At 59.8% G+C, this 113,115-nt stretch carries 109 protein-coding genes and 2 tRNA genes (2 of these 111 cut by a window edge); 57 read left to right on the forward strand and 54 right to left on the reverse strand.

Annotation, left to right across the window (positions count from 1 at the left end; translation table 11 throughout):
- The 8 genes from EQV97_RS06840 to pcaR all read right to left on the reverse strand — a co-directional run.
- Positions 1-335, reverse strand: partial view of an MFS family transporter gene (locus tag EQV97_RS06840; protein WP_122837761.1) — the 5' end (the start) only. 970 nt of this gene lie to the left of the window's left edge; the window shows 335 of its 1,305 coding nt (coding positions 1-335); it begins with the start codon at positions 333-335; its stop codon lies beyond the left edge, outside the window.
- A 124-nt stretch (positions 336-459) separates the two neighbouring features.
- Positions 460-1,026, reverse strand: a complete 567-nt coding sequence (pcaG, locus tag EQV97_RS06845; protein WP_122837760.1) for a protocatechuate 3,4-dioxygenase subunit alpha — start codon at positions 1,024-1,026, stop codon at positions 460-462.
- A gap of 1 nt (position 1,027) precedes the next feature.
- Complete coding sequence (pcaH, locus tag EQV97_RS06850) at positions 1,028-1,732, reverse strand: protocatechuate 3,4-dioxygenase subunit beta (RefSeq protein WP_045061042.1); 705 nt, start codon at positions 1,730-1,732, stop codon at positions 1,028-1,030.
- Between the two features lie 20 nt (positions 1,733-1,752).
- On the reverse strand, positions 1,753-2,961 hold the full coding sequence (gene pcaF / locus EQV97_RS06855) for a 3-oxoadipyl-CoA thiolase (protein ID WP_225570196.1): 1,209 nt from the start codon (positions 2,959-2,961) through the stop codon (positions 1,753-1,755).
- Entirely contained in the window at positions 2,958-3,737 is a 780-nt protein-coding gene (locus EQV97_RS06860) for a CoA-transferase subunit beta (RefSeq protein WP_240888728.1), read from the reverse strand. The genes pcaF and EQV97_RS06860 overlap by 4 nt, the downstream gene beginning before the upstream one ends.
- On the reverse strand, positions 3,737-4,594 hold the full coding sequence (locus tag EQV97_RS06865; protein WP_045061045.1) for a CoA transferase subunit A: 858 nt from the start codon (positions 4,592-4,594) through the stop codon (positions 3,737-3,739). Before EQV97_RS06865 ends, EQV97_RS06860 begins: the two co-directional genes overlap by 1 nt.
- 260 nt (positions 4,595-4,854) lie before the next feature.
- Positions 4,855-6,201: an MFS transporter gene (locus EQV97_RS06870; protein WP_122837756.1), complete on the reverse strand. Its 1,347-nt coding sequence runs from the start codon at positions 6,199-6,201 to the stop codon at positions 4,855-4,857.
- Positions 6,202-6,342: 141 nt separating this feature from the next.
- On the reverse strand, positions 6,343-7,185 hold the full coding sequence (pcaR, locus tag EQV97_RS06875; RefSeq protein ID WP_122837755.1) for a pca regulon transcriptional regulator PcaR: 843 nt from the start codon (positions 7,183-7,185) through the stop codon (positions 6,343-6,345).
- Between the two features lie 654 nt (positions 7,186-7,839).
- Between pcaR and EQV97_RS06880 the strand changes: the two genes are divergently transcribed.
- Together EQV97_RS06880 and EQV97_RS06885 are read left to right on the forward strand one after the other, a co-directional pair.
- Complete coding sequence (locus tag EQV97_RS06880; protein ID WP_007903846.1) at positions 7,840-8,040, forward strand: hypothetical protein; 201 nt, start codon at positions 7,840-7,842, stop codon at positions 8,038-8,040.
- Between the two features lie 364 nt (positions 8,041-8,404).
- The gene (locus tag EQV97_RS06885) at positions 8,405-9,880 is read left to right on the forward strand and encodes an inorganic phosphate transporter (RefSeq protein ID WP_122837754.1); all 1,476 of its coding nucleotides are present in this window, start codon (positions 8,405-8,407) and stop codon (positions 9,878-9,880) included.
- Between the two features lie 160 nt (positions 9,881-10,040).
- On the opposite strand, the gene ccoM is transcribed toward EQV97_RS06885, so the two are convergent.
- From ccoM to EQV97_RS06895, 3 genes are all read right to left on the reverse strand, one after another.
- Positions 10,041-10,157 carry a cytochrome c oxidase subunit CcoM gene (ccoM, locus tag EQV97_RS28870; protein WP_007906619.1) on the reverse strand — a complete coding sequence of 39 codons (117 nt, stop codon included), beginning with the start codon at positions 10,155-10,157 and terminating at the stop codon, positions 10,041-10,043.
- A gap of 143 nt (positions 10,158-10,300) precedes the next feature.
- Entirely contained in the window at positions 10,301-10,462 is a 162-nt protein-coding gene (locus tag EQV97_RS06890; RefSeq protein WP_007959203.1) for a hypothetical protein, read from the reverse strand.
- Positions 10,463-10,556: 94 nt separating this feature from the next.
- On the reverse strand, positions 10,557-10,898 hold the full coding sequence (locus EQV97_RS06895) for an aspartate-semialdehyde dehydrogenase (RefSeq protein ID WP_122837753.1): 342 nt from the start codon (positions 10,896-10,898) through the stop codon (positions 10,557-10,559).
- A 264-nt stretch (positions 10,899-11,162) separates the two neighbouring features.
- Here EQV97_RS06895 and rapA point away from each other — a divergent pair, with 264 nt between their 5' ends.
- Positions 11,163-14,009 carry an RNA polymerase-associated protein RapA gene (rapA, locus tag EQV97_RS06900; protein ID WP_045061052.1) on the forward strand — a complete coding sequence of 949 codons (2,847 nt, stop codon included), beginning with the start codon at positions 11,163-11,165 and terminating at the stop codon, positions 14,007-14,009.
- 160 nt (positions 14,010-14,169) lie between these two features.
- On the opposite strand, the gene EQV97_RS06905 is transcribed toward rapA, so the two are convergent.
- Positions 14,170-15,519: an MFS transporter gene (locus tag EQV97_RS06905; protein WP_240888729.1), complete on the reverse strand. Its 1,350-nt coding sequence runs from the start codon at positions 15,517-15,519 to the stop codon at positions 14,170-14,172.
- A gap of 281 nt (positions 15,520-15,800) precedes the next feature.
- On the opposite strand from EQV97_RS06905, the gene EQV97_RS06910 reads away from it, so the two are divergent.
- Complete coding sequence (locus EQV97_RS06910; protein WP_240888730.1) at positions 15,801-18,083, forward strand: EAL domain-containing protein; 2,283 nt, start codon at positions 15,801-15,803, stop codon at positions 18,081-18,083.
- On the opposite strand, the gene EQV97_RS06915 is transcribed toward EQV97_RS06910, so the two are convergent.
- Positions 17,974-18,867, reverse strand: coding sequence for an NAD(P)-dependent oxidoreductase (locus EQV97_RS06915; protein ID WP_122837750.1), 894 nt, complete (start codon positions 18,865-18,867; stop codon positions 17,974-17,976). The two genes, EQV97_RS06910 and EQV97_RS06915, sit on opposite strands and share 110 nt — an antisense overlap.
- A 229-nt stretch (positions 18,868-19,096) precedes the next feature.
- Positions 19,097-19,402 (reverse strand): DUF2288 domain-containing protein, encoded by a 306-nt coding sequence (locus EQV97_RS06920; RefSeq protein WP_122837749.1) that lies wholly within the window; start codon positions 19,400-19,402, stop codon positions 19,097-19,099.
- Between the two features lie 351 nt (positions 19,403-19,753).
- Here EQV97_RS06920 and EQV97_RS06925 point away from each other — a divergent pair, with 351 nt between their 5' ends.
- The 5 genes from EQV97_RS06925 (at position 19,754) to EQV97_RS06945 (ending at position 24,754) form a co-directional block, all read left to right on the forward strand.
- Entirely contained in the window at positions 19,754-20,881 is a 1,128-nt protein-coding gene (locus EQV97_RS06925) for a branched-chain amino acid ABC transporter substrate-binding protein (protein WP_045061058.1), read from the forward strand.
- 231 nt (positions 20,882-21,112) lie between these two features.
- Complete coding sequence (livH, locus tag EQV97_RS06930; RefSeq protein WP_045061059.1) at positions 21,113-22,036, forward strand: high-affinity branched-chain amino acid ABC transporter permease LivH; 924 nt, start codon at positions 21,113-21,115, stop codon at positions 22,034-22,036.
- A complete protein-coding gene (locus EQV97_RS06935; RefSeq protein WP_045061060.1) occupies positions 22,033-23,289 on the forward strand; it encodes a high-affinity branched-chain amino acid ABC transporter permease LivM in 1,257 nt (418 codons plus the stop codon). Before livH ends, EQV97_RS06935 begins: the two co-directional genes overlap by 4 nt.
- Complete coding sequence (livG, locus tag EQV97_RS06940) at positions 23,286-24,053, forward strand: high-affinity branched-chain amino acid ABC transporter ATP-binding protein LivG (RefSeq protein ID WP_045061061.1); 768 nt, start codon at positions 23,286-23,288, stop codon at positions 24,051-24,053. Before EQV97_RS06935 ends, livG begins: the two co-directional genes overlap by 4 nt.
- Positions 24,053-24,754, forward strand: a complete 702-nt coding sequence (locus EQV97_RS06945; RefSeq protein WP_122837748.1) for an ABC transporter ATP-binding protein — start codon at positions 24,053-24,055, stop codon at positions 24,752-24,754. The genes livG and EQV97_RS06945 overlap by 1 nt, the downstream gene beginning before the upstream one ends.
- Positions 24,755-24,811: 57 nt before the next feature.
- On the opposite strand, the gene EQV97_RS06950 is transcribed toward EQV97_RS06945, so the two are convergent.
- A complete protein-coding gene (locus EQV97_RS06950) occupies positions 24,812-25,720 on the reverse strand; it encodes a LysR family transcriptional regulator (RefSeq protein WP_240888731.1) in 909 nt (302 codons plus the stop codon).
- 105 nt (positions 25,721-25,825) lie between these two features.
- On the opposite strand from EQV97_RS06950, the gene EQV97_RS06955 reads away from it, so the two are divergent.
- From EQV97_RS06955 to EQV97_RS06965, 3 genes are all read left to right on the forward strand, one after another.
- A complete protein-coding gene (locus EQV97_RS06955) occupies positions 25,826-26,425 on the forward strand; it encodes a short chain dehydrogenase (protein ID WP_225570129.1) in 600 nt (199 codons plus the stop codon).
- A 245-nt stretch (positions 26,426-26,670) separates the two neighbouring features.
- Positions 26,671-27,324 (forward strand): hypothetical protein, encoded by a 654-nt coding sequence (locus EQV97_RS06960; protein ID WP_240888732.1) that lies wholly within the window; start codon positions 26,671-26,673, stop codon positions 27,322-27,324.
- A gap of 100 nt (positions 27,325-27,424) precedes the next feature.
- Positions 27,425-29,038 (forward strand): NAD(P)/FAD-dependent oxidoreductase, encoded by a 1,614-nt coding sequence (locus EQV97_RS06965; protein ID WP_122837745.1) that lies wholly within the window; start codon positions 27,425-27,427, stop codon positions 29,036-29,038.
- Positions 29,039-29,201: 163 nt separating this feature from the next.
- On the opposite strand, the gene EQV97_RS06970 is transcribed toward EQV97_RS06965, so the two are convergent.
- Positions 29,202-30,296: a PLP-dependent cysteine synthase family protein gene (locus EQV97_RS06970; protein WP_240888733.1), complete on the reverse strand. Its 1,095-nt coding sequence runs from the start codon at positions 30,294-30,296 to the stop codon at positions 29,202-29,204.
- Positions 30,297-30,545: 249 nt separating this feature from the next.
- Between EQV97_RS06970 and nhaA the strand changes: the two genes are divergently transcribed.
- Complete coding sequence (nhaA, locus tag EQV97_RS06975; protein ID WP_240888734.1) at positions 30,546-31,736, forward strand: Na+/H+ antiporter NhaA; 1,191 nt, start codon at positions 30,546-30,548, stop codon at positions 31,734-31,736.
- A gap of 70 nt (positions 31,737-31,806) precedes the next feature.
- Here nhaA and EQV97_RS06980 read toward each other — a convergent pair whose 3' ends face one another.
- Positions 31,807-32,271 (reverse strand): glycine zipper 2TM domain-containing protein, encoded by a 465-nt coding sequence (locus tag EQV97_RS06980; protein WP_020798113.1) that lies wholly within the window; start codon positions 32,269-32,271, stop codon positions 31,807-31,809.
- Between the two features lie 167 nt (positions 32,272-32,438).
- Here EQV97_RS06980 and EQV97_RS06985 point away from each other — a divergent pair, with 167 nt between their 5' ends.
- Complete coding sequence (locus EQV97_RS06985; RefSeq protein WP_122837742.1) at positions 32,439-32,675, forward strand: hypothetical protein; 237 nt, start codon at positions 32,439-32,441, stop codon at positions 32,673-32,675.
- A gap of 5 nt (positions 32,676-32,680) precedes the next feature.
- Here the strand turns inward: EQV97_RS06985 and pdxH are convergent, their stop codons facing one another.
- The 5 genes from pdxH to dinG form a co-directional block, all read right to left on the reverse strand.
- Entirely contained in the window at positions 32,681-33,328 is a 648-nt protein-coding gene (gene pdxH / locus EQV97_RS06990; RefSeq protein ID WP_122837741.1) for a pyridoxamine 5'-phosphate oxidase, read from the reverse strand.
- 24 nt (positions 33,329-33,352) lie between these two features.
- Positions 33,353-34,459 (reverse strand): OmpA family protein, encoded by a 1,107-nt coding sequence (locus tag EQV97_RS06995; protein ID WP_240888735.1) that lies wholly within the window; start codon positions 34,457-34,459, stop codon positions 33,353-33,355.
- A 112-nt stretch (positions 34,460-34,571) separates the two neighbouring features.
- Positions 34,572-35,717, reverse strand: coding sequence for a beta-lactamase family protein (locus tag EQV97_RS07000; RefSeq protein ID WP_240888736.1), 1,146 nt, complete (start codon positions 35,715-35,717; stop codon positions 34,572-34,574).
- An 89-nt stretch (positions 35,718-35,806) separates the two neighbouring features.
- Positions 35,807-38,185 carry a beta-galactosidase gene (locus tag EQV97_RS07005; RefSeq protein WP_240888737.1) on the reverse strand — a complete coding sequence of 793 codons (2,379 nt, stop codon included), beginning with the start codon at positions 38,183-38,185 and terminating at the stop codon, positions 35,807-35,809.
- A gap of 95 nt (positions 38,186-38,280) precedes the next feature.
- Entirely contained in the window at positions 38,281-40,425 is a 2,145-nt protein-coding gene (gene dinG / locus EQV97_RS07010; RefSeq protein WP_122837738.1) for an ATP-dependent DNA helicase DinG, read from the reverse strand.
- 99 nt (positions 40,426-40,524) lie between these two features.
- On the opposite strand from dinG, the gene EQV97_RS07015 reads away from it, so the two are divergent.
- Positions 40,525-40,989 (forward strand): CopD family protein, encoded by a 465-nt coding sequence (locus EQV97_RS07015; RefSeq protein WP_045061075.1) that lies wholly within the window; start codon positions 40,525-40,527, stop codon positions 40,987-40,989.
- A gap of 106 nt (positions 40,990-41,095) precedes the next feature.
- Here the strand turns inward: EQV97_RS07015 and EQV97_RS07020 are convergent, their stop codons facing one another.
- The 4 genes from EQV97_RS07020 to EQV97_RS07035 all read right to left on the reverse strand — a co-directional run bounded on the left by EQV97_RS07020 (position 41,096) and on the right by EQV97_RS07035 (position 43,787).
- A complete protein-coding gene (locus tag EQV97_RS07020) occupies positions 41,096-41,854 on the reverse strand; it encodes a collagen-like triple helix repeat-containing protein (RefSeq protein ID WP_045061076.1) in 759 nt (252 codons plus the stop codon).
- The gene (locus EQV97_RS07025; RefSeq protein ID WP_225570135.1) at positions 41,847-42,125 is read right to left on the reverse strand and encodes a DUF1145 domain-containing protein; all 279 of its coding nucleotides are present in this window, start codon (positions 42,123-42,125) and stop codon (positions 41,847-41,849) included. Before EQV97_RS07025 ends, EQV97_RS07020 begins: the two co-directional genes overlap by 8 nt.
- A 149-nt stretch (positions 42,126-42,274) precedes the next feature.
- A complete protein-coding gene (locus tag EQV97_RS07030) occupies positions 42,275-43,000 on the reverse strand; it encodes an OmpA family protein (RefSeq protein WP_122837736.1) in 726 nt (241 codons plus the stop codon).
- 91 nt (positions 43,001-43,091) lie between these two features.
- Entirely contained in the window at positions 43,092-43,787 is a 696-nt protein-coding gene (locus EQV97_RS07035) for an OmpA family protein (RefSeq protein ID WP_122837735.1), read from the reverse strand.
- A gap of 191 nt (positions 43,788-43,978) precedes the next feature.
- Between EQV97_RS07035 and EQV97_RS07040 the strand changes: the two genes are divergently transcribed.
- The 22 genes from EQV97_RS07040 to pdeM all read left to right on the forward strand — a co-directional run bounded on the left by EQV97_RS07040 (position 43,979) and on the right by pdeM (position 65,501).
- Positions 43,979-44,476, forward strand: a complete 498-nt coding sequence (locus EQV97_RS07040; protein WP_240888738.1) for a DUF6231 family protein — start codon at positions 43,979-43,981, stop codon at positions 44,474-44,476.
- A 227-nt stretch (positions 44,477-44,703) separates the two neighbouring features.
- On the forward strand, positions 44,704-45,975 hold the full coding sequence (locus tag EQV97_RS07045; RefSeq protein ID WP_240888739.1) for a site-specific integrase: 1,272 nt from the start codon (positions 44,704-44,706) through the stop codon (positions 45,973-45,975).
- Positions 45,976-46,003: 28 nt separating this feature from the next.
- Positions 46,004-46,381: a hypothetical protein gene (locus tag EQV97_RS07050; RefSeq protein WP_240888740.1), complete on the forward strand. Its 378-nt coding sequence runs from the start codon at positions 46,004-46,006 to the stop codon at positions 46,379-46,381.
- Between the two features lie 124 nt (positions 46,382-46,505).
- Positions 46,506-47,129 (forward strand): hypothetical protein, encoded by a 624-nt coding sequence (locus EQV97_RS07055; RefSeq protein ID WP_240888741.1) that lies wholly within the window; start codon positions 46,506-46,508, stop codon positions 47,127-47,129.
- Between the two features lie 142 nt (positions 47,130-47,271).
- Entirely contained in the window at positions 47,272-47,595 is a 324-nt protein-coding gene (locus EQV97_RS07060; RefSeq protein WP_240888742.1) for a hypothetical protein, read from the forward strand.
- Between the two features lie 289 nt (positions 47,596-47,884).
- Positions 47,885-48,283: a hypothetical protein gene (locus tag EQV97_RS07065; RefSeq protein ID WP_240888743.1), complete on the forward strand. Its 399-nt coding sequence runs from the start codon at positions 47,885-47,887 to the stop codon at positions 48,281-48,283.
- Positions 48,284-48,319: 36 nt separating this feature from the next.
- Positions 48,320-49,330, forward strand: coding sequence for a hypothetical protein (locus EQV97_RS07070; protein ID WP_240888744.1), 1,011 nt, complete (start codon positions 48,320-48,322; stop codon positions 49,328-49,330).
- 250 nt (positions 49,331-49,580) lie between these two features.
- Positions 49,581-49,886: a hypothetical protein gene (locus EQV97_RS07075; protein WP_232391562.1), complete on the forward strand. Its 306-nt coding sequence runs from the start codon at positions 49,581-49,583 to the stop codon at positions 49,884-49,886.
- A gap of 2 nt (positions 49,887-49,888) precedes the next feature.
- Positions 49,889-50,356: a Rha family transcriptional regulator gene (locus tag EQV97_RS07080; protein ID WP_232391561.1), complete on the forward strand. Its 468-nt coding sequence runs from the start codon at positions 49,889-49,891 to the stop codon at positions 50,354-50,356.
- 672 nt (positions 50,357-51,028) lie between these two features.
- Positions 51,029-51,505, forward strand: coding sequence for a YchJ family protein (locus EQV97_RS07085; RefSeq protein WP_240888745.1), 477 nt, complete (start codon positions 51,029-51,031; stop codon positions 51,503-51,505).
- 41 nt (positions 51,506-51,546) lie between these two features.
- Positions 51,547-52,032: an LEA type 2 family protein gene (locus tag EQV97_RS07090; protein ID WP_240888746.1), complete on the forward strand. Its 486-nt coding sequence runs from the start codon at positions 51,547-51,549 to the stop codon at positions 52,030-52,032.
- 5 nt (positions 52,033-52,037) lie between these two features.
- Entirely contained in the window at positions 52,038-52,247 is a 210-nt protein-coding gene (locus EQV97_RS07095; RefSeq protein WP_122837732.1) for an SEC-C metal-binding domain-containing protein, read from the forward strand.
- Positions 52,248-52,507: 260 nt separating this feature from the next.
- On the forward strand, positions 52,508-54,958 hold the full coding sequence (locus tag EQV97_RS07100) for a penicillin acylase family protein (protein WP_240888747.1): 2,451 nt from the start codon (positions 52,508-52,510) through the stop codon (positions 54,956-54,958).
- 136 nt (positions 54,959-55,094) lie between these two features.
- Positions 55,095-56,129: a ligase-associated DNA damage response exonuclease gene (locus EQV97_RS07105; protein WP_122837730.1), complete on the forward strand. Its 1,035-nt coding sequence runs from the start codon at positions 55,095-55,097 to the stop codon at positions 56,127-56,129.
- Positions 56,126-57,814, forward strand: coding sequence for an ATP-dependent DNA ligase (locus EQV97_RS07110; RefSeq protein ID WP_240888748.1), 1,689 nt, complete (start codon positions 56,126-56,128; stop codon positions 57,812-57,814). Before EQV97_RS07105 ends, EQV97_RS07110 begins: the two co-directional genes overlap by 4 nt.
- Before the next feature lie 197 nt (positions 57,815-58,011).
- Positions 58,012-58,794, forward strand: a complete 783-nt coding sequence (locus EQV97_RS07115; protein WP_045061087.1) for a transporter substrate-binding domain-containing protein — start codon at positions 58,012-58,014, stop codon at positions 58,792-58,794.
- A 56-nt stretch (positions 58,795-58,850) separates the two neighbouring features.
- The gene (locus EQV97_RS07120; protein WP_045061088.1) at positions 58,851-59,579 is read left to right on the forward strand and encodes an ABC transporter permease; all 729 of its coding nucleotides are present in this window, start codon (positions 58,851-58,853) and stop codon (positions 59,577-59,579) included.
- Positions 59,576-60,286: an ABC transporter permease gene (locus EQV97_RS07125; protein WP_045061089.1), complete on the forward strand. Its 711-nt coding sequence runs from the start codon at positions 59,576-59,578 to the stop codon at positions 60,284-60,286. The genes EQV97_RS07120 and EQV97_RS07125 overlap by 4 nt, the downstream gene beginning before the upstream one ends.
- An 11-nt stretch (positions 60,287-60,297) precedes the next feature.
- Positions 60,298-61,416, forward strand: coding sequence for a succinylglutamate desuccinylase/aspartoacylase family protein (locus EQV97_RS07130; RefSeq protein WP_240888749.1), 1,119 nt, complete (start codon positions 60,298-60,300; stop codon positions 61,414-61,416).
- A gap of 14 nt (positions 61,417-61,430) precedes the next feature.
- Positions 61,431-62,195, forward strand: coding sequence for an ATP-binding cassette domain-containing protein (locus EQV97_RS07135; RefSeq protein WP_122837727.1), 765 nt, complete (start codon positions 61,431-61,433; stop codon positions 62,193-62,195).
- A 166-nt stretch (positions 62,196-62,361) separates the two neighbouring features.
- A complete protein-coding gene (locus tag EQV97_RS07140; protein ID WP_240888750.1) occupies positions 62,362-64,848 on the forward strand; it encodes a ligase-associated DNA damage response DEXH box helicase in 2,487 nt (828 codons plus the stop codon).
- Entirely contained in the window at positions 64,848-65,501 is a 654-nt protein-coding gene (pdeM, locus tag EQV97_RS07145; protein ID WP_122837725.1) for a ligase-associated DNA damage response endonuclease PdeM, read from the forward strand. Before EQV97_RS07140 ends, pdeM begins: the two co-directional genes overlap by 1 nt.
- Before the next feature lie 34 nt (positions 65,502-65,535).
- On the opposite strand, the gene EQV97_RS07150 is transcribed toward pdeM, so the two are convergent.
- Positions 65,536-65,745 carry a hypothetical protein gene (locus EQV97_RS07150; protein ID WP_045061094.1) on the reverse strand — a complete coding sequence of 70 codons (210 nt, stop codon included), beginning with the start codon at positions 65,743-65,745 and terminating at the stop codon, positions 65,536-65,538.
- A 106-nt stretch (positions 65,746-65,851) separates the two neighbouring features.
- Entirely contained in the window at positions 65,852-66,418 is a 567-nt protein-coding gene (dcd, locus tag EQV97_RS07155) for a dCTP deaminase (RefSeq protein ID WP_122837724.1), read from the reverse strand.
- A 356-nt stretch (positions 66,419-66,774) separates the two neighbouring features.
- On the opposite strand from dcd, the gene EQV97_RS07160 reads away from it, so the two are divergent.
- Positions 66,775-66,984: a cold-shock protein gene (locus tag EQV97_RS07160; RefSeq protein ID WP_002554837.1), complete on the forward strand. Its 210-nt coding sequence runs from the start codon at positions 66,775-66,777 to the stop codon at positions 66,982-66,984.
- Between the two features lie 194 nt (positions 66,985-67,178).
- Here EQV97_RS07160 and EQV97_RS07165 read toward each other — a convergent pair whose 3' ends face one another.
- Positions 67,179-68,186, reverse strand: coding sequence for a DUF481 domain-containing protein (locus tag EQV97_RS07165; RefSeq protein ID WP_122838611.1), 1,008 nt, complete (start codon positions 68,184-68,186; stop codon positions 67,179-67,181).
- A gap of 224 nt (positions 68,187-68,410) precedes the next feature.
- On the opposite strand from EQV97_RS07165, the gene EQV97_RS07170 reads away from it, so the two are divergent.
- The 4 genes from EQV97_RS07170 (at position 68,411) to EQV97_RS07185 (ending at position 73,135) form a co-directional block, all read left to right on the forward strand.
- Positions 68,411-68,704, forward strand: coding sequence for an MGMT family protein (locus EQV97_RS07170; RefSeq protein ID WP_225570197.1), 294 nt, complete (start codon positions 68,411-68,413; stop codon positions 68,702-68,704).
- A gap of 43 nt (positions 68,705-68,747) precedes the next feature.
- Positions 68,748-70,310, forward strand: a complete 1,563-nt coding sequence (locus tag EQV97_RS07175; RefSeq protein ID WP_122837722.1) for an AmpG family muropeptide MFS transporter — start codon at positions 68,748-68,750, stop codon at positions 70,308-70,310.
- 132 nt (positions 70,311-70,442) lie between these two features.
- Positions 70,443-72,158: a proline--tRNA ligase gene (locus EQV97_RS07180; RefSeq protein WP_122837721.1), complete on the forward strand. Its 1,716-nt coding sequence runs from the start codon at positions 70,443-70,445 to the stop codon at positions 72,156-72,158.
- A gap of 17 nt (positions 72,159-72,175) precedes the next feature.
- Entirely contained in the window at positions 72,176-73,135 is a 960-nt protein-coding gene (locus tag EQV97_RS07185; protein ID WP_122837720.1) for a hypothetical protein, read from the forward strand.
- A gap of 96 nt (positions 73,136-73,231) precedes the next feature.
- Here EQV97_RS07185 and dinB read toward each other — a convergent pair whose 3' ends face one another.
- A complete protein-coding gene (gene dinB, locus EQV97_RS07190; protein WP_225570144.1) occupies positions 73,232-74,293 on the reverse strand; it encodes a DNA polymerase IV in 1,062 nt (353 codons plus the stop codon).
- A 296-nt stretch (positions 74,294-74,589) separates the two neighbouring features.
- Here dinB and EQV97_RS07195 point away from each other — a divergent pair.
- The 4 genes from EQV97_RS07195 (at position 74,590) to EQV97_RS07210 (ending at position 79,189) form a co-directional block, all read left to right on the forward strand.
- Positions 74,590-74,666, forward strand: a tRNA-Met gene (locus tag EQV97_RS07195).
- A 231-nt stretch (positions 74,667-74,897) separates the two neighbouring features.
- Positions 74,898-74,974, forward strand: a tRNA-Met gene (locus tag EQV97_RS07200).
- Positions 74,975-75,251: 277 nt separating this feature from the next.
- Positions 75,252-77,894: a bifunctional lysylphosphatidylglycerol flippase/synthetase MprF gene (mprF, locus tag EQV97_RS07205; RefSeq protein WP_122837718.1), complete on the forward strand. Its 2,643-nt coding sequence runs from the start codon at positions 75,252-75,254 to the stop codon at positions 77,892-77,894.
- Positions 77,894-79,189: an AcvB/VirJ family lysyl-phosphatidylglycerol hydrolase gene (locus EQV97_RS07210; protein WP_225570145.1), complete on the forward strand. Its 1,296-nt coding sequence runs from the start codon at positions 77,894-77,896 to the stop codon at positions 79,187-79,189. The genes mprF and EQV97_RS07210 overlap by 1 nt, the downstream gene beginning before the upstream one ends.
- A gap of 87 nt (positions 79,190-79,276) precedes the next feature.
- On the opposite strand, the gene EQV97_RS07215 is transcribed toward EQV97_RS07210, so the two are convergent.
- A complete protein-coding gene (locus EQV97_RS07215; RefSeq protein ID WP_122837716.1) occupies positions 79,277-81,178 on the reverse strand; it encodes a potassium transporter Kup in 1,902 nt (633 codons plus the stop codon).
- Positions 81,179-81,465: 287 nt separating this feature from the next.
- Between EQV97_RS07215 and rimO the strand changes: the two genes are divergently transcribed.
- From rimO to tsaA, 5 genes are all read left to right on the forward strand, one after another.
- Positions 81,466-82,803, forward strand: coding sequence for a 30S ribosomal protein S12 methylthiotransferase RimO (gene rimO / locus EQV97_RS07220; RefSeq protein ID WP_045061501.1), 1,338 nt, complete (start codon positions 81,466-81,468; stop codon positions 82,801-82,803).
- A gap of 110 nt (positions 82,804-82,913) precedes the next feature.
- Positions 82,914-83,387 (forward strand): GNAT family N-acetyltransferase, encoded by a 474-nt coding sequence (locus tag EQV97_RS07225; RefSeq protein WP_240888751.1) that lies wholly within the window; start codon positions 82,914-82,916, stop codon positions 83,385-83,387.
- Between the two features lie 188 nt (positions 83,388-83,575).
- Positions 83,576-84,286 (forward strand): rRNA pseudouridine synthase, encoded by a 711-nt coding sequence (locus EQV97_RS07230; protein ID WP_240888752.1) that lies wholly within the window; start codon positions 83,576-83,578, stop codon positions 84,284-84,286.
- A 74-nt stretch (positions 84,287-84,360) separates the two neighbouring features.
- Positions 84,361-84,831, forward strand: a complete 471-nt coding sequence (locus EQV97_RS07235) for a DUF1456 family protein (RefSeq protein WP_122837713.1) — start codon at positions 84,361-84,363, stop codon at positions 84,829-84,831.
- A gap of 146 nt (positions 84,832-84,977) precedes the next feature.
- Positions 84,978-85,679, forward strand: a complete 702-nt coding sequence (gene tsaA / locus EQV97_RS07240; RefSeq protein WP_240888753.1) for a tRNA (N6-threonylcarbamoyladenosine(37)-N6)-methyltransferase TrmO — start codon at positions 84,978-84,980, stop codon at positions 85,677-85,679.
- A gap of 159 nt (positions 85,680-85,838) precedes the next feature.
- Here the strand turns inward: tsaA and fpr are convergent, their stop codons facing one another.
- Positions 85,839-86,618: a ferredoxin-NADP reductase gene (gene fpr, locus EQV97_RS07245; protein ID WP_008054100.1), complete on the reverse strand. Its 780-nt coding sequence runs from the start codon at positions 86,616-86,618 to the stop codon at positions 85,839-85,841.
- A 122-nt stretch (positions 86,619-86,740) separates the two neighbouring features.
- Between fpr and EQV97_RS07250 the strand changes: the two genes are divergently transcribed.
- Positions 86,741-87,667, forward strand: a complete 927-nt coding sequence (locus tag EQV97_RS07250; RefSeq protein WP_122837711.1) for a LysR family transcriptional regulator — start codon at positions 86,741-86,743, stop codon at positions 87,665-87,667.
- On the opposite strand, the gene EQV97_RS07255 is transcribed toward EQV97_RS07250, so the two are convergent.
- From EQV97_RS07255 to EQV97_RS07265, 3 genes are all read right to left on the reverse strand, one after another.
- Positions 87,664-88,026: a diacylglycerol kinase gene (locus EQV97_RS07255; protein WP_034149863.1), complete on the reverse strand. Its 363-nt coding sequence runs from the start codon at positions 88,024-88,026 to the stop codon at positions 87,664-87,666. The two genes, EQV97_RS07250 and EQV97_RS07255, sit on opposite strands and share 4 nt — an antisense overlap.
- A 75-nt stretch (positions 88,027-88,101) precedes the next feature.
- On the reverse strand, positions 88,102-88,752 hold the full coding sequence (gene erdR, locus EQV97_RS07260) for a response regulator transcription factor ErdR (protein ID WP_045057556.1): 651 nt from the start codon (positions 88,750-88,752) through the stop codon (positions 88,102-88,104).
- 197 nt (positions 88,753-88,949) lie between these two features.
- Complete coding sequence (locus EQV97_RS07265; protein ID WP_240888851.1) at positions 88,950-89,708, reverse strand: tRNA-uridine aminocarboxypropyltransferase; 759 nt, start codon at positions 89,706-89,708, stop codon at positions 88,950-88,952.
- Between the two features lie 160 nt (positions 89,709-89,868).
- Here EQV97_RS07265 and EQV97_RS07270 point away from each other — a divergent pair, with 160 nt between their 5' ends.
- Positions 89,869-90,291 (forward strand): quorum-sensing-regulated virulence factor family protein, encoded by a 423-nt coding sequence (locus tag EQV97_RS07270; protein ID WP_045057554.1) that lies wholly within the window; start codon positions 89,869-89,871, stop codon positions 90,289-90,291.
- Here EQV97_RS07270 and EQV97_RS07275 read toward each other — a convergent pair whose 3' ends face one another.
- Positions 90,292-90,486 (reverse strand): hypothetical protein, encoded by a 195-nt coding sequence (locus tag EQV97_RS07275; protein ID WP_122837708.1) that lies wholly within the window; start codon positions 90,484-90,486, stop codon positions 90,292-90,294. It abuts the gene before it with no gap.
- 368 nt (positions 90,487-90,854) lie between these two features.
- Between EQV97_RS07275 and EQV97_RS07280 the strand changes: the two genes are divergently transcribed.
- The gene (locus tag EQV97_RS07280; protein ID WP_240888754.1) at positions 90,855-91,973 is read left to right on the forward strand and encodes a TIGR00730 family Rossman fold protein; all 1,119 of its coding nucleotides are present in this window, start codon (positions 90,855-90,857) and stop codon (positions 91,971-91,973) included.
- A 43-nt stretch (positions 91,974-92,016) separates the two neighbouring features.
- Here the strand turns inward: EQV97_RS07280 and recX are convergent, their stop codons facing one another.
- The 3 genes from recX to EQV97_RS07295 all read right to left on the reverse strand — a co-directional run bounded on the left by recX (position 92,017) and on the right by EQV97_RS07295 (position 94,129).
- A complete protein-coding gene (gene recX, locus EQV97_RS07285) occupies positions 92,017-92,484 on the reverse strand; it encodes a recombination regulator RecX (RefSeq protein WP_045057551.1) in 468 nt (155 codons plus the stop codon).
- 8 nt (positions 92,485-92,492) lie between these two features.
- On the reverse strand, positions 92,493-93,545 hold the full coding sequence (gene recA, locus EQV97_RS07290) for a recombinase RecA (RefSeq protein ID WP_045057550.1): 1,053 nt from the start codon (positions 93,543-93,545) through the stop codon (positions 92,493-92,495).
- An 83-nt stretch (positions 93,546-93,628) separates the two neighbouring features.
- On the reverse strand, positions 93,629-94,129 hold the full coding sequence (locus EQV97_RS07295) for a CinA family protein (protein ID WP_122838610.1): 501 nt from the start codon (positions 94,127-94,129) through the stop codon (positions 93,629-93,631).
- A gap of 240 nt (positions 94,130-94,369) precedes the next feature.
- Between EQV97_RS07295 and mutS the strand changes: the two genes are divergently transcribed.
- Positions 94,370-96,949, forward strand: coding sequence for a DNA mismatch repair protein MutS (gene mutS / locus EQV97_RS07300; RefSeq protein WP_122837706.1), 2,580 nt, complete (start codon positions 94,370-94,372; stop codon positions 96,947-96,949).
- Positions 96,950-97,090: 141 nt separating this feature from the next.
- Positions 97,091-97,414, forward strand: a complete 324-nt coding sequence (gene fdxA, locus EQV97_RS07305) for a ferredoxin FdxA (protein WP_045057548.1) — start codon at positions 97,091-97,093, stop codon at positions 97,412-97,414.
- 489 nt (positions 97,415-97,903) lie between these two features.
- Here fdxA and rpoS read toward each other — a convergent pair whose 3' ends face one another.
- The 8 genes from rpoS to EQV97_RS07345 form a co-directional block, all read right to left on the reverse strand.
- The gene (gene rpoS, locus EQV97_RS07310) at positions 97,904-98,911 is read right to left on the reverse strand and encodes an RNA polymerase sigma factor RpoS (RefSeq protein WP_240888755.1); all 1,008 of its coding nucleotides are present in this window, start codon (positions 98,909-98,911) and stop codon (positions 97,904-97,906) included.
- A 105-nt stretch (positions 98,912-99,016) separates the two neighbouring features.
- Positions 99,017-99,874, reverse strand: coding sequence for a peptidoglycan DD-metalloendopeptidase family protein (locus EQV97_RS07315; RefSeq protein ID WP_225570166.1), 858 nt, complete (start codon positions 99,872-99,874; stop codon positions 99,017-99,019).
- A gap of 199 nt (positions 99,875-100,073) precedes the next feature.
- Positions 100,074-100,709, reverse strand: a complete 636-nt coding sequence (locus tag EQV97_RS07320) for a protein-L-isoaspartate(D-aspartate) O-methyltransferase (RefSeq protein WP_205940048.1) — start codon at positions 100,707-100,709, stop codon at positions 100,074-100,076.
- Between the two features lie 41 nt (positions 100,710-100,750).
- Positions 100,751-101,500: a 5'/3'-nucleotidase SurE gene (gene surE, locus EQV97_RS07325; protein ID WP_122837703.1), complete on the reverse strand. Its 750-nt coding sequence runs from the start codon at positions 101,498-101,500 to the stop codon at positions 100,751-100,753.
- Positions 101,488-102,546 (reverse strand): tRNA pseudouridine(13) synthase TruD, encoded by a 1,059-nt coding sequence (truD, locus tag EQV97_RS07330; RefSeq protein ID WP_122837702.1) that lies wholly within the window; start codon positions 102,544-102,546, stop codon positions 101,488-101,490. Before truD ends, surE begins: the two co-directional genes overlap by 13 nt.
- A complete protein-coding gene (gene ispF / locus EQV97_RS07335) occupies positions 102,543-103,016 on the reverse strand; it encodes a 2-C-methyl-D-erythritol 2,4-cyclodiphosphate synthase (RefSeq protein ID WP_045060147.1) in 474 nt (157 codons plus the stop codon). The genes truD and ispF overlap by 4 nt, the downstream gene beginning before the upstream one ends.
- A 54-nt stretch (positions 103,017-103,070) precedes the next feature.
- On the reverse strand, positions 103,071-103,916 hold the full coding sequence (fghA, locus tag EQV97_RS07340) for an S-formylglutathione hydrolase (protein ID WP_122837701.1): 846 nt from the start codon (positions 103,914-103,916) through the stop codon (positions 103,071-103,073).
- An 8-nt stretch (positions 103,917-103,924) separates the two neighbouring features.
- Positions 103,925-105,037, reverse strand: a complete 1,113-nt coding sequence (locus EQV97_RS07345; protein ID WP_045060145.1) for an S-(hydroxymethyl)glutathione dehydrogenase/class III alcohol dehydrogenase — start codon at positions 105,035-105,037, stop codon at positions 103,925-103,927.
- A 109-nt stretch (positions 105,038-105,146) separates the two neighbouring features.
- Between EQV97_RS07345 and EQV97_RS07350 the strand changes: the two genes are divergently transcribed.
- Positions 105,147-106,043 (forward strand): LysR substrate-binding domain-containing protein, encoded by an 897-nt coding sequence (locus tag EQV97_RS07350; RefSeq protein ID WP_122837700.1) that lies wholly within the window; start codon positions 105,147-105,149, stop codon positions 106,041-106,043.
- A gap of 53 nt (positions 106,044-106,096) precedes the next feature.
- On the opposite strand, the gene ispD is transcribed toward EQV97_RS07350, so the two are convergent.
- The 7 genes from ispD to EQV97_RS07385 form a co-directional block, all read right to left on the reverse strand.
- Positions 106,097-106,804 carry a 2-C-methyl-D-erythritol 4-phosphate cytidylyltransferase gene (ispD, locus tag EQV97_RS07355; protein ID WP_122837699.1) on the reverse strand — a complete coding sequence of 236 codons (708 nt, stop codon included), beginning with the start codon at positions 106,802-106,804 and terminating at the stop codon, positions 106,097-106,099.
- The gene (gene ftsB, locus EQV97_RS07360; protein WP_008028992.1) at positions 106,801-107,079 is read right to left on the reverse strand and encodes a cell division protein FtsB; all 279 of its coding nucleotides are present in this window, start codon (positions 107,077-107,079) and stop codon (positions 106,801-106,803) included. Before ftsB ends, ispD begins: the two co-directional genes overlap by 4 nt.
- 169 nt (positions 107,080-107,248) lie before the next feature.
- Entirely contained in the window at positions 107,249-108,538 is a 1,290-nt protein-coding gene (gene eno, locus EQV97_RS07365; RefSeq protein ID WP_045060142.1) for a phosphopyruvate hydratase, read from the reverse strand.
- 156 nt (positions 108,539-108,694) lie between these two features.
- Positions 108,695-109,540 carry a 3-deoxy-8-phosphooctulonate synthase gene (gene kdsA, locus EQV97_RS07370; RefSeq protein WP_016985082.1) on the reverse strand — a complete coding sequence of 282 codons (846 nt, stop codon included), beginning with the start codon at positions 109,538-109,540 and terminating at the stop codon, positions 108,695-108,697.
- Between the two features lie 5 nt (positions 109,541-109,545).
- Positions 109,546-111,177 (reverse strand): CTP synthase, encoded by a 1,632-nt coding sequence (locus tag EQV97_RS07375; RefSeq protein ID WP_028622541.1) that lies wholly within the window; start codon positions 111,175-111,177, stop codon positions 109,546-109,548.
- 274 nt (positions 111,178-111,451) lie between these two features.
- Positions 111,452-112,780, reverse strand: a complete 1,329-nt coding sequence (gene tilS, locus EQV97_RS07380) for a tRNA lysidine(34) synthetase TilS (protein ID WP_240888756.1) — start codon at positions 112,778-112,780, stop codon at positions 111,452-111,454.
- 132 nt (positions 112,781-112,912) lie between these two features.
- Positions 112,913-113,115 carry the end of an acetyl-CoA carboxylase carboxyltransferase subunit alpha gene (locus tag EQV97_RS07385; RefSeq protein WP_010462799.1) on the reverse strand. Its footprint extends 745 nt past the window's final position, so only the last 203 of its 948 coding nucleotides appear in the window; its start codon lies off the right edge, out of view — the gene reads right to left on this strand; it ends in the stop codon at positions 112,913-112,915.

A 113,115-nucleotide genomic window follows, 5' to 3' on the forward strand; every position in this document is an offset into this window, starting at 1 on the left:
AGGCAGGCAATGAGCAAGGAGCCGAAGCACATCATCAGAATCGATATCAGCATCGAATTCTTGCGCCCGTGCTTGTCCGCGACGCGACCGAAGATCCAGCCGCCGATGGGCCGCATCAGGAACCCGGCAGCGAACACGCCCGCGGTGTTGACCAGTTGCACGGTCGGGTTGTCGGACGGGAAGAACGCCGGGGCGAAGTAGATGGCGCAGAAGGCGTAGACGTAGAAGTCGAACCATTCAACGAGGTTGCCCGACGAGGCGCCAACAATTGCGAAGATTCGTTTTTTACGCTCTTCGCCGGTGTAGTGCGCTGGAGTAGCGGTGGGGGTTGTCATTGTTTTTCACTCTTTGGGGACAGTGACAGTCTAGACATACTTTGCAACAGTCCCGTTCCGCAGATGCATCAGGCAAGGCAATCCCGTGTGGGCAACCCGCACGGGATTAGCATTTGCGGGGTGCTCAATAATCGAAGAACACCGTCTCCGCTTCAGTGCCCTGCAAAATTACATTCCACTGGTACACGCCCGCCGCGTCCTGCTTCGCCAGCAAGGTGCTGCGGCGCTCCGCAGGTACACACTCCAGCAGCGAATCATCAACGTTCGCCGGCTCGCCATCGAAGTAAATCCGTGTCAGCAGATGCTTCACCAGCCCGCGGGCGAACACCAGCACCACCAGATGCGGCGCCTGGGTCGTGCCTTTCAGACCTTGCACGGTACCTGGCTTGATCGTGGTAAAGCGGAAGCGCCCCTGGGCATCCACCGGTACCCGGCCAAAGCCTTCGAAGTTCGGGTCCAGCGCCTTGGCCTGGTCATCTTCCGGGTGATCGTATTTGCCAGCGGCATTGGCCTGCCAGATTTCCAGCATGGCGTCGTTGACGAAGTCTCCGTTGCCGTCCACCACCTGCCCGCTGATCGCGACGCGCTGGCCCAAGGTCTGTTCGACGGTCAGGTCTTCGCGGTTCAGCCAGGTCAGGCCGATGTGGTAATAGGGTCCGACGGTGTGGGATGTGGTCGCGTTGAGCGTCATCTTATTTCTCCATCGGCGTGGCTTCGCGGCCGCGCAAAACGATGTCCCAGCGGTAACCGAGGGCATAGGAAGGGATGGTTTTCTCCAGATCGAAACTGGCGATCAAGCGCTCTTTGGCGCTGGTATCCGGTACGCAGTTGTAGATCGGGTCATACGCCAGCAGCGGGTCGCCCGGGAAGTACATCTGGGTGACCAGACGCGTCAGGATGCTTGGCCCGAACAGCGAGAAATGGATATGCGCAGGGCGCCAGGCATTGTGGTGATTGCCCCACGGATAAGCACCCGGCTTGATGGTCTGGAACTGGTACCAGCCTTCAGCATCGGTCACGGTGCGACCGGTGCCGGTGAAGTTCGGGTCCAGCGGCGCGTCGTGCAGGTCACGCGCATGGTTATAGCGCCCGGCGGCGTTGGCCTGCCAGATTTCCACCAGGATACCCGGCACCGGCAGGCCGTCTTCGTCCAGCACGCGACCATGGACAATGATGCGCTCACCCTGGGGTTCGCCCGAATGTTGCGCGGTCAGGTCGTTGTCCTGGGCTTGGATACGCTCGGCACCGATGGTCGGACCGGTGATTTCCGACAACGAGTGCGGCAAAAACACCAACGGCTGCGACGGCGCGCGCAGGTTGGTGGATTGATAGGCCGGGTGCAGGTAGGCCGGTTGAGTGCCCTCCTGCGGGCGGCGGTAACCAGGCTTGTCAGTCATTACGCTTTCCTCTGTTCTTGTTAGCTGACGCGTTCAATCGCCAGGGCCAGGCCTTGGCCGACGCCGACACACATGGTCGCCAGGCCCTTGCTGCCGCCGGTTTTTTCCAGTTGATGCAAGGCCGTGAGTACCAGGCGCGCACCGCTCATGCCTAACGGATGGCCCAGGGCAATGGCGCCGCCGTTCGGGTTGACCTGAGGTGCGTCGTCCGCCAACCCCAGCTCGCGCAGGACGGCGAGGCCCTGGCTGGCAAATGCTTCGTTGAGTTCGATCACGTCGAAGTCGCTGACGGCCAGGCCCAGGCGTTCGGTCAATTTGCGCACCGCCGGCACCGGGCCGATGCCCATGACCCGAGGTGCAACACCGGCACTCGACATCCCCAGCACTTTCGCACGAGCCGTCAGGCCGTGTTTCCTTACAGCGTCGGCCGATGCCAGGATCAATGCCGCTGCGCCGTCGTTTACGCCTGAAGCGTTGCCGGCAGTAACCGTTTTGTCCGCACCGTTAACCGGTTTGAGCCTGGCCAGGGTTTCCAGGGTGGTGTCGCCGCGAGGATGCTCGTCCTGGCTGACCACTGTTTCACCCTTTTTGTGGGCAATGCGCACTTCAATGATTTCTTCTGCGAAATAGCCGGCTGCCTGGGCAGCGGCGGTCCGTTGCTGGCTGCGCAGGGCGAACGCGTCCTGATCTTCGCGCGAGACTTCATAATCGTCGGCGACGTTGTCAGCAGTTTGCGGCATTGCATCCACACCGTACTGGGCTTTCATCAACGGGTTGATGAAACGCCAGCCGATAGTGGTGTCTTCCAGCTTCATGCTGCGAGAAAACGCGGCATCGGCCTTGCCCATCACGAACGGTGCCCGGGACATCGACTCCACCCCGCCGGCGATGGCCAGTTCCATTTCACCACTGGCAATCGCCCGAAACGCGGTGCCGATGGCGTCCATACCCGAAGCGCAGAGGCGGTTGAGCGTAACGCCCGGAATGGACTCCGGCAGCCCGGCCAACAGCAAGGCCATGCGTGCGACGTTGCGGTTGTCTTCGCCGGCCTGGTTGGCACAGCCGAGGAATACCTCGTCCACTGCGCTCCAGTCGACTGATGGATTGCGCGCCATCAACGCCTTGATCGGCACGGCGGCCAAGTCATCAGCGCGGACCGCCGACAGTCCGCCACCGAAGCGGCCGATAGGGGTACGAATCGCGTCGCAGATATAAACGTCACGCATCAGGCTTCTCCGGGGGCTTGGCCGTGGGCCGCTGCGGTGCGGGCTTCGAGATCCCTGAGCGCCTTGAGTTCGACTTCAGTAGGCTCGGCGGTGTGCTCGACGGTTTCGGCGAAACGAATGGCCCAGCCGGTGGCCGCTACCACTTGTCCGCGGGTCACGCCTGGGTGCAATGCGGTCACCACGAATTCGTGAGTGCCCTCTTCAGGTTCCATGATGCACAGGTCGGTAATGATTCCTACAGGACCGGCACCCGGCAGGCCCAGGCGTTTACGCGAATCGCCGCCCTCGCCATGACCCACCGAGGTGATGAAGTCCAGCTTGTCGACGAACGAGCGTGACGACTGTTTGAGGATAATCAGTACGCTCTTGGCCGAGCCGGCAATTTCCGGAGCACCGCCGGCACCCGGCAGACGGACCTTTGGTGAATGGTAGTCGCCGACCACGGTGGTATTGATGTTGCCGAAGCGATCGACTTGCGCGGCGCCGAGGAAGCCGACGTCGATGCGCCCGCCCTGCAGCCAGTAGCGAAAGATCTCACCGGTGGGGACGACAGTGTCAGCAGTTTCCGCCAGCTCACCGTCACCAATGGACAGCGGCAGCACACTAGGCTTGGCACCGATCGGGCCGGATTCGTAGATCAGCACGACATCAGGCGACGATGTCAGGCGTGCCAGGTTGGCGGCTTTGGAAGGCAGGCCGATGCCGACGAAACACACCGATCCGTTTTTCAGGCGGCGGGCGGCAGCGACGGTCATCATTTCATTGGTGGTGTAAGTCATTACTTGGCCTCCGAAGCAGCGGCCAGCTTGGCCTGGAACTCGCTGAAGTCAGCGCTACCGTGGATGTATTCGTTGATCCATGCGGTGAAAGTCTCACGGTCACGGGCGATCGGATCCCAGGCCTGGTAAAAGCGGTTGTCCCGCTCGTTGTACCCATGGGCGTAGGACGGATGCGCACCGCCAGGTACGTGGCAGACCGCGCTGAGCGCCCAGGTGGGCAGCACGCAGGAGTTCATCGGCGCGTTCAGGTCGTCGACGATTTCTTCAACGGTGACGATGCAACGCTTGGCTGCCAGCGCGGCTTCTTTCTGCACCCCAAGAATACCCCAGAGCAATACGTTGCCCTTGCGATCGGCTTTCTGTGCATGGATCACGGTGATGTCCGGGCGTACCGAAGGCACCGCGGCCAATACTTCGCCAGTGAAGGGGCAAGTGACCGTCTTGATCAGCGGATTGACCTTGGGCAAGTCGGAGCCGGCGTAGGCGCGCAGCACTGCGAAAGGCAGCCCGGAGGCGCCGGCAACGTAGGCGTTGGCCAGGTCGGCATGGCTGTGTTCTTCGATTTCCAGCGGGTGTGGCCACTGCTTCTCGACCGCGTCACGCAAACGGTGCAGCGAGCCAACACCAGGGTTGCCGCCCCAGGAGAAAATCAGCTTGCGCGCGCATCCGGCTCCGATCAACTGGTCGTAGATCAGGTCAGGTGTCATCCGTACCAGCGTCAGGTCTTTCTTGCCCTGGCGAATGATTTCGTGACCCGCGGCCGTAGGGATCAGGTGAGTGAAGCCTTCGAGCGCGACGGTATCGCCGTCGTTTACGAATTGCTTCACTGCTTCGTGCAGCGAAAGGATTTCAGCCATGGGGCAGGCTCCCGTTTTGTAATGAACCGACAGTGGATGAAAAGGGCGCGATGCGCAGCGCCGGAGTCACTGAAGAGTAAGCCTGCGCAATGGGCCAAACAATCCGATAATCGACTGAGTGTTCGTTTATCGAACAGATTGTTGTTCGGCTATCGTTTGCGCGACCCGCGAAAAATCGCCGCCTGCTGCAGCTCCTGCCGGACTTCGCGCACACGTAGAAGCTGCCGCAGGCGGCGATCTTTAGCGGGCCGCAACCCGGTTCAGGTCGCATCCGCATGACTGACCATGCCCTTGATCACCACCGCCGCCGTCGCCAATGCCGCCGGTATCACCAGCGCCGTCAGCACCTGCTCGAAGTTCCAGCCCAGGCCCAGCAACGTCGCACCCATCCATGCGCCGAGAATCGCGCCGAAGCGGCCAATACCCAGCATCCACGAGACGCCGGTCGCCCGCCCCTGGGTCGGGTAAAACCGCGCCGCCAGCGACGGCATGGCCGACTGCGCACCGTTAACGCACATCCCGGCCACCAGCACCAACGTCGCCAACAGTGTGATGTTGCCCAGGCTCTGTCCCACCGCGTAGGCAAACACCCCGGCCAGCAGGTAGAAAGTGCCAATGACCTTGTGCGGATTGAAGCGATCCATCGCCCAGCCCACTCCGACGGCGCTCAATACCCCGCCGAACTGAAACAACGCGCCGATGAAGGCGGCCTGTTCCATGCTGGCGCCGCTATCGCGCATCAAGGTCGGTAACCAGCTGGTCAGCAGGTAGACAATCACCAGCCCCATGAAATAGGTGAGCCACAACAGCAACGTGCCGGTGCTGTAGGTGCCGTTGAAGATCACCGCAAACACGTTGCGGGCTTTGACGGTTTTCTGTTCCGGCACACTGAAGCTTGCAGCCTGGGCGACAACGACCGGATCGATGGGCGCCAGGGTCTTGCGCACTTTATCGGTGCCGCGATTGCGTACCACCAGGTAACGCGCCGATTCCGGTAACCAGAACAACAAGACAACGGCGAGGATCAGCGGCAGGACCCCGCCAATCAACAACAGGCTGTGCCAGCCGAACATGGGGATCAGCTTGGCCGAGATGAACCCGCCGCCCGCCATGCCCAGGTTAAAACCGCAGAACATGCTGGTCACCAGCAAGGATTTTTTGCGCTCCGGGGTGTACTCCGACAGCAGTGTGGTCGCGTTCGGCATCCCGGCACCCAGGCCCAGGCCCGTGAGAAACCGCAATACCAGCAGTTGGTCGACGTTGGTGCTGTAGGCCGACGCGAGGCTGAATGCGCCGAACAGCACCACCGCACCGACCAGCACTACTTTGCGTCCGAAGCGGTCAGCCAACGGGCCGGAGCCCAATGCGCCAAACACCATGCCGATCAGCGCGGCACTCATTACCGGGCCGAGGCTGGCCCGATCGATCCCCCAGTCCTGGGACAGGGCCGGCGCGATGAAACCCATGGCCGCCGTGTCAAGGCCATCGAGGAAGACAATCAGGAAACACAGGATCACCACTCGCCACTGGTAGCGCGAAATGGGTTGGGCATTGATGAAGGACTGCACGTCGAGGCAGTTACCTACAACAGACTGGGGCTGGTTCATTATTTTTATTCCACGCAAGAACGCAGTCGAACAGGTGCCAGCCTTGTGCTGGCGCTGCGGCGACATTAATGATCCCGGGGAAACAGCGTCAATTCGATAAACGCGAGTCTGTGCGTTTATCGAACACTTCGCAGCTGTGGGCTAGGCAAAGAGCTGACTGCTGAGGTCGCGGCTGGCACTGAGCAGGCCAGGCAGGAATCGCTGTTCGAGTTCGTTGCGACTGACCCGTCCAGCGTGGGTGCTGACGTTTAATGCCGCCACCACCTGCCCGGAGGCGTCATACACGGGAACGGCGATCGAGCGCAGGCCTTGTTCGAGTTCCTGGTCGACGATGCACCAGCCCTGTTGCCGTACCTCTTGCAAACATTCGAGCAAGGCTTCGGGGGTGTGCAGGGTACGGCTGGTCTTGGCCTGTAACTCGGCGTGATCGAGGTACTCGCGCAGCGAAGTGTCGTCCAGTGCGGCCAACAGGATTCTGCCCATCGAAGTGCAATAGGCGGGAAGCCGCCCGCCCACCGAGAGGTCGACCGAGATCAGCCGCTGGGTGGTCGCCGAGCGCGCGATGTACAAAATGTCATCGCCCTCCAGCGTGGCCATGTTGCAGGCCTCGTGCAGTTGCTCGCTCATGCGGTCCAGATATGGCTGGGCGGAGACCGCCAGCGGCGTGGATGACAGGTAGGCATGGCCGAGCGTCAGGACTTTGGGCAGCAGTGAATAGGTGCGCCCGTCCGTGGTGGCGTAGCCGAGCTTGATCAGCGTGTGCAGGCAACGTCGCACTGCAGCGCGAGGTATTTCCGTGCGGTGGCTGATTTGGGCAATGGTCAGGTGGCGCTTGCGCTCCTGGAAGGCCTGCACAACCGCCAGGCCGCGGGCCAGCGACGTCATGAAATCCGGGTCACCGGTCAGCGCCTGGATGCGTTTGGCGGGAGACGCGACTATGGGCGGCGCCACTGAAGCGAAGGAGTTGCGCATTTGGTCGTTCATATCAGGTCCTTTTCCCACACGATTCGGGAGCCATTACAAGCGGCTCCGGTACGGTGCACAAGAGACACCGGTCAACATCGGGCGATTATCGAACCATCAACCGATTATCGCAAACCCACTGCCGGTCACTCATCTGACGAGCCCCGGGAGTTTTCCTGGAACGGAACTCTCGTACAACTAAGGCTGGGCAATTGCCTGCGAACTTGCCGGCCACAATGGCGTCAGAAAGACAGCGTCACAAAATACATACCCTGAACGGCCTAGTTCAGGGTAAAACTTATGTGGTATTACACAAACTTTGCGCAATATCTTGTTTTAACGGTTTAGAGATAGTGTTCTCCGAAACGGCCGCTATAATACAATTCAATGGCGACTCGGCTACTCACCTGCCGAGTCCACCATTGGGTGGCGCAATGTTCCATTGTCGCCCCCAGCAGCAAGCGCCTGCCGCTGATCACTGGATTCAACGCCAATGCGCTCGCTGAAACTGGAGACTGATGCTACGTCAGCTGTTTATCTCTGGTGCCGTGGCCGCCTGTAACCCGTATTGAATGCTCTCGCCAACGAAAACCTTCCGGGTTGACGCCGACTGCACTCGATACCGCTGTGCAGTGCGTTTCACCAGAATCAATCTCAACTCATACAGGTAGCACTGTGACGAAAGACGAACTGCGCGCGGAACTTGAGCGCCAGGAACAACGTTACAAGGAAGTTTACGGCGGGGAAGTCACCACCTACGCCGCACAGCCCGAACCGGAACGTAAACCCTGGCGTAAACGCGCCACCGTTCAGGATCAGGCGTTCAGCCAGGAACTGCAAAAGATGGAAAAGGAACTCAAAGCCGAAGAGCCATGAATCGCCGGGCTTTGATCTTTCCAGGGGTCTGGATGCGGGCCTGCTAAAAGCGGCTTGAGTCGATGATGCCTTCGCGCCCGCTACGAGCGGGCAGCGGCTACCTTGTCCACCGGATGAGGTGACAGGTTCATTTCTGACCCTTATTTCAGAAATTTCCTACGGGTGTTCATATTTTTCCAGTTGCTCGGAGAAACCCTGTGTGTGCAGCCTTTACCTTAAGATTCAACGACCTGCAAAACCCGCCGAGGCACCCCTAAGCGCAAACTAAATCGTTGAAGAATGTTACCGATGAGCAGCTAGTGCATCGATTTCCATCCTTTTCTGGCATAATCGCGCCCCCTTACGACCGGGTCAGAAAACCTTCATGATCGATTTATTCAGCGAACTGGATGCTTGGGTGCTCGTGAGCCTCTTGCTCGCCCTGGCCTTTGTCCTCGCCTTCGAGTTCATCAACGGCTTTCATGACACCGCTAACGCGGTGGCCACCGTTATTTACACCAAAGCCATGCCGCCCCATCTGGCGGTGTTCTTTTCCGGTGTGTTCAACTTTCTCGGCGTGCTGCTGGGCGGTGTCGGCGTCGCGTATGCCATCGTCCATCTGCTGCCGGTAGAACTGCTGATCAATGTGAACACCGGTCACGGGCTGGCCATGGTGTTCTCGCTGCTTGCCGCAGCCATCACCTGGAACCTGGGCACCTGGTACTTCGGCATCCCGGCCTCCAGCTCCCACACGTTGATCGGTTCGATCCTCGGTGTCGGCCTGGCCAACGCCCTTATCAACGACATTCCGCTGGCAGACGGTGTGAACTGGCAGAAAGCGATCGACATCGCCGCCTCCCTCGTCTTCTCGCCAATGGCCGGTTTCCTGATCGCCGCACTGATTCTGATCGGCCTGAAATGGTGGCGCCCGCTGTCGAAAATGCACAAGACGCCGGAACAGCGCCGCAAGATCGACGACAAAAAACACCCGCCTTTCTGGAACCGCCTGGTCCTGGTTATTTCGGCCATGGCCGTAAGCTTCGTGCACGGTTCCAACGACGGCCAGAAAGGTATCGGCCTGATCATGCTGGTGCTGATCGGTATCGTCCCGGCGCAATTCGTACTCGACCTGGGCAGCACCACTTACCAGATCGAACGGACTCGCGACGCGACCCTGCATTTGAGCCAGTTCTACAAGCGCAATGCCGATACCCTGGGCGAGTTCCTGGCCCTGGGCAAGAGCGTGGAAGGCGATCTGCCGGAGAAATTCCGGTGCAACCCGCAACAGACCGAACCGACCATCACCGCCCTGCTCGGCACTTTGAAAGGTGTTTCCGACTACCACTCGCTGCCGTCGGACAGTCGCATCGAAGTACGTCGCTACCTGCTCTGCCTGGATGACACGGCGAAGAAAGTCAGCAAATTGCCTGGCCTGGCCGCCCGTGAAAAGGCCGACCTGGACAAGCTGCGCAAGGACTTGACCACCACCACCGAATACGCCCCGTTCTGGGTCATCCTGGCGGTCGCCCTGGCGCTGGGCCTGGGCACCATGGTTGGCTGGAAGCGCGTGGTACTGACCATCGGCGAGAAAATCGGCAAGCAGGGCATGACCTATTCCCAGGGCATGTCGGCGCAGATCACCACCGCGAGCCTGATCGGCATGGCAAACATCTTTAGCCTGCCGGTTTCCACCACTCACGTACTGTCCTCGGGCGTGGCCGGTACCATGGTCGCGAACAAGAGTGGCCTGCAAGGCGGCACCGTGAAAACCATCCTGCTGGCCTGGGTGTTGACCCTGCCGGCAACGGTAGGCTTGTCGGCCGGCCTGTTCTGGCTGGCGTCGAAGGCGCTGGGTAGCTGATAGTCAGCGGCACAAAAAAGGCGCGTCCCGTGAGGTTCGCGCCTTTTTTATGCCTGCAAACAACCATCAACCCTACGTAGCCCCGGCCGTTTCGCGGGCAAAAAAAAGGGCAACCGAAGTTGCCCAAAATGCCTTGCGTGCTCATTTTTTCCAGAAAGACCTACGGTTTTTTCCGTTTGTGCGAGTCTTTCCAGATGAAAAATCCAAACCCTGCAAAAAACAGAACCATGAGGCCGACTGTCAGCACTCCGGCGATCACCACGTTGTCGAAAAACATGACTGGCCTCCAGCACTTGCCCTGTTGCGATAGGGCTAAGTTAACCAATCGGGCAGGAGAGAAAATTGACCGGGATCAATGTCGCCCGAGACTGGGCGTAAAGGAGAGGCAAAACTGACCTGCATCAAACAATGCAGGGGGGCTTAACGCTTTTTCGGTTTGTTCTTCGGCTTCTTCTTGGGTTTTCCCAAAGGCATAGCCTGCTCGAATGCCTGGCGCACTTCATTCAGGCGCTTCTCGTTGAGGTCATGAACCCGCTTGGCGCGTTCAGTGTTGAGATCGATCAGTTTGTCGTCCTGGCTCATGTCTTCAATACATCGCATCGTTTAAAGGTGCTGCGCTTGCACGCATGTTCGCGCCAATAATGGAGCCTGACGACGACGCTGACCAGTACTGGCATCAGATCTCGATATCGACCCACAAACCCTGCCTCGGCTCGTCTTCGATCAACGGCGCCACTGGCACCGTGTTGTCCGCGTTCAACTCATAGCCGGGAATCGGCAAATGCTGATCAGATTGGCCATCGGCTTCTCGCCGACGCTTTTCTCGCTGCTGCTGACGGCGCTGTTCTTCGCGCAGCTGAAATGCTGCTTCCTCGGCGTCGCGCTGCTGCAGGTCGATCGTGCTGTCGCTGGAGGTCTGCTGTACCGGGGTCACGGGCGCGATGTCCGGGCGCTGGCGAACCGGGTCCTGCTGTGAAGTGATCGGCACGGCACTCAATGGGAGCATCGGTGGCAGCATGATTTTTGTTCTCCTGTCAGCAGGCTGTCGGCCGCAGGGACCGCGACTTGAGCCAGCTCACGCAAACTGTGACCCGGTTGGCACTTGCGCGGTGGCGGCGGGCTTGGGCGATTGGACTGTCATTTATCGGACAACGCCTGAGCCAGACGTTCCACCAGGATCAAAAGATCGCCGCTTCCGTCAGCGCCTGCACGCGTTATCCTTTGGCCTGGAGCCCTCATTCCGTTAAGATAGCCCGCTTTTTCAAGGTGGGAGTCAGGCAGCATGGCGCAGCAGTATCAACCGGGGCAACGCTGGATTAGTGACAGCGAAGCCGAGCTGGGTTTGGGCACCGTTCTGGCACAGGACGGCCGCTTGTTGACCGTGCTCTATCCGGCCACTGGCGATACCCGCCAGTACGCGCTACGGAATGCGCCCCTCACCCGCGTGAGGTTTTCTCCGGGTGACTCGATCACTCACTTCGAAGGCTGGAAACTGACCGTACAGGAAGTCGACGATGTCGACGGCCTGCTGGTCTACCACGGCCTCAACGCGCAGAACGAAACCGTCACCCTGCCGGAAACCCAGCTGTCGAACTTCATTCAGTTCCGCCTGGCCAGCGACCGTCTGTTCGCCGGGCAGATCGACCCGCTGGCCTGGTTCTCCCTGCGCTACCACACGCTGGAACACACCAGCCGTCAGCTGCAGTCCTCTTTGTGGGGCCTGGGCGGCGTTCGGGCGCAACCAATCGCCCACCAATTGCACATTGCCCGCGAAGTCGCTGACCGCATCGCCCCTCGGGTTCTGCTGGCGGACGAAGTAGGCCTGGGTAAAACCATCGAAGCCGGCCTGGTGATCCATCGCCAATTGCTCTCGGGCCGCGCCAGCCGCGTGCTGATCCTGGTTCCGGAAAACCTGCAGCACCAGTGGCTGGTAGAGATGCGTCGCCGTTTCAACCTGCAGGTCGCGCTGTTCGACGAAGAACGCTTTATCGAAAGCGATGCGACCAACCCGTTCGAAGACACCCAGCTGGCATTGGTTGCGCTCGAGTGGCTGGTGGACGACGAAAAAGCCCAGGACGCGCTGTTTGCTGCCGGCTGGGACCTGCTGGTGGTCGATGAAGCGCACCACCTGGTCTGGCACGAAGAAAAGGCCAGCCCTGAGTATTCCCTGGTCGAGCAACTGGCCGAAGTCATTCCCGGCGTCCTGTTGCTGACCGCCACCCCGGAACAACTCGGCCAGGACAGCCACTTCGCACGTCTGCGCCTGCTCGATCCGAACCGTTTCCATGACTTGCACGCCTTCCGCGCCGAGAGCGAAAACTACCGCCCGGTGGCCGAAGCCGTTCAGGAGCTGCTGGACCAGGGCCGTCTGTCGCCTGAAGCGCACAAGACCATCCACGGTTTCCTCGGTAATGAAGGCGAAGCGTTGCTGGCTGCGGTCAACGATGGCGACACCGAAGCCAGTGCGCGCCTGGTTCGCGAACTGCTGGACCGCCATGGCACCGGACGCGTGCTGTTCCGTAACACCCGCGCCGCCGTGCAGGGGTTCCCGGAACGCAAACTGCACCCGTATCCGCTGCCGTGCCCGGACGAATACCTCGAGCTGCCCCTGGGCGATCACGCCGAGCTGTACCCGGAAGTGAGCTTCCAGGCCCAGCCGGATGCCAATGAAGAAGAGCGCTGGTGGAAGTTCGACCCACGTGTCGAGTGGCTGATCGATCAACTGAAGATGCTCAAGCGCACCAAGGTTCTGGTGATCTGTGCCCACGCCGAGACCGCGATGGACCTGGAGGACGCCCTGCGCGTGCGTTCCGGCATCCCGGCGACGGTGTTCCACGAAGGCATGAACATCCTTGAGCGTGACCGCGCCGCCGCCTATTTCGCCGACGAGGAATTTGGTGCCCAAGTCCTGATCTGCTCGGAAATCGGCAGTGAAGGTCGCAACTTCCAGTTCTCGCATCATCTGGTGCTGTTCGACCTGCCTGCGCACCCGGACCTGCTGGAGCAACGCATCGGTCGTCTCGACCGGATCGGCCAGAAGCACATTATCGAGCTGCACGTGCCCTACCTGGAAACCAGTCCGCAGGAGCGTCTGTTCCAGTGGTACCACGAGGCCCTGAACGCGTTCCTCAACACCTGCCCGACCGGCAACGCGCTGCAGCATCAGTTCGGCTCGCGCCTGCTGCCGTTGCTGGAAAATGCCGACGACGGCGAGTGGCAAGCGTTGATCGACGAAGCCCGCGCCGAGCGCGAGCGCCTGGAAGCCGAGCTGCACACCGGCCGCGACCGCTTGCTGGAGCTCAACTCCGGCGGTGCCGGCGAAGGTGATGCACTGGTCGAGGATATTCTTGAGCAAGACGATCAGTTCGCCCTGCCGATCTACATGGAAACACTGTTCGACGCCTTCGGCATCGACAGCGAAGACCATTCGGAAAACGCGCTGATCCTCAAACCGAGTGAAAAAATGCTCGACGCCAGCTTCCCGCTGGGCGACGACGAAGGCGTTACCATCACCTACGACCGCAACCAGGCGCTGTCTCGCGAAGACATGCAATTCATCACCTGGGAACACCCGATGGTCCAGGGTGGCATGGACCTGGTGCTGTCCGGCTCGATGGGCAATACCGCCGTGGCGCTGATCAAGAACAAGGCGCTCAAACCTGGCACCGTATTGCTGGAACTGCTCTACGTCAGCGAAGTGGTGGCGCCGCGCTCACTGCAGCTGGGGCGCTATCTGCCGCCAGCCGCCCTGCGCTGCCTGCTCGATGCCAACGGCAACGACCTGTCGGCTCGCGTAGCGTTCGAAACCCTCAACGACCAGCTCGAAAGCGTTCCTCGGGCCAGCGCCAACAAGTTCATCCAGGCCCAGCGTGACCAGCTGACGCCACGGATCAACGCCGGTGAAGAAAAGATCTTCCCGCGCCATGCCGAGCGCGTCGCCGAAGCCCAGCGCCGCCTGGCCGCCGACACCGACGAGGAACTGGCACGCCTGACCGCCCTGCAAGCGGTCAACCCGACGGTACGCGACAGCGAACTGGTAGCACTGCGCAAACAACGCGAGCAAGGCCTGGCCATGCTCGACAAGGCTGCGTTGCGACTGGAAGCGATTCGGGTGCTGGTGGCGGGGTAAGCCCCCTGGCGCTTTTTTGTAGGAGCGAGCTTGCTCGCGAAGAACTCATAGACACCGCGTTTATCCAGGCTTCACGCGTTATCGTTGAGTTTTTTCGCGAGCAAGCTCGCTCCTGCAAAAGTCGATGCTCGCGCCGGTGATGCCCTGCTCGTGATTGCAATTACGCAGTCGCCGCCGAAACCTCAGGCTCGACCACAGCCACCAACCCATCCTTCATCCGCTTCGCATCCCGCACAAAACACCGCGAAGCCATGAATAGAAACACCATGGTGAAAAACAGCGCCACCGGTATCAGGTACATCGCGTCGTGCAGGCCTACCGCCTTGAAAGCTTCGGTCATCTGCCCGGCGCCAGCCGCCAGCATCGCCGTGTGGGCGAAGTGATCGGACAGCCCACCGACCACCACCGGCCCCAATCCGCCGCCGAGCAGGTACAAGCCGGCAAAAAACAGCGCCATGGCCGTTGCCCGCAAGCGCGGCTCGACCACGTCCTGGATAGCGGTGTAGACGCAGGTGTAGAAGTTGTAGGCAAACAGCCAGCCCAGGCTGAATACCCCGACAAACAGTCCGATCTCGATTCGCCCGGCGTGCAGGGCCCAGGCAGTGCATACGGTCGAGACAATCAGGCTGAAGGCTGCAAACAGCAGCCGCCCATTGGCGACCCGCTGGTGGATCTTGTCAGCGACCAACCCGCCCAGGGTCAGGCCGAACAACCCGGTGACACCGACAATCACCCCGGTCGCCACCGCAGCGTCATGCAGTGGCATCAGGAAGTAGCGTTGCAGCATCGGCACCAGGAATGAGTTACAGGCATAAGTTGCGAAGTTGAAGCACAACCCTGCCATCACCAGCCACAGGAACGTCGGCACGGCCAATACCCGACGGATTGGCCGCTCGACGCGCTCCTGGGACACCTGCACGCTTTCCGCGGCACCGCGTTTGGGCTCCTTGATGAAAAACATGAACACCGCCAGAACCAGGCCCGGCACTGCGGCAATGAAAAACGGCGCACGCCAGCTGTCGAAGGTCTTGACCATCCAGCCGATGGTGAAGAAAGCCAGCAACAGACCCAGTGGCAGGCCCAGCATGAAGATACCCATCGCCCGGGCACGCCGGTGCGCCGGGAACAGGTCGCCGATCAACGAATTGGCCGCCGGTGCATAACTGGCTTCGCCAATACCAACACCCATGCGCACGAGCAAAAACGTCCAGAAACTGCCGACCAGGCCATTGACCGCTGTCAGCCCGCTCCAGGCCGCCAGTCCCCACCCCATCAACTTGGCCCGTGAACCGGTATCGGCCATTCGCCCAAGGGGCAGGCCGGCGATTGCATAGACGATGGTAAATGCCGTACCGATGATCCCCAGCTGAAAATCACTCAAGTGCCATTCCATGCGAATGGGCTCGATGATGATGGCCGGGATGGTGCGGTCGAAAAAGTTGAACAGGTTGGCCAGGAACAACAGGAACAGAATGCGCCACGCATTCGCCGCTTGGGTCGAGTTCTGCATGCTTCCGTCTCTTTTATTGTTATGGGGCTTAACTGCCCCCGGAACATGCAATCTAGTCACGCCTGCACAAGCTGTCTGTAATTATTCGTTAAGCTGATAGGCGGCCATGAAGAGCCCAATGCCCGCGCGATTTGATTATTGCCAAACGCTCTAATACTCATTCCAAATCGATTGACGCCAAACTGCCACCACGGCTTGCGCTTCCGCCGTGCGCTCTATACTCCAAGGCAACCCGCCTGCAGCAGTGGCGGCAGCCAGGATGACGACAAACGGGAAATGCTATGGAATGGCTTGGTTTGCCTTTCATTACCGGCCTACCAGACAGTGGACAGGTAATCCTGAGTTGCACCCACAATCCGTTTCTAGTGCTGCTGGCATACGTGGTTGCGTGCGTTGGCAGCTTTGCCATGCTGGACATGGCCGAACGGGTGGATCATGCACAGAAGGCGGAATCCCGGCGCCTGTGGAGCCTGACAGGAACTGCCTGCCTGGCAGGTGGAATCTGGGCCATGCACTTCATTGGCATGCTCGCGTTTCAAGCGCCTGTCGAGATCCATTACGCCCTGCCCATTACCCTCGCCTCCCTGCTGATTGCCCTGCTCGCTTCATGGCTGGTGATGCTCACCCTCAGCCAGGCGCAACAAACCCTGTGGCGTTACGTAAGAGCCTCGGTGTGCATTGGCCTGGGTATCGCCGCCATGCATTACGTCGGCATGGGTGCCATGCGCTCCGAAGCCGCCGCTTACTTCGAGCCGACGCTGTTCACACTGTCTGTGCTAATCGCCATGCTGGCCGGCCTTGCCGCCCTGCTGATCGCCCGGCAGTTGCGCGGCGCCATGGGCCTGCCCCATCAACTGAAGAAATACACCGCCAGCCTGGTGCTTGGCGCCGGTCTCTTCAGCATGCACTTCACCGGCATGGCCGCGTTCAATATGGTGCTGCCTGCAGGCAGTGCCCTGACGCCGCCTGGCGAAAACGATCACCTGCAACTGGGACTCACCGTGGCCGTCATGACGCTGCTGATCATCGGCAGCAGTATCAGCGCGGCCTTGGCCGACAAAAAGCTGCAGCACAAGGAGCACGACCTGCAACGGGTCAACGCCTTGCTCAGCCAACTCGACCAGGCACGGATGTCGTTGCAGCAGGTGGCGCATTACGACGCGCTGACCAACCTGGTCAACCGCCGCGGGTTCAACCAATTGTTCGCCGAGAAGCTCAGCGAAAAGACCAAGGAAGGCGGCATGCTCGCGGTAGTGTTCCTGGACATCGACCACTTCAAGCGTATCAACGACAGCCTCGGCCATGACGCCGGCGACGAATTGCTCAAGGTCCTGGCCAGTCACATCAAGGGGTCGGTACGCAGCCATGAAGATGTGGTGGCACGCTTCGGCGGTGATGAGTTCTGCATTCTCATTGGGTTGCACGACCGTGAAGAAGCCCGGCAAATGGCCCAGCGCATCATGATGAAAATGAAGGAACCCATCGAGCTGGCGGGACGGCGCATGGTGATGACCACCAGCATTGGCATCAGCCTGTTTCCCGAAGATGGCAGCACCTGCGAAGAACTGTTGAAAAACGCCGACCTGGCGCTCTACCAGTCCAAGGGCAATGGCCGCAACGGCCTGAATTTCTTCAGCGCGAACCTGAAGACCCGTGCAACGCTGGAACTGCAACTGGAAGAAGAACTGCGTCACGCCCTGCGCGAGAACACCGGACTGATGCTGTATTACCAACCGATCTTCGACCTCAAGACCGGGCTGGTGAGCAAGCTCGAAGCCCTGGTTCGCTGGCAGCATCCGGTGCATGGCCTGCTCTCGCCAGAGCGGTTTATCACCATCGCCGAAGCCAACGGCCTGATTGCGGAACTGGACAACTGGGTGCTGCGCAAAGCCTGCGAAGACTTGAGTGAATTGTCCCGCCAGGGCTGCGAAGCACTCAGGATCGCGGTGAACTGTTCACCGCTGAACCTGGCGCGCGAGGAACTCGCCGATGAAATCGAACAGGCGTTGCGGGTCGCCGGTGTAGCCCCGCAACGGCTGGAACTGGAAGTCACGGAAAATGCGCTGATGGGCAACATCGCCAACACGCTGGTGTTGCTGCGCCAGATTCGTGCGCTGGGGGTATCCTTGTCGATCGACGACTTCGGCACCGGGTATTCCTCCCTCGCCTATCTCAAACGCCTGCCGCTCAACACCTTGAAGATAGATCGGTCATTTATCCAGGAGATTCCCGAGTCGACCCAGGACATGGAAATCGTCCAGGCGATCATTATCATGGCCCATACCCTGCACTTGCAGGTTGTCACCGAGGGCGTCGAAACGCTGGAGCAATACGAATTCCTGGAGCGCTACGGCTGTGATTTCGTCCAGGGCTACTTGCTCAGTCGCCCGGTTCCGCTGGCTGAACTGCGCCCCGTCCTTAACGAAATCAACCAGCGCCAGTATTCGAGCCCGGTCATTCCCTCGGGCCAGGCTCGCGGTACATCTGCACTAACGTCGACGGATCCTTTTCCAGGAAGCCCTTACTCCCGTGCAACCGCATCAATTGCGCGGCCAGTGCGCTGAGGGGTGTCGCGGCCCCCTGTTCGCGGGATAATTTCACGGCGGTGTCGAGATCCTTGAGCAGTGTGCGAACGTGCCATTTCACCGGTTCGAAACGGTTGTCGGCCATTTGCGGCGCAAGGATCTGCAACGGCTTCGAATCGGCGAACCCCCCTGCCAGCGCCTCGGCAATCAGGCTGGCATTAACGCCGGATTGCTCGGCCAAGGCCACCACCTCGGCAATGACCAATGCATTGCAGGCAACGATCATCTGGTTGCAGGCCTTGGTCACCTGCCCCGCGCCGACGCCCCCCATGTGGGTCACCCGCTGGCCGATGCTCAGCAATGCAGTCCTGACCCGTTCAAGGTCTGATGCCGCGCCGCCGACCATGATCGCCAGCGACCCCGCTTCGGCGCCGACCACGCCACCAGACACTGGCGCGTCCAGCCATTGCATGCCGCTTGATGCGTTCAACGCAGCGGCCATTTCCCTGGTGGCCGCAGGCTCGAGGCTGGAAAAGTCCACCAGCAACTGGCCGTTTCTCGCACCCTCGGCGATGCCTGCCGCGCCAAACACCACTTCGCGCACCACTGCAGTATCCGCCAGGCAAAGCATGACCACGTCCGCGTGCGCACACAGCTCGGCCGGCGTCGAAACCTGTCGCGCCCCGGCCTCGACCAGCGGCAAGCACTTGTCCGGATTGCGATTCCACACAGTCAACGCAAAGCCCGCCGCCATCAATCGTCGGCACATCGGCAAGCCCATCAGGCCGATACCGGCAAATCCCAGGGAAGGTAAAGTTGCCACGGGTGGTTCCTCCAATTGAACAGCGGTAAAAAAGCCTGGTGTGCTCGAACCGGGCCAACATCTGGAAACAATTAAATCGACCAATGGCGGGTCAGCCAACTGTTCCCGTTACGTGCGCGTCACCCTCTCCACGCGTTCGATGTGGCCTTTCTCCACGGCAACATGCCATCACGCTACGGGCCTACACACTTTCCAGCAAGCAGCTCATGCACCAATAAAGCGCAGAGGTTTATTCGCCCGCCCTTTCCTGGATCAGAATCCACGGCGAAACCACCACGGCCCACAGCTCTGGATCTCGCTCGAAAAGATCCAGCGCCCGCGATTCAGAGAGCTTGGCGAGTTTGTCGTCGGCCAGCCAGGCAGCCACTTTCTCACCTTCGTCAACCGCCACCGCCTCGGCCGCGGCGATCAAATCCAGAGCCGGGTCGACCCATAACAGGGCACCCTTGGCGAAGAAGGGTTCAAGCTCTTTCCAGGTAATAGATGCGGTCTCACCAAGCAGCTTGGCATAGAGGGTGCTAGGTTCTTGATTCATGGGTTCTGTCCGGAAAAGAAATCGACGCGAATGATAAACGTCGATGGTCTGGCAGCAAAACCCGGATGCAATTTGCTTCACCGATTGAAAACCGCAGGAAAGCCAAGGAATGCAGGTGAATCAAGCTATTAGCCAGCTAACATCCCGCCGCGATTCTGTATTTTTCTTTCAATTAAGCGACACCCTCTGGTTTTGCCCCCCGGCGCTGCCTTCCCAGGCTGACAATCGGCGCTCTACACTGTACCGGTACAGTTGTCGGGGGCATTTCCGGAGGGTATCGACGATATCTGACCCGGTTCTGCTGCTACGGCGCCAGGACTATAAAAACTACAACAGTAAGAGTGGAGCACTATGACTAAGGCTACTAAGCAGATTTCCAAACTGTTTGCCGCTATGGTTCTGGCCGGGGTTGCCAGCCATTCGTTCGCAGCTGACACCATCAAGATCGGCATTGCCGGCCCTAAGACCGGTCCTGTAGCCCAGTACGGCGACATGCAGTTCAGTGGCGCCAAAATGGCCATCGAGCAGATCAACGCCAAAGGCGGCGTAGACGGCAAGAAACTCGAAGCCGTTGAATACGATGACGCCTGTGATCCAAAACAAGCGGTAGCGGTAGCGAACAAGGTCGTCAACGACGGCGTCAAGTTCGTAGTCGGCCACCTGTGCTCCAGCTCCACTCAACCGGCTTCGGACATCTACGAAGACGAAGGCGTGATCATGATCACTCCGGCCGCCACCAGCCCGGACATCACCTCCCGTGGTTACAAGATGGTGTTCCGCACCATCGGTCTCGACAGCGCCCAGGGCCCTGCAGCCGGTAACTACATTGCCGATCACGTGAAGCCGAAAATCGTTGCCGTCCTGCACGACAAACAGCAATACGGTGAAGGCATCGCTACCGCCGTGAAACAAACCCTCGAGAAGAAAGGCACCAAGGTGGCCGTGTTCGAAGGCATCAATGCCGGCGACAAGGATTTCTCCTCGATGATCGCCAAGCTCAAGCAAGCCAACGTCGACTTCGTTTACTACGGTGGCTACCACCCGGAGCTGGGCCTGATCCTGCGTCAAGCCTCGGAAAAAGGCCTGAAAGCCAAGTTCATGGGTCCGGAAGGCGTGGGTAACGACTCCATTTCGCAGATCGCCAAGGACGCGTCCGAAGGCCTGCTGGTCACCCTGCCGAAATCCTTCGACCAGGACCCTGCCAACATTGCCCTGGCTGACGCGTTCAAAGCCAAGAAAGAAGATCCGAGCGGTCCGTTCGTGTTCCCTTCCTACTCGGCTGTTGAAGTCATTGTCGGTGGCATCACTGCCGCCAAGAGCGAAGACCCGGCAAAAGTGGCTGAAGCCATTCACGCTGGCACTTTCAAAACCCCGACTGGCGACCTGAGCTTCGACGCCAAGGGCGACCTGAAAGACTTCAAATTTGTGGTTTACGAGTGGCACTTCGGCAAACCTAAAACTGAAGCTTCGCCTCAGTAAGGCCTTGCCTGACTGACTGCCCACAAAGCCCACGGCGTGCCGTGGGCTTTGTTTTACGAATGTACTGGGCCGCGCTTGCGTGATCCGCAAGTCTCCCCACCTGAAAATCTCAAAACCGTCATCAGCGGTTCGCTGGCAAACCCCGAATTCGAAGTGGATGCAGATCCGCGGGATCGGGCGGGAAAATGACTCCACCAGTGAAATGCGTATCAGGTTTTTAGGAGCGCTGTAATGCCTGACATCTATCACTTTTTCCAACAGCTGGTTAACGGCCTGACCGTTGGCAGCACGTATGCCCTGATCGCCATCGGCTATACGATGGTTTACGGCATCATTGGAATGATCAACTTCGCCCACGGCGAGGTGTACATGATTGGCTCCTACGTGGCGTTCATCGCCATCGCAGGCCTGGCCATGATGGGACTCGACAGCGTCCCGCTGCTGATGACTGCCGGTTTCATCGCGAGCATCGTCGTCTGCAGTGCCTACGGTTACAGCATCGAACGGATTGCCTATCGCCCCTTGCGTGGCAGCAACCGTCTGATTCCGCTGATCTCGGCCATCGGCATGTCGATCTTCCTGCAGAACACCGTTCTGCTGTCGCAAGACTCCAAGGACAAATCCATCCCCAACCTGATCCCCGGGAATCTCTCATTCGGGCCAGGTGGTGCACATGAAGTGCTGATTTCGTACATGCAGATCGTCGTGTTCGTGGTGACCCTGGTCGCCATGCTCGGCCTGACGATGTTCATCTCCCGTTCCCGACTGGGTCGCGCCTGCCGCGCCTGCGCCGAAGACATCAAGATGGCCAACCTGCTGGGTATCAACACCAACAACATCATTGCCCTGACCTTCGTCATCGGTGCGGCGCTGGCAGCCATTGCAGCCGTGTTGTTGAGCATGCAATACGGCGTGATCAACCCGAACGCCGGCTTCCTCGTTGGCCTCAAGGCCTTTACCGCTGCGGTACTTGGCGGCATCGGCAGCATTCCCGGCGCCATGCTCGGCGGACTGGTGCTTGGGGTGGCGGAAGCCTTTGGTGCCGATATCTTCGGCGACCAGTACAAGGACGTCGTGGCTTTCGGCTTGTTGGTTCTGGTTCTGTTGTTCCGGCCGACCGGCATCCTGGGCCGTCCGGAGGTTGAAAAGGTATGACTAAGAATCTTAAGCAAGCGCTCTTCAGCGCGCTCCTGGTCTGGGCAGTTGCCTATCCGGTGCTCGGCCTCAAACTGACCATCGTCGGCATCAACCTGGAAGTCCACGGCACCAGCAACATGACCCTTGCAATCATCGCGATCTGCTCGGCACTCATGTTCCTGCGGGTGCTGTTCGACGACCCGATCAGCAAGGCCTGGAAATCCTCGCCGTCCATGCCCTTGATTCCGGCCAAGGCCAGCAACTTCCTGACCCTGCCGACCACTCAGCGCTGGATCATCATCGCTTTGATCATCGGTGCCCTGGTCTGGCCGTTCTTCGGCTCCCGTGGCGCGGTGGACATTGCGACCCTGATCCTGATCTACGTGATGCTGGGCCTGGGCCTGAACATCGTGGTCGGTCTCGCAGGCCTGCTCGACCTGGGTTACGTCGGTTTCTACGCCGTCGGTGCCTACAGCTATGCGCTGTTGTCGCACTACCTGGGCTGGAGCTTCTGGGTCTGCCTGCCGGTCGCCGGCCTGATGGCAGCCACCTTTGGCTTCCTGCTCGGCTTCCCGGTTCTGCGCTTGCGGGGTGATTACCTGGCGATCGTCACCCTGGGCTTCGGTGAGATCATCCGTCTGTTCCTGCGCAACCTCACGGACATCACTGGCGGCCCGAACGGCATCAGCAACATCGAGAAGCCCACGTTCTTCGGCCTGACCTTCGAACGCAAAGCGGCCGAAGGCATGCAGACGTTCCATGAGTACTTCGGGCTGCAATACAACTCGATCAACAAGGTAATTTTCCTCTACCTGGTTGCGCTGTTGCTGGCCCTGGCGGCCCTGTTCGTCATCAATCGCCTGTTGCGCATGCCAATCGGCCGTGCCTGGGAAGCGTTGCGTGAAGACGAGATCGCTTGCCGTGCACTCGGCCTCAACCCGACCGTCATCAAGTTGTCGGCCTTCACACTGGGCGCCAGCTTCGCCGGTTTTGCCGGCAGTTTCTTTGCTGCCCGCCAAGGCCTGGTCACGCCCGAGTCATTCACCTTCATCGAGTCGGCGATCATCCTCGCCATCGTCGTTCTGGGTGGCATGGGCTCGCAGCTGGGGGTGATCCTGGCTGCCGTGGTGATGATCCTGCTGCCGGAAATGATGCGCGAATTCAGTGAATACCGCATGTTGATGTTCGGTGCCTTGATGGTGCTGATGATGATCTGGCGTCCTCAGGGTCTGCTGCCCATGCAACGTCCTCACATGGAGCTGCGCAAATGAGCCGCGAGATCCTGAAAGTCGAAAATCTGAGCATGCGCTTCGGCGGCTTGCTGGCGGTCAACGGCGTGGCCCTGACCGTCAAGGAAAAACAGGTCGTCGCCTTGATCGGCCCTAACGGCGCCGGCAAGACCACGGTGTTCAACTGCCTGACCGGTTTCTACAAGCCGAGCGGTGGCAGCATCCTGCTCGACGGCCAGGCGATCGAAGGCCTGGCCGGGCATGAGATCGCCCGTAAAGGCGTGGTGCGAACCTTCCAGAACGTGCGGTTGTTCAAGGACATGACGGCGGTCGAGAACCTCCTGATCGCCCAGCATCGTCACCTGAACACCAACTTCCTGGCCGGTCTGTTCAAGACCCCGGCGTTCCGCAAAAGCGAGCGCGAGGCGATGGAATTTGCCGAGTACTGGCTGGACAAGGTCAACCTCAGGGAATTCGCCAACCGAACGGCTGGCACGCTGGCCTACGGTCAGCAACGTCGCCTGGAAATCGCCCGCTGCATGATGACCCGCCCGCGGATCCTCATGCTCGACGAACCGGCTGCAGGCCTGAACCCCAAGGAAACCGAAGACCTAAAGGCGCTGATCGGCGTGTTGCGTGAAGAGCACAACGTCACCGTGCTGTTGATCGAACACGACATGAAGCTGGTGATGAGTATTTCCGACCACATTGTCGTCATCAACCAGGGCACTCCCCTGGCCGACGGCACGCCGGAACAGATCCGCGATAATCCTGAAGTGATCAAAGCCTACCTGGGGGAAGCGTAATGCTGCAGTTCGAAAACGTTTCCACCTTCTACGGCAAAATCCAGGCCTTGCACGGCGTCAATGTGGAAATCCGCCAGGGCGAAATCGTCACCCTGATTGGTGCCAACGGTGCCGGCAAGTCCACTTTGCTGATGACGTTGTGCGGTTCACCTCAAGCTCACAGTGGCAGTATTCGCTACATGGGCGAGGAACTGGTCGGGCAGACTTCAGCGCAGATCATGCGCAAGAGCATTGCCGTGGTACCGGAAGGCCGTCGAGTGTTTGCTCGCCTGACCGTGGAAGAAAACCTCGCCATGGGCGGATTCTTCACCGACAAGGGCGATTACCAGGAACAGATGGACAAGGTCCTCGGACTTTTCCCCCGCCTGAAGGAGCGCTTCAGTCAACGTGGCGGCACCATGTCCGGCGGCGAACAGCAGATGCTCGCCATCGGCCGCGCGCTGATGAGCAAGCCCAAGCTGCTGCTGCTGGACGAGCCGTCACTGGGTTTGGCACCGATCATCATCCAGCAGATCTTCGACATCATCGAACAGCTGCGCAAGGATGGCGTCACGGTTTTCCTGGTGGAGCAGAACGCCAACCAGGCGCTGAAAATCGCTGACCGAGCGTACGTTCTGGAGAACGGTCGGGTGGTGATGCAAGGCACTGGTGAAGCACTGCTGACCGATCCGAAAGTACGCGAGGCGTATCTGGGCGGCTAAGTACAGTACCCTGTAGGAGCTGCCGGAGGCAGCTCCTACGTGGTTATATGCGATGCCTCAAAGCTTGTCCAACGCCTCACCACTGCGCTTGAACCACCCCATCAGATAGTCCGCCAGCACCTGCGTGCGTTTCGGCAAACCGCCCTGGTATGGATGCACCAGATACATGGGCATCCTGCGGGTCTGATAGTCACGCAACAACCAGCGCAAGCGCCCGTCGGCCAACTCCGTTTGCAATAAATACGACGGCAACCGCGCAATCCCCGCACCCTCCAGCGCCGCTTTCTTCAGCAGGCTGTAATGATTACTGGCGAACGGTCCCATCACTCGCACCCGCAGCAACTCGTGCTGCTGGTGATAGAGCCATTCTTCGCGACCGCTGTAATGGCTATTGAGCAGGCAGCGGTGCTCTGCCAGTGCCTGTGGTGTTGCGGGCTCACCATAGTGTTCAAGGTACACAGGGCTGGCGCAGGTCATCTCATGCCAGGCCAACAGCGGTCGGGCCACCAGCCGCTCGTCGTTACCGACCTCGGAGCGCACTGCAAGATCAAAACCCTCTCGGGATAAATCGCGGAATTCGTTACTCAGGTCCAGCTCGATTTGCACCTCTGGGTACTGCTGAGAGAATTCCAGCAACAACCCATCGAAAAAAGTTTCGCCCAGCGACACCGGCACAGTCATGCGCACTGGCCCGGCCATATCGTCCTTCAATCGCGCCAATGCCTGACGCGCCCTCTCCACTTGCACCACCAGTGCCTGGGCCTGGGGCAATAGCGCAGCGCCGGCCGCCGTCAAACTCAGGCGGCGGGTGGTGCGCTGCAGCAGGACTACGGAAAATCGGCTTTCCAGCAGGCTGATGCGCTTGGACAATTGCCCCTTGCTGCAACCCAGTTGCTGCGCAGCCAGGGTAAAACTTCCCGCCTCGATCAATACCGCGAACGCCGCGAGGTCATCCATTTCGCTCATGGATTGTTTCCTTTTGAAAACCAAAGGTTGCCTATTAGCACGCTTATCAGTGAAAAAAACCACCCCTAGACTGGAGCCTCGTTTAAACCACCCGGGGATCAAGGCATGAAAATTCTGTTGATAGGCGCAGGCGGCACCATCGGTTCAGCGGTCGACAAGGAGTTGTCGCAACGTCACGAAGTCATTCGCATCGGTCGTAACAGTGGCGATCTGCAGGTGGATATCAGCGACAGCGCCTCGATTCGCAAACTGTTCGAGCAGACCGGAAGATTTGACGCCCTGGTCTGTGCCGCTGGCAACGTGACATTCGCGCCGCTGGATGAGATGTCCGAGGAGAGTTTTGCACTGGGGCTGAAGGACAAACTGATGGGGCAGGTCAACCTGCTGTTGATCGGCCGCGAGTTCGCCAATGACGGCGCCTCGTTCACCTTCACCACTGGCGTGCTGAGCCATGACCCGATCCGCAGCGGCGCTTCGGCGGCCCTGGTCAACGGTGCGCTGGACAGCTTCGTACGCGCGGCGGCTATCGAATTGCCTCGCGGGTTACGCGTGAACTCCATCAGCCCGACCGTGCTGTTGGAGGCGATGGGCAGTTATGCGCCGTACTTCCGCGGGTACAAACCGGTTCCTGCGGCCGATGTGGCTTTGGCTTACGCCAAAAGCGTAGAAGGCTTGCAGACGGGTCAGACTTTTCACGTGGGCTGAGCGCCTGAGACAGTCTGTGGGAGGCTTGCCAGTGATCTGTGGGGCCTTGCCGGTGATCTTTGGGAGCAAGGCTTGCCCGCGATGGCGCCCTTGAGATCGCTATCGCCAGCAAGCTTTGGTCCCACAGTTGATCCAGGTTGATCCAGGTTCAGGCAGTGGGAGCCAGGGGGAGGCCACTGCATCGCCGGGGTTGTGATGAGCGGTCAGGCTGCGTAACGTGGCGGCACTTGTCTGGAGAACCAAAGATGCGTGTTGCCCGTTCCCTTGTCCTCGTTGCCTTGCTTCCATTGTTTGCCGCGTGCCAGTTGTTCGATGGTCCGCGGCAAAGCGCCTCCCACGTGGGCCAGACCCGCATGCAGGGACAGTTGACGGCGGTGGATGGCAAGCTGGTGTTCCAGCCGTGCAATCAATCGAGCAGTTTTGTGGTCAACGACACCGGTGGCACCAGCGTGCTGCAGGAGGCTGCGACCCTGGCAGACAATCAGGGCAAGTTGTTTGCCGACGTGCGCGGGCGCATCGACGGCAACCGCCTCGACCTGCAGCAGTTGTACCGCGTTGAACGCTCGGGCACGGCCTGTGATGATCCCAACTTCAAATTGCTGATCCTGCGCGCCGCCGGCCAGACGCCGCCGTGGAGCGTCAAGGTCAGCGGCAAGGGCATGGTCATTGACCGCGCCGGCCAGCCACCCCTGGCCCTGCCCTATGTCGAGGAACAGCTGGGTGATGGCCGCTTCAATCTCAGCACTGAAGCCAATGACCAACGCATAGAGCTGTGGGTCGCGCCGCAACGGTGCGTAGATGCCACCACGGGCGCGGTCCAGCACATGAGCGCCGAACTGCGCATCAACGGCCAGGTCCAGCGTGGTTGCGGGTATTTCGGCGGAGCGCGTGACGACTGATCGTTTTAGCCTCACTGATTCGGGTCTTTGGGGCTTATAATCACCGGTTTGTGCTATTCCGCCCTGGCGCAGTCAAGCGCCCCGCGAACCGGATCCTGTCATGTTACGAATCACCGAACTCAAGCTGCCGATCGACCATCCCGAAGAAGACCTGCGCCCTGCCATCGTGCAGCGCCTGGGCATTGCCAGCGATGACCTGCTCGATTTCACCTTGTTCAAACGCAGCTACGACGCGCGTAAAAAGTCTTCCGAACTGTGCTTCATCTACACCGTCGACCTCAACGTGCGCGATGAAGCGATGGTGCTGAACAGGTTCGTCGATGACCGTAACGTCAATGTGGCGCCGGATGTCAGTTACAAGGTCGTCGGCCAGGCGCCGGCGGATCTCGAACAGCGCCCGGTGGTCGTGGGTTTTGGTCCGTGCGGGATTTTCGCCGGTCTGCTGCTCGCGCAGATGGGTTTCAAGCCGATCATTCTGGAGCGCGGCACTGAAGTTCGTCAGCGCACCAAGGATACCTGGGGCCTGTGGCGCAAAAGCGTGCTCAATCCCGAGTCCAACGTACAGTTCGGTGAAGGCGGCGCCGGGACGTTCTCCGACGGCAAGCTCTACAGCCAGATCAAGGATCCGAAGTTCATCGGACGCAAGGTCCTGCACGAGTTCGTCAAGGCTGGCGCGCCGGATGAAATCCTGTACGTCAGCAAACCGCACATCGGCACCTTCCGGTTGACCGGGGTCGTGGAGAATATGCGTGAGCAGATTCGTGCCCTGGGTGGCGAAGTGCGCTTCCAGCAGCGCGTCACTGACGTGCTGATCGAAGACGGACAGCTGACCGGCGTCGAGCTCGATGGCGGCGAACAGATACATTCCAGGCACGTAATCCTGGCCCTCGGCCACAGCGCCCGTGACACCTTCCGCATGTTGCACGGCCGTGGTGTGTTCATGGAAGCCAAGCCGTTCTCGGTGGGTTTCCGCATCGAACACCCGCAATCGCTGATCGACCGCGCGCGCCTGGGCAAGTACGCCGGCCACCCTAAACTCGGCGCGGCCGACTATAAACTGGTGCACCACGCCAAGAATGGCCGCTCGGTCTACAGCTTCTGCATGTGCCCTGGCGGCACCGTCGTAGCCGCGACGTCCGAGCCGAACCGGGTGGTGACCAACGGCATGAGCCAGTATTCGCGTAACGAACGCAACGCCAACTCCGGCATCGTCGTGGGCATTACCCCGGAAGTCGATTACCCGGGCGGCCCGCTGGCGGGGATCGAGCTGCAGGAACGCCTGGAGTCCCACGCTTTCGTGCTGGGGGGCAGCAACTACGAAGCCCCGGCGCAACTGGTCGGGGACTTCATTGCCGGCAAGCCGTCCACCGCACTGGGGAGTGTCGAGCCGTCCTATAAACCCGGAGTCGCCTTGGGGGACCTGGCCCTGGCGCTGCCGGCGTTTGCCATCGAAGCGATTCGTGAAGCACTGCCTGCCTTCGAAAAACAGATTCGCGGCTACTCGCTGCACGACGCGGTGCTGACCGGGATCGAAACCCGCACGTCCTCGCCGCTGCGCATTACCCGCGACGAGTCTATGCAGAGCCTCAACGTCAAGGGTCTGTTCCCGGCGGGTGAAGGCGCCGGTTATGCGGGCGGGATTCTCTCGGCAGGTGTGGACGGGATCCGGATCGCCGAAGCAGTGGCTCGCGACATCCTCGGCCTCGAGGCCTGATGCTCTAAGCCATTACAAAAGTTTGTGGAAAAACCTGTGGGAGCGAGCCTGCTCGCGATTGCATACGATCAGCCAGCATATCTGGTGAATGTTAATCCGCAATCGCGAGCAGGCTCGCTTCCACATGGGTCGACCACATAGGCTCTTCAGTGCCGCAGCGCCTTCAGATATTGGCGCGCAGCACGCTCGCCGGCAACGGCTCCCCACGCTCGGCACTCGCCGCGACCGCATCGATCAGGCCACTCAACTCATACCCCTGCGCCTTGAGCCAGGACTGATCGTAGTAGGTGTCGGCATAGCGTTCGCCACCATCACATAAAATCGCCACGATCGACCCCGACTCCCCCGCCGCCGCCATCTGCTGGGCTGCCATCAAAGCGCCAATCAGGTTAGTCCCGCTCGATCCGCCGACATGCCTTCCCAAGCGTCCGGCCAGGTAATGCATGGCCGCCAGAGACAGCGCGTCCGGCACCTTGACCATCGCATCAATAACTTTTGGCAGGAACGACGCTTCGACCCGGGGCCGACCGATACCTTCAATGCGCGAACCGTGATCCAGGCGCAGGCTTGCGTCGCCAGTCTGGTAGAAATCGAAGAACACGGAACGCTCGGCATCGGCGCAGAGTACGCGCGTGCAGTGCTGACGATAACGCACATAACGCCCCAGGGTCGCCGTGGTACCGCCCGTGCCGGGGCTGGAAATCAGCCAGCTCGGTTCCGGGTGCTTTTCGAAGCGCATCTGATGGAAGATTGATTCGGCGATGTTGTTGTTGGCGCGCCAGTCGGTCGCGCGCTCGGCATAGGTGAACTGATCGATGAAGTGGCCATCGTGCTCGCGTGCCAGACGCTCGGACTCGGCGTAGATCTGCGTCGGATCATTCACCAGGTGACTCTTGCCACCGTAGAAGGCGATCTGCGCGATCTTCTCCCTGGACGTAGTCGCCGGCATCACCGCAATGAACGGCAGGCCGAGCATCCGAGCGAAATAAGCCTCGGAAATCGCCGTCGAACCGCTGGATGCCTCGATCACCGGCGCCCCCGGTTTGAGCCAGCCATTGCACAACGCATACAGGAACAACGAGCGAGCCAGTCGATGCTTGAGGCTACCCGTGGGGTGGCTCGACTCATCCTTGAAATACAGTTCGATGCCGGTAAACCCGGGCAACGGCAAAGGGATCAGGTGAGTGTCGGCACTGCGCTGGAAGTCCGCCTCAATGATCCGGATGGCTTCTCGGGCCCACTGTCGGTTGTCGCTCATGGTGGTTTTCTCGTCGGATCGGGTTTTGGCAGACCTTATTTGAGGCCCAACATGCAAGCTTAGGAAAAAACCTACATCACGCACAGGTACAGCTGAGGTTCAATACGTTTGGCAACTGCTAGGCTCAGCCTCGGGTCCAGCACCCATAGCTGTAACGCTATATAACAAAAAAGAATATAACTTTTGTTTTAACAACTAACGGCACGGGTTAGGGTGTGCCACCTTCGAACCCATCAATGGAGAGTGACCTTGCCACTGCGTAGCACTTTCACGCGTTTCTTTCAGCTGGAAGCGGCCAGCGGTCTATTACTGATCGCCGCCGCAGTCCTGGCCCTGATCATCAATAACTCCCCGCTGTCGTGGCTGTACACCAGCTTTCTCGACACTCCGGTGGTGGCGCAGATCGGTGCGCTGCAAATCGCCAAGCCGGCGCTGCTCTGGATCAACGACGGCCTGATGGCGTTGTTCTTTTTGCTGATCGGCCTGGAAGTGAAGCGCGAAGTCCTCGACGGCCAGCTGTCGAAACCTTCCCAGGTCGTCCTGCCCGGTGCCGCGGCGATTGGTGGCATGGTCATTCCCGCGCTGGTCTACTGGTTCTTCAACCGGGATAACGGCGCAGCCCTTGATGGCTGGGCCATCCCGATGGCCACCGACATCGCTTTCGCCCTGGGCGTGCTTGCCCTGCTGGGCAAACGCGTACCGGTGTCGCTCAAACTGTTCCTGATGACCCTGGCGATCATCGATGACCTGGGTGCAATCATCGTCATCGCGATCTTTTACTCCGGCACCTTGTCGACCCTGTCCCTGGCTCTGGCAGGGGCCTGTATAGCGGCACTCATCGCGATGAATCGGCTGGGTGTGGTCAAGCTTGGGCCGTACATGATCATCGGCCTGATCCTCTGGGTTTGCGTGCTGAAAAGTGGCGTCCACGCCACGCTCGCCGGCGTGACCCTGGCCTTCTGCATCCCGCTGCGCACGAAAAATGCCGAGCCTTCGCCGCTGCTGACCCTGGAACACGCCCTGCATCCCTGGGTAGCCTACGGCATCCTGCCGCTGTTCGCCTTCGCCAACGCCGGCTTGTCGCTGAGCGGCGTGACCGTCGAAAGCTTCACTCATCACGTACCGATGGGCATCGCCATCGGACTGTTGCTGGGCAAGACTGTCGGAGTGTTCGGCCTCACCTGGCTGGCGGTTAGAACCGGTATCGCAGCTCTGCCCCAAGGTGCCAACTGGGGCCAGGTGCTAGGCGTGGCGATCCTCTGCGGCATCGGCTTCACCATGAGCCTGTTCGTTGGCTCACTGGCGTTTGAACCGGGCGTCAGCGAATTCGCTGGCATGGACCGCATGGGTATTTTGACCGGGTCGATCCTGGCAGCGCTGATTGGTTATGCAGTGACAGCAGCGGCAAGCCGCAAGAATGCTGCGTTGGCCCACGCCTGACATAGGTTTGTAGCAAAATAAAAAACCCCGACCAGTCTCCTGGTCGGGGTTTTCTTTTGAGCGGTTACGCTTAGTGCGAAACGCGGCTCGTACCATCCACGGTAGCGATCCGCACGCGCTCGCCGACACGGAACACTTCGTTCTCCTGAACCTGCTGCACGTAGGCGCGCATGCTGCCGTCGTCTTCGCGCACGGTGATTTCCACGCCCTGGGTACGGGTCAGGCCCTCTTCGGTGGCCGAACCCAGCAAGCCGCCGGCAACTGCGCCGATCACAGCTGCAACAATGCTGCCGCGACCGCCACCAATGGCGCTACCGCCGACGCCACCGACGACCGCACCGGCGGCACCGCCGATCGGGGTCTTGGTGCCTTCAATTTTTACCGGGCGCAGTGCTTCGATGGTGCCCATGCGAATCGTCTGCACGCGACGCGCTTCGTCACGGGAATAGGAGTCACCGGTCAGGCTCGATTGGCAGCCAGTGAGCAACATCGCCATCGTCGAAAAGGAAGCAACCAACAAAACAGACTTACGCATAGCATCAACTCCAAAGGACAGGTATTCATTAAACTCCGCAGCATGACGCCTGTCACGGCATCGCCCGGATAAAAGTGGTTTGATTCAGGGCACGTACAGGCGCCCCTCGAATTCACCACACAGTAGCGTCAAATTACGAGATCTGCGTCACCGACCCAAGGATTTTCATGGATTACTTCATCATTGTCGTCACCACTGTCGCCGGTTTGTACTTCCACTGGTGGCTGTACGTGCGGATCAAACGCTGGATGGACCGTGACCTGGCGTTAGCCCTGGCCGAAGGCGACGAAGGCAAAAAAGCCTTCATGCTCCAGCAACTGGCGAACGCTCAAGCGCAGGGGATCAAGCGTCGGGAATTGCCGCAGTGGCTCAAGGCCGCTGCGGCGAACTATCCCGCTCGGTAGACTGCTCAGGGTGCCAGACGTTCAAGAATCCAGTCGGCGCCCTGCAGGCGGTAGTTGAGGCGATCGTGCAGACGGCTCGGACGGCCCTGCCAGAATTCGATGCGCTCGGGCAACAGGCGATAACCCCCCCAGTGCTCGGGGCAATGCGGCTGCGTATCGCTGAAACGTTGCTCGGTGTTCTTGAGCAGCGCTTCCAGCTCGGCACGGTCGGCGATCACCCGGCTTTGCGGCGAAGCCCAGGCGCCCAGACGGCTGCCCAACGGCCGGACCTGATAGTAGGCGTCGGACTCCTCGGGAGACACCTTGACCACCCGCCCCTCGATACGCACCTGACGCTCCAGGGCCGGCCAGAAGAAGGTCATGGCAGCGAACGGATTAGCCGCCAGATGCTGCCCCTTGGCACTTTCGTAGTTGGTGAAAAACGTGAAGCCTTGCTCGTCCAGCCCCTTGAGCAGCAGGATCCGGCAATGCGGGCGCCCGTCCGGATCGACGGTGGCCAGGGTCATGGCATTGGCCTCCACCGGCGCCTGTTCGGTTTTCACCGCCTCGGCGAACCATTGATGGAACAACCCGAACGGCTCGGCCGGGGCTTGCGCCTCGGTCAGGCCGTCCCGGGTGTAGTCGCGACGCATATCAGCCAGGCCCTGGGTCATGGCGCATTCCTTTTGGTTAACGAATCACTTTTTTGCAGCGTCAGCAGCCGCGACTTTCTTGTCAGTGGCTGCCGCCTTGGCTTTGGCCGGCGCAGTCTTCTTGGCCGGCGTAGCGGTTTTAGCCGGGGCTTTCTTGGCAGGAGCCTTGGCTGCAGCTTTCTTGGCCGAGGCCTTTTTCGCAACCGGGACATCGGCTTTCTTCGCCGCAGGGGCCGGAGCGACAGGCGCCACCGCTGGCTTGACGTCCTGGGCCGCAACCATGCGCACGGGTGCCGGAGCCGGCATGTTGTACTTGCTCAACAAGGCAACCATGGTGTTCTGCGGAGTTACCAGCAGTTCCACACGACGGTTCAAGGCGCGCCCTTCGACGCTGTCGTTGGCTGCCCGCGGCGCTTCACTGCCCATGCCGCGCAGCATCAGACGATCACGTTGCAGGCCGCTTAGACGGAAGATTGCTGCAACGGCCTGGGCTCGCTCCTGGCTCAACTTGACGTTGGCCGGATTGGCACCGGAGGTATCACTATGGCCGAGCACCAGGACCGCAGTCTTGGGATCGACTTCGAGAATTTTAGCGACGCGGGTGAACGGGCCCAGGGTGACTGGTAGCAGCATGGCCGGGCGATCCGGGTTGAACGAGCCTTCGACCGGGGCGGTGACCACCAGCACGTTTTCACGACGCTCGAGTTGCAGGTTGCTGTCCTTGATCGCGGTGCGCAGGCGCGGTTCGTAGTCATCGAGCCAGGCTTGGGTGACTTTCGGATCAGGCATCGGTACAGCCTTGGCGACAGGCTGATCCTTGCCGCCAAACGGCCACCACCATTTTCCACCCGCTTCGGCTTCAGCCTTGGCCACTTCGACCGGCTTGGCTTCAACTTTCACGTCAGGGTTCTTGTCCAGAACTTCTTCCGAACCGAACGGCCAGTACCAGGGATTAGAGCTTTCGGCCTTGGCGACCGGTGCAGTCGCTGCGGGTTTGAGCGGGGCAGGCGCCGGGGTTGGCTCTTTTGCGGCAACTTTATCGGAGGAACCGAATGGCCACCAGCTACTGCCATCTGCGTCATTTTGTGGAGTCTGTGCGCAACCGGTGATGGCGAAGCACAGGGCCAGGGCGAAAGTTTTATTGGACGACATTGGATATCCACAAAATGAATTAACAAAAATCAGACCAGAATGGCCTGCATAAAGACACGCTTTGAAACCAGAAACGCTGTCAGGTTCCGCCCTGGAAGCCTGACGACCGGGTTTACAGACAAGTGGCCAGTACTCGCGCAAGGTTTTGCGCGCGGGGATCCATCAAGACGTACGGCCCCAGTGTATTTGTCACAAATCCGAAAGCAACATCATGTTCCGGGTCAGCAAAACCGATGGAACCGCCGGCACCCGGATGCCCGAACGCGCGCGGGCCGAGGCCATAGGTGGCATTGGGAACGTCCGGTTGATCGAGCATGCAGCCCAGCCCGAAACGGGTCCGGGTCAATAAAGTCTTGTCGTCGCCGACGCTGTGTTCGCGAGTCAGCTCGTCGAGCATTTCGCTTTCGAGCAGGCTGCCATCCAGCAGGCCGGCGTAAAACCCGGCCAGGCTGCGCGCATTGCCATGCCCATTGGCGGCCGGCTGCTGCATCCGGCGCCACTCCGGCTTATTGGTGCTGGTCAGGACCGACGGCGGATTGGTGAACGCGCGAGTGGTCATCGCCGTGGGTTCGCGCATCGTCACTTGCAGCAGGCGCTGGGCCGCGGCATCGCCGACATTGCCCTTGCCGCGGGCGATATGCGCCACCCGATGGAATTCTTCGTCCGCCAGGCCGACATGAAAATCCAGCCCCAGCGGCTTGGCCACTCGCGCCACAATCGACTCTCCGGGGCCCCGACCGTCGGCCCGCCGCAGCAATTCACCGACCAGCCAGCCATAGGTGATCGCGGCATAGCCGTGACCAGTGCCCGGGGTCCACCAGGGTGCTTCGGCGGCCAGGGCGTCGACCATGGTTTGCCAGTCGTAGAGGGCCTGCGGGGCCAGCACCTCGCGCAAGGCTGGCAAGCCTGCCTGATGGCACAGCAGTTGGCGCAGGGTTACCGATTCCTTGCCCGCCGCCGCGAACTCCGGCCAATAGCGAGCCACCGGTGCATCCAGTTGCAGCTTGCCTTCGGCAACCAGTTGCAGGGCAGTGACTGCGGTGAAGGTCTTGGTGCAGGAAAACAGGTTGGCAATAGTATCGCTATGCCAAGCCTCGCTGTCGTCCTTGTCGGCGCTGCCGGCCCAAAGATCGACCACCGTTTCCCCGCCAACCTGGATACACAAGGCTGCGCCACGTTCCTGGGGATCGTCGAACAATGCCGCGAATGCCTCGCGCACGGCTTCGAACCGGAGTTCGTAATGACCCTGAATCTGCACCCGCAACTCCCCTGACTCATGTTCTACAAAGTGGCCGCATTGTTCCAGCCATTGACGGTTTTGGGAACAGGTGCGGGCCGGGCGGTCGATTACTTGGCCGCCTTGCCGGCCTCGCCTTTACGCCCGCCTTCGGCATCATGGCCGGCCTTCTGCGCCGCGACCCGGGCCTTTTCAACTTCTTTGGCCAGTTGATAGACAGTCGCCAGGTTACTCTTGCGCACGCTGTCGACAAATCCCTGGAACGGTAGATCGGTGATGCCCACCAAGCCGAAGTGGCCATTCTCACCGTCCAGCAAGCGCCCGGTAACGGGTTGATCCAGGTACTGGAACCAATGCACCCCGACAATCGAGGGTTCCTTCAGCGCCTGCTTGAGGAAGTTCGCATAAGCCGGCCCGCGGTCCTCTTCTCTCGCCAGCTGTGTCACGCCTCCCCAGAACGGCCCGCGATCAGCCGAACCGAAGTTGAACTCGGTAATCAGCACGGGCTTGTCCAGGCTGCGCAGTTTCTCGAAGTCATAACCATCCTGCGGCTGCAGTGTGTACATGTTGAAGCTCAACACATCGCAATACTGGGCGCAGGATTCGACCGCTTCTGGCGTGCTGACGGCAAACCGGCCGCCCAGCAACAGCTGGTTGGGGGCGTGCCACTTCAGCGAGTCGGAGATGGTCTTGAAATAGGTGTCGGCGAAGACTTTCTGGAAGTATTTGAAGTCCGCCTCAATCTCGGGGTACTCCGCGCTCGGTTGCGGCGGTACGAACCCCGGGTCCTCCATCAGTTCCCAGGCCGGCAGGTCGATCCCCCAGGCTTTGGACAGGCCTGCCTGGTTGCGATACTTGTCACGCAGCTGCTTGAGAAACGCACGTTTGGCCGGGACATCGGTGGTCATTTTCAGAGTGCCGTATGCCAGCGCATAGCGGGCTTTCGGGTCATCGCCGGGGCCGGCCCAGGCCAGCTCGTTATCGGCGAAATAGCCAATCAGCCATGGATCATCACGATGATCGCGGGCAGCAATGGCCACGGCGCGTTCGGTGGCCATGGCAAATCGTGGGTCAAACGGATCGGGCATGCCGCCCCACCAGTCAGTTCCCGTACTGATGCTCGCGTAATCGCCGACGATCGATAAGGGCACGGTGTAGGGCACTCGTTCGGCATCACCCAGCATCGGCGCGCTCCAGTTGCCCACGGTGTTGAAACCCCAGGCTTGCAGGCGATCGAGGGTGTGGGCCGTCCAGCGTTTGTCGTCGAAGACTTGCGGCGCGCAAGGGGCGGCGGCAGGTTTCTCGGCCGCTTCGGCGTCGGCTTTGGCGGCATCGGCAACCCCGGCCTTGGTTTCGCTCGTCACAACGCACGGCTGGCCATACAGACGCTGCAGGTTGGCACCGTAAAAATCGTACCAGCGTCCGGCGTTGTTACCTCGCCCCTGATCCGCGCCGTTGCCCCCGCGGTTGTCGCCTTCGCCATAATGGCTCGCCAGCGGCTCATCGGGCTTGGGCAGGGACTCGAACATCCACTCGCGACCGGCAATGTAAGTCTGATTGACCTCCGGGGAAACAGTGTTCACGCCCAGGGAGTAGAACGGGTGGCCTTCAGGAGTGACGAGGTACCAACGCCCCTCGTGCTTCTCGCTGCGGAAAAATCCGCTGGCCTTGAATTGCGGGCCCTTGGTCCAGCCTCCAAACTTGTCCAGGGAAGATTTCTCGCGCTCTGCCAACCAGGTTTTCAGCAGTTGCTGTTCCTTGGCGGCGGCGCTTTTCAACTGATCATCGCCAGTGACTTTTTCCGGCCATTTGGCACGAGTCGACTGACCGTAGGCATCCACCAGACCGCCATACGCCGCCTGCACCACACCCTCGCCGTCCTGAACGCCAAAGCGTTCCAGCAGAATGCTCTGGGCCACTTTGGGTTGATCCATCGACAAGGTCACCGACACCACCTGGCTGCGATCCAGCTCTCCGGCGCTACTGGCCAGCAGTACTCGCTGACCATCGACGGTGATCGGCATCGGTGGCCCGGCTTTCATGCCCAGGCTCAGCGGCGAGCTCGGTTGCAGCGGCACCATCAAAGTCTGCGCGGGGCCAGCCGGCAGGTCGACCCGGCTGACCAGGGTCTTTCCATCATTGCTCTGGATTTTCACGTAAAGCGTCAGTGCCCAGCTCATGGCACTCTGGACGCGCAAGCTCATGACGCCCGACTGAGACCAGTCCCATGCACCGCTTTGCGGGGTCAGGCGCAGCGTCGGTTGTGCCACCGGATTGAATGTCACCCGGCGCAGTACCTCACCTTCGGCCGTCTGCTCCGCGTTGGACTGCGGCAAGCTGGCGTCCTGGGTCGCTACCTGAACAACGTCAGCGGGGCGCACAAAGTTGAACAGCGTCTGTTGACCGGCAGGGGCTGCCAGCAAAGGAGCTGTGAACATCAGGGCAAAAACCCCAGCAGGTAACGAATGGCGCAGCGAACGGCGAATCATGGGAACGAAGTTCTCCCTAACGACCAAAATGGGCCAGTGGAATATCGGTGGCAGAGGGATAGACAACGCGGCGGGCGAAATTGCCCACCGATGCCTCAGGAAATTTCACGACGGAATGGCGGCAACGCATTGAGAATGGCCTTGCCGTAACGCTGGGTAACCAGACGTCGATCGAGCAAGGTGATGGTGCCGCGATCCTCTTCGGTTCGCAGCAACCGCCCGCAGGCCTGGACCAGTTTGAGCGAGGCGTCCGGCACCGAGATTTCCATGAACGGATTACCGCCCCGGGCCTCGATCCATTCCGCCAGGGCGGCTTCAACCGGGTCGTCGGGCACCGAGAATGGAATCTTGGCGATCACCACGTGTTCGCAGTAGGCACCGGGCAAGTCCACGCCTTCGGCAAAACTTGCGAGACCGAACAGCACGCTCGAATCCCCGCCATCAACCCGCGCCTTGTGCTTGTTCAGGGTTTCCTGTTTGGACAGGTTGCCCTGGATGAACACTTGCTTGCGCCAGTCGCGATCAAGCCCGTCGAACACGTCCTGCATTTGCTTGCGTGAAGAAAACAGGACGAGGGTGCCGCGCGAACCTTCCACCAACTGCGGCAGGTCGCGAATGATTGCCGCAGTATGCGCTGGCGCGTCCCGTGGATCGGCCTTCAGGTCCGGCACCCGCAGCACGCCCGCGTCGGCATGGTGGAACGGACTGGGGACCACCGCCGTCACGGCTTTTTTCGGCAGCCCGGCACGCATGCGGAAACGGTCGAACGTGCCCAGGGCGGTCAGGGTCGCCGAGGTCACCAAGGCACCGTAAGCCACATTCCAGAGGTTGCGTCGGAGCATTTCCGCCGCCAGGATCGGGCTCGCGTTGACCTCGATGTCGAACAGCGAGCCGCTTTCGGCAAGAGTCAGCCAGCGCGCCATCGGCGGGTTGTCTTCGGGGTCCTCGGCGGTGAACGCGGTCCACAGCTCCCAGTTGCCCGTACAGCGGGACAGGAGGCTGCCGAACAGCGGGTACCACTCTTCGGCCTGATTGCTGGCGATGCCAATGTTGACCTCGCCGTCCATGCCCTCCTTCAACAATTCGGTGAGACGGTTGAACACGTCATTCAGGCGGGCGAAGCCTTTCTTCAGCTCGATGCCCATTTCCCGCATGTGCTCGGGAATCACCCCGCCGACAAAGCGATGCCGTGGTCGCTCACGACCTTCGACGTCTTCGCCCGGCTTGAAATCGGCCACCTGTTCACAGGCGGTAAACATGAACTGCTGCTGGGTCTTGATTTCCCGCGCGAGTTCCGGCACCTGCTCGATCAGCTTGCCCAGGTCGCCTGGGAGCGGGTGCTGGGCGAGTAATTTGGTGAGGTTCTTGGCGGTCGTCTCCAGCCAGTCGGCCGTGGAGCGCAGACGCGTGTAATGGGCGAAGTGACCAATCGCCTTGTCTGGCAGGTGATGACCTTCGTCGAAGACGTAGATGGTGTCGCGAGGGTCCGGCAGGACGGCGCCGCCCCCCAGTGCCAGATCGGCCAGCACCATGTCGTGGTTGGTGACGATGACGTCGACCTTGCCCATGCCTTCGCGGGCCTTGTAGAAGGCGCACTGGCCGAAGTTGGGGCAATGGCGGTTGGTGCACTGGCTGTGATCGGTCGTGAGGCGGGCCCAGTCGGCGTCTTCCAGGGCGGTGGACCAGCTGTCGCGATCGCCATCCCACTTATTGCCGGCAAGCTTCTCGATCATGCTGGTGAACAGCTTCTGGCTGGCTTCGTCGACCTCGATGCGAAAGCCTTCCTCTTCGAACAATTGCGCCGTAGCCGTTTGCGCGTGGCCTTCCTGCAACAGCATGTCGAGCTTGGACAGGCACATATAGCGCCCCCGGCCCTTGGCCAGGGCGAAGCTGAAATTCAGCCCGCTGTTGCGCATCAGGTCGGGCAGGTCCTTGTAGACGATCTGTTCTTGCAGCGCCACGGTCGCCGTGGCGATCACCAGGCGCTTGCCGGCGGCCTTGGCCGTCGGTATCGCCGCCAGGCTGTAGGCCACGGTTTTACCGGTACCGGTGCCGGCTTCCACTGCGACAATCGCAGGGTCGCCACTGCGCCGGCCCTCGTCGTCGGTGTCGATATCCCCGAGGACTTTGGCAATTTCGGCGATCATCAGGCGTTGGCCGTAGCGCGGTTTTAGGCTCTTGGCCTCGAGAAAACGCGAGTAGGCGCCCTGGATCGTGGTTTTGAGTTCGGTGCTGATCATGGATAGTCGGGCGCAAAAAACGCTGGATAAATTTTCAGTGGTTCGGTTCGGCCGCTATCATACCCCGCTAATTAATCCCGCGCAGAACGGAGTACCCAAATGACACTTTTTGCCATCGTTTACAGCCTTCATGTCCTGTCGGCCCTGGTATGGGTCGGCGGCATGTTTTTCGCCTGGATGGTCTTGCGCCCGGCGGCCATGAAGGCGCTGGAGGGCCCTGCCCGGCTGAAACTGTGGGTCGAGGTGTTCAGCGGTTTTTTCCGCTGGGTCTGGGTCGCTGTGGTGGTGTTGCCGATCAGCGGCGTGGGCATGATTCACCTGCAATATGCCGGTTTTGAAAGCGCGCCGCGTTATGTGCAGGTGATGATGGGGTTGTATGTGGTGATGACGGCGCTGTTTATTCGCATCCAGGCGCTGATGTTGCCCGAGCTGCGCACGGCCGTGGCGGCGCAGGACTGGCCGGCTGGCGCCGGGATTTTGGGAAGGATTCGCCGGCTGGTGGGGATCAATCTGCTGGTCGGGTTGCTGCTGGTTGCAATTGCGGCGGCTCGACCGATGTTCTGAGTCGGCGGGGCGGACACCATCGCGGGCAAGCCTTGCTCCCACGGGTTTTCATCGCCCTATGGGAGCAAAGCGTGCTCGCGATGACCATCACAGGATCACAACAATCCTACAACCGCTGCACAGTCACCGAACCCGCTGCCCCTGCAGGCCCAGGTTGACCATCGACACCAGGACGACCGGCCTTGCCGCCATCGGCGCGATAAACAATGCAGCCTTTGGATTTGCCGCCCGCACCTGGCTTGCCACCGGGGCCAGCGAGACCACCCGCACCGCCGGCCACCTCGACCTTGATCTGCTCGACCGGATAATCGCGCGGCACTTCCAGCCTGACCAGCGCACCGGGCGCACCAGCCTGGCCGTCGCTGCCATTACTGCCGTCCGCGCCGCGACCAGCCTGGCCCCAGGTGCACCCCGGTGCCTGGCCGTTGGCGCCATCAAGTCCGACGAACCCTGGTGCCCCCGCCCCACCACGGGCGTCCACCGCCAACTGTGGGGCATTCAACGCCTTGATCTGCAAGTTGAGGTTGCGCCCCGACCGGGCCGCCTTGAGGTAGGTACCCGGCGCACCGCGGGCCGTGATCTGGCTGCCCTCGGACAACTCGGCACGACTGACCTTCAGGTCGAGCGCCTGCTCGCTGGGCACAATGGCGATCCGCGCTTCGCGCCCCAAATGCAGTTCGCCCACCGTGACTTCGGTAACGTTCGAGGGAATCAGCAAGGTGCCGTAGTCGGCTACTTCCAGTCGCTCCAGGGACAACGTGCTCGCGGTGTTGGGCAAGCGCATCAGCGAGTTGGTTTCGACGCTCACTACCTGGGCGCAAGCCAGTGGACTGATAAATGCGGCGAGCAGACAGAGATTACGCATGGGAAGCCTTCGATACGGTCGGAGCCGGAATGGTTTGCAGGTGATATACGCCGAAAAACAAAATCTTCAGGCGATCACGCCACGGATGGGCGCGACCTTTGAGGCTGCGATTACACAGCAGCACCTCCAGAAGATGCAGAACGGCCAGCAGGCCACCGGTCACGGGGACCAGCAAATTCAGCGGGAAGACGAACGGCATGAGCCAGTTGACTGCCACTACCGCCCAGAACAACAGGGTCAGCAGCTTCCATAGCCCCCAGAACACCTTCATACGCTCTCCCGATGAGAATTATTCTTTGCGCGCACAGTAACGGCTTCCGCGCGGGATAAGCCAGAGGGCAATCGAACTTTCTTCACGAAGGCCGCCGAATGGGCCGCCCGGACGCTCGACGGCATCGGCGGACGGCTCTGTTTCGGGCACTAGCGGTTTATGTGCAGTTCCACGCGGCGGTTTTTCGCCCGTCCTTCGTCCGTATCGTTGTCGGCGACAGGCTCACGTTCACCTCGCCCCTCACTGGTGAGTTTGTTCGGCGCCAGACCCTGGCTCAGGAGATAATCGGCGACGCTGCTGGCGCGACGTTCCGAGAGTCCCTGGTTATAGGCATCAGACCCCACGCTGTCGGTATGGCCGATGACCTTGATGCTGACCACGTCGGCGTTCTGCAATTTACTCATCAGCGAATCCAGTTCGCTGCGGGCCGCTGGCGTCAGGTCGGACTTGTTGAAAGCGAACAGAACGTCATTGGCATCACTCAGCGTCACGACTTCGCTCGGGGTCGGTGCAGGTTCGGCGGGTTTCACGCTGGCCGGGTATTGCGGCAGCGGGCAACCATGGTGTTCGACAGGGGTATTGGCGGGCGTATCCGGGCAACGATCACGGCGGTCAAATACACCGTCGTCATCTTCATCGCCATCCTGGGAGTAGCAGATCAGGCCACCGGTCAGGATGCCCAGGGCTGCGCCACCTCCCGCCCAGCCGGCACTTTCAATGGCGCCCAGGCCTCCGCCGACCAGGCCGCCGATAAGGCTGCAAATTGGCCAGGTACGTTGATTCAAGGGGGCAGTGCCATCGCTGTGGGTCGCGCAACCGGTCAGCAGGCTGCCAAGCAGCAGAACCGGTAGGACGGTCCTTGTGAGAACACTCATATTGAAAGCTCCTGTGTTACCGGCCCATACCGGTTACACAGGAGTAAAGACCCGCATCCGCGACTGCACAAGCCGCGGAGTGCGAGGGGCATCAACGATTGATTTTGATTTCCGTGCGACGGTTCATCGCGCGTCCGTCTGCCGTTTTGTTATCGGCCACTGGCTGGCTCTCGCCGGCACCGGCCACCGATACGAAGCTGCTGCGCGGTACGCCACTGGAAATCAGGTACTCAACCACCGAATGTGCGCGTTTATCCGACAGTTTCTGGTTGTAGGCATCGCTGCCCACACTGTCGGTATGACCCGTCACAGTCAGTTGTGCGCTGGAGGATTCCTGTTTCAAGCGAGTAGCAATCTTGTCGAGCACTTGTTTGTCGGAAGGAGTGAGCGTCGCCTTGTCGAACTGGAAGTGCACATCACGCACGACGATGACTTCTTCCTTGACGACTACCGCCTCTTCGACCACGGGTGCTGGCACCGGTGGCGGGCAACCGTCAGCATCGACCTGCACGCCTCTAGGCGTACCCGGGCACTTGTCGCGACTGTCCGGCACGCCATCACCGTCTTCGTCGCCATCACCGTGAACCCAGCAATAGGCCGCTGCCGTACCACCGATCAACAGCGCGCCATAGCCTGCCCACGCCGAGCTCTCGGTTGCACCAAGACCCGCACCGACGACACCACCGACCGCCGCACAGGTCGGCCAGTCGGTTTTCTGCAAACCTGCGCAACCAGTCAACACACTGGTTAGCAGAACCAAGGGTAATGCTGTCCGAACTATGCTCATCTAGTTTTCTCCTGAAGGATCGGCTTAGAACCGATTCAGGGAGTAAAGACCGGAGTTTTAATCTCCGCCAGCAATAGGCCAACGCTGATTTGCCTCCCGTTCTCCGTGGATCGATGCATTTGCCTCAATAGAGCGCTAGGCCCGGACCTTCGGGCAGGCTAGTCTTGGCAGACGCTGATTGAGGATCCTTGATGATTGCCGGTATTTCTTCGCGCACGCCGCAACAGGCGCTGGCCGCCTTGCTTGATCGATACGCCCCCGCACGCCTGCTACTGATAGGTGCCAGTGAATTTCCCGCGCTCGAGGCCTTCAAGCTCGCGCACCCCGACAATTGCGTGGCCCACGCTGCACCAGGGCTGTTGCCTGCGGAGCTGGCGGCACGCCGGTTCGACCTGGCGGTGGTGGTCGATTGCCTGGAACACCTGCCCAAGCGCGACGGTCTGAATTTGCTTGGAGGCATCCGCAATCTCAACGCCAGTCGTATCGCGGTGCTGGCTGACCTGCACGCCAGCGGCTGGCAGGAAACGGACTTTTTCTCCCTGGCCCTGCAAGCCAGCGAGCGGTTTCAGCGCGACGATCAGGTGGTGACGCTGTTCACCTATGATCTGCTTGACTACAAACAGGTACCTGACTGGCTCAACTCGAGGTTCTGGGCCAACCCGGAAATGTTTGGGAAGTACTGGTGGTAAACCTATGAATATCAAGGGCTTACCTAACCATGACCACCAGCATTGCTATGCCCGTGCAGGGCCAAGTGTCACCAGCCTGTCACCAACCATGTCACCAACGACCAGCTCAGGACCTCTCTGTCTGGCATTACAGGCGCTCAGGGATCTACTACCTGAGGGTCCGTCCACGGGGTTGCTCTGCCCGTAGTCTCACCATCTCTCTCAGATCAACCGATAGGCCGACCGCTATGCAGTTCTCCAAGGACATCCTCAAGACATTGGCTGTGTTCCACCTCGACCAGCCTGAGGCTTCATGGGAGGACCTCAAGGAACGCCTCAGGGAGATCGCTGAGGATGCCCTACAGAGCCATAGCGAGGACTCGCGGGGCCATTACATGGAGATTTATGACCAGATGAGCAACCACCTCGCTGAGGCAGCCTCGCTTGGTCGATTCACTGGGAGCCAGCAACGAGCTATCGGCACAGGCCAACGGGTTCTCAGGGCTGCTCAGGAACGTCTTGGGGGTCGCCCTCAGGAACTCACGGACATCATTGGGGAGCTATCTTGTAGCACGTCTGTAGCCCCTTTCGTGTCCCTATCTGTATTACCGTCTGGGGAGCCGACAACCTTTGAGACCCTCTCAGGGCTCTATCTGGCTGAGCGTAAAGGCAACGTGAAAGCGACCACCTACAACTCAGTTACATCAGCCTGCCGGACTCTCACCGGCCTTCTTGGAGACTTAGACCTCAAGACCCACACACGGGCTGATATGGTCGAGCTGAAAGAGAAGGTCGTTGCTGGCCGTAAGCCCCTGACATCTAACAAGCTCCTGACCCAGCTCTCAACGGTCATGGCTTGGGCAGTAAATAATGGTTATCTCGAACGCTCTTTCGATAAAGGGCTGAAGATTGAGAGAGGCGCTGAGAGCACCCGTAAGCCATTCAGTCAGGAACAAGTGGCAACGATCATGGAATCTGCCAACGCCCTCCCTGTAAACGATTGGAAGCGTTGGGGGATGTCTCTGGGGGTTCTTACAGGGGCACGCATAGGCGAGCTATATCAGCTAACCAAGGAGGACGTGCGCCAGATAGACGGCATCACCGTTATCGACATCAACAAAGATGAAAACGGTGGCAAATCGACGAAGACCGAGTTCTCCGTGAGGCTGGTTCCATTGGTCGATGGGGCCTATGGGTTTGACCTTGTGGCCTTCAATGAGTGGGTCAAGGGGAGTCAAGGCAGGCTGTTCACCCAGAAAAAACATTACTTCGACAAGCCGCTCAATGAATCCCTTAGGAAGCCTCTGGGATTGAAGCCGGGCAGTGATCAGTCGTTTCACTCATTGAGGCATTCTCTGTCCGGACTGCTGAAGGCCGCTGCGACCCCTGAGGTAATCGCTCAGAGCATCACCGGGCATAGCGCAGGGAACATCACCTATGACCTTTACGCGGGTTCTCAGAAACTCCCTGTGAAGACCCAACATGAGGCACTACTGAAAGCGTTTTCGATGGCTAAGTGATACCATCAAGGTTTCGAATGGAGGCGCTATGAGAAACCTTGATCTTTATGGAATTCAGAAAGTAAACACCGAATTGCATCAGCGAGCTGTCGTTGTTGATCGGATAGCCTCCCTTGGAGAAAAGACAGCTCGCATCATGGCGTGGCAGTGTTTCATCCAAGATCAGATCCAATTGGATGACAGCAATGAGCGAACCGCTAACCTTGCCCGCATCAAGCATGGCGAGGCTATCGCTGCATTCTGGGAGACTGGCGAAGAAATGGACATTGATTCCAACACTTTCGTCTCCCACTTCTTTGATGAGCTGGGAGTCATCAACAAAAAAGTTACCAAGAAAGGCGTGCAGATCGTTTTCTATGTATTCGTCGCGCTCGGGCTGTTCGGTCTTTACAAACTTTTTGTTTAACTGATTTGGGGACCAGTTGGCGCTGGATCACCTTCAACAAATCAAAGCCCGGTAATTGCTGGCCTTAGGATCGGTGTCGTTAAAACCCCTCACTGTTGCGACCAACAACATGAGGACCGATCCAATGACCCTACTTATCCAACCGGGACCGCTTCACCGCCACGTCGATCACGACACGGGCCACATCCTTCATATCGACCCCATCACAGGGGAGGCCGTTACTCGCAAAGAGATGGTCCGGCTTAAAAATCCTGAAGCCCAGTATCAAGCATGGGCAGTCGAGCGCCGAGCCGATGAGGCCCTCTTGGAGGACCACCAACGGGCAACCCGAGCCAAGCCCAGCGATTCCAGCGCTTCCCCTATCGAAGCCCCCAAGCGAGGCCGTGGGCGTCCCAAGACCAACTATGCGAACCCTGTCGCTACCTACATGCAGCTCCTTGCCGTGCCCAATCCTCTGCCATGGGTAGACGACATCGTTACCGGGTCGATCATCACGAGTGCCGGAGTCACCAACGGGAAGATCAACGTCAAGGCCCGAGCGGTCATCGGTGCGTTGTTCCTTTCGGAGATCACAGCGGACGCCTGCCAGACCAGTGAGATCAGCTTGAGGACTGCCCAGCGAATCGCCAAGGCTGCCCGACACGCTGCTCACGGGATCGCTTCGTATGTGGATAGACATCCTGGGATCAAGGCTGAGATTGGTGCTGAGATTGGCTTGGAGGCTCTATTGCGGGCTTCTTCGACTTAACGCCGGATAATATAAAGATAAATCTTAACGCCCCCCTTTCAGCTCATCGACAACTGACCGACCAGCCTCAAAGAGAGAGGGGTAGTGATAATAATCACCCCTCCCTTTATTCATCTCATCGACATCTTTAAGGAGGTCCAGCATGACCAGCTACCAAGCCACCGATACGCTTACTGAAGACGACCTGATCGCCCTGTCTCGTGTCTTCCCCACGCCTTCACGTCCCCAATTGGTCGTCGTTAAGAATCTGCTCAATGATCGACACGCCACCTACAGAACCTATGAGAACGGGATGGTCTGCTTTGACGTTGACGCTCTGCTCAAAGAGGTCTCCTTCCGGGGCTCCCCAAAGACAGCCTTGAGGGTGTCAGAACTGGTCTCGCTTGGGGTCAGTCTTCAGGCTCTCGCTAAGACGCCCCTGAGCATCCCAATGGCCGGAAAAGACCCTATCACGGTCAGGCTTTGAGGTGGCCTGTCAAGGTGTCGTTTAAAACCCCTCACTATTGGGACAGACCTTTAACCCAATAAAAAAGATTCCTTCCCAGCCACAAGCGACCGTCGCCACGGTTGTCCTTCAGATGCCCTCTCAGGCTTGCCATGTCCTGTGATCAAGCATCAGCAATAAATACCCAAACCCCAGAACCTTTTGATCGACCTTGGAAGATGCCCATGAGGCTCCCTCCTTGGCCGTCTGGTCGTGCGCGTCTATGGCGCCAAGGTCGAATCAAAGGGTCACCTATAGGAGATCCAAACCAATGAACATCACCATCACCAACGTCCTGAAGAACGAAGTAACTGTGTCGGGCCAGACCCTCAGCCGTGAATACGTCGAGAACGTAATGCTGCCCTTGCTGATGGCCCAATGTGGCCGGAACAACGGCGCTAAGTTCGGAGTGATCAAAGCCTTCGAGGAAGCCGGTCTGTCTCTCAAGGCCATCCAAGAGGACGCTCTGACCTACTTCGAGACCAAGCGCCAAGAGGTAGAGCGTAAGGCCCGCGAGCAACGTGAGGCCAACGAACGTGCCGAGCGCCTCCGTGAGCATACGCCCCGTGAGATCGCCCAAGCGCAAGCTGATCGAGAAGCCCGAGCCGCTGCCATTCGTGAGCATGGTGCCCAGATTATGGCGGCACGCTCCCGTAACTCTGGCTACTAACCCACCACCATCATCTTATTCAGGAGAACCATTCCGATGAAACCTAATCAATACGTTGCACCGCATGTAGACACCGTTAAATGGAACATCAACGCCATTGACGATAACAACGCTTCGATCCACTTCAGCACTACGGATGTCCGAGCGGAGACCCTTGCGGCGACCGATCCGTCTGTCTATGTGCAGGCCCTCGTGGAGGCCGCTGAGGACCATTTAAACGGAGATGACTGGCGTGAGGCTGCCATGGAGGCAACCCCTTGTGAGTTCCGTCCGGCTGGCTCTGAGGCCACTGGTCAACAGATCATCACCATGGCAGACCGTACCGTTAAGTTCGACCCTCGCAAGAACTGGGACAACCAGAAGATCAGCAAAGGCGAAGTCCTGGCCGGGTCTGTGATCTTCACTGAGCCAACGAACACCGCTCTGGTCATTAGCCACCGTGTAACCATCCTTGATCACAACATTCAGGCAGGCTGGACAGTAGGATCTTTGGCTCAGACCGCTGAAAAGATCCTTGAGGACATCCAATTGAGCGCTGCGGGTAAGATCGCTGGCATCCTCTCGACTGCGCCGAGCACTGAGCCGGTCTCTGAGGCCAAGCCAACTGGCAAGCCCATGGAGATCGCTGAGGATCTTATCGACATCTTGACGGCTCACATTAACCAGACTGTTGGTCACGAGCTTTCCGACTTCGTGGTCCTGCTGCCTGTGAGCCTCGTGGGAGTGCTCAACCGTGCTGCTCAACGGGCTGGCGTGGGAGACATTGAGGACCTCATTGGGACCTCTGTGCAGCCTTACAGCGGGACTGACTACGGTATCTTCCTGCTGCCCAAACACTTCACCTCGCTGAGCTACCGCGAAGGCCGTGATGGCAACGTGTGGAAGATCGAAGCGACCCGTAACGCTGGCCGTCAGGCATGGGACCTTGAGATCATGACCGTGGTGGACATCGTGGCTAACGGCAAGGTCAAGGTGAAACTGACCGCCGATGGTCTTCAGACCGAGATGGTGGCGTTCCCGATGATCACCAACATCAAGCTGACCTGACCTCTGATCTACAAGCGCCCCGTAAGGCCGGACCTCAAGAGGGACCGGGAGGGGCGCTGGTATCCGGTAATACCCTCACTAAGGCAGCACACCCTCGCCTTGAGTAGCCGACCTATCTGCCCGTCGCTGGGCATCCATCTAATCGAAAGTCTTTCTGTTTGCTCTCTGTGCCACCGGCAGAACCCTTGTCTGGGGTCTTTCGGCTGCCCGTGGGAGCGAACTCAGAGAGCAAACATAAGGAAAACAGACAATGACCATGAATAACGCATACACCTTTCAGAACGTCCCCAAGGCTCTCCATGGCTTTCAATCGACCGTTAACGGCTTGCCCGGCTTGTCGTACTACGAGATCGCCGAGATCACCTCTAAGGACTTCGATGAGGTTCGTTGGGAGGTCTCAGAGATGCTCAGGGAGATCGGCTCAGATCAAGCGCCGGTAATGGTCCTTGATAAGGCACTGGCTTTCACCTTCCTGATTAGCCAATCGAGGAAGATGCCTTACAGGACGGCGTACCTAATCGTATGCCGACTGTGCCAACTTGAATGGGAGGTATGAACATGACCGCCAATACAGCAACCATCTTCGAGAACATCTCCAAGGCCGGAGCGGTATCCCCAACGACCCTCAACGGCTTACCCGGTATGTCGTCCTTGGAGATCGCTGAGATCACCGGCAAGCGCCATGACCATGTACTCCGAGACATCCGAAAGATGCTCAACGAACTGGAAAAGGAGACCCCAAATTTGGGGGCACCTCAGTGGGTCGAGGCCAGCTATCAGTCCAGTCAAAGCAAGCTATTACCGCTGACCATCCTCGACAAAGAGCTGACCTTTACGCTGCTCTCCCGATATTCCTTCAAGCTGTCCAACATGATCGTCAAGCGCTGGCTTGAACTGGAAGGCTCAGGGTTTGAACGTGTGTCGATACAGGCTGCTGTGGTTCACCTGCTCGACCGAGAGAAGGACAACTATCGAGTCGCAATGAGGGACATCAGGACCGCTGCAAGGCGTCTCAAGGCCCGCTGAGAGTTGAATGACACTTCCTCAAACGAAGCGTGACGGGCTATGCTGAATGACTAACTTGTCCTGACGAGACGCCTCCATGAGTGTCACGCTGTGTTACACCTACAAGGGTAAACGGGTAGTAACCAAAGTGCCTGTCGAGTCTCTGACTCCACATGCGGCGCTATGCTATGCCTTGCTTCAATCAGGCGCCTCTGACGACCAATCCCAAGGGAGTTGGCCGCATTCATATGAGCGCCTCCTTGAGGTAGCCCTGCAACACGAACTCACAGACGTTCGCTTTCACAAGTCACTCTAATCCCTCAAGGAGAACCCCATGGACCACCTACAGGCCCTCTACTGGGTCTGTCTGGCCGTGCAACTGGGGTTCTGGTTGTGGTCGCATAGACCACCCTAAGGCCCTTTGAGAATCTGACAGAAAAATCTGAAAGGTCACCATTACAAGACTTCCCGCGCTGGCTCCCCCGTAGGCCCTCGCATGGGTGCCGGTGGGCGCGTTAAGGACCCCGGTTAATTCACCCTTGCGGTCTTGCTGTCTGTCACCAACACTGTCACCAGCTTTGTCACCAAACTCCTTGAGGTCCTCTATGAAGCCCGCTACGCTTGGCCTGCCGCCATACCCCACTCAGTTCTGGGCCAATCCGGAGAATTTCGGGAAATATTGGTGGTAACGCAATGAGTACATCGATTTGCCCTTGCGGCAGCGGCACCCTGCTGGACGCCTGCTGCGGTCATTATCACGCAGGCCACCCCGCCCCGTGCGCCGCAGCATTGATGCGTTCGCGCTATAGCGCCTATGTGCTGGGCCTGATCGACTATCTGGTGGCCACCACCCTGCCCGCACAACGGCCCGGCCTGGATCGCCAGTCCATCAGTGACTGGAGCGCCAACAGCACCTGGCTGGGTCTTGAAGTGGAGAGCTCGGAAGTCTTTGGCGGGCAGCCGGAACATGCTTTCGTGACCTTTACCGCACGCTGGCATGACAGTACCGGGGAGCACAGCCATCGCGAGCGCTCCTCGTTTGTGCAAAACGCCGGGCAGTGGTATTTCATCGATCCGACCGTGCAACTCAAGGCCGGCCGCAACGATGCCTGCCCCTGTGCCAGCGGCCAGAAATTCAAGAAGTGCTGCGCGGGCTATTTCGGCAGTTGAGGCATGACCTGCATCACCTGCAGGCCCAAGGAAAAATTATCATGATCGCCCGGCGCATCGTCCTCCACCTGCTGACTTTGAGCCTCGTTCTCGGGCTAGGCGGCTGTGCGTCCTGGTTCAGCAGCGACGAGCCGGAACCGCAACTGCATCTGGTGAAGGTGGAAGTGATCCGCGCCAAATTGCTGGAGCAGAAATTCCTCCTGCACTTTCGAGTGGACAACCCAAACGACAGCGACCTGACGGTACGCGGCCTCGAGTACCGTATTCATCTGGGTGACATGCTACTGACCGAGGGTGAACACGAACACTGGTTTACTGTGGGGCCCAAGCGCAGCGCTTATTTCAAGGTGCCGATCCGCACGAATCTGTGGCCAAAAATCCGCGACCTGGTGAAATTGCTGAAAAAACCCGGTCAGCCCATCCCTTACCGTCTGGAAGGAGAGATGGAAACGGGTTTATTCATCGCTCACTACGTGCACGTAGCGCGCAATGGCGTGATAATCCCAGCCGATTTAATTCCGGAGTAAACCTGATGACCCAGCAACCCCATGTTCATGGCCCCGACTGCAATCACGATCATGATCAGCACGATCACCATGATCACGACCATGGCCATGTCCACGGCCCGAATTGCGGCCACGCCCACCAGGAGCCGGTGCGCAACGCCTTGAAGGACGTCGGTCGCAACGACCCTTGCCCTTGCGGCAATGGCAAGAAATTCAAGAAGTGCCACGGCGCCTGATCGGGTCGTTCACCGTTACCCTGTGGGGGCGAGCCTGCGCGCGGCAGCGTCGAACCCGACGCACCGCGTCGCGGCGATGGCCAGCAAGCCGTCCCCTGCAGAATTTGCGCTGTCGCCACCACCATGGTGGATTCGCCGCGTCCCGTGAACGTCCTTAATCAGACAAATCCAGAAATAACCGAATACCCCGCTTGCGCGCCCCTCTCCTGCTCACTAACGTAGCGACTTTATCGCGTTACTACCCCCGCAGGAGCTTTGCCATGGCCTCGCCAGCCCTTACTCATTTTCTTCCCCGGTTCGGCGTTGCCGCAGCAGTGGCCGGTGTTCTGGGCCTGACCGGTTGTCAGACCCTGAACACCCAGGACACCCTCCCGCCCAGCACCGGCGTGCAGCCGCTCAAAGGCCTGGCGCAGAACGTCTCGGTGCGGCGCAACGCCATGGGCATGCCGCTGATCGAAAGCAACAGCTTCCACGACGCGCTGTTCGCCCTCGGCTACGTGCATGCCAGCGATCGCATCTCGCAAATGGTCACCCTGCGCCTGCTGGCTCAAGGCCGCCTGGCAGAAATGTCCGGCGCCGACTTGCTGGACGCCGACCGCTACATGCGCGCGGTCAACCTGAAGAAAAGTGCTGGTGAGCTGTACAAGGCGTCCTCCCCGCGGCTCAAGCGTTTTTTTGAAGTCTATGCCCGGGGCGTCAACGCCTACCTGTTCCGCTACCGCGACAAGTTGCCGGCAGACCTGATGGCAACCGGCTACAAGCCCGAATACTGGCAGCCGGAAGATTCGGCGCTGATTTTCTGCCTGCTGAACTTCAGTCAGTCAGCCAACCTGCCGGAAGAAATTTCCTCGCTGATGCTGGCGCAGACCGTCAGCACCGACAAACTCCCCTGGCTGACGCCTTCGGCCCCCGACGAAAAACTGCCAGTGGCCGAGGCCGAGAAACTCCAAGGCATCACGCTCAACGGGCAGATTCCGGGGCTGGTCGACATCAGCAAAGCCGCCAGTCAATTGTCCGACCTGAATTTGCTTGGCGCCACGTCCTCCAATAACTGGGCAATCGCACCGCAGCGCAGCCGCACCGGTAAAAGCCTGCTGGCCAGCGACAGCCATGGCCCGCTCGGCGTGCCATCGCTGTTCAGCTATGTGCAGATTCGCGCGCCGAAATACCAGGCTTCGGGCGTGACCATCGCCGGCCTGCCGCTGGTGCTGGGTGGCTTCAACGGCAAAGTGGCGTGGAGCATGACCACGGTCATGGGCGACAACCAGGACCTGTTCCTTGAAAAAATCAAGCGCCAGGGTAACGGCCTGACTTACGAGGCGGGCGGCAAATGGCAGCCGGTCATGGTTCGTAACGAGACCTACTTCGTCAAAGGCCAGCGGCCGACTCGCGAGGCGGTGTATGAAACCCGCCATGGCCCCCTGCTCAACAGTGCCAAGGGAACCACCCTGGCCAACGGTTTTGGCCTGGCACTGCAGGCGCCGAGTTTCACCGACGACAAGACCCTGGACGCGTTTTTTGACTTGTCCCGGGCGCAGAATGTCGAGAAGGCCTCGGATGCCAGTCGTGAAATCCGCGCAATTGCGCTGAATCTGGTGTTCGCCGATGCGAGCAACATCGGCTGGCAGGTCACCGGGCGTTATCCGAACCGGCGCGAAGGCGAAGGTCTGTTGCCCTCGCCGGGCTGGGAGGGTCGCTACGACTGGGACGGTTACGCCGACCCGATGCTGCACCCATACGATCAAGACCCCGCCCAGGGCTGGCTCGGCACCGCCAACCAGCGGGTCATCCCCCATGGTTATGGCATGCAGCTGTCCAACTCCTGGTCCGCACCGGAGCGCGGCGAACGCATGGCTGAACTCGCCGGCACCGGCAAGCACGACACGCGCAGCGTGATCGCCATGCAATACGACCAGACCACCACCTTCGCCCCCAAGCTGAAGAAAATGTTCACGGCGCCGGGCATGGCCCAGCCGCTCAAGCAAGCCATCGAAGCGTTGCCGACGACCGACGCGGTCAAGGCTCGCGAGGCCTATGCCCGCCTGATGGCGTTCGACGGCAAGCTCAGCACGACTTCCGCCGATGCGGCCATCTACCAACTGTTCCTGCAAGAAAGCACGCGGCAGATCTTCCTCGATGAGTTGGGGCCGCAAGGCAGTGCTGCGTGGAAAACCTTCATCGCCAACGGCAAGCTTTCCTACGCCGCCCAGGCCGATCACCTGCTGGGACGCGAGGACAGCCCTTTCTGGGATGACACTCGCACGCCGCAAAAAGAGGACAAGGCAGTGATCCTGGCCCGCAGCCTGGCAGCTGCAATCACTGCGGGCGACAGCTTGTTGGGCGCCGATCACAAGGCCTGGCAATGGGGCAAGCTGCACCGCTACGAGTGGAAGAACGCCAGCGGCCAGAGCGTCCGCGGTCCGCTTGCAGCCGGTGGCGATCACACCACGTTGAATACCGCCGCGTTTGCCTGGGGCGAAGATTTCAACACTACCCTGGCACCGTCCATGCGTTTCATCGTCGACTTCGGCCAAGCCGAGCCGTTGATGGGCCAGAACGCCACCGGACAATCAGGCAACCCGGCCAGCCCTAATTACCTCAACAGCATCGATCCGTGGCTGAAGGGGCAATACATGAGCCTGCCGATGCAGCCGCAAAACTTCGACAAGGTGTATGGCAAAGCCCGACTGACACTGACTCCCGGGAAGTAGTCATCCACAGTAGATCATGCCCTGTGGGAGCAAGCTTTGCTCCCACAGGGCATGTTGTGTCACCGACACAAATTGATAGAACTTCTGACCTCACGTCGTCCTCATAGCTAACAAGCCCCCCTGCCTGGTCATCCACATGGACCTTGTTATCGCTCGCCCCGAGGGCCTGTACTGCCCCGCCGGGGATTTCTATATAGACCCCTGGCGTCCAGTCGAGCGCTCGGTCATTACCCATGCCCATGGCGACCACGCTCGCACCGGCAATCAACATTACCTGGCTGCCGCCCCTGGCGAAGGGATCCTGCGATCACGCCTGGGCCAGGACATCAACCTGCAAACCCTGGCGTATGGCGAACGGCTGCTGCACCACGGCGTTACCTTGAGCTTTCACCCGGCCGGGCATGTGCTCGGCTCGGCCCAGGTGCGCCTGGAATACGGTGGCGAAGTCTGGGTGGCCTCAGGGGATTACAAGATCGAACCCGATGGCACCTGCGCGCCGTTTGAACCAGTGCGCTGCCATACCTTCATCACCGAATCGACGTTCGGCCTGCCGATCTATCGCTGGCAACCACAGGCCGAGATATTCGCCGAAATCAATCAGTGGTGGCAGGCCAACGCTGCCGTGGATAAAACCAGCGTGCTGTTCTGCTACTCCTTCGGCAAGGCCCAGCGCATTCTGCATGGCATCGACGCGAGCCTCGGTCCGATTCTGACCCACGGCGCGGTGGAGCCACTGAACCGGGTCTACCGCGAAAGCGGCGTGTACATCCCGCCGACGATTTACGCCGGCGATGTAAAAAAAAGCGATCCGGTCATGCGCAAGGCCCTGGTGATCGCCCCGCCTTCAGCCGGTGGCAGCACCTGGATGCGTCGGTTCGGTGACTACAGCGACGGCTTCGCCAGCGGCTGGATGCGCCTGCGCGGGACCCGGCGCCGGCGCGGCGTCGATCGCGGTTTTATCCTGTCCGACCACGCTGACTGGCCGGGCCTGCTTTGGGCCATTGGGCAGACCGGTGCCGAACGGGTCATGGTGACTCACGGCTCGGTCGCCGTCCTCGTCCGCCATTTGCGCGAGCAAGGCCTTGATGCCCAGGGCTTCAGCACTGAATACGGTGACGACGAAGAGGAAGCGACGAGCGCCGAGCAACAAAGCGCAGAGGTTCGCGCATGAAAACCTTCGCCGAACTCTATGCCGAACTCGATGCAACGACCTCCAGCAACGCCAAGCTGGCGGCCATGCAAAACTACTTCGCCCAGGCAGCGCCGCAGGATGCTGCGTGGGCTGTGTATTTCCTGTCTGGCGGGCGACCCCGGCAACTGGTCCCGGCACGCGTCCTGCGCGAGTTGGCAGTGGCGTACTCCGGTCTGTCGCCCTGGCTGTTTGAGGAGAGTTACCAGGCGGTGGGTGACCTGGCGGAAACCATTTCCCTGGTACTGCCCGAATCCAGCCACAGCTCCGATGCTGGCCTTGCGGTCTGGATCGAGGAAAAGCTGCTACCTCTGCGCGGGGAAACACCCGAAGCGCTTGCCCTGGCCTTGCCTGCCCTCTGGTCGCAACTTGATCGCTCCAGCCTGATGTTATGCATCAAGCTGATTACCGGCAGTTTTCGCGTAGGCGTGTCCAAACTGCTGGTGACACGCGCCCTGGCATCCATGGCGGGGCTGGACAGCAAGCGGGTGGCCCAGCGCCTGGTGGGTTATACCGACCTGTCCAACCGCCCGAGCGCCGCCAGTTACCTGAAGCTGATCGCGCCGGAATCAACCGACGAACATGCGCAGCGCGGCGGGCAGCCCTATCCGTTTTTCCTGGCCCATGCGCTGTCGCAACCGGTGGACCAGTTTGAAGCCCTGCTTGGCCCTGCCAGCCAGTGGCAAATCGAATGGAAGTGGGATGGTATTCGCGCCCAGGTGGTAAAACGCGAGGGCCGGCTGTGGATCTGGTCTCGGGGCGAAGAACTGGTGACCGAGCGTTTTCCGGAACTGGAGAGCCTGGTGCACGGCCTGCCCGACGGCACGGTGATCGACGGTGAAATCGTTGCCTGGAAAGCCGCGCCAGCCGGGACCGAGGATGCCTTCGACCCGCAATTGCCCTCGGCACCCTCGGTCCAGCCTTTCGCTTTGCTGCAACAGCGCATCGGCCGCAAGACCCTCGGCAAGAAAATTCTCGACGAAGTCCCGGTGGTGGTACTTGCCTACGACCTGCTGGAATGGAATGGCGAAGATTGGCGCAACCAGTCTCAGGCCCGGCGACGGACCCAGCTGGAGCAGGTTCTCGCCGACTGCAACAACCCGGTTTTGCTGGAGTCGCCGGTACTCACCGGCGAAGACTGGCTGGACCTCGCACGCCAGCGCGAAGCGTCGCGCAGCCTCGGCGTCGAGGGCATGATGCTCAAGGCGCGGGACTCGCTGTATGGCGTCGGCCGGACCAAGGACATGGGCGTGTGGTGGAAGTGGAAAGTCGACCCTTACAGCGTCGATGCAGTGCTGATCTACGCCCAGCGCGGCCACGGTCGGCGCGCCAGCCTGTACAGCGATTACACCTTCGCCGTGTGGGACGGCCCGGCGAATTCAACCGAACGCACGCTGGTGCCTTTCGCCAAGGCGTACTCCGGCTTGACCGACGAAGAAATGCGCCAGGTCGACAGCATCGTACGCAAGACCACAGTGGAGAAATTCGGCCCGGTCAGCAGCGTGAAACCGAGCCTGGTGTTCGAACTGGGCTTTGAGGGCATCGCCCTGTCCAAGCGCCACAAGAGCGGTATCGCGGTGCGGTTTCCTCGGATGCTGCGCTGGCGTCGCGACAAGTCAGTGGATGAGGCAGACAACCTGGCCACGTTGCAGGACCTGCTGGGCTGAGATGAACCAATCTGGTGCGCGCACGCGGTGATGCCCGCTTGCGTGCACAAACGCCTGCGCACCGTTCCTCACGGCACCTTTTAAAACGCTTGTTCGGGACTATGGTTCAGAAATTGCTACTTTATTCAGGTCTTACGCTTTCCAGTAACAAATTTTACGCGCCACAAGCGCTCAAATTGGTTTTTAGGGATTGAATAATGAAAAAAGCATTGCTGACCCTTTCTGCACTGGCGTTGTGCATGGCTGCCGGCTCCGCGGTGGCAAAGGAATACAAGGAATTGCGTTTTGGCGTTGACCCTTCCTACGCACCGTTCGAGTCGAAAGCGGCTGACGGCAACCTCGTGGGCTTCGACATCGATCTGGGTAACGCGATTTGCGCCGAGTTGAAGGTCAAGTGCAAGTGGGTCGAAAGTGATTTTGACGGCATGATTCCAGGCCTCAAGGCCAACAAATTCGACGGCGTGATTTCGTCGATGACCGTGACCCCGGCCCGTGAAAAGGTGATCGACTTCTCCAGCGAGCTGTTCTCCGGCCCAACCGCCTACGTATTCAAGCAAGGCTCGGGCCTGAGCGAAGACGTCGCGTCGCTTAAAGGCAAAACCATTGGCTACGAGCAAGGCACCATCCAGGAAGCCTACGCCAAGGCCGTGCTGGACAAGGCTGGCGTTAAAACCCAGGCTTACCAGAATCAGGACCAGGTGTATTCCGACCTGACTTCCGGCCGTCTCGACGGCGCCATCCAGGACATGCTGCAAGCCGAACTGGGCTTCCTGAAGTCGCCAAAAGGCGCAGGCTACGAAATCAGCAAGCCGGTCGACAGCGAATTGCTGCCAGCCAAAACAGCGGTGGGCATTAAGAAAGGTAACACCGAGCTGAAAGCGCTTTTGGATAAAGGTATCAAAGCGTTACACGACGATGGCACCTACGCCACCATCCAGAAGAAACACTTCGGCGATCTGAATCTGTACAGCGGCAAATAATGCCCGGCGCCCATCCCTGGATGGGCGCTCTTTTTATCCGATCAGGTTGCTGATTTATGTTCGAAAACCTCCTGCAAAATCTGGGGCTCTCAGCCTTCAGCCTCCAGGGCTTTGGCCCGTTGTTGCTGGAAGGCACCTGGATGACCATCAAATTATCGGCATTGTCGCTGCTGGTGGCCGTGTTGCTCGGCCTGCTCGGCGCCACGGCCAAGCTATCGAAAGTCAAAATGCTGCGGGTGCCGGCGCAGGTCTACACCACGCTGATCCGCGGGGTGCCGGACCTGGTGCTGATGCTGCTGATTTTCTACAGCCTGCAGACCTGGCTGACATCGTTTACCGATTTCATGGAATGGGAATACATCGAGATCAACCCGTTCAGTGCCGGGGTCATTACCCTGGGCTTCATTTATGGCGCGTACTTCACCGAGACCTTCCGTGGCGCGATCCTCGCAGTGCCCCGGGGCCAGGTCGAAGCCGCCACCGCCTACGGGCTCAATCGCGGCCAACGCTTTCGTATCGTGGTGTTCCCGCAAATGATGCGCTTTGCCCTGCCAGGCATCGGCAACAACTGGATGGTAATGCTCAAGGCCACCGCACTGGTGTCGATCATCGGCCTCGCCGACCTGGTCAAGGCCGCACAGGACGCCGGTAAGAGTACCTACCAACTGTTCTATTTCCTGGTGCTGGCGGCACTGATCTACCTGCTGATTACCAGCGCCTCCAACTTCGTCCTGCGCTGGCTCGAACGCCGCTACGCCGCCGGCTCGCGGGAGGCCGTACGATGATCGAACTCCTGCAGGAATACTGGAAACCCTTCCTTTATACCGACGGCTACAACATCACGGGCCTGGCGATGACCCTGTGGTTGCTCAGCGCATCGATCTTCATCGGCTTCCTGGTGTCGATCCCGCTGTCGATTGCCCGGGTCTCGCCCAAGGTCTACGTGCGCTGGCCGGTGCAGTTCTACACCTACCTGTTTCGCGGGACACCGCTCTATATCCAGTTGCTGATTTGCTACACCGGCATCTACAGCCTGGCGGCGGTGCGTGATCAACCGGTGCTGGATGCGTTCTTTCGCGATGCCATGAACTGCACGATCCTGGCGTTTGCCCTGAACACCTGCGCCTACACCACGGAGATTTTCGCCGGGGCCATTCGCAGCATGAACCACGGCGAAGTCGAAGCGGCCAAAGCCTACGGCCTGACGGGCTGGAAGCTGTACGCCTACGTGATCATGCCTTCGGCCCTGCGCCGCTCGTTGCCCTATTACAGCAACGAAGTGATCCTGATGCTGCACTCGACCACCGTGGCGTTTACCGCAACTATCCCGGATGTCCTGAAAGTCGCGCGGGATGCCAACTCGGCGACCTTCCTGACCTTTCAGTCGTTCGGCATCGCCGCCCTGATCTACCTGACCGTTACCTTTGCATTGGTCGGCCTGTTCCGCCTCGCCGAACGCCGATGGCTGGCCTTCCTCGGGCCGACCCACTAGGACTTTGCACCATGCGCCACCAGATCCATGACTTGCTGGCCCCGCTGCCGGGGACCGCACGGCAGATTCACAGCTTTCACTTCGGCCCCTCGTCGGCCAGCGGCAAGATCTACATCCAGGCATCCCTGCACGCCGATGAAATGCCCGGCATGCTGGTGGCCTGGCATCTCAAGCAGCGCCTCAGGGAGCTGGAAGCCGCCGGCCGCCTGCGCAGCGAAATCGTATTGGTACCCGTGGCCAATCCGGTTGGCCTCGAACAGGTTCTGATGGATGTCCCCCTCGGGCGCTACGAGCTGGAAAGCGGACAGAATTTCAACCGCTGGTTCGTCGACCTGAGTGAAGAAGTCGGCAACGACATCGAAGGGCAACTGGGCGACGATCCACAACGCAACCTGCAGGTGATCCGCAGCAGCCTGCGCCAGGCCCTGGCGCGGCACACGGCGGCGACCCAGTTGCAATCCCAACGCCTGACCCTGCAAAGGCTGGCCTGTGATGCCGACCTGGTGCTGGACCTGCATTGCGATTTCGAAGCCGTTGCGCACCTTTACACCACCCCCGAGGCCTGGCCTCAGGTGGAGCCACTGGCCCGCTACATCGGCGCCGAAGCCAGCCTGCTGGCCACCGATTCCGGTGGCCAGTCGTTTGACGAATGCTTCACGCTACTCTGGTGGCAATTGAAAGAGCGCTTCGGCGAGCACTTCGACATCCCCTTGGGCAGTTTCTCGGTAACCGTCGAATTGCGCGGCCAGGGTGACGTCAATCACCCCCTGGCCAGTCTCGACTGCCAGGCAATACTCGACTACCTGATCCACTTCGGCGCTATCGTCGGCACGCCGGGGCCATTGCCCGAATTGCCCTACCCCGCGACCCCGTTGGCCGCGGTGGAGCCCGTAACGACGCCGGTTGGCGGCTTGCTGGTGTTCGCGGCGCTGCCTGGGGAATACCTGGAAGCCGGGCAGCTGGTGGCTGAAATCATTGATCCGGTGCTTGACCAGGTCACCCCGGTCCATTGCGCCACCGCAGGGCTGATGTACGCCCGGTCACTGCGACGCATGGCCACGGCTGGCATGGTGATCGCCCACGTTGCGGGCACTGAAGCCTATCGCAGCGGCTACCTACTTTCGCCTTGAGGATGCATTGCCCCATGTACAAACTGACCATTGAAGGCCTGCACAAAAGCTATGGCGATCATGAAGTGCTCAAGGGTGTTTCGCTCAAGGCAAAAACCGGTGACGTCATCAGCCTGATCGGCGCCAGCGGCTCGGGCAAAAGTACCTTTCTGCGCTGCATCAACTTTCTCGAACAGCCCAACGACGGTGCGATGAGCCTCGACGGCCAGAGTATTCGCATGATCAAGGATCGCCACGGCATGCATGTGGCCGATGCCGATGAACTGCAAAGGATTCGCACGCGCCTGGCGATGGTGTTCCAGCACTTCAATCTGTGGAGCCACATGACAGTGCTGGAGAACATCACGATGGCACCGCGCCGGGTGCTGGGCTGCGACAAAAAGGAAGCCGAGGACCGCGCCCGGCGTTATCTGGACAAGGTGGGCCTGGCGGCGCGGGTGGCCGATCAGTACCCGGCCTTTCTCTCGGGCGGTCAGCAGCAACGCGTCGCCATTGCCCGCGCGCTGGCGATGGAGCCGGAGGTGATGTTGTTTGACGAGCCGACTTCAGCCCTGGACCCGGAATTGGTCGGCGAAGTGCTGAAAGTGATCCAGGGCCTGGCCGAAGAGGGCCGCACGATGATCATGGTGACTCACGAGATGAGTTTCGCGCGCAAGGTGTCGAACCAGGTGCTGTTTCTGCATCAGGGTCTGGTCGAGGAGGAAGGCGCGCCCGAGGATGTATTGGGCAATCCGCGCAGCGAGAGGTTGAAGCAGTTCCTGAGCGGAAACCTGAAATAACGGGAGCTCGATTGCCTGGCCCCCAGATCATTTCTGCGGTGGCGCCTGCGTAGGAGCTGTCGAGTGAAACGAGGCTGCGATCTTTTGAACTAGTTCAGCAAACGCCAGCTCGAAAGATCGCAGCTTCGTTTCACTCGACAGCTCCTACAGGGCGCAAGCAGCCGGCATGGGATCCTCTCCAGACTTTGCAAAAAAATGGTTCAGCGCTCGCGGCTGGAAGCCGTTCGCTTTTCAAAAGCAGGTCTGGGCCGCCGTCAAGCAAGGCCAGTCAGGACTGCTGCACGCCAGTACCGGCGCCGGCAAAACCTACGCCGTCTGGTTTGGCGCACTCAACCGCTACGCCAGCACCCTCTCCCCGGTCGAAACCCCGCGCAAGCGCAAACCTGTAGCCGAACCCTTGACCGTCCTGTGGATTACCCCGATGCGCGCATTGGCGGCGGACACCGCGCGTGCATTGGAGGGGCCACTGCAGGACCTGCAGATACCCTGGAGCGTCGGCCTGCGAACCGGTGACACCAGCAGCAGCGAACGGGCCAGGCAAAGCAGGCGCCTGCCCACCACGCTGATCACCACCCCGGAAAGCCTCACTCTGCTGCTGGCCCGGGCCGACGCGCAAAGCGCCTTGTCGACCTTGCGCATGATTGTGGTGGATGAATGGCACGAATTGCTCGGTAACAAGCGCGGAGTGCAGTTACAACTGGCCCTCGCCCGCCTGCGCCGCTGGCAACCCGACCTGGTGGTCTGGGGCGTGTCCGCCACCTTGGGTAATCAGGCCCACGCCGAGCAAGTGCTGATCCCTCATGGCGGCGGCATTAGCGTGCAGGGCCAGAGCGGCAAAGACCTGCGAGTCGATTCACTGCGCCCTCCCGCCATCGAACGCTTTCCCTGGGCCGGGCACATTGGCCTGAAAATGCTGCCGCAGGTGGTCGCGGAACTCGAGTCCAGCCCCAGCACCCTGGTGTTCACCAATACCCGCGCGCAATCGGAAATCTGGTATCAGGCGCTGCTGGAGGCACGGCCGGACTGGGCCGGGATCATTGCGCTGCATCACAGTTCATTGTCGCGCGATACCCGGGACTGGGTTGAACGGGCCCTCAAGGATGGGCAGCTCAAAGCCGTGGTCTGCACCTCCAGTCTCGACCTGGGGGTGGATTTCCTGCCGGTGGAACGGGTGCTGCAAATCGGCTCGGCCAAAGGCGTCGTGCGGCTGATGCAGCGGGCAGGCCGCTCCGGCCACGCACCGGGGCGAGTGTCACGAGTGACACTGGTTCCGACTCACAGCCTTGAATTGATCGAGGCGATTGCGGCGCAGGACGCCGTAGCGCAGCGGCGCATCGAGCCTCGGGAATCGCCGCACAAGCCGCTGGATGTGCTGGTGCAACACCTGGTCAGCATGGCGTTGGGAGGTGGTTTCATACCCGAAGAACTGTACGAAGAAGTACGCGGTGCCTGGGCCTACCGCGACCTCAGCCTGGCGGACTGGGTGTGGGCGCTGGCTTTCGTACGCCACGGTGGGCTGTCTCTGACGGCCTATCCGGATTATCGCCGGGTCGAACCGGATGAGCATGGCGTGTGGCGGGTACCCGACGCGCGCTTGGCGCGACGCCATCGCATGAGCATTGGCACCATCGTCAGCGATGCGAGCATCCAGCTGAAGTTCTGGAGCAAGGGCGGTGGCGGCAAGCAACTGGGCAGTGTCGAAGAGGGATTCATAGCCCGGCTCAAGCCCGGCGACGGCTTCCTGTTCGCCGGGCGCTTGCTGGAGCTGGTGCGGGTGGAAAACATGACCGCCTACGTCAAGCGCAGCACAGCGAAGAAAGCCGCGGTGCCGCGCTGGAATGGCGGACGCATGCCGCTCTCCAATGAACTGGCCACGGCGGTGGTTGCGCGTTTCAGCGCAGCCGCGTCAGGCGAGTTCATCGGGCCGGAAATGAAAGCGTTGCGCCCCTTGCTGGAGGTGCAGCAACAATGGTCCGGGCTGCCAACGGATAAAAGCCTGCTGGCCGAGGCCCTGAAATCCCGCGAGGGCTGGCACCTGTTTCTCTACCCTTTTGCTGGACGCCAGGTGCACCTGGGTCTGGCCAGCCTGCTGGCGTGGCGGGTCAGTCAACGCCTGGCAGTTACGTTCTCCATTGCGGTGAATGATTACGGGCTGGGGTTGCTGAGCGCCACCCATGTGGACTGGGCTGAGCATCTCGACCCGGCGCTGCTCAGTCCTGAGCGCTTGATGGCTGATGTGCTTGCCAGCCTGAATGCGGGCGAGCTGGCCTTGCGCCGTTTTCGCGAGATTGCGCGCATCGCCGGCCTGGTGTTTGCCGGTTATCCAGGTGCGCCGAAAAGTACCCGGCAGGTACAGGCCTCCAGCGGCCTGTTTTTCGAAGTCTTCAAGCAATACGACGCTGACAACTTGCTGCTGGCCCAGGCAGGGGAAGAGGTGTTGCGCGAGGAACTGGATATACGGCGCCTTGAAGAGACACTTGAGCGAATCGGCCGACTCAGGCTCGACCTGCACCCGATCAAACGTCCTACACCGCTGGCCTTTCCACTGCTGGTAGAGCGCATGCGCGAAAGCATGAGCTCGGAAAAACTTGCCGACCGCATCCGCCGCATGGTCAGCGACCTGGAAACGACTGCAGAGACAGGGAAAGCCTGATGAGTACACCCTACCCCGTCCGGCTCGCGGGTGAAGAGCTGTGGCTGTTACCGGAAAAAGCCATCTACTGGCCAGCGCAGGAGGCATTGCTGGTGGCCGATGTGCACTTTGGCAAGGCTGCCGCGTATCGGCGCCTGGGTCAGCCCGTGCCTCAGGGCACTACCACGCAGAACATCCGTGTGCTGGACGCGCTGCTGGCGCGACTGGCGTGTCGGCAACTCATTTTCCTGGGTGACTTCCTGCACGGCCCTGGCTCCCACGCACCGGCTACTTTAAGCGCCCTGGCGCAGTGGCGTGCGCGGCACATCGACCTGCCGATGACATTGATCCGCGGCAATCATGACAAGCGCGCCGGCGACCCGCCCACCTCATTGAACATTCGCGTAGTGCCTGAGCCAATGCTGCTCGGGCCCTTTGCGCTGCAACATGAGCCTGACCCGCACCCCGACCGGCACGTGCTGGCCGGTCACGTCCATCCGGTGTATCGGCTTCAGGGTCGCGGGCGACAAAGCTTGCGCCTGGCGTGCTTCAGGCTTGCAGAGGCTGTCAGCCTGCTACCCGCCTTCGGCGCATTTACCGGCGGGTACCAGGTCGAGCGGGATGACAGTTGCAGATTGTTCGTGATTGGCGACAACGAGATATGGCCGGTGTAGGAGCTCTCGCTCCCACACAGCAATGGCCGAAGGATCATGCAACAGGCGCTGGAGGCGGCTCATCCGGCAAGGTGGGCTCGCCAGGTTCGGTCGGTTGTTCGTTGGGGGTATCAGGATCAGGCTGGCCGGGGATTCCTCCAGCCATGCTGAGTGGCGGGTGCGCCAGCAGTGACCAGGCCAAAACGCCAACCTGATTGGGCTCAAGCCTTGCCAGTTCGGCACTTATTTGCGGATCGATCTTCATAGAGCACTCCTGAGCAGTGGCCCGGTTCACTGTGCGCGAACCGGGCAGTACACCCAATAGAGTGTCTTCGCGCCGAAGAATTCCCACGACCCGTCAGATGGATGACTCAGGTACGCGGCAGGGTAACGCCGCGCTGGCCTTGATACTTGCCGCCACGGTCTTTGTAGGACACTTCGCACTCTTCGTCGGATTCGAAGAAAAGCATCTGTGCGACACCTTCATTGGCGTAGATTTTTGCCGGCAGCGTGGTGGTGTTGGAGAATTCCAGGGTCACATGGCCTTCCCACTCCGGCTCGAGCGGCGTCACGTTGACGATGATGCCGCAACGGGCGTAGGTGCTTTTACCCAGGCATATGGTTAGCACGTTGCGCGGTATGCGGAAAAATTCCACCGTGCGGGCCAGTGCGAACGAGTTGGGCGGAATGATGCAGACATCGCTCTTGACGTCGACGAAGCTCTTCTCATCGAAGTTTTTCGGATCGACGGTTGCCGAGTTGATGTTGGTGAACACTTTGAATTCATCGGCGCAGCGCACGTCGTAGCCGTAGCTCGACACACCGTAGGAAATCAGGCGCTCGGCACCTTCACCGCGCATCTGGCGCTCAACGAAGGGGTCGATCATGCCGTGCTCTTGCGCCATGCGGCGAATCCACTTGTCCGATTTGATGCTCATGGCGGGTGTCCTGAATAGCGAGGTGGAGAAAATCTGTCCGGCATCTTACCGGGGGCGGGTCGCCGGTTCAAAGAGCGCAATAAAATTCTCCCGAGCGCGCCCCCGAATTTCCGGGCCCTCAGTCTATTTTGATGCACCGTCAGTCACGAAATAAGAGAAACCTTCGCAAGAAGCATTGGCACGTTCCGGAAAAAGGGTTAAGGTGGCGCCACTGTGCTGCTTGTGTCACTGAGAATCTCTACACGATATGTTGAATTTCGATCCAACCATCTACAAGAATTTTTCCTGCTCTTTGCACTCAGTCTCGGCCAGGGTTCTTCCTGCGTCGCAGTTATCTTTGTTCAAGGAGTTACACCATGTCTAATCGCCAAACCGGTACCGTTAAGTGGTTCAACGATGAAAAAGGCTTCGGCTTCATCACTCCACAATCCGGTGACGACCTGTTCGTTCACTTCAAAGCTATCCAATCCGACGGCTTCAAAAGCCTGAAAGAAGGCCAACAGGTCTCTTTCATCGCTACCCGCGGTCAGAAAGGCATGCAAGCTGAAGAAGTTCAAGTTATCTAACTTGTACTTGCTTTAGTAAAAAGCCCCGCCCTCAAAAGCGGGGCTTTTTTGTGCCTGTGTGTTTTTGCCAGGGCAAAAAAGATCGCGGCCCGAGCCTTCGGCAGCTCCTACAGAGTTTTGCATTCATCCTGTAGGAGCTGCCGAAGGCTCGGGCCGCGATCGGACGATCTTTTGATCTTGAGCTTAAGCGCTTATTACCAGGCCACACCGAACCCAGCGGTATACCGGGTCTTCTCCAAATCAGCATCATCAGTACCACTGATGACATCTCGCTCGGCCTTCAGGTTAAGCGAAGCCCACTCGGTCACCTTGTAGCGCAACCCCACCTCGGCATCCAGCGCGTAATCCGCAACGCCTGACAATGGCTTGCCCACCTCGCCGTTGGTGAAGAACTCAACCTTCTTGCCAATCAGGTAGCGGTTGTAGTCCCACTTCATGGCCAGGGAGTAGAAGTTTTCCTTGCCGCCGTCCGCGTATTCATAATCCGTGCGGTTGACCAGCGACCCCAGCGAGAACGCGCCCAGCTCGTCATCCCAGAACTGATAACCAGGACCGGTACCGACGGTGCGCTGACGGGACAAGTCTTCGACCTTGTCGCGCTTATAGACGGCGCGACCTTGCCAGAACCATTTCTCGGTCAGGAACCGATCGAGGGAGTACTCACCGCGCCAGTTATCCGTGGTGACCACGTCGTCCTGGAATTCGCGGTTGTATTCGCCTTCCGCCGTATGCCGCCACTTGCCATGCCGCGCACTGGTCTTGAAGTCGATGTCGTAGTCATCGGTGTCTTTCTCGGCCCGCTGGTAATCCAGCGCCATGTCGACATTGCCCTTCCATACCAGATCCTCAACCACCGGCTTGGGCTTAAGGATCTGCTGGATACTGGCAAGCTCCACGGTCTTCGGCGCATCGCCATTGGCCAGCGTCACCTTGCCATCGTCTGCCGCCTGCAGTGACTTGGCCTTTTCCCCGGTGTAAGCATCCTGCTTGACCAGTAATTCCTGATCGCTTTCCAGCGTCTTGACCTGTTTCCAGTCGATCGGGATCGCGCCGGCGTACTCGGTCTGGATCAACAGCTTGCCGCCGTCGAACAGGGTGATCTTGCCGCTCAGCTTGTCACCGTTCTTCAACCAGACGGTGTCGGCGAGCAAGGGTGTGGAAGCACTTAGGACAGCGAGGCACAGCAGGGATCTGGACACCATAAGCAAATACAGGCTCAAGTTTGCGAAAAAAAGTCGGCATTATCCTTACGAATAAGACCCTAGCAAGCACTGACACGACTATTTCTATTGAGTTCATTTCTCAATTGGCCATTCTCGACTTACTCTGGTGACCGTAAATACCGCGACCCGCAGGAATTGCGCACGTGACAGACCCGCTCAATGAAACCGACAGCACTGCGCAAATCCGACGCACGGCGCTCTACATGACGCTGGCGCAGGTGCCGCCGGGCAAGGTCGTCAGTTATGGGCAGCTTGCCGAGCTGGCAGGACTGGGGCGCGCCGCCCGTTATGTCGGCCGAACCCTCAGCCAACTTCCCGGTGACAGCAAATTACCGTGGCACCGGGTACTCGGCGCGGGCGGGCGCCTGAGCCTGCCTGCAGGCAGCGCTTCCGGGGATGAACAACGCGCGCGATTGCGCGAGGAAGGCGTCAGTATCCTGAATAATCGTGTTGATATTCAGCGCCATGGCTGGCGCCCGGTAGAGCACAGCGGTTAGAGTGCGCGCTTTGTTTCCGTAATTTTGAGGCAGACTCCAGCCCATGCCCCGTAAAACCTGGCGCGCCGCGCTCGCCGCCTATGCCAGCCCTTCAACGCTCGTGCTGTTGCTGCTGGGTTTCGCCGCCGGCCTGCCGTACATGCTGGTGTTTTCAACACTTTCGGTCTGGCTGCGTGAAGCCGGTGTCGCCCGCGAAACCATTGGCTACGCAAGCCTGATCGGTTTGGCCTATGCCTTCAAATGGGTGTGGTCGCCGCTGCTCGACCAATGGCGCCTGCCATTGCTCGGCAAGCTGGGGCGTCGACGCTCCTGGCTGGTCCTTTCCCAGGCACTGGTCATTCTCGGCCTGATCGGGATGGGTTTCTGCGACCCGCAAAAACACCTGTCCTGGTTGATCGCGATCGCCGTGGTCGTGGCCTTCGCCTCGGCAACACAAGACATCGCGGTCGACGCCTATCGCCTGGAAATTGCCGATGACAGCCGCCAGGCTGCCCTCGCCGCCAGCTACATGTCGGGTTACCGTATTGCCGCATTGCTGGCCACGGCCGGCGCGCTGTTCTTCGCCGAAGGCTTTGGCTCTACGGGCTTCAACTACCAGCATTCAGCCTGGGCCGGCACCTATATCCTGTTCGGCGCCCTGATGATCCCGGCGCTGCTGACCTCTTTCTTCATGCGTGAACCGCCGGTGCCCCTGCGCACGCAACTGCAGGCCGGACGGTACTCCTTCGCACATCAACTGGCTTCCGTGTTCGTACTGATCGTGCTGCTGGTGTCTGTGCCTGCCATGTTCACCCAGCTGTACAACACCGATTTCGCCAGCGTGCTGTTCGAAGGCCACAGCGTGCTCGACCTGCTACTGGAAGACCGCGCGTTCCTGCGGGCCATTCTCTATACCACACTGACCTTCATGTGCCTGTCGGCCATGGGTCGCCGCGGCCTGGCACCGGTGCTGACGCCGGTCAACGACTTCATCCTGCGCTACCGCTGGCAGGCGCTGCTGCTGCTGGGCCTGATCGCCACCTATCGAATGTCCGATACGGTCATGGGCGTAATGGCCAACGTGTTCTACATCGACCAGGGCTTTACCAAGGACCAGATCGCCAGCGTCAGCAAGATCTTCGGCCTGATCATGACGCTGGTGGGCGCCGGCATGGGCGGTTTGCTGATCGTGCGCTTCGGTATCCTGCCGATCCTGCTGATCGGCGGCATTGCTTCAGCCGGCACCAACCTGCTGTTCCTGATGCTCGCCGATATGGGCGCCAACCTGAACATGCTGATTGTCACCATTTCCCTGGACAACTTCAGTTCCGGGCTGGCGACTTCGGCGTTCGTCGCCTACCTGTCGAGCCTGACCAACCTCAAGTTCTCCGCCACCCAGTACGCCCTGCTGAGCTCGATCATGCTCCTGCTGCCACGCCTGATTGGCGGCTACTCAGGGGTCATGGTGGAGAAATTCGGTTATCACAACTTCTTCCTGATCACCGCGTTGCTGGGCGTCCCCACCCTGCTCCTGATCATGTTGCACTGGTATCAGGAAAGCCGCCGCGCAGGGCCGACGCCGACACCGGAACCGATTCCTGCACCTGCGGCCGAAGAACCCCTTTAGCTGGAAAACGCGCTGGAGCGGGGTAATTCCCGCCCTGCCGCGACACCACCGACCGCACGCCTGTACGCCAGCAGATCTCGCCCGTACAATGCTCCGTCATTTCTCGTCATCAGCAACCGACAACGGCCAACCATGCGCACCAGTCAATTTTTGCTCGCCACACAGAAAGAAACGCCTTCCGACGCGGTCGTGATCAGCCATCAGCTGATGCTGCGCGCCGGCATGATCCGCAAACTCGCCTCGGGCCTTTACACCTGGCTGCCCATGGGCCTGCGAGTGATGCGCAAGGTTGAAGCGGTCGTTCGCGAAGAAATGAACGCCGCCGGCTCTCTCGAAGTGTTGATGCCGAGCACGCAACCGGCTGAGCTGTGGCAGGAATCCGGGCGCTGGGAAGAATACGGCCCTGAATTGCTGCGCTTCAAGGATCGCCATGGTCGTGATTTCTGCGCCGGCCCGACCCACGAAGAGGTCATCACCGACCTGATGCGCAGCGAGTTGAGCAGCTACAAGCAGCTGCCGATCAACCTGTATCAGATCCAGACCAAATTCCGTGACGAGATCCGTCCACGCTTCGGCTTGATGCGCGGTCGCGAATTCATCATGAAGGACGCGTACTCGTTCCACGCGGACCAGGCTTCGCTGCAGGTCACTTACGACCGCATGCATCAGGCCTACTGCAACGTGTTTACCCGTCTGGGCCTGAAATTCCGCCCTGTGGAAGCCGACAACGGCTCCATCGGTGGTGCCGGCTCCCACGAGTTCCACGTACTGGCCGAATCCGGCGAAGACGATATCGCCTTCAGCAACGGTTCCGACTACGCCGCGAACATCGAAAAAGCCGAAGCCGTGCCCCGGGAAACCTCCCGCCCAGCGCCAACTGAAGAGCTGCGCCTGGTCGACACCCCGGACACCAAGACAATTGCCGCCCTGGTGGAAAAATTCAATCTGCCGATTGAGAAGACCATCAAGACCCTGATCGTGCGCGCCGAGGAAGAAGGCAAGCTGATCGCCTTGGTCATTCGTGGCGACCACGAACTCAACGAGATCAAGGCTGCCCAGCAACCTGGCGTGGCAAGCCCGTTGGTCATGGCTACCGACTCCGAACTGCGCGACGCCATTGGCGCCGGCGCTGGTTCGCTGGGCCCGCTGAACCTGCCGCTACCGATCATCATCGACCGCTCGGTGGAGCTGATGAGCGACTTCGGCATTGGCGCCAACATCGACGACAAGCACTACTTCGGCGTGAACTGGGAACGCGACTTGCCGGTTCCGACGGTTGCCGACCTGCGTAATGTAGTCACCGGCGACCCAAGCCCGGACGGCAAAGGCACCCTGGAAATCAAGCGCGGCATCGAAGTCGGGCACATCTTCCAGCTGGGCAACAAGTACAGCAAAGCCATGAAGTGCGAAGTACTGGGCGAGAACGGCAAGCCGGTCACCCTGGAAATGGGCTGCTACGGCATTGGCGTGTCCCGCGTGGTGGCTGCGGCCATCGAACAGAACAACGACGCCAACGGGATCATCTGGAGTGACACACTCGCTCCATTCCAGATCGCGCTGGTACCGCTGCGCTACGATAACGAACAGGTCCGCGAAGCCACCGACAAGCTGTACGCAGAATTGACGGCGGCCGGTTTCGAAGTGTTGCTGGACGACCGCGACAAGAAAACCAGCCCGGGCATCAAGTTTGCAGACATGGAGCTGATCGGTATTCCTCACCGGATCGTGGTCAGCGACCGTGGCCTCGCCGATGGCAACCTGGAATACAAGAGCCGCACCGAACCTGAAGCGCAGGCATTGCCGGTCGCTGACGTGCTGTCCTTCCTCCAGGCCCGTATCCGCCGCTGACACCAGATAGAGAAGTCATGTTCAAGCGAAACACCTTAGGCCTCGGTGGTGCCGCCCTGTGCGGCACCCTGCTGGTCAGCGGCTGTGCCAATCAAATGTCGCAACGCAGCGAGCACGAGGAACGTGTCGAGCGCAAATTGCTCGATCATAGCCTGCAGGTCGATGTCGGCGAGCCCAAGGTGCTTGAGCTGCCGCAACGCCGGGTGAAAATCCACGAGCAGAAGACCTTCGAAGTCACCGAGTTCGAGGTCACTCGCCATTACGACCGCTACACGCCCTACCAACCCTGGCGGGAGGCTTACGAGATTCCGCTGGGCGCCGTGGCTGTGGTGGCCGGCGTCGGCGCGAACGTGGTCAATGTGTTCGCCCTGGGCAATCTGCCGGACAGCGTGACCCAGGACTGGCTGAGCTACGGTTTCGCCGGGCTCAATCCGTTCATGAACGTGCAATCCCATGGTCGCGCTCAGCAGAACCTGGCGGGTATCGACGAGGTCCAGCTCGACAAGCGCACCGAGTACTCGAGCCTGCCATGGAGCGAGCGCCCGGTGCAGGTCAAGGCCGGCAAGGAGACGTTCGAGCTGACTACCGACAAGAATGGCGTGCTACGCCTGAACCTGCTGGACAGCCCGTTCGCTGAACATGACATCAATCATCTGACCCGCTTGCTGATCAGCGTCGCGGACGGCCAGGACGAGGTACACGTCAATACGTCCCTGGCCGTCAGCAGTTCACTGCGCGGCAAACTGCTCGAAGCTCACGGGCTGATCTACGACGACCTCGAAGACGACGAAGTAAGCCAGTGGGTGCACCGGGTCAAGCGCCTGTCGGAGCTGGGGCTGGAGGAAGAAGCCACTGAACTGGAACAGAGCCTGATCGAACTGACTCGCAATGATCCGGAGCTACAGACCGAATTCCTCAAGTCCTTGACCAAGGATGCCGGGCGGCTGGTGGCGGATCCGGGGCCGAATTCGAATTAAAGTCTCTTCAAAGATCGCAGCCTTCGGCAGCTCCTACCAGGGCGGCGCGCTTCCTGCAGGAGCTGCCGAAGGCTGCGATCTTTTGACTTTGAAAAACTACCGCTCAAACAACTCCATCTGCTCAAACCCACCCCGCAAATCCTCAAGCCGCACCCCGACCCCCAACAACCGTACCGGCTTGCCGCCACGATTGAACGCCTGGGTCAGCAGCAGCTGATAACTCCCCAGATCCCGCCCTGCCCCGGCCTGCTCCAGCGTGGTCTGGGTGAAATCGTGGAATTTCACTTTGACGAACGGCTTGCCCGGCCGGTAGCTGCTGTCGATCCGCGCCATGCGCCCGGCCAGGGTCTCCAGCAATTCGGGGAGCTTGTCGAGGCAGCTCAGCAGGTCCGGCAAGTCCACGTCGTAGGTGTTTTCGACACTGATCGACTGACGCCGACTGTCGTTGTGCACCAGGCGATCATCGATCCCACGGGCCAGGGTCCACAATCGCTCACCAAAACTGCCGAATTCGCGGACCAGCGCCAACTTGTCCCACTCACGTAAATGCGAGCAATCGACAATCCCAAGTCGCCCCAGCTTGTCCGCAGTCACCTTGCCGACCCCGTGCAATTTGCTTACCGGCAAGCCACTGACAAAGTCTTCGACCTGATCCGGAGTGATGACAAACAGCCCGTTGGGTTTCTTCCAGTCACTGGCGATCTTGGCCAGGAACTTGTTGGGCGCCACGCCGGCCGACACCGTGATGTGCAGCTGGTTGGAGACCCGCCGGCGGATTTCCTGGGCGACCCGGGTCGCGCTACCACCAAAATGCGAGCTGTCCGACACATCCAGATAGGCCTCATCCAGGGACAATGGCTCGATCAGGTCGGTGTAGTCGCGAAAGATCGTGTGAATTTCCTTCGAGGCTTCTCTATAGGCGTCCATGCGCGGCTTGACGATCGTCAGGTCCGGGCACAGCTTAAGCGCGTGCCCCGAGGACATGGCCGAGCGCACACCGTAGGCGCGCGCCTCATAGTTGCAGGTCGCAATCACCCCTCGCCGATCCGCTGAGCCGCCCACGGCAAGAGGTTTACCGGCCAGGCGCGGGTCGTCACGCATCTCGATGGCGGCGTAGAAGCAGTCACAATCGACGTGGATGATCTTTCGCTGGGTCATAGAGAAGCGACGTTCACTGTGCGAATAAGGATTTTAGCGAGTCAGATCAACAGTATCTCATCGACACCTGTATATAGCACCAGTAGTAGGCATGTTCTTTTTCAAGGGTAGGAAAAAAGTTGAATTTGTTTTTTCAATCGAAAACCTCCTACCAATAGAGCTGCAACCCTTGCCACGCCTGCGCTGCAGCCATTCCAGCCGCCGAGGTTTTGCGCTAAGCGATTGAACAGGAAGAGTTTTCTTCGTAAGTGGCGGTTGACAGCCCCGCCATCCTCTGTAGAATGCCGACACACAGACGCGGGATGGAGCAGTCTGGTAGCTCGTCGGGCTCATAACCCGAAGGTCGTCGGTTCAAATCCGGCTCCCGCAACCAAACATCAAAAAAGGCTACTCGAAAGAGTGGCCTTTTTTGTGCGCGTCAGTTTTGCATCCAACGAAGATAAATGAGTCGGCGCACTCAGGCTGCGCAAAAAACAGAAATCGTTCTGATTCCGAAACTTAGCGCAGCATCGCCCCCGCCCATCGCTGTTTTACGCTTATTTGGCTTGTTTCAGGATTAACGGTTGACACCCCGTCGTTCCTCTGTAGAATGCCGCCACACAGACGCGGGATGGAGCAGTCTGGTAGCTCGTCGGGCTCATAACCCGAAGGTCGTCGGTTCAAATCCGGCTCCCGCAACCAAACATCAAAAAAGGCTACTCGAAAGAGTGGCCTTTTTTGTATCTGTCGAAAAAGTCCTTTCGCAACAATGATCTGCCACCATGTGGCAGGCCGATGGGTATCACTCCAGCCTTGAGTTCGGTCTATGCTGGTCCGAGGCGTTTACCGCACAGGCCCATGGCGTGCCGTCACCCGCTGAGGGTGAGTGGCATTAATATTTGTGATTATTTTTTTCTACAGGGATTGGTAACTTGGCTGGATACCCCCATCCTGTCGCGCACAATCCAAGAGGTGATTGATGCGCGCCAATTCGTCTGATCCACAAGACTCCGTCACAGCGACACAACCGATCAAGCCCGGGCGTTTGCGCCTGCTGGACCTGATCAGCAAGTACCGCCAGCCAATCGGCCTGGCAGTGACCTTGTTGCTGTTCGCCATCGCGCTGATTGCCTGTCGTCATCTGTTGAGCGAACTGGATCTGGACGCTCTGCACGACTCGATTCTCCAAGTACCAAAACCTGCCTTGCTGGGTGCACTGGCGGCGACGGTGGTCGGCTTCATCATTCTGTTGGGCTATGAATGGTCGGCCAGCCGTTATGCCGGCGTGACGCTGGCACCGCGAATTCTCGCCCTGGGTGGCTTCACCGCATTTGCGATCGGCAATGCCATCGGCCTGTCGATGCTCTCTGGCGGCTCGGTGCGCTACCGTCTATATGCACGGCATGGCCTGGGTGCCACGGAAGTGGCGCGCATGACCCTGTTCGCCAGCCTCTCGCTGGGCTGCGCCCTGCCTCCCCTTGCGGCCCTGGCAACCCTCAGCGACCTGCCCGCTGCCTCGACCGCCCTGGGCTTGTCCGAGACTTTGCTGGGCGCGGCGTCCGTGGCAGTGCTGCTGCTGTTCAGCGTCCTGGCCATCGGCATTTACCGCCGCCGCCTGCCGGAACAACCTTATGCGGACAACCTGCTGGTCAAGGCCGGGCGACGCACCTTGCGTCTGCCGGGGCGGCGCCTGACGTTCCTGCAATTGATCATCACCGCACTGGATGTGGCCGCAGCCGCTACCGTGCTGTACCTGCTGTTGCCAGAAGCGCCACCCTTCGGCGCCTTCCTGTTGGTCTACCTGCTGGCACTCGCTGCCGGGGTGCTCAGCCACGTGCCCGGCGGGGTCGGCGTATTCGAAGCAATCCTGCTGGCCGCCTTCGCCGACAAACTTGGCGCTGCACCGCTGGCGGCCGCACTGCTGCTGTATCGGCTGATTTATGTGGTGCTGCCATTGCTGGTGGCTTGCGTGTTCCTGCTGATCAACGAAGGACAGCGCCTGTTTCAATCCCGTCAGTCCCTGCGCGCAGCGTCCGGCCTGGCTGCGCCGATCCTGGCGGTGCTGGTGTTCCTGTCCGGCGTGGTACTGCTGTTTTCCGGTGTGACGCCGGAAATCGACACCCGCCTTGAGCACATCGGCTTTCTGATCCCCCATCGCCTGGTCGACGCTTCGCACTTTGGCGCCAGCCTGATCGGCGTGCTCTGCCTGCTGCTCGCCCAGGGCCTGCGCCGGCGCCTGTCGGCCGCCTGGATGCTGACCACCATTCTGTTGCTGGTAGGCGCCCTGCTCTCCCTGCTCAAGGGTTTTGACTGGGAAGAAGCCTGCCTGTTGATCCTGACCGCCAGCCTGCTGGGCGTATTCCGTCGCTCGTTCTACCGGCCGAGCCGACTGACCGAGCTGCCGTTCTCGCCGCTGTACCTGGTGTCGAGCCTGTGCGTGCTGGGAGCATCCATCTGGCTGCTGCTGTTTGCCTACCAGGATGTGCCTTACAGCCATCAACTCTGGTGGCAGTTCACCCTCGACGCCGACGCTCCCCGGGGCCTGCGCTCGCTGCTCGGCGCCGCCGTACTGCTGGTGGTGGTGTCGCTCACCTGGCTGCTGCGCACCGCACGCCCGGTGATCCACCTGCCGACGCCTGGCGAGCTGGACCGGGCGGTGAAGATCCTCATGGCTTCCGCTCAACCGGACGGTGGCCTCGCCCTGACGGGTGACAAGGCGCTGCTGTTCCACCCCGACGAGCAGGCGTTCTTGATGTACGCCCGCCGTGGCCGCAGCCTGGTGGCCTTGTATGACCCTATCGGACCGCCTCAGCAACGGGCCGAAATGATCTGGCAGTTCCGCGACCTGTGCGACATTCACCACGCCCGCCCTGTGTTCTATCAGGTACGCGCCGAGAACCTGCCGTATTACATGGACATCGGCCTGACCGCGATCAAGCTGGGCGAGGAAGCCCGGGTCGATCTGCAGCGCTTCGACCTGGAAGCCAAGGGCAAGGAGATGAAGGACCTGCGCTACACCTGGAACCGCGGCACCCGCGACGGCCTGTCGCTGGAGATCTTCGAACCCGGACAGGCGCCGATGGACGAGCTCAAGGTGATCTCCGATGCCTGGCTGACCGGCAAGAACGTTCGCGAGAAAGGCTTCTCCCTCGGCCGTTTCAGCGAGGACTACCTCAAGCATTTCCGCATCGCGGTGATCCGCTTCGAAGGCCGCCCGGTGGCATTCGCCAATCTGCTCGAGACATTCGGCCACGACCTGGCCAGCCTTGACCTGATGCGCGCGCACCCGGAAGCGCCAAAGCTGACCATGGAATTCATGATGATCGGCCTGATTCAACATTATAAAAGTCATGGATACGCGCGTTTCAGCCTGGGCATGGTGCCGCTGTCGGGGCTGCAACCCCGTCGCGGCGCACCACTGACCCAGCGCCTGGGCTCGATGGTTTTCCGCCGTGGTGAGCAGCTCTACAACTTCCAAGGCTTGCGCCGCTTCAAAGACAAGTTCCAGCCTGACTGGGAACCCCGTTATATGGCCGTGCCCGCCGGACTCGATCCGCTGGTAGCCCTGGCCGACACTGCCGCCCTGATTGCGGGCGGCTTGACTGGATTGGTGAAACGCTGATGATTCAACGCTCCCTGCGGTATGTACTGGCCACACTGGTAGTGCTGGCCCTGATTCTCGGTGGCGGTTACTGGTACCTCAAGCGCCCGGCCCCGGAACCGACCCTCGAATTGTTCAAGCCCGCCGATGGCACGGCGATGACCCGGGTCACTCCCGGCACCACGCCCCGCGCCCAGGTGCTGGTCGCAGTGAATGAGGACCAAAAGCTCAGTGACAAGCAATTGCTGACCCTGAGCCGTACCGGCTCGGCGCAGATCGTCCAGGTGATCCTGCCTAAAGACTGCCTGCTGCAAAGCCGCGCGTTGCAATCGGGCCTGCGCGAGCTCCACGGTCCGGCAACGCTGGTCAGCGGCATCGGTCCCGGCGCGGTGCTGGCCTGGCGCTGGTTGTCCGAACAGAAAGACGACAAGGCGCAGGCCGTCTCCGTGGACCTTGCCCTGGAAAAACCCGGCTGCACCCACCTGCTGCCAAAAAGCGCAGCGCACGGTCGCTGGCTGGCAGCCTGGAACGATAACCCGGACGACACCAGCGCCGGCTTCGTACGTGACCAGCCGAATGCCGAGACCAGCATCAGCGACTATGACATCAACCTGCCGCAAGTCCTGAACAACGAGCTGCGCAAGATCCTGGTCGGCGGCGACAAGGCCGCCGGCGGCCTGCAGATACCGGTCGTTGAAGTGCCGGCAGGACAGGCCAACGACACCGTCACCCTGTTCCTTTCCGGTGATGGCGGCTGGCGTGACCTGGACCGCGACGTTGCGGGCGAGATGGCAAAAATCGGTTACCCGGTGGTCGGTATCGACACCCTGCGCTACTACTGGCAGCACAAAAGCCCCGAGCAAAGCGCGCTGGACCTGGCTGAGCTGATGCAGCACTACCGGCAGAAATGGGGCACCAAGCGCTTCGTCCTGACCGGCTACTCATTTGGCGCCGATGTGCTGCCCGCGATCTACAACCGCCTGGAGCCCGCCGAGCAGCAACGCGTCGACGCAATCATCCTGCTGGCCTTCGCCCGCACCGGTAGCTTCGAGATCGAAGTCGAGGGGTGGCTGGGCAACGCCGGCAAGGAAGCCGCCACGGGCCCGGAGATGGCTAGGTTGCCAGCGCAGAAAGTGGTCTGTATCTACGGTGAAGAGGAGGCCGATGAAAGCGGCTGCACCGACAAGACGGCCGTGGGTGAGGCGCTGAAATTGCCGGGCGGGCATCACTTTGACGAGAATTATCCGAAACTGGCTCAGCAGCTGGTGGACGTGATCGAGAAGCGCCAGAGCAAGGACAAGGTGACTGAGGAGTAATCCTCTCCCCCACAAAAAGCCCCCGCCACTTCACAGTAGCGGGGGCTTTTTATTTGCACCCCATCCCACAGTATTCTTGTCAGCCCCTTACATCTCCACCTGCGTCCCCAACTCAATCACCCGATTCAGCGGCAGATTGAAAAACCGCAAATTGCCATTGGCGTTCTGCAACATGAATGCGAACAGCGCCTCGCGCCAGCGGGCCATGCCTTCGAGTTTGGAGGCGATCACCGTCTCGCGGCTGAGGAAGTAAGTGGTACGCATCGGGCTGAAGTCGAGGTCATCGAGATGGCACAGCTTCAGCGCTTGCGGCACGTCCGGCTCGTCGACGAAGCCAAAGTGCAGGATGACCCGGAAGAACCCCTCACCGTGGGACTCCACCTCAAAGCGTCTGCTCGGCGGCACCCGCGGGATATCCTCGTAGACCACGGTCAGCAGCACCACTTGCTCATGCAGCACCTGGTTGTGCAGCAGGTTGTGCAACAGCGCATGGGGTACGGCGTCCGGGCGGGCCGTCAGGAACACGGCCGTGCCCTGGACCCGGTGCGGTGGCTGCACGCTGATGCTGCTGATAAAGATCGGCAGCGGCAGGCCGCCCTCGTCCAGGCGCTCCACCAGCAACTGCTTGCCGCGCTTCCAGGTGGTCATCAGCACGAACAGGGCGATACCGGCAATGACCGGGAACGCCCCGCCCTGGACGATCTTCGGCACGTTGGCCGCGAAGTACAGGCCATCCACCAGGAGGAAGCCAAACAACAGCGGCACGGCGAGCACCGGCGGCCATTTCCACAGCAGCAGAATCACCGCCGCCACCAGAATGGTCGTCATCAACATGGTGCCGGTTACGGCCACACCATACGCCGAGGCGAGCGCACCAGAGGATTCAAAGCCAAGCACCAGCAGGATCACGCCGACCATCAACGACCAGTTCACCGCGCCGATGTAGATCTGGCCCTGTTCGGCGCTGGAGGTGTGCTGGATGTGCATGCGCGGGATGTAACCCAGCTGGATCGCCTGGCGGGTCAGGGAGAACGCGCCGGAAATCACTGCCTGGGAAGCGATCACGGTGGCCAGGGTCGACAAGCCCACTAACGGGATCAACGCCCAGCTTGGCGCCAGCAGATAGAAAGGGTTGCGAGCGGCTTCAGGATCGCCAAGCAGCAAGGCACCCTGGCCGAAGTAGTTCAGCACCAAAGCCGGCAACACCAGGATGAACCAGGCGCGGGCGATAGGCTTGCGACCAAAATGCCCCATGTCGGCGTACAAGGCTTCGGCACCGGTCAAGGCCAGTACCACGGCACCGAGGATCGCCACGCCCATGCCCGGATGCACGATAAAGAAGCGCACTCCCCACACCGGGTTCATTGCCTGCAGCACTTCGGGGTGTTGCAAGATGCCGTGGACACCCAGGGCGCCGAGTACCAGGAACCAGGTGACCATGATCGGCCCGAACAGAATGCCGATGCGCGCCGTACCGTGCCGCTGAATCAGGAACAACGCCACCAGCACCACCAATGACAGCGGTACCACCCAATGGTCGATGCCATCGAAAGCCAGCCCAAGGCCTTCGATCGCCGACAGCACGGAAATCGCCGGGGTGATCATGCTGTCGCCGTAGAACAGCGCCGCGCCGATCAGGCCACAGACCACCAACAGGCTGCGCAACCTGGCATGCCCGGCTGCGGCGCGCCGGGCCAGGGCCGTCAGCGCCATGATCCCGCCCTCGCCCTGGTTGTCGGCGCGCAGCACGAACATCATGTATTTGATCGAGACCACCCAGATCAGCGACCAGAAAATCAACGCCAGAATGCCCAACACCCCATCGTGGTTGACCGGCACCCCATAGCCACCGGAGAACACTTCTTTAAGGGTGTACAGCGGACTCGTGCCGATATCGCCGTAAACCACACCGACCGCCGCGACCAGCATGCCGATCGGCTTTGCTGCCGAATGCTCAGCGTCCGCCGCCTGACTACTTGCCTGCCCCATCCAAAACTCCTGCTACTCAGACCTGGACTACTGATAAGAAGCACTATGCTCTGCCCTGAGCATGCGCTGTTTTACTTCACGTTACAGACGTTTTCTTGACTGTAAGTAATCGGTAAAGCATCAAGGCGCGAAGCATAGCGCAGCACTCGTCGCATTTCCCTGCATAAAGCTGGTCAAGCGCGCGTCCCATCGCTAGAATTGCGCACTTTTTGATCAGAGACGCCACAAAGCGTCCGTCAGCCGCCTCGCCCTACCGGGCGCAGTCGTCACAAATACCGAGGTTAGACATGTCCACCACTCCTGCGCCGGCCAATCCAAAAGTTGGCTTCGTATCCCTGGGTTGCCCCAAAGCATTGGTCGACTCCGAGCGCATCCTTACCCAGCTGCGCATGGAAGGTTATGACGTGGTGTCCACTTATCAGGACGCCGACGTGGTGGTGGTCAACACCTGCGGCTTCATTGACTCGGCCAAGGCCGAATCCCTGGAAGTGATTGGCGAAGCCATCAAGGAAAACGGCAAGGTCATCGTGACCGGCTGCATGGGCGTAGAAGAAGGCAACATTCGCAGTATTCACCCAAGCGTGCTGTCGGTGACCGGTCCACAGCAGTACGAACAAGTGGTCAACGCCGTGCACGACGCCGTGCCGCCGCGCCAGGACCACAACCCGCTGATCGACCTGGTGCCGCCACAAGGGATCAAACTGACCCCGCGCCACTACGCCTACCTGAAGATTTCCGAAGGCTGCAATCACAGCTGCAGCTTCTGCATCATCCCGTCGATGCGCGGCAAGCTGGTCAGCCGTCCCATCGGTGATGTGCTCGACGAAGCCCAGCGGCTGGTCAAGGCCGGCGTCAAGGAGCTGCTGGTGATCTCGCAAGACACCAGCGCCTACGGCGTCGACGTGAAGTACCGCACCGGTTTCTGGAACGGCGCCCCGGTCAAGACCCGCATGACCGAACTGTGCGAAGCCCTCGGCTCCATGGGCGTGTGGGTCCGCCTGCACTACGTTTACCCGTACCCGCACGTCGACGAGCTGATTCCGCTGATGGCCGCCGGGAAAATCCTGCCGTACCTGGACATCCCGTTCCAGCACGCCAGCCCGAAAGTCCTGAAGTCAATGAAACGCCCGGCCTTCGAAGACAAGACCCTGGCGCGCATCAAGAACTGGCGCGAGATCTGCCCGGACCTGATCATCCGCTCGACCTTCATCGTCGGCTTCCCTGGCGAAACCGAAGAAGACTTCCAGTACCTGCTGAACTGGCTGACAGAAGCCCAGCTCGATCGCGTTGGCTGCTTCCAGTACTCCCCGGTCGACGGCGCCCCGGCCAACGACATGGACCTGGAGATCGTGCCTGACGACATCAAACAGGATCGTTGGGACCGCTTCATGGCGCATCAGCAAGCCATCAGCTCGGCTCGCCTGCAAATGCGCGTCGGCCGCGAAATCGAAGTGCTGGTCGATGAAGTCGACGAGCAAGGCGCCGTCGGTCGCTGTTTCTTCGATGCCCCTGAAATCGACGGCAACGTATTCATCGACAACGGCAGCAACCTGAAGCCGGGCGACAAGGTCTGGTGCAAAGTGACCGACGCCGACGAATACGACCTGTGGGCTGAACAGATCTAAAGCGAAAAAACGTAAAAGCCCTGCTCTTGTGCCGAGATGCGGGGCTTTTTTACGTCTATCGTTTGTGATGAAAGGATTCGTTACGTCTACTCCGCAAGAGGCAACAGGCCATGCGCCATCATTCGGTCATTCATACACCGAAACTCAGTGACTACACAGAACTCACAAAGGTCTGGGAAGACTCGGTGCGCGCCACCCATGACTTTCTGCCGCAAAGTTACATCGAACTGCTGAAGAACCTGGTGCTGACCCGCTACCTGGATGCAGTCATGCTGATCTGCACCAAGGACGCCCAGCAACGCATCACCGGCTTTGCCGGGGTCGCCGCGGGCAAGATCGAAATGCTCTTCATCGACCCGGCTCACCGCGGCCAGGGCCTGGGCAAGCAGCTGTTGCGTTATGCCATGGAACACCTGAACGCCTGTGAACTGGACGTCAACGAACAGAACCCGCAGGCGCTGGGGTTCTATCTCAAGCAGGGCTTTGAGGTCGTCGGTCGCACCGAGCATGACGGGATGGGGCAGCCTTACCCGTTACTGCATATGCGCTTGCGCCAAGACCAGCAACGCTCACAACATGCCTGACGCCATAAAATCCCCTGTGGGAGCTGGCTTGCCAGCGATGCAGGCGCTGCGATTTGTCAGATGGACCGAGGTGATGCAATCGCTGGCAAGCCAGCTCCCACGGGAAATTCAACCGTATTGAAATGGACCCGCGATTAACCGGCGCCCAGCAGGTACAATGCCCACCCCTTTTTTGTTACGGCCCTGTCATGACTGACCCGATTCGTCTCTCCAAACGCCTCATCGAACTCGTCGGCTGCTCCCGTCGGGAGGCTGAGCTGTTCATCGAGGGCGGCTGGGTCACCGTGGACGGTGAAGTCATCGACGAGCCGCAATTCAAGGTCGACACCCAGAAAGTCGAGCTCGACCCGCAAGCCCAGGCCACTGCGCCGGAGCCGGTGACCATTCTGTTCAACGTCCCGGCGGGTATGGACGCGGATACGGCCATGGGCACCATCAGCGCCGAGACCCTTAGCGAAGAACACCGCTTCAGCAAACGCCCGCTCAAGGGCCACTTCCTGCGCCTGACCGCCAGCACCGACCTGCAGGCCAATGCCAGCGGCCTGCTGGTGTTCACCCAGGACTGGAAAATCCTGCGCAAGCTGACGGCCGACTCCGCCAAGATCGAGCAAGAGTATGTGGTCGAGGTTGAAGGCGACATGGTTGCTCACGGCCTTAACCGCCTCAACCACGGCCTGACCTACAAAGGTAAGGAGCTGCCGCCGGTGAAGGCCAGCTGGCAGAACGAGAATCGCCTGCGGTTTGCGATGAAAAATCCACAACCAGGCGTGATCGCCTTGTTCTGCCAGGCCGTTGGCCTGAAGGTCGTTGCCGTCCGTCGCATCCGCATCGGCGGAGTGTCCATTGGCAAAGTGCCATTGGGGCAATGGCGCTACCTGTCCGGCAAAGAGAAGTTCTAGGCTTTTCACGCCGCCCTACATTTCGGCGCCGCGATTTGAGCGGCGCCCACTGCTGAATATCAGGACTGCACACCATGATCCACAACGACGTACTGCGCAGCGTGCGCTACATGCTCGACATCAGCGACAAAAAAGTCATCGAGATCATCAAGCTCGGCGGCATGGACGTGAGCCTGGAAGATCTGCTGACTTATCTGGACAAGAAAGAGGAAGACGAAGAAGGCTTCGTTCGTTGCCCGGATGAAGTCATGGCGCATTTTCTCGATGGCCTGGTGATTTTCAAGCGCGGTAAAGACGAAAGCCGTCCGCCACAGCCGATCGAAACGCCGGTCACCAACAACATCATCCTGAAGAAACTGCGCGTGGCCTTCGAACTGAAAGAAGATGACATGCACGCCATCCTCAAGGCTGCCGAGTTCCCGGTGTCCAAGCCTGAGCTGAGCGCACTGTTCCGCAAGTTCGGCCACACCAACTACCGCCCGTGCGGCGACCAGCTGCTGCGCAACTTCCTCAAGGGCCTGACCCTGCGCGTGCGCCCGCAATAATTGCAAGGCGGGAGCAAAGCTTGCCCGCCCGCTCCCACAGGTTCTGTGGGAGCAAGGCTTGCACGCAATGACGAACTGCCAGGCGCCACCGGTTAAACGGTTGATCGGGTTATCATGCCCACCCATTCCCGCCTCGACCCCAACCCATGACCTACAGCGTTTCACCTATCGGTTTCGTGCGCTCCTGCTTCAAGGAGAAGTTCGCCATCCCGCGCCAACCGCAACTGGCTCCTGCCGCACGCGGCGTACTGGAGTTGGTGGCGCCCTTCGATCAGGGTGAAGCCGTGCAGGGGCTGGAGCAGGTGAGCCACGTGTGGCTGCTTTTCCTGTTCCACCAGGCGCTGGAAGACAAGCCACGGCTGAAAGTCCGCCCGCCTCGTCTGGGCGGCAACAAATCCATGGGTGTTTTCGCCACGCGCGCGACGCATCGACCCAATGGCATTGGCCAGTCAGTGGTCAAGCTGGACAAGGTCGAAGCCAATCGCCTGTGGATATCCGGCATCGATTTGCTCGATGGCACGCCGATTCTCGACATAAAACCTTACGTGCCTTACGCCGACATCATCGACACGGCCTCCAACAGCATCGCCAGCGCTGCGCCGCCGTTGATTGCCGTGCAGTGGATGGATTCGGCGCTGCAGCAGGCCTATGGCCACGCTCAGCGGCTTGAGGAGCCCCTGGTCGAGCTTATCGAACAGTGTCTGGCACAGGACCCGCGCCCGGCTTACCAGACACCTGCACCACAGAGGGAATATGGCGCGCAGTTCTGGGATGTGGATGTGCGCTGGCATTACCCCGAGGCGGGCCTGATCAGCGTGCTCGAAGTCATACCCGCATCCAACTTGTAGGAGCTGCCGAAGGCTGCGATCTTTTGACCTTGATCTTCTTTCCCGAATTTCAAGAGCAAAAGATCGCAGCCTTCGGCAGCTCCTACCTGGAATTGTCGGACATAAAAATGCCCCCATTGCCTGAGCAGGCTATGGGGGCATTTTAGTGATGCGAATGGCTTACTTCTCGACGAACGCACGCTCGATCAGGTAATCACCCGGCTCGCGCATCCGCGGCGAAACCTTCAGGCCGAAGCTGTTCAACACTTCGCTGGTCTCGTCGAGCATGCTCGGGCTGCCGCACAGCATGGCGCGGTCGTCCTGCGGGTTGATCGGCGGCAGGCCGATATCGCTGAACAACTTGCCGCTGCGCATCAAGTCGGTCAGGCGACCTTCGTTTTCGAATGGCTCGCGGGTCACGGTCGGGTAGTAGATCAACTTGTCACGCAGGGCATCGCCGAAAAACTCGTTCTGCGGCAAGTGCTCGGTGATGAATTCGCGGTAAGCGACTTCGTTGACGTAACGTACGCCGTGGCACAGGATCACTTTCTCGAAACGCTCGTAGGTTTCCGGGTCCTGGATGACGCTCATGAATGGCGCCAGACCGGTACCGGTGCTGAGCAGGTACAGGTGCTTGCCCGGCTTCAGATCATCCAGTACCAGCGTGCCGGTAGGCTTCTTGCTGATGATGATCTCGTCGCCTTCCTTCAGGTGCTGCAACTGGGAGGTCAGCGGACCATCAGGCACCTTGATGCTGAAGAACTCGAGATGCTCTTCCCAGTTCGGGCTGGCGATCGAGTAAGCGCGCATGAGCGGCCGGCCGTTGGGCTGTTGCAGGCCGATCATCACGAACTGACCGTTCTCGAAGCGCAGACCCGGGTCACGGGTGCACTTGAAGCTGAACAGAGTGTCGTTCCAGTGATGAACACTGAGGACACGCTCGTGGTTCATGTTGCTCATGTACGTGGGACTCCTGGAGATTTTGCCTGCGCCGGTGATGTGCGCAATTGCATCGCATTCTAATGGCAGCGACAATATCTGTTAAATGGATTATTAAGATAAGGGTTATCGGTTATATAGATATGCGATTTACTCTCCGTCAACTGCAAGTCTTCGTCGCTGTCGCCCAGCAGGAAAGCGTATCCCGTGCTGCGGGACTGCTCAACCTCTCACAATCGGCGGCAAGCACTTCGATCACCGAACTGGAGCGCCAGTCCAGCTGCCAGCTGTTCGACCGCGCGGGTAAACGGCTGAGCCTCAACGCCCTGGGCAAACAGCTGTTGCCCCAGGCCGTGGCCCTGCTCGACCAGGCCAAGGAAATCGAAGACCTGCTCAACGGCAAGTCGGGTTTCGGCTCCCTGGCTGTCGGCGCCACCCTGACCATCGGCAATTACCTGGCCACCCTGCTGATCGGCAGCTTCATGCAGCGTCATCCAGAAAGCCAGGTGAAGCTGCATGTGCAGAACACTGCCAACATCGTGCAACAGGTCGCGCACTATGAAATTGATCTGGGTCTAATCGAAGGCGACTGCAGCCACCCGGACATCGAAGTGCAGAGCTGGGTCGAGGATGAATTGGTGGTGTTCTGTGCGCCCCAGCATCCTTTGGCCATACGCGGTACGGCGAGCATGGCCGAGCTGTCGCAAGAGGCCTGGATCCTGCGGGAACAGGGCTCCGGCACGCGCCTGACGTTTGACCAGGCCATGCGACATCATCGCAGTGCGCTGAATATCCGTCTCGAACTGGAACACACCGAAGCGATCAAGCGCGCGGTCGAGTCAGGCCTGGGAATTGGCTGCATCTCGAGGCTGGCACTGCGTGATGCATTCCGGCGCGGCAGCCTGGTAGCGGTGGAAACCCCGGATCTGGACCTGGCGCGACAGTTCTATTTCATCTGGCACAAACAGAAGTACCAGACCTCGGCGATGCGTGAGTTCCTCGACTTGTGCCGCGCCTTCACCGCCGGGGTCCAGCGCAGCGACGAGATCGTCCTGCCCACCATTGCTTAAAGCAGGATGACTGCCCAGACCAGCGCGATCATGGTCAGTGCCACGAACTGCGCGGCGCTGCCCATGTCCTTGGCATTCTTGGACAGCGGGTGCAATTCAAGCGAGATGCGGTCAATGGCCGCTTCCACGGCGGAATTGAGCAGTTCGACGATCAGTGCCAGCAGGCAAACGGCGATCAACAACGCCTGTTCCACCCGGCTGACATTCAAAAAGAACGACAGCGGTATCAGAATGACGTTAAGCAGCACCAACTGGCGGAATGCCGCCTCACCGGTGAAGGCCGCGCGCAGCCCATCCAGTGAATAACCCGAAGCGTTGAGGATGCGTTTGAGGCCGGTCTGGCCTTTGAAAGGAGACATAGAGTAAGCAACTGCACCAAAAAGGAGTGGGAAAGCTAGACCAGTGAAAGTCAAAAAAGCGTGAACGAGCCGGGTTCAATGGCTCGAAATTGACTCAAGTTGTTGCAAGAGCAACGCCGCCTGGGTGCGAGTGCGCACGTTCAGCTTGCGGAAGATGGCGGTGACATGGGCCTTGATGGTGGCTTCCGAGACGCTCAGTTCATAAGCGATCTGTTTGTTCAGCAAACCTTCACACACCATGGTCAACACCCGGAACTGCTGCGGCGTGAGGCTGGCCAGGCCTTCGCTTGCCGCCTTGGCTTCGGCGGAGACACTGACCGCCTCAAAGGCCTGCGGGGGCCAGAACACATCGCCGTCCAATACCGCCCTGACGGCCTTTTGAATAACACTCAGGTCGCTGGACTTGGGAATGAAGCCGCTGGCCCCGAACTCGCGAGACTTGACCATGATCGAGGCCTCTTCCTGGGCCGACACCATCACCACCGGAATCTGCGGGTATTGCCCGCGCAACAGCACCAGGCCGGAAAATCCGTAAGCGCCTGGCATGTTCAAGTCGAGCAGAACCAGGTCCCAGTCGGACTTCTCGTCCAGGCGGGTCTCCAGTTCGGCAATACTCGCCACCTCCACCAGCCGGACTTCGGGGCCCAGGCCCAGGGTCAACGCCTGATGCAATGCGCTACGGAACAGTGGGTGGTCATCGGCAATCAGGATTTCGTATGTGGCCATTTTTTAAATGATCCTGTTTTTCAAACAACTCGAGGTACAGCCACGGAGCTGCACCAACAGGGCACGTTCAACGCCAATCACAAGCTAAAACGGCGTCTCAAACCTTGGCGGCGCCCCAATCGGCGCCAAGCATGCCCAGCGGAACCGGGGTGGTCAAGGTGCATGGCCAGTACAGATCTTTACAGTATGGGCGACAATCAGCCCAAGGCAGCATAACTGCTGTGCACGAAGGGCATCAGCTCGGCATGCGCGGGGGTAGAAACATTCATGTCCAGCTGGTGCTTGGCATCGAGGTAGTGCTGGCTGAACACGTCGAAATAAGCGTCCAGTGCCGACGCGGCCGCCACATCGCCGGCCAGATCCAGACACAGCGCCGCCACTTCGGCCGTACACAAGTGCTCGCTACGCGTCGACCGGCGCAGGCGATAGCGTGACAGTTTCTCGGGCAGCAGGCTGAGGATCGGGAGCGCATCAAAGTACGGGCTTTTGCGGAAGATCTTCCGCGCCTCGGTCCAGGTCGCGTCCAATAGAATGAACAGTGGGCGCTTGGCACTATCGACTTCGACGGTGTTCGTCACCCGCTCAGGCTCGACATACTCGCCCGGAAACACCAGATACGGTTGCCATTGCGGGTCGCGCAGCAAGGCCAGCAACTCAGGGTCGGTTTCAGTACGTGACCAGATGAATGCATGGTTGTCGCGCACCACGTCGGCAATCAGCCACCCGGTGTTGCTGGGCTTGAAGACTTCCTTATTGGTCATGATCAGGCACACGCCGGAGCGCGCATCGACCTGCGGGCGCCAGGCACACAGGCAATGGCTTTCGATCACGCGACAGGCGCGGCAGCGAGTGGCCCTCCAACCCCGGGCCTGTATCGGCTTGATGCCCTCTTCCTCACGCTGATCGCGCAAAAGGGCAACGGCATTCGCCGCAAAGAGAGGGGCAGAAGGGATTATCGACACGAACAACACTCGGCTGGGCATAAAGTAGTGGCAGTTTATCAGAGCAACCCGCGCAAGCCTGTACCGTCCAGGCCTCGTCCCCTATAATTCGCCGCCACTGAACGCACAGTCATGTGACGGGTCGAACCACCAGTCACTGAACCAGGAGAGTTTCATGCTGCGCTTTATCGTTCCTACCGCTGCCATTTTGCTGGCGTCGTCCTTCAACGCCCAGGCTGCTTCCTTGAAAGACATGGAACTGAGCAAAATGCTGCAAAACGTTGCCGCTCAAAGCAGCGTCGGCACTCCGCGGGCAATCAATGAAGACATTCTCGATCAGGGTTACACCGTTGAAGGCAAAGAGCTGATCAACCACCTGAGCGTGCAGAGCACTCACGCCGACAAGATGCGCGCCGATCCGAAGGCTGTTTATTTCCAGCTGGGCTCCACCGTCTGCAACAACCCGGGCTTTCGCAAGCTGATGGCCAAAGGCGCGATCATGCGTTACGAATTCACCGAGGTTAAGACCAACCGTCCGGTCGCCAGCGAACGCTTCCAGGAATCGGATTGCCCGAAAGTAAATCAAAAGAAAAAGTGATCATCGGGAATTAGCGCGTCGCTGTTCGTCATCGGCGCGCAATTCCGCGACAAGTGCCTGCAAGTAACGCGAGCGACGCTCGCCACCTGCAAGACGCCGGCAGCACTCTTCCTCAAGACTCAAATGGTTGGTCTCGGCTGATACCTTGAGCAATCGATACAGCTGCGTATCGATTTCCAGAATGACCTTGGTCATAGTTCCCGCCTCCCTGCCCTTTCGCCCCAACTGCGCGATAAATCCTTTGAGTTACCTGTACCGTGCGTCTTGCCCTTGCGCAAAACGGTCGCGTCACGCCTGTAAGTAAGTAAATCAGAGCGCTGAACTCTCGGATCAGGTTCAGACGAGTGGTGAAATCACTTCTCGAATCGCTAATAAGCGATTGCCAGGAAAGACGTTGCAGCGCAATGATCAAGTCAGCGCGAATCCTCGCCAAGGACTAGATTTAGAGTAATCACCATTACATCTTTGGGCCGGGAAGGAGCCGCCCGTCATGGATTTTTGAAGTTGCGAACGTTTTTTTCATTCACCGAAAAAAACCAGAGCCCGCACGCAAGGAGAAGTTAATGCCTTACCAACCGAATGACCTCCTTAGCCGTCATTTTGCAGAAAGCGGCCACGACCTCACCAGCAAGGTCGAAGAACTCCTCAACCTGGTTTCACCTGCCAGCCCGAACTCCCCGATCTACCGAGACATGATCCTCACCGTGCTACGCATGGCGCAGGAAGACCACAATCGCTGGAATGCCAAGATCACCCTGCAGGCCCTGCGCGAACTGGAACACGCCTTTCGCGTGCTGGAACAGTTCAAGGGGCGACGCAAAGTCACGGTTTACGGCTCTGCGCGTACACCGGTGGAAAACCCCTTGTACGCAATGGCTCGCGAGCTGGGCGCTGCGCTGGCGCGTTCAGACCTGATGGTGATCACGGGCGCCGGTGGCGGGATAATGGCGGCAGCCCACGAAGGCGCCGGCCTTGAACACAGCCTTGGCTTCAATATCACACTGCCCTTCGAGCAGCACGCCAACCCGACCGTCCGGGGCACGACCAACCTGCTGTCATTTCACTTCTTCTTCACGCGCAAGCTGTTCTTCGTCAAGGAAGCCAATGCGCTGGTGCTCTGCCCCGGAGGTTTCGGCACCCTGGATGAAGCCCTGGAAGTACTGACATTGATCCAGACCGGCAAGAGCCCTCTGGTGCCGGTGATACTGCTGGATGCGCCAGGCGGTACTTTCTGGCAGGGCGCGCTGGACTTCATCCACCATCAGCTCGCAGAAAATCGCTACATACTGCCCACCGACATGAAGCTCGTCAGCCTGGTCTACAGCGCCGAAGAAGCGGTGGAGCAGATCAATCAGTTCTACAGCAACTTCCACTCCAGTCGCTGGCTCAAGCACCAGTTCATCATTCGCATGAACCACAGGCTGAGCGACCAGGCACTCGACCATATGCAGCAAGCGTTCGCCGATCTGTGCCTGAGCGACCATTTCCATCAACACGCCTATAGCGGCGAAGAACACGACGACGAACAGTTCAGCCACCTGGCAAGACTGGCGTTCACCTTCAATGCGCGGGATCACGGACGTCTGCGCGAACTGGTGGATTACATCAACCTGCCGGAAAACTGGTCACAGTCCAAACCCCAGGCTCAACAGCGCGCGCGGGAACCTTCAAAGGTGACGTGAAGCGAATAAAAAAGGCCCGCTATCACTAGCGGGCCTTTTTCATTTAATCGTCCATCCCTCGACCGCTGAACAGCCGACTGATCATTTCCATCGAATAGCCGCGATAACTCAGGAAACGCCCCTGCTTGGCGCGCTCCCTGGCATCGATGGGTAGATGCCCGGCAAACTTGCGCCGCCAGGTTTCTTCCAGCTGATCGTGCCAACTGATCCCGCTCTCACGCAGAGCGAGCTCGATATCGGCACGCTGCAGGCCACGCTGGCTCAGTTCTTCACGGATACGCAGCGGGCCGTAACCCGAGCGGGCACGATAGGACACGAAGCTTTCAAGGTAACGGGATTCGGACAACAAACCCTCTTCCGTCAGACGGTCGAGTGCAGTGTCGATCATTTCAGGGAGAGCGCCGCGCTGACGCAGCTTACGCGTCAGCTCGACTCGACCATGCTCGCGTCGCGCGAGCAGGTCCATTGCGGTTCGCCGCACTGCGACGAGTGTATCGAGTACGGCGGTCATCGGATCAATCAAACATCTACATCAACCAGGTCATCTGCTTTCACCCGATCTGCCAACGCTTTAACGTCTGGTGCCGGACTCAGCAGTTTGTCGCGCAGCTGCTTCTCAAGTTTCGCCGCGATTTCCGGGTTGTCTGCCAGGAACTTGGCCGAGTTGGCCTTGCCCTGACCGATCTTGGTGCCTTCATAGGCATACCAGGCACCGGACTTCTCGACAAAACCATGCAGTACGCCCAGGTCGATCATCTCGCCGTTGAGATAGATGCCCTTGCCGTAAAGGATCTGGAATTCAGCCTGACGGAACGGCGAAGCCACCTTGTTCTTCACAACCTTGACGCGGGTTTCGCTACCAACGACTTCATCACCTTCTTTCACCGCGCCAGTACGGCGGATGTCCAGGCGAACCGAAGCGTAGAACTTCAGCGCGTTACCACCGGTGGTGGTTTCCGGGCTGCCGAACATGACGCCGATTTTCATCCGGATCTGGTTAATGAAGATAACCAGGCAGTTGGCGTTCTTGATGTTACCGGTGATTTTACGCAGGGCCTGGGACATCAGACGGGCTTGCAGGCCAACGTGCATGTCACCCATTTCGCCTTCGATCTCGGCCTTTGGAACCAATGCAGCGACGGAGTCGACGATGATCACGTCAACCGCGTTGGAACGCACCAGCATGTCGGTGATTTCCAGGGCTTGTTCGCCCGTGTCCGGCTGGGAAACCAGCAGGTCGTCGACATTGACGCCCAACTTGCCAGCGTACTCCGGGTCGAGTGCGTGCTCGGCGTCGACGAATGCGCAGGTGGCACCGGCTTTTTGCGCCTGGGCGATGACCGACAGCGTCAAAGTGGTTTTACCTGAGGATTCAGGACCGTAGATTTCAACGATACGGCCTTTTGGCAGACCGCCAATGCCGAGCGCGATGTCCAGACCCAGAGAGCCAGTAGAGATAGCCGGGATCGCCTGACGGTCTTGATCGCCCATACGCATCACGGCACCCTTGCCGAATTGACGTTCGATCTGACCCAGGGCCGCAGCCAAGGCTTTCTTCTTGTTGTCGTCCATTAAAGTCCTCACGTAATCAATAAGGCCTGACGGCCAACACCTGTATAAGTAGACAGTATTATTCCACAGCGCTTCAGGATCGCCTACCCCTGATTTGAGATTTCTGAAGCGGCATGCCGTAGCAGCCCCTCTAGCGCGGCCTTCACCGTTTGTCGGCGGACCTCGTCGCGATTGCCCGGGAAGTGCTGGACCTCGCTGAACAGCTGCTCCCCGACGCCCCAGGCCAGCCAGACCGTACCGACCGGCTTGCTCGCAGACCCGCCATCCGGCCCGGCGACACCGCTGACCGCCACGGCAAAAGTCGCCCGGCTTTTCTCCTGGGCGCCCCTGACCATGGCCTCGACCACCTCGCGACTGACCGCGCCTACGGTGGAGAACAGCTCGCCGGGCACATTCAGCTGTTCGGTTTTCTGCCGGTTGGAGTAAGTCACGTAACCGGCTTCGAACCATGCCGAACTACCGGGAATCCGGGTAATTGCCTCGGCGATCCCGCCGCCGGTGCACGACTCGGCGGTCGTGACATGAGCATTGAGAACCTGCAGGCGTCTGCCAAGTTCAGCGGCGAGCTGGGTGATTTCTTTCACGGTCATCTCCTTGTCGGGCGGGATAAGCACTACCGTACACGAGCCAATTACGCTTGCAAGGCGCGCCCCCCATCAAAAATGTGAGGAAATGCGCGGTGTGTGCGGGGGTGGAACTGCATCGCAGGGCTTTCACTCCTGCGGCGGGCGGACTGCCCATGGTAATCTTGCGCCCATCGCGGAAAAGCCGGGCCGACGTCCCTCCTTTGCCCTACACCTTTCAACGAATTTGCCTGATATCCGATGAATAAAGCGCTCTCCGACCTGTCCTCCCACACGCCAATGATGCAGCAGTACTGGCGCCTGAAAAACCAGCACCCCGACCAGCTGATGTTCTACCGCATGGGCGACTTCTACGAGATCTTCTATGAAGATGCGAAGAAAGCCGCCAAGTTGCTGGACATCACCCTGACCGCGCGCGGGCAGTCTGCAGGACAAGCGATCCCCATGTGCGGGATTCCTTACCACGCGGCGGAAGGTTACCTGGCGAAACTGGTAAAACTTGGCGAGTCGGTGGTGATCTGTGAGCAGGTCGGCGACCCGGCCACCAGCAAAGGGCCCGTGGATCGCCAGGTGGTGCGGATCATCACGCCGGGTACGGTCAGCGACGAAGCGTTGCTGGACGAGCGCCGCGACAACCTGATTGCCGCGGTGCTGGGAGACGAGCGCCTGTTTGGCCTGGCCGTGCTGGATATCACCAGCGGCAACTTCACCGTGCTGGAAATCAAGGGCTGGGAAAACCTGCTGGCGGAGCTGGAGCGCGTCAATCCGGTGGAGCTGATGATCCCGGACGACTGGCCAAAGGACCTGCCCGCAGAGAAGCGCCGCGGGGTTCGTCGTCGCGCGCCGTGGGATTTCGAGCGTGATTCGGCGTTTAAAAGCCTGTGCCAGCAGTTCTCCACCCAGGACCTGAAAGGGTTCGGTTGCGAAAACCTGACCCTGGCGATCGGCGCTGCCGGCTGCCTGTTGAGCTACGCCAAGGAAACCCAGCGCACCGCCCTGCCGCACTTGCGCAGCCTGCGACACGAGCGCCTCGACGACACGGTAGTGCTGGATGGTGCAAGCCGGCGCAACCTGGAACTGGACACCAACCTTGCCGGTGGCCGCGACAATACCCTGCAATCGGTGGTTGACCGCTGCCAGACCGCCATGGGCAGCCGTCTGCTAACGCGCTGGCTAAACCGTCCGCTTCGCGATCTCAAGGTGCTGTTGGCACGCCAGACGTCCATCACCTGCCTGCTAGATGCCTATCGATTCGAACAGCTGCAACCGCAGCTCAAGGAGATTGGCGACATCGAGCGGATTCTGGCGCGGATCGGCCTGCGCAACGCCCGCCCCCGCGACCTCGCCCGGCTGCGTGACGCGCTCGGTGCGCTGCCGCAACTGCAGGTGGCGATGGCTGAACTGGAAGCGCCACACCTCATTCAACTGGCCGCGACCACCAGCACCTACCCGGAACTGGCCGCGTTGCTGGAAAAGGCCATCATCGACAACCCGCCGGCGGTTATCCGTGACGGCGGCGTGTTGAAAACCGGCTATGACAGCGAACTTGATGACCTGCAATCCCTGAGCGAGAACGCCGGGCAATTCCTGATCGATCTGGAAGCGCGGGAAAAAGCCCGTACCGGCCTGTCGCACTTGAAAGTGGGTTACAACCGCATTCATGGGTATTTCATCGAACTGCCGAGCAAGCAGGCTGAGTCGGCGCCAGCGGATTACATTCGGCGCCAGACCCTCAAGGGTGCCGAGCGCTTCATCACTCCGGAACTCAAGGCTTTCGAAGACAAGGCGCTGTCGGCCAAGAGCCGCGCCCTGGCCCGCGAGAAGATGCTATACGAAGCATTGCTCGAAGACCTGATATCAAAGCTGCCGCCACTGCAGGACACCGCTGCGGCGTTGGCCGAACTGGACGTGCTGAGCAACCTCGCCGAACGTGCGCTGAACCTGGACCTGAACTGCCCGCGCTTCGTCGAAGAGCCGTGCATGCGCATCAGCCAGGGTCGCCACCCAGTGGTCGAGCAAGTGCTGACCACCCCGTTCGTGGCCAACGACCTCAGCCTGGACGACAACACCCGCATGCTGGTGATCACCGGTCCGAACATGGGCGGTAAATCCACCTACATGCGCCAGACCGCCTTGATCGTGTTGCTGGCGCATATCGGCAGTTTTGTTCCGGCAGCCAGTTGTGAGCTGTCGCTGGTCGACCGCATCTTCACGCGGATCGGCTCCAGCGATGACCTGGCTGGCGGGCGTTCGACCTTCATGGTTGAAATGAGCGAAACGGCGAATATCCTGCACAACGCCACCGAGCGCAGCCTGGTACTGATGGACGAAGTCGGACGCGGCACCAGTACGTTCGATGGCTTGTCCCTGGCCTGGGCAGCGGCGGAGCGCCTGGCGTTCCTGCGCGCCTACACGCTGTTCGCTACGCACTACTTCGAACTGACGGTATTGCCCGAGGCACAGCCCCTGGTCGCCAACGTGCACCTCAACGCCACCGAACATAACGAACGCATCGTGTTCCTGCACCACGTCCTGCCGGGGCCTGCCAGCCAGAGTTATGGCCTGGCCGTGGCACAGTTGGCCGGCGTACCTGGCGAGGTGATTCTGCGTGCCCGCGAGCACCTTGGCCGACTGGAGGCCACCGCCTTGCCGCACGAGGCGCCCAAGCCGGTCAAAGGTAAAAATCGCGCGCCGCAGCAGAGCGACATGTTCGCCAGTCTCCCTCACCCGGTGCTGGATGAACTGGCTAAACTCGACCTGGATGACCTCACGCCACGCAAGGCGCTCGAAATGCTCTATGCACTGAAGACACGGATCTAACGCACTTGCTTGCAAGCTGTTAGAATCTCGCGCGGTTTGGGATGCTGCAGGCTACAGCCAGGCCTGCAGACTATCGCTCCCAAACCTGGCGACCCCAACGTGAAGGGGCTCCGCTGCCGCCGCCTGAGGAGAAAATTAGAAATGACCTTCGTCGTCACCGACAACTGCATCAAGTGCAAGTACACCGACTGCGTAGAAGTCTGTCCGGTGGACTGCTTTTACGAAGGCCCGAACTTCCTGGTGATTCACCCGGATGAGTGCATCGACTGCGCGCTGTGTGAACCAGAATGCCCTGCTGTGGCCATCTTCTCCGAAGATGAAGTCCCGGCCGGCATGGAAAACTTCATCCAGCTGAACATGGAGCTGGCCGAAGTATGGCCAAACATCACCGAACGCAAGGATCCGCTACCGGATTCTGCGGCATGGGATGGCAAGACAGGCAAGCTCGAACACCTCGAACGCTGATCTGATCGCGTTCCCGAAAAGGCCCGTTACGGGCCTTTTTTTTAGATCAAAAGATCCAGCTTTTCTACAGGCAAAAAAAAGGGGCGGTTTGACCCGCCCACATTTTTTCCCTAGTCCCTGTTTTCCTTTTCATCATCCTGATGAATCGCATCCTGCGATGTCCTTCCCCTCATCCTGAGGGGCGTGTCTATCCGTCGACACAACCCCGATACTAGACTTTCCCCGGCCACGGGCAACGCCTCTAAAATGCCAAATCGGATAAATAGCCAGTTTTGAATATGAAAATTATTCCTCAAAAATCAAAGGCTTAGTTAAAATATTGGTTGAACACAGCCAACTGTTTACCTGCAAAAATAACGAACACTTACAACAGAGTAAGCAAATACTTACGCCCGCTGACTGCAAAACCGAGCCCCCCGCCGACTCAAATCCCAGCCAACAAAAAACCCCGAACCAGTCGGGGTTTTTCGCTGCCTGCCTGCAACACGCTTATTGGAACAGCGACTCGCTCGACAAACCGTTCTTCTCCAGGATCTCCCGAAGACGCTTGAGACCTTCAACCTGTATCTGCCTGACCCGCTCACGGGTGAGGCCAATTTCCAGGCCCACATCTTCCAGCGTGCTGCTCTCGTGACCGCGCAGGCCGAAGCGGCGAATCACCACCTCGCGTTGCTTGTCGGTCAGCTCGGACAGCCACTGGTCAATGCTCTGGGAAAGGTCGTCGTCCTGCAGCAGTTCACATGGATCGGTTGGACGGTCATCGGTAAGCGTGTCCAGCAGGGTTTTATCCGAATCCGGACCCAGCGAGACGTCGACCGAAGAAACCCGCTCGTTCAAGCCCAGCATGCGCTTGACCTCGCCCACCGGTTTTTCCAGCAGGTTGGCGATTTCTTCGGGTGAAGGTTCATGATCAAGTTTTTGCGTCAGTTCCCGGGCTGCCCGCAAGTAAACATTCAGCTCCTTGACCACATGAATCGGCAACCGGATGGTCCGGGTCTGGTTCATTATCGCGCGTTCGATGGTCTGACGAATCCACCAGGTGGCGTAGGTCGAAAAGCGGAAGCCACGTTCAGGGTCGAACTTCTCTACCGCCCGAATGAGTCCGAGGTTGCCCTCTTCGATCAGGTCCAGCAGTGACAAGCCACGATTGACGTAGCGTCGGGCGATTTTCACCACCAGCCGCAGGTTGCTCTCAATCATGCGCTTGCGCCCAGCCGGATCCCCACTTTGCGACAATCTCGCAAAATGTACTTCTTCTTCGGGGGATAACAGAGGGGAAAAGCCGATTTCATTGAGGTACAGCTGCGTGGCATCGAGTGCACGCGTGTAGTCAATGTACTTGTGTTGCTTCAACGACGTGGAGTGTTTGGATTTTGTCCGAACGGAAGGTGTAGCCGCCCCTTCATCATTCGACATCGCATCCGCAACGGCGTCGGTCTCCATCAGGAGAACCTCATCGTCGATGTCAAACTCCGGCACTTCTTTACTGAGAGCCATTGTTATAGTCCTTTGGTGAGTTCGACCTCAAGCTCAAGCGACGCCTTTATCCTTGGCAACGCTGGAGCCTGTTCCCTCTACGTGACGGAACAGGCTGGAAACAAATCAACGACGTGGCAGGAACTGCAGCGGATCTACAGGTTTACCTTGGCGGCGAATCTCAAAATGCAGTTTCACCCGGTCTGTACCCGTTGACCCCATTTCGGCAATTGTCTGTCCGACCTTGACCTGCTGCCCCTCCCGAACCAACAGCCTGCGGTTATGTCCGTAGGCACTGACGTAGGTATCGCTGTGTTTGATGATGACTAATTCGCCGTAGCCCCTTAAGCCACTCCCGGCGTATACCACCGTCCCATCAGACGCAGCTAAAACAGGCTGTCCCAAATCTCCGGCGATATCAATTCCTTTATTCAAACTCCCGTTTGAAGAGAATTTTCCAATAAGAATGCCATTAGATGGCCATCCCCAGCCGGTCGGGGCTGGGCCTGCCGGAGGCAGTGGGACGGCTGCCGGTTTGTTCGCGACGGACGGTACAACCACTGCAGTCGTTGGCCCAGAGCCATTTACCGGGCGCTTGAAAACCGTCGTTTTACTCGACGATGAAGGCGTTGAACTCGAAGAACTGGAAACTGTTGAAGCCGTTGAACCGGTGCGCCCATCGAAGCGAATCGTCTGACCCGGACGGATGGTATATGGCGCCGGAATGTTGTTACGCGCAGCCAGGGCCTTGTAGTCCCAGCCGTAGCGGAAGGCGATGGAGAACAGGGTGTCCTTGGGTCGCACGACGTACTGGCCCGTCGTGACTGCCGGCCGTTGAGCCACGGTGTTGTTGCGATCGACGACGCGTACGTCGCTCGATTTGTTGCTGGAGCATCCGACCAGCAAGGTGCTCAAGACAAGGCCAGTCACCAGGCGCTGAAAGCTCGTGATACCGATTCGCTGCGCAATGACTTTGAGACTCACCCGCCGCTCCCTTTGTGGTGGCTGAAAATTTGAATTGCCAAGTATCGGCAGGAAATGACGCAAGTATAACGGGCCGTGCCGGCTTTACCTTAGTGAACTACCGCACACGTTTGCTCACTGACGATGAATCTGTTTAACCCGATGTTGCCGCTGTAAGACATGAGCAATCGAATAGAATTCAGCGCGTTTAAACAAATGCTCAGGCAAGCGGCCCGTTCAACAACGGCACGAACCGGACAGCACCCAGTACATGCCTGGAAAAACCCTGTTCCTCGCGGACGATCAGCATCAATTGCTGGACCTCCCCCGAGCCGACCGGGATCACCAGGCGTCCACCCGGCGCCAACTGGTCGAGCAACGCCTGGGGTACATCTGTCGCGACCGCCGTGACGATTATTCCGTTGTAGGGCGCCAGCGCCGGCCAGCCTTCCCAGCCGTCCCCCCAGCGAAACACCACATTGCGCAGGTTCAATTCGACCAGGCGCTCCTTGGCCCGATCCTGCAGGACCTTGATGCGTTCCACCGAGAACACTCGCTCGACCAGCTGCGACAGCACCGCCGTCTGATAACCCGAACCCGTGCCAATCTCGAGGACCTTGTCCAGCGGCCCCGCTTCCAGCAGAAGCTCGCTCATGCGCGCGACCATGTAAGGCTGGGAGATGGTCTGGTTATGGCCGATCGGTAACGCCGTGTCTTCATAAGCGCGGTGTGCCAGTGCTTCATCGACAAACAGATGACGCGGTGTACGACGAATCACCTCCAGCACCTTGGCGTTGGAGAGGCCCTCGTCATACAGACGCTGGATCAGGCGCTCGCGGGTACGCTGGGAAGTCATGCCGATGCCGCGCCGCAGAATGTCGTCGTGCTCACGAGCCATTAGCGCAGGCCCTCCAGCCAGCCATCAAGATTTCTGAAGGCGTCATTGAAGGTTCGGTCCAGTTGCAGTGGAGTGATCGACACATAGCCTTGCACCACTGCGTGGAAATCCGTACCCGGGCCACCGTCTTCGGCGTCCCCGGCAGCTGCAATCCAGTAACCGGACTTGCCACGCGGGTCGACCACTTTGAGCGGTGCCGCAGCCCGGGCGCGATGGCCGAGGCGGGTCAGCTGAATGCCGCGAATGTGATCCAGGGGCAAATTCGGAATGTTCACGTTCAGCACCGTGCGCGGGGGCAGGTCGAGGTCAGCGTGGGCTTCTACCAGTTTGCGCGCAAAGTAAGCCGCTGTGGGAAGGTTCTCCGTCTGCCGTGAGACCAGGGAGAACGCGAAGGAAGGACGCTCCAGGAATCGTCCTTCGAGAGCCGCAGCAACCGTTCCGGAATACAGCACGTCGTCCCCAAGATTGGCGCCCAGGTTGATCCCCGAAACCACCATGTCCGGCTGGCGCTCCAGCAGGCCGTTGAGGCCCAGGTGCACGCAATCGGTAGGCGTGCCGTTGAGGCTGATAAAACCATTGGCCAGGGTTTGCGGGTGCAACGGACGGTCGAGCGTCAGCGAGCTGCTGGCGCCGCTTTTGTCCTGGTCGGGGGCGATAACCACGCACTCGGTGTAATCGGCCAGCGCAGCATAAAGCGCGGCGAGTCCGGGCGCAGTTACCCCATCGTCGTTAGAAATCAGAATACGCATGGGCTGTCCGTCTGCCCCACCGGCACCAGATCGACAAGTTCGCGCACCAATACAGTGGCGAAGCATCCGGCCGGCAGGACGAATTCCAGTTGCAGAATGTCAGGCTCGGGATAATGCCACGTCAACCCACCAATGGGCAGTCGCAGGATGCGACGTTCGTGGCTCATTCCGGCGTTAACCAGCCAATCGCGCAAGTCTGCTTCGCGAGTGGCGATTGCCTGCTCCAGTTCATGGACAACCCCAGCGGCCGGTGAGTCACCTTCACCCCACTGCGGACCTGTGGGATGCAGGTCAAGAATCGCCAGGCGCGGGTCGCTGCATTCAGCTTCGCCAGCCGGAAAGAAGCTGCGGCTGTCAGTGAAAGCCAGCAGGTCGCCGACCTGGGCACGCTGCCAGGTACCGTCGGCCACTCGAGCCGCCAACACCTGGTTGAACAGGAAACTGCGGGCGGTTGAGAGCAGGCGCGAGCGCACGTTGCGCTGCTCCGGCAAAGCCTTGCGCGCAGCCCAGGCACGGGCATCGACCACATTGCCGCCATCGAAGCCGAAACGCTGGGTACCAAAATAATTGGGGACACCTTGTTTGCCGATCAACTGCAGCCGCTGTTCGATCGCCGCCTTGTCGCCAGAGAACTGGGTCAGGCGCAAGGTGAAGCCATTGGCCGAATGAGCACCGCGTTGCAGCTTGCGTTTGTGGCGACCGGTCTTGAGGATTTTCAACGTGTCGTTTTCGGCTGCCGACAAATCAGGATCGGCCTTGCCCGGCAATTGCACGCTGAACCATTGGCGAGTCAGCGCCTGACGGTCCTTGAGCCCCGCGTAACTGACGGTACGTAACGAAACGCCCGCAGCCTTGGCGATTCGCCGTGCCGCTTCCTCGGTGTTCAGGCCGCGCTTCTCGACCCAGATCCATAAATGTTCACCCTCGCCACTGAGGGGGATGTCGAGCACTTCATCGACCTGAAAATCTTCGGCAGTGGCTTTGAGTACCGCAGTGCCAAGCGCCTCACCATAGGCCCGCGGCCCAAGCAGTTGCAGTTCGTTCATGCGCGCAACAACAAGGCAACGGAATGCACGGCGATACCCTCTTCGCGTCCTACAAAGCCAAGCTTTTCGGTAGTGGTGGCTTTTACGTTCACCTGGTCCGGCTCAACTTGAAGATCGGCGGCAATAAGCGCGCGCATCGATTCGATATGCGGGGCCATTTTCGGTGCCTGGGCGACGATGGTGTTGTCGACGTTGCCGACTTTCCACCCCTTGGCGTGGATCAGGCCGACGACGTGACGCAACAGCACACGGCTGTCCGCGCCCTTGAATGTAGGGTCCGTGTCGGGAAAGTGCTTGCCGATATCGCCCAGCGCAGCAGCGCCAAGCAAGGCATCGCTCAAGGCGTGCAGCAGGACGTCACCGTCGGAGTGAGCGAGCAGCCCGAAGCCGTGTGCAATACGCACGCCGCCCAGAGTAATGAAATCGCCTTCAGCGAAACGGTGCACATCATAGCCGTGGCCAATACGCATAAAAAAAACGCCCCGAATTTTGTCAGGGCGTGATTCTACCTGCTTTGCAGCACATTAGGCGTTTAGAGCACGCCCGTGATGCTGCAAGTGGTCATCAATGAAACTGGCGATGAAGAAATAGCTGTGGTCGTAGCCCGGTTGCAAGCGCAACGTCAGCGGATGACCGGCCAGTTTGGCCGCCTGCTGCAGGGCTTCAGGCTTGAGCTGGGTGGCGAGGAAGTCGTCGCGATCACCTTGGTCAACCAGCAGTGGCAGCTTTTCGTCAGCCTCGGCAATCAGTGCACAGGCATCCCACTCGCGCCACTTAGACCGATCCTCTCCCAGGTAACGGGAGAAGGCTTTTTGGCCCCACGGGCAATCCATCGGATTGTTGATCGGTGAAAACGCCGACACCGATTGATAGCGGCCCGGGTTGCGCAAAGCGCAAACCAGCGCACCGTGACCGCCCATGGAGTGACCGCTGATGCCGCGTTTGTCCGACGCCGGGAAATGCGCCTCGACCAACGCCGGCAGTTCCTTCACCACATAGTCATGCATCCGGTAATGCCGTGACCAGGGTGCCTGGGTAGCATTCAGATAAAAACCCGCACCCAGGCCAAAATCCCAGGCGCCGTCCGGATCGGCCGGCACATCGGGACCGCGAGGGCTGGTGTCCGGGGCGACGATGATCATCCCCAGTTCCGCAGCCATGCGCATGGCACCGGCCTTTTGCATAAAGTTCTCATCGGTGCAGGTCAGGCCGGACAGCCAGTACAGCACAGGCAGCTTGCCGCCCTGCTCCGCTTGCGGCGGCAGGTACACGGCGAACACCATGTCGCAGCCGAGCACATCGGAACGATGCCGGTAGCGTTTGTGCCAGCCGCCGAAGCTTTTCTGGCAGGAGATATTTTCCAGGCTCATGAGCGACCTCAGAAATGGATGACGCTACGGATGCTTTTGCCTTCGTGCATCAGGTCAAAGGCCTTGTTGATATCTTCCAGGCCCATGGTGTGGGTGATGAAAGTATCCAGCGGGATTTCACCGGTTTCAGCCATTTCGACGTAGCTTGGCAGCTCGGTACGACCACGCACCCCACCGAAAGCCGACCCGCGCCAGACTCGACCGGTCACCAGCTGGAATGGACGGGTGGCGATTTCCTGGCCTGCACCGGCGACGCCGATGATCACCGACTCGCCCCAGCCCTTGTGGCAGCACTCAAGCGCGGCGCGCATCAGTTGCACGTTGCCGATGCATTCGAAGGAAAAGTCGACGCCTCCATCGGTCATGTCGACGATGACTTCCTGGATCGGACGGTCAAAGTCTTTCGGATTGACGCAGTCGGTGGCGCCCAGCTGCTTGGCGATTTCAAACTTGGCCGGGTTGATATCGATGGCAATGATCCGGCCGGCCTTGGCTTTGACCGCACCGATGATCGCAGACAGACCGATCCCGCCGAGGCCGAAGATAGCGACGGTATCGCCTGGTTTTACCTTGGCGGTGTTGAGCACGGCACCAATGCCGGTGGTGACCCCGCAACCCAGCAGGCAGACTTTCTCCAGAGGCGCTTCCTTGGCGATCTTGGCGACGGAGATTTCCGGCAGCACGGTGTACTCGGAAAAAGTCGAAGTCCCCATGTAGTGGAAAATTTCCTGGCCCTTGTAGGAAAAGCGCGTGGTGCCGTCGGGCATCAGGCCTTTGCCCTGGGTGGCGCGAATGGCCTGGCACAGGTTGGTTTTGCCCGACAGGCAGAACTTGCACTGGCGGCATTCCGGGGTATACAGCGGAATCACATGATCGCCGACAGCGACCGACGTCACGCCTTCGCCGATGGCTTCAACCACTGCGCCACCTTCGTGTCCCAGGATCGATGGAAAGATGCCTTCCGGGTCTGCACCGGACAGCGTGTAGGCATCGGTATGACAAACCCCGGAGGCCACGACGCGCAGCAGGACTTCACCGGCCTTGGGCATGGCGACGTCGACTTCAACGATCTCAAGAGGTTTCCTGGCCTCGAAGGCAACGGCGGCGCGTGACTTGATCATGGGGATAGATACTCCAGTGAATAAACGAGACAAGGAGTGTAATACATCGATTTACGGTGAATAATCAGGACAAAAGCAAAACATTATTGCTACACAGGGATAATCATCCATGTCGGAAAATCGCTGGGAAGGCATTGACGAGTTTGTGGCCGTGGCGGAATGCAGTCAGTTCACAGCGGCTGCGGAACGCCTTGGCGTTTCTTCGTCGCACGTCAGCCGACAAATCGTCCGCCTCGAAGAGCGTCTGCAGACCCGCCTGCTATACCGCAGCACCCGGCGGGTGACGTTGACTGAAGCCGGGCAGACGTTCCTGCAACATTGCCAGCGCCTGCAGGATGGGCGCGAAGAAGCACTGCGTGCAGTCGGCGACCTGACCAGCGAGCCCAAGGGCATGCTGCGCATGACGTGCGCGGTGGCCTACGGCGAACGGTTTATCGTGCCGCTGGTGACACGATTCATGGCGCTCTACCCGCAACTGCGCATCGATATCGAACTGAGCAACCGCCAACTCGATTTGGTGCATGAAGGCCTTGACCTGGCCATTCGTCTTGGCCGTCTACAGGATTCGCGGCTGGTCGCGGCACGCCTGGCGCCACGGCGCATGTACCTGTGCGCCTCCCCATCCTACGTCGAACGCTACGGTCGCCCACACAGCCTGTCTGAACTGAGCCGGCATAATTGCCTGATCGGCAGTTCCGACCTGTGGCAACTGGAGCAGAACGGGCGAGAGTTTTCCCAGCGGGTGCAGGGCAACTGGCGCTGCAACAGCGGGCAAGCGGTGCTGGACGCAGCATTACAGGGGGTCGGGTTGTGTCAGCTGCCGGATTATTACGTGCTGGAGCATCTGAAAAACGGCGAGCTGATTTCCCTGCTGGATGCACATCAGCCGCCGAACACGGCGGTGTGGGCGCTTTATCCGCAGCAGCGTCATCTGTCGCCGAAGGTGCGCAAGCTGGTGGATTATTTGAAGGAGGGGTTGGCCAAGCGGCCGGAGTATCGGGGTTGATGGTTTGAAGATCAAAGATCGTCCGAAGGCTCGGGCCGCGTTCAGACGATCTTTTAGCGCCGGTGAGCCCAACGCTGACGCAACCACTCCAGATCTTCGGGGCGGGTAACCTTTAGATTGTCGGAGCGACCTTCAATCAGACGCGGCGCCAACCCCGCCCACTCCATCGCCGACGCTTCATCGGTGATAACTGCATCTGCCACCAGGCTGTCAGCCAGCGCACGATGCAGTGCACCCAGGCGAAACATCTGCGGCGTATACGCCTGCCAGATCACACTGCGATCTACGGTTTCAACCACACGCCCCTGCTTGTCGACCCGTTTCAACGTATCGCGCGCCGGCACCGCCAGCAGCCCACCGACCGGATCATCCGCCAGTTCACTCAGCAACTTATCGAGATCATCACGGGCCAGGTTCGGTCGAGCGGCGTCGTGCACCAACACCCAGTCTTCATCATCAGCGCCCAATGCATGCAGATGCAGCAAGGCATTGAGCACAGAGCCGGAACGCTCGCCACCACCGGCCACGCGCTGAATTCGCGGGTCAGATGCGCACGCCAGGTTTGGCCAATAAGGATCATCAACAGCAATACTGACCACCAACCCCTTAAGGCCAGGATGGTCAAGGAAACAGCCAAGGCTGTGTTCGAGAATAGTGCGCCCGCCCAGTTGCAAGTATTGCTTGGGACGGTCCGCAGCCATACGGGCACCGACGCCCGCGGCGGGAATCACGGCCCAGAAGGCCGGTACCGAGGAATTCATTGAGCCAACTGGTAAAGGGTTTCACCGTCCTTGACCATGCCCAACTCATGGCGAGCCCGCTCTTCAACGGTCTCCATGCCTTTTTTCAACTCACTGACTTCTGCGTCCATGACCCGATTGCGTTCCAGCAAGCCTTCGTTCTCAGCGTGCTGATCGGCGATCTGCTGAGTCAGCTCGGCCACTTGCGCCAGGCTGCCATTACCCACCCAAAGGCGGTACTGCAGGCCAGCCAGCAACAGGAGCAAGACGAGAAACAACCAATTGGGACTGCGCATCGAATATCGGGTTTCCAGTGAAAAAGACAGCCATGCCAAAACTTGAAGCATCTGATAGCACGAAGCCTGGAAGACCCAGGCTTGTGCTGATAAGGCATCAGATTAGTGGCAAATCCATCGCCGTTGCGATTTTTTCACCACAATCCGCTGACTTTACATCAGTAGATGATCAACCGCGGAATTCGCTGCGACCGTTGTACTTGGCCTTGCCGTTCAACTGCTCTTCGATACGCAGCAGTTGGTTGTACTTGGATACCCGATCCGAACGGCACAGGGAGCCGGTCTTGATCTGGCCCGCTGCAGTGCCCACGGCCAGGTCGGCAATGGTCGAATCTTCGGTTTCGCCGGAGCGGTGCGAGATCACGGCAGTGTAACCAGCGGCCTTGGCCATCTGGATGGCTTCCAGGGTTTCGGTCAGGGTGCCGATCTGGTTGAACTTGATCAGGATAGAGTTGGCAATCTTCTTATCGATGCCTTCTTTCAGGATCTTGGTGTTGGTCACGAACAGGTCGTCACCTACCAGCTGGGTCTTCTCGCCGATTTTGTCGGTGAGGATTTTCCAGCCAGCCCAGTCGGACTCGTCCAGGCCGTCTTCGATCGAGATGATCGGGTAACGCTCGGTCAGGCCCTTGAGGTAGTCGGCAAAACCTTCGGCGGTGAACACCTGGCCTTCGCCGGACAGGTTGTACTTGCCATCTTCGTAGAACTCGCTGGCGGCGCAGTCCAGAGCCAGGGTCACGTCGGTGCCCAACGTGTAACCGGCGTTGGCCACGGCCTCGGAGATCACTTTCAAAGCGTCTTCGTTGGAAGCCAGGTTCGGTGCGAAACCACCTTCGTCACCCACTGCAGTGCTCAGGCCACGGGCCTTCAGGACAGCTTTGAGGTGATGGAAGATTTCGGTGCCCATGCGCAGGCCTTCCGAGAAAGACTTGGCGCCGACCGGCTGAACCATGAATTCCTGGATGTCGACGTTGTTATCCGCGTGCTCGCCGCCGTTGATGATGTTCATCATCGGAACCGGCATGGAGTAAACACCCGGGGTACCGTTCAGGTTGGCGATGTGAGCGTACAGCGGCAGGTCCTGGTCCTGTGCGGCGGCTTTGGCGGCTGCCAGGGAAACGGCGAGGATCGCGTTGGCGCCCAGGGAGCCTTTGTTTTCAGTGCCATCAAGCTTGATCATCGCGTGATCCAGCGCTTTCTGGTCGCTTGGGTCTGTACCTTTCAACAGGTCGCGGATCGGACCGTTGATGTTGGCGACGGCTTTCAGAACGCCTTTGCCCAGGTAACGGCTCTTGTCGCCATCACGCAGCTCGAGCGCTTCGCGCGAGCCAGTGGAAGCACCGGACGGCGCGCACGCGCTACCGATGATGCCGTTATCGAGAAGCACATCCGCTTCCACGGTGGGATTGCCACGGGAGTCGAGAACTTCACGACCTTTGATGTCGACGATTTTTGCCATTGTTGTAAACACTCCAAAGTTGACGAAAACGACGCAGCTAGAGGAAATCTTTTACCGTCAGCAAGTGGTGTACAGCGGGCAGACTTGCGGACGATAAGGCTCAGGCCCGAGGGCCTGAGCAACAAATCGTGCGGTACTTTACCGGAGAAATGAGGATTACGCGGTTTCTACCGTCGGAAAACTCTTCACCAGTTCGTCCAAAGCTTTGAGCTGGGCCAGGAATGGCTCCAGTTTGTCCAGGCGCAAGGCGCAAGGGCCGTCGCACTTGGCGTTGTCCGGGTCCGGGTGAGCTTCGAGGAACAGACCCGCCAGCGACTGGCTCATGCCCGCCTTGGCCAGATCCAGAACCTGTGCACGGCGGCCGCCGGCGGAATCGGCACGACCACCGGGCATTTGCAACGCGTGGGTCACGTCGAAAAATACCGGGTATTCGAACTGCTTCATGATGCCGAAGCCGAGCATGTCGACCACGAGGTTGTTGTAGCCGAAGCTCGAACCACGCTCGCAGAGGATCAGTTGATCGTTACCCGCTTCCACGCACTTGTTCAGGATGTGTTTCATTTCCTGAGGCGCGAGAAACTGGGCTTTCTTGATGTTGATCACTGCATTGGTCTTGGCCATCGCGACGACCAGATCGGTCTGGCGCGACAGGAAGGCCGGCAGCTGAATGATGTCGCAGACTTCAGCGACGACCGCAGCCTGATCAGGCTCGTGGACGTCGGTGATGATCGGCACGCCAAAGGCTTGCTTGATGTCCTGGAAGATGCGCATGCCCTCTTCCAGGCCCGGACCACGGTAAGAGGTCACAGAAGACCGGTTGGCCTTGTCGAAGCTGGCCTTGAACACGTAAGGGATACCGAGTTTCTCGGTGACCTTTACGTATTCTTCGCAGACCTGCATCGCCATGTCGCGGCTTTCCAGCACGTTCATGCCACCGAACAGCACCATTGGCTTGTCGTTGGCAATCTCGATATCGCCTACGCGGATGATCTTCTGCGCCATCAGGTTTACGCCTTCTTCTGGTGTTGAGCCAAAGCAGCTTTGACAAAACCGCTGAACAACGGGTGACCGTCGCGCGGCGTCGAGGTGAACTCAGGGTGGAACTGGCAAGCGACGAACCATGGATGATCCGGAGCTTCGACCACTTCGACCAACGCGCCATCACCGGAGCGACCGGAGATTTTCAGACCGGCTTCCATGATTTGCGGCAGCAGGTTGTTGTTCACTTCGTAGCGATGACGGTGACGCTCTACGATCACGTCCTTGGCGTAGCAATCGTGCACCAGGGAACCCGGCTCAAGCAGGCAATCCTGCGCACCAAGACGCATGGTGCCGCCCAGGTCGGAGGTTTCGGTACGGGTTTCGACGGCGCCGGTGGCATCTTCCCACTCGGTGATCAGACCCACGACCGGGTGGCCGCTGGCACGATCGAACTCGGTGGAGTTGGCATCTTTCCAGCCCAGCACGTTACGAGCGAACTCGATCACGGCCACTTGCATGCCCAGGCAGATACCCAGGTACGGAACCTTGTTTTCGCGAGCGAATTGAACGGCAGTAATCTTGCCTTCCACGCCCCGCAGGCCGAAGCCGCCAGGTACGAGGATCGCATCGACGCCTTCCAGCAGTGCAGTCCCCTGGTTCTCGATGTCTTCGGAATCGATGTAGCGCAGGTTGACCTTGGTGCGGTTGCTGATGCCGGCGTGACTCATCGCTTCGATCAGCGACTTGTAGGCGTCCAGCAGTTCCATGTACTTGCCGACCATGGCGATGGTGACTTCATGCTCAGGGTTGAGCTTGGCGTCGACCACGGCTTCCCACTCGGACAGGTCGGCACCGCCACATTGCAGGCCGAAACGCTCGACGACAAAATCATCCAGGCCTTGCGAATGCAGGATGCCCGGGATCTTGTAGATGGTGTCGGCGTCTTCCAGCGCGATCACCGCACGTTCTTCAACGTTGGTGAACTGGGCGATCTTGCGACGCGACGAGATGTCGATCGGGTGATCGGAGCGGCATACCAGCACGTCTGGCTGCAGGCCGATGGAGCGCAGCTCCTTGACCGAATGCTGGGTTGGCTTGGTCTTGGTCTCGCCAGCAGTGGCGATATACGGCACCAGCGTCAGGTGCATCAGCATCGCGCGCTTGGCGCCGACTTCGAAACGCAATTGACGGATGGCTTCGAGGAACGGTTGCGACTCGATATCACCCACGGTGCCACCGATCTCGACCATGGCCACGTCGGCATCGCCGGCGCCCTTGATGATGCGGCGCTTGATTTCGTCGGTGATGTGCGGGATCACCTGGATGGTTGCACCCAGGTAGTCACCACGACGCTCTTTGCGCAGCACGTGCTCGTACACACGGCCGGTCGTGAAGTTGTTGTTCTGGGTCATGGTCGTGCGGATGAACCGCTCGTAGTGGCCCAGGTCCAGGTCGGTCTCGGCGCCGTCGTGGGTGACGAACACTTCACCGTGCTGGAACGGGCTCATGGTGCCCGGGTCGACGTTGATGTACGGGTCCAGCTTCAGCATGGTGACCTTAAGTCCCCGCGCCTCCAGGATCGCCGCCAATGAAGCCGATGCAATGCCTTTCCCCAATGAAGAAACAACACCGCCCGTGACGAATATGTAGCGCGTCATGAAAAACCCTAGAAGTCTGCGTTAAAGCGGTCCGAGCCGCCGGGGAAAGCGAAGGAAGGCCGAAGCCCCCGATCACCTGCATTAATCACAGTGCACCTTTCAAAAAAACCGCCGCGTTGGGACAGACCGGTAGATGAAACACCGGTAGGTTGCTCGCTACACATTTTTTGGAATCGCCCAGCAAAGACTGCTTGGTAATCGGCAACTCCTGCGATTCAGTCGAATCCACAGAAGTTGTATCAAGAAGGGAGCGTAGTCTACCGGAAAGCCCCTTTCAGCTCAAACCTTGATCTTCGCTTAGTGGAGCCCAATGCAAATGCCAGCCGTCCCGCGCGCAGCCACTCAAGCCCCGCAAGTTGGCCACCCCAAGCAATTGCTCGCCTCGGTAGAGCAGCGGCAATCTGCCACGCACAAACCCCGGGACATGCCTTTCGTTGAGCAGGCGCTTGAGATCGCGATGACCTCGGTCGGCCACAGCCATGACCTCCCCCCCCTGACGATAGCGGATTTGCAACGGACCATCGGGAATCCGGCCGTTGAAATTGAGCACGCCGTTATCCGTCAGCACCAGTGGCTGGGAGGGATCATTCCAGGCTACGGCGTCGGTTGCCGGACGTAGCCAGCTGCCGGCCAACCACCAGATCCGCCCGCCCGTGCGATGCAATTCGCCCTGGGCAAGGCGCCAGATCGGCCGGGCATCGGGGGCGGCATCGCGCAGGTTCTCCCAACCCGACCAATGGTCGCTGTCGGGCAGCTGGGTGAGTGCCGCAAGCCAGCCACTCAGCGCATTGCGCTGGCGCGCGGCGGAAAGTCGCGCAAGCGCTGCCAACTCCAGCGAGGGCACGCCCAACCAGTCGAAATCACTGGCCGTGCGGGCGCTGGCCAGATCCATGTGCGCCAGCTCATCAAGCAAGTCCTGCGCTTCCCGCAGGTGTGCCGCGCTGCGGGCCATGGTAGTCACCGCTTGCGGCCAGCGCTCGATCATGACCGGCAAAACCTGATGACGCAGGTAGTTGCGCGAGAACTGCCGATCCTGGTTCGAAGGGTCATCGATCCAGCGCAACTGATGCTCGGCCGCGTAGAACTCGAGCTCGCCGCGAGTGACATCGAGCAACGGACGCAACAGATGGCCGCGCCCCAGGGTTCGCTGTGAAGGCATTCCCGCCAGGCCGCGCACCCCGGACCCGCGCATCAACCGAAACAACAGGGTTTCGGCCTGATCGTCGCGGTGCTGCGCAGTCAGCAGTAACTCGCCGGCCCCAGTCGCCACCACGAACGCCCTATAGCGAGCTTCCCGGGCGGCGCGCTCGAGGCTGGCGCCGGGCTCCACCTGCACGCGAACGACCTGCAGGGGCACACCCAGCTCGTTACAGACTGTCCGGCAATGCTGCGGCCACGCGTCAGCCGCAGCCTGGAGGCCGTGATGGACATGGATGGCGCTCAGCGCCGGCAGGGAGTGTTTTTTTGCGAGATGGGCGAGCAGATGCAGCAGGACGGTGGAGTCGAGTCCGCCGGAGAAGGCGATGTGCCAACGAGCGGCATTGCGCCAGGGCGTAAGGTTCAGGAGCAACCTTGCAGGCAGATCAGTCATGGGCTGACTCATATCGTTCAAACCACACAAATCAACTGTGGGAGCGGGCTTGCCCGCGAAGAGGCCGTCACATTCAACATCAACGTTGACTGGTACACCGCCTTCGCGGGCAAGCCCGCTCCCACATGGGACACTGCGTGGTCGTTAGAGACCGTAGCTCATCAGACGCTCGTAACGACGGGCCAGCAGCGCTTCGTTATCGAACTTCTTCAGCATCGCCAGTTGCGAGCTCAGCTCTGCACGGATGGACGCGGCCGCTGCGGCCGGGTCGCGGTGAGCGCCACCCAGAGGCTCGCCGATCACCTTGTCGACGATACCCAGGCCTTTGAGGCGCTCGGCGGTGATGC

This window comes from Pseudomonas sp. TMW22090 (genome assembly GCF_022496665.1).
Taxonomy (GTDB): Bacteria; Pseudomonadota; Gammaproteobacteria; order Pseudomonadales; family Pseudomonadaceae; genus Aquipseudomonas; species Aquipseudomonas gregormendelii.

Coding starts and splice junctions, on each gene's coding strand:
- pcaG (WP_122837760.1), bottom strand. CDS start 1,026: ATGACGCTCAACGCGACCACATCCCACACCGTCGGACCCTATTACCAC.
- pcaH (WP_045061042.1), bottom strand. CDS start 1,732: ATGACTGACAAGCCTGGTTACCGCCGCCCGCAGGAGGGCACTCAACCG.
- EQV97_RS06860 (WP_240888728.1), bottom strand. CDS start 3,737: ATGACTTACACCACCAATGAAATGATGACCGTCGCTGCCGCCCGCCGC.
- EQV97_RS06865 (WP_045061045.1), bottom strand. CDS start 4,594: ATGGCTGAAATCCTTTCGCTGCACGAAGCAGTGAAGCAATTCGTAAAC.
- EQV97_RS06870 (WP_122837756.1), bottom strand. CDS start 6,201: ATGAACCAGCCCCAGTCTGTTGTAGGTAACTGCCTCGACGTGCAGTCC.
- pcaR (WP_122837755.1), bottom strand. CDS start 7,185: ATGAACGACCAAATGCGCAACTCCTTCGCTTCAGTGGCGCCGCCCATA.
- EQV97_RS06885 (WP_122837754.1), top strand. CDS start 8,405: ATGATCGATTTATTCAGCGAACTGGATGCTTGGGTGCTCGTGAGCCTC.
- ccoM (WP_007906619.1), bottom strand. CDS start 10,157: ATGTTTTTCGACAACGTGGTGATCGCCGGAGTGCTGACAGTCGGCCTC.
- EQV97_RS06890 (WP_007959203.1), bottom strand. CDS start 10,462: ATGAGCCAGGACGACAAACTGATCGATCTCAACACTGAACGCGCCAAG.
- EQV97_RS06895 (WP_122837753.1), bottom strand. CDS start 10,898: ATGCTGCCACCGATGCTCCCATTGAGTGCCGTGCCGATCACTTCACAG.
- rapA (WP_045061052.1), top strand. CDS start 11,163: ATGGCGCAGCAGTATCAACCGGGGCAACGCTGGATTAGTGACAGCGAA.
- EQV97_RS06905 (WP_240888729.1), bottom strand. CDS start 15,519: ATGCAGAACTCGACCCAAGCGGCGAATGCGTGGCGCATTCTGTTCCTG.
- EQV97_RS06910 (WP_240888730.1), top strand. CDS start 15,801: ATGGAATGGCTTGGTTTGCCTTTCATTACCGGCCTACCAGACAGTGGA.
- EQV97_RS06920 (WP_122837749.1), bottom strand. CDS start 19,402: ATGAATCAAGAACCTAGCACCCTCTATGCCAAGCTGCTTGGTGAGACC.
- EQV97_RS06925 (WP_045061058.1), top strand. CDS start 19,754: ATGACTAAGGCTACTAAGCAGATTTCCAAACTGTTTGCCGCTATGGTT.
- livH (WP_045061059.1), top strand. CDS start 21,113: ATGCCTGACATCTATCACTTTTTCCAACAGCTGGTTAACGGCCTGACC.
- EQV97_RS06935 (WP_045061060.1), top strand. CDS start 22,033: ATGACTAAGAATCTTAAGCAAGCGCTCTTCAGCGCGCTCCTGGTCTGG.
- livG (WP_045061061.1), top strand. CDS start 23,286: ATGAGCCGCGAGATCCTGAAAGTCGAAAATCTGAGCATGCGCTTCGGC.
- EQV97_RS06945 (WP_122837748.1), top strand. CDS start 24,053: ATGCTGCAGTTCGAAAACGTTTCCACCTTCTACGGCAAAATCCAGGCC.
- EQV97_RS06950 (WP_240888731.1), bottom strand. CDS start 25,720: ATGAGCGAAATGGATGACCTCGCGGCGTTCGCGGTATTGATCGAGGCG.
- EQV97_RS06955 (WP_225570129.1), top strand. CDS start 25,826: ATGAAAATTCTGTTGATAGGCGCAGGCGGCACCATCGGTTCAGCGGTC.
- EQV97_RS06960 (WP_240888732.1), top strand. CDS start 26,671: ATGCGTGTTGCCCGTTCCCTTGTCCTCGTTGCCTTGCTTCCATTGTTT.
- EQV97_RS06965 (WP_122837745.1), top strand. CDS start 27,425: ATGTTACGAATCACCGAACTCAAGCTGCCGATCGACCATCCCGAAGAA.
- EQV97_RS06970 (WP_240888733.1), bottom strand. CDS start 30,296: ATGAGCGACAACCGACAGTGGGCCCGAGAAGCCATCCGGATCATTGAG.
- EQV97_RS06980 (WP_020798113.1), bottom strand. CDS start 32,271: ATGCGTAAGTCTGTTTTGTTGGTTGCTTCCTTTTCGACGATGGCGATG.
- EQV97_RS06985 (WP_122837742.1), top strand. CDS start 32,439: ATGGATTACTTCATCATTGTCGTCACCACTGTCGCCGGTTTGTACTTC.
- pdxH (WP_122837741.1), bottom strand. CDS start 33,328: ATGACCCAGGGCCTGGCTGATATGCGTCGCGACTACACCCGGGACGGC.
- EQV97_RS06995 (WP_240888735.1), bottom strand. CDS start 34,459: ATGTCGTCCAATAAAACTTTCGCCCTGGCCCTGTGCTTCGCCATCACC.
- EQV97_RS07005 (WP_240888737.1), bottom strand. CDS start 38,185: ATGATTCGCCGTTCGCTGCGCCATTCGTTACCTGCTGGGGTTTTTGCC.
- dinG (WP_122837738.1), bottom strand. CDS start 40,425: ATGATCAGCACCGAACTCAAAACCACGATCCAGGGCGCCTACTCGCGT.
- EQV97_RS07015 (WP_045061075.1), top strand. CDS start 40,525: ATGACACTTTTTGCCATCGTTTACAGCCTTCATGTCCTGTCGGCCCTG.
- EQV97_RS07020 (WP_045061076.1), bottom strand. CDS start 41,854: ATGCGTAATCTCTGTCTGCTCGCCGCATTTATCAGTCCACTGGCTTGC.
- EQV97_RS07025 (WP_225570135.1), bottom strand. CDS start 42,125: ATGAAGGTGTTCTGGGGGCTATGGAAGCTGCTGACCCTGTTGTTCTGG.
- EQV97_RS07030 (WP_122837736.1), bottom strand. CDS start 43,000: ATGAGTGTTCTCACAAGGACCGTCCTACCGGTTCTGCTGCTTGGCAGC.
- EQV97_RS07035 (WP_122837735.1), bottom strand. CDS start 43,787: ATGAGCATAGTTCGGACAGCATTACCCTTGGTTCTGCTAACCAGTGTG.
- EQV97_RS07040 (WP_240888738.1), top strand. CDS start 43,979: ATGATTGCCGGTATTTCTTCGCGCACGCCGCAACAGGCGCTGGCCGCC.
- EQV97_RS07045 (WP_240888739.1), top strand. CDS start 44,704: ATGCAGTTCTCCAAGGACATCCTCAAGACATTGGCTGTGTTCCACCTC.
- EQV97_RS07050 (WP_240888740.1), top strand. CDS start 46,004: ATGAGAAACCTTGATCTTTATGGAATTCAGAAAGTAAACACCGAATTG.
- EQV97_RS07055 (WP_240888741.1), top strand. CDS start 46,506: ATGACCCTACTTATCCAACCGGGACCGCTTCACCGCCACGTCGATCAC.
- EQV97_RS07060 (WP_240888742.1), top strand. CDS start 47,272: ATGACCAGCTACCAAGCCACCGATACGCTTACTGAAGACGACCTGATC.
- EQV97_RS07065 (WP_240888743.1), top strand. CDS start 47,885: ATGAACATCACCATCACCAACGTCCTGAAGAACGAAGTAACTGTGTCG.
- EQV97_RS07070 (WP_240888744.1), top strand. CDS start 48,320: ATGAAACCTAATCAATACGTTGCACCGCATGTAGACACCGTTAAATGG.
- EQV97_RS07075 (WP_232391562.1), top strand. CDS start 49,581: ATGACCATGAATAACGCATACACCTTTCAGAACGTCCCCAAGGCTCTC.
- EQV97_RS07080 (WP_232391561.1), top strand. CDS start 49,889: ATGACCGCCAATACAGCAACCATCTTCGAGAACATCTCCAAGGCCGGA.
- EQV97_RS07085 (WP_240888745.1), top strand. CDS start 51,029: ATGAGTACATCGATTTGCCCTTGCGGCAGCGGCACCCTGCTGGACGCC.
- EQV97_RS07090 (WP_240888746.1), top strand. CDS start 51,547: ATGATCGCCCGGCGCATCGTCCTCCACCTGCTGACTTTGAGCCTCGTT.
- EQV97_RS07095 (WP_122837732.1), top strand. CDS start 52,038: ATGACCCAGCAACCCCATGTTCATGGCCCCGACTGCAATCACGATCAT.
- EQV97_RS07100 (WP_240888747.1), top strand. CDS start 52,508: ATGGCCTCGCCAGCCCTTACTCATTTTCTTCCCCGGTTCGGCGTTGCC.
- EQV97_RS07105 (WP_122837730.1), top strand. CDS start 55,095: ATGGACCTTGTTATCGCTCGCCCCGAGGGCCTGTACTGCCCCGCCGGG.
- EQV97_RS07110 (WP_240888748.1), top strand. CDS start 56,126: ATGAAAACCTTCGCCGAACTCTATGCCGAACTCGATGCAACGACCTCC.
- EQV97_RS07115 (WP_045061087.1), top strand. CDS start 58,012: ATGAAAAAAGCATTGCTGACCCTTTCTGCACTGGCGTTGTGCATGGCT.
- EQV97_RS07120 (WP_045061088.1), top strand. CDS start 58,851: ATGTTCGAAAACCTCCTGCAAAATCTGGGGCTCTCAGCCTTCAGCCTC.
- EQV97_RS07125 (WP_045061089.1), top strand. CDS start 59,576: ATGATCGAACTCCTGCAGGAATACTGGAAACCCTTCCTTTATACCGAC.
- EQV97_RS07130 (WP_240888749.1), top strand. CDS start 60,298: ATGCGCCACCAGATCCATGACTTGCTGGCCCCGCTGCCGGGGACCGCA.
- EQV97_RS07135 (WP_122837727.1), top strand. CDS start 61,431: ATGTACAAACTGACCATTGAAGGCCTGCACAAAAGCTATGGCGATCAT.
- EQV97_RS07140 (WP_240888750.1), top strand. CDS start 62,362: ATGGGATCCTCTCCAGACTTTGCAAAAAAATGGTTCAGCGCTCGCGGC.
- pdeM (WP_122837725.1), top strand. CDS start 64,848: ATGAGTACACCCTACCCCGTCCGGCTCGCGGGTGAAGAGCTGTGGCTG.
- EQV97_RS07150 (WP_045061094.1), bottom strand. CDS start 65,745: ATGAAGATCGATCCGCAAATAAGTGCCGAACTGGCAAGGCTTGAGCCC.
- dcd (WP_122837724.1), bottom strand. CDS start 66,418: ATGAGCATCAAATCGGACAAGTGGATTCGCCGCATGGCGCAAGAGCAC.
- EQV97_RS07160 (WP_002554837.1), top strand. CDS start 66,775: ATGTCTAATCGCCAAACCGGTACCGTTAAGTGGTTCAACGATGAAAAA.
- EQV97_RS07165 (WP_122838611.1), bottom strand. CDS start 68,186: ATGGTGTCCAGATCCCTGCTGTGCCTCGCTGTCCTAAGTGCTTCCACA.
- EQV97_RS07170 (WP_225570197.1), top strand. CDS start 68,411: ATGACGCTGGCGCAGGTGCCGCCGGGCAAGGTCGTCAGTTATGGGCAG.
- EQV97_RS07175 (WP_122837722.1), top strand. CDS start 68,748: ATGCCCCGTAAAACCTGGCGCGCCGCGCTCGCCGCCTATGCCAGCCCT.
- EQV97_RS07180 (WP_122837721.1), top strand. CDS start 70,443: ATGCGCACCAGTCAATTTTTGCTCGCCACACAGAAAGAAACGCCTTCC.
- EQV97_RS07185 (WP_122837720.1), top strand. CDS start 72,176: ATGTTCAAGCGAAACACCTTAGGCCTCGGTGGTGCCGCCCTGTGCGGC.
- dinB (WP_225570144.1), bottom strand. CDS start 74,293: ATGACCCAGCGAAAGATCATCCACGTCGATTGTGACTGCTTCTACGCC.
- mprF (WP_122837718.1), top strand. CDS start 75,252: ATGCGCGCCAATTCGTCTGATCCACAAGACTCCGTCACAGCGACACAA.
- EQV97_RS07210 (WP_225570145.1), top strand. CDS start 77,894: ATGATTCAACGCTCCCTGCGGTATGTACTGGCCACACTGGTAGTGCTG.
- EQV97_RS07215 (WP_122837716.1), bottom strand. CDS start 81,178: ATGGGGCAGGCAAGTAGTCAGGCGGCGGACGCTGAGCATTCGGCAGCA.
- rimO (WP_045061501.1), top strand. CDS start 81,466: ATGTCCACCACTCCTGCGCCGGCCAATCCAAAAGTTGGCTTCGTATCC.
- EQV97_RS07225 (WP_240888751.1), top strand. CDS start 82,914: ATGCGCCATCATTCGGTCATTCATACACCGAAACTCAGTGACTACACA.
- EQV97_RS07230 (WP_240888752.1), top strand. CDS start 83,576: ATGACTGACCCGATTCGTCTCTCCAAACGCCTCATCGAACTCGTCGGC.
- EQV97_RS07235 (WP_122837713.1), top strand. CDS start 84,361: ATGATCCACAACGACGTACTGCGCAGCGTGCGCTACATGCTCGACATC.
- tsaA (WP_240888753.1), top strand. CDS start 84,978: ATGACCTACAGCGTTTCACCTATCGGTTTCGTGCGCTCCTGCTTCAAG.
- fpr (WP_008054100.1), bottom strand. CDS start 86,618: ATGAGCAACATGAACCACGAGCGTGTCCTCAGTGTTCATCACTGGAAC.
- EQV97_RS07250 (WP_122837711.1), top strand. CDS start 86,741: ATGCGATTTACTCTCCGTCAACTGCAAGTCTTCGTCGCTGTCGCCCAG.
- EQV97_RS07255 (WP_034149863.1), bottom strand. CDS start 88,026: ATGTCTCCTTTCAAAGGCCAGACCGGCCTCAAACGCATCCTCAACGCT.
- erdR (WP_045057556.1), bottom strand. CDS start 88,752: ATGGCCACATACGAAATCCTGATTGCCGATGACCACCCACTGTTCCGT.
- EQV97_RS07270 (WP_045057554.1), top strand. CDS start 89,869: ATGCTGCGCTTTATCGTTCCTACCGCTGCCATTTTGCTGGCGTCGTCC.
- EQV97_RS07275 (WP_122837708.1), bottom strand. CDS start 90,486: ATGACCAAGGTCATTCTGGAAATCGATACGCAGCTGTATCGATTGCTC.
- EQV97_RS07280 (WP_240888754.1), top strand. CDS start 90,855: ATGCCTTACCAACCGAATGACCTCCTTAGCCGTCATTTTGCAGAAAGC.
- recX (WP_045057551.1), bottom strand. CDS start 92,484: ATGACCGCCGTACTCGATACACTCGTCGCAGTGCGGCGAACCGCAATG.
- recA (WP_045057550.1), bottom strand. CDS start 93,545: ATGGACGACAACAAGAAGAAAGCCTTGGCTGCGGCCCTGGGTCAGATC.
- mutS (WP_122837706.1), top strand. CDS start 94,370: ATGAATAAAGCGCTCTCCGACCTGTCCTCCCACACGCCAATGATGCAG.
- fdxA (WP_045057548.1), top strand. CDS start 97,091: ATGACCTTCGTCGTCACCGACAACTGCATCAAGTGCAAGTACACCGAC.
- rpoS (WP_240888755.1), bottom strand. CDS start 98,911: ATGGCTCTCAGTAAAGAAGTGCCGGAGTTTGACATCGACGATGAGGTT.
- EQV97_RS07320 (WP_205940048.1), bottom strand. CDS start 100,709: ATGACTTCCCAGCGTACCCGCGAGCGCCTGATCCAGCGTCTGTATGAC.
- surE (WP_122837703.1), bottom strand. CDS start 101,500: ATGCGTATTCTGATTTCTAACGACGATGGGGTAACTGCGCCCGGACTC.
- truD (WP_122837702.1), bottom strand. CDS start 102,546: ATGAACGAACTGCAACTGCTTGGGCCGCGGGCCTATGGTGAGGCGCTT.
- ispF (WP_045060147.1), bottom strand. CDS start 103,016: ATGCGTATTGGCCACGGCTATGATGTGCACCGTTTCGCTGAAGGCGAT.
- fghA (WP_122837701.1), bottom strand. CDS start 103,916: ATGAGCCTGGAAAATATCTCCTGCCAGAAAAGCTTCGGCGGCTGGCAC.
- EQV97_RS07345 (WP_045060145.1), bottom strand. CDS start 105,037: ATGATCAAGTCACGCGCCGCCGTTGCCTTCGAGGCCAGGAAACCTCTT.
- EQV97_RS07350 (WP_122837700.1), top strand. CDS start 105,147: ATGTCGGAAAATCGCTGGGAAGGCATTGACGAGTTTGTGGCCGTGGCG.
- ispD (WP_122837699.1), bottom strand. CDS start 106,804: ATGAATTCCTCGGTACCGGCCTTCTGGGCCGTGATTCCCGCCGCGGGC.
- ftsB (WP_008028992.1), bottom strand. CDS start 107,079: ATGCGCAGTCCCAATTGGTTGTTTCTCGTCTTGCTCCTGTTGCTGGCT.
- eno (WP_045060142.1), bottom strand. CDS start 108,538: ATGGCAAAAATCGTCGACATCAAAGGTCGTGAAGTTCTCGACTCCCGT.
- kdsA (WP_016985082.1), bottom strand. CDS start 109,540: ATGGCGCAGAAGATCATCCGCGTAGGCGATATCGAGATTGCCAACGAC.
- EQV97_RS07375 (WP_028622541.1), bottom strand. CDS start 111,177: ATGACGCGCTACATATTCGTCACGGGCGGTGTTGTTTCTTCATTGGGG.
- tilS (WP_240888756.1), bottom strand. CDS start 112,780: ATGAGTCAGCCCATGACTGATCTGCCTGCAAGGTTGCTCCTGAACCTT.